At 36.5% G+C, this 93969-nt stretch carries 103 protein-coding genes and 3 tRNA genes; 65 read left to right on the top strand and 41 right to left on the bottom strand.

The window, feature by feature from the left end; genetic code table 11:
* Positions 1-346 (bottom strand): VIT domain-containing protein (locus RYK20_RS01900; RefSeq protein ID WP_314894215.1); only part of this gene is annotated, 346 nt, incomplete at its 3' end.
* Between the two features lie 100 nt (positions 347-446).
* Between RYK20_RS01900 and RYK20_RS01895 the strand changes: the two genes are divergently transcribed.
* Together RYK20_RS01895 and RYK20_RS01890 are read left to right on the top strand one after the other, a co-directional pair.
* Entirely contained in the window at positions 447-2141 is a 1695-nt protein-coding gene (locus RYK20_RS01895) for a L,D-transpeptidase family protein (protein ID WP_314894214.1), read from the top strand.
* 15 nt (positions 2142-2156) lie between these two features.
* A complete protein-coding gene (locus tag RYK20_RS01890) occupies positions 2157-2948 on the top strand; it encodes a DUF2797 domain-containing protein (RefSeq protein ID WP_314894213.1) in 792 nt (263 codons plus the stop codon).
* 733 nt (positions 2949-3681) lie between these two features.
* Here the strand turns inward: RYK20_RS01890 and lysS are convergent.
* The 10 genes from lysS to rplM all read right to left on the bottom strand — a co-directional run bounded on the left by lysS (position 3682) and on the right by rplM (position 12494).
* Complete coding sequence (gene lysS / locus RYK20_RS01885) at positions 3682-5364, bottom strand: lysine--tRNA ligase (RefSeq protein WP_314894212.1); 1683 nt, start codon at positions 5362-5364, stop codon at positions 3682-3684.
* 138 nt (positions 5365-5502) lie between these two features.
* Complete coding sequence (gene ruvB, locus RYK20_RS01880; RefSeq protein ID WP_314894211.1) at positions 5503-6528, bottom strand: Holliday junction branch migration DNA helicase RuvB; 1026 nt, start codon at positions 6526-6528, stop codon at positions 5503-5505.
* A gap of 64 nt (positions 6529-6592) precedes the next feature.
* Positions 6593-7303: a DNA repair protein RecO gene (gene recO / locus RYK20_RS01875; RefSeq protein ID WP_314894210.1), complete on the bottom strand. Its 711-nt coding sequence runs from the start codon at positions 7301-7303 to the stop codon at positions 6593-6595.
* A complete protein-coding gene (locus RYK20_RS01870; protein ID WP_314894209.1) occupies positions 7303-8439 on the bottom strand; it encodes a hypothetical protein in 1137 nt (378 codons plus the stop codon). The genes recO and RYK20_RS01870 overlap by 1 nt, the downstream gene beginning before the upstream one ends.
* Positions 8440-8483: 44 nt before the next feature.
* Positions 8484-9071 carry a nicotinate (nicotinamide) nucleotide adenylyltransferase gene (gene nadD, locus RYK20_RS01865; RefSeq protein WP_314894217.1) on the bottom strand — a complete coding sequence of 196 codons (588 nt, stop codon included), beginning with the start codon at positions 9069-9071 and terminating at the stop codon, positions 8484-8486.
* 18 nt (positions 9072-9089) lie between these two features.
* Entirely contained in the window at positions 9090-9668 is a 579-nt protein-coding gene (gene gmk / locus RYK20_RS01860; RefSeq protein WP_314894208.1) for a guanylate kinase, read from the bottom strand.
* Positions 9669-9756: 88 nt separating this feature from the next.
* Positions 9757-10722 carry a translation elongation factor Ts gene (gene tsf, locus RYK20_RS01855; protein WP_297979044.1) on the bottom strand — a complete coding sequence of 322 codons (966 nt, stop codon included), beginning with the start codon at positions 10720-10722 and terminating at the stop codon, positions 9757-9759.
* Between the two features lie 67 nt (positions 10723-10789).
* Positions 10790-11515, bottom strand: a complete 726-nt coding sequence (rpsB, locus tag RYK20_RS01850) for a 30S ribosomal protein S2 (protein WP_297979046.1) — start codon at positions 11513-11515, stop codon at positions 10790-10792.
* A gap of 137 nt (positions 11516-11652) precedes the next feature.
* Entirely contained in the window at positions 11653-12039 is a 387-nt protein-coding gene (gene rpsI / locus RYK20_RS01845; RefSeq protein WP_297979048.1) for a 30S ribosomal protein S9, read from the bottom strand.
* Positions 12039-12494 carry a 50S ribosomal protein L13 gene (gene rplM, locus RYK20_RS01840; protein WP_297978436.1) on the bottom strand — a complete coding sequence of 152 codons (456 nt, stop codon included), beginning with the start codon at positions 12492-12494 and terminating at the stop codon, positions 12039-12041. Before rplM ends, rpsI begins: the two co-directional genes overlap by 1 nt.
* A gap of 496 nt (positions 12495-12990) precedes the next feature.
* On the opposite strand from rplM, the gene RYK20_RS01835 reads away from it, so the two are divergent.
* From RYK20_RS01835 to hemW, 3 genes are read left to right on the top strand one after another with little or no spacing between them, the layout of a single operon-like run.
* Entirely contained in the window at positions 12991-13953 is a 963-nt protein-coding gene (locus tag RYK20_RS01835; protein ID WP_314894207.1) for a type I phosphomannose isomerase catalytic subunit, read from the top strand.
* Between the two features lie 9 nt (positions 13954-13962).
* The gene (gene ruvC / locus RYK20_RS01830) at positions 13963-14508 is read left to right on the top strand and encodes a crossover junction endodeoxyribonuclease RuvC (protein ID WP_297978434.1); all 546 of its coding nucleotides are present in this window, start codon (positions 13963-13965) and stop codon (positions 14506-14508) included.
* 20 nt (positions 14509-14528) lie between these two features.
* Positions 14529-15662, top strand: a complete 1134-nt coding sequence (hemW, locus tag RYK20_RS01825; protein WP_314894206.1) for a radical SAM family heme chaperone HemW — start codon at positions 14529-14531, stop codon at positions 15660-15662.
* Here hemW and RYK20_RS01820 read toward each other — a convergent pair.
* The 13 genes from RYK20_RS01820 to RYK20_RS01760 all read right to left on the bottom strand — a co-directional run bounded on the left by RYK20_RS01820 (position 15659) and on the right by RYK20_RS01760 (position 26959).
* Positions 15659-16684 carry a DUF3078 domain-containing protein gene (locus tag RYK20_RS01820; RefSeq protein WP_311457421.1) on the bottom strand — a complete coding sequence of 342 codons (1026 nt, stop codon included), beginning with the start codon at positions 16682-16684 and terminating at the stop codon, positions 15659-15661. The two genes, hemW and RYK20_RS01820, sit on opposite strands and share 4 nt — an antisense overlap.
* A 22-nt stretch (positions 16685-16706) precedes the next feature.
* The gene (locus RYK20_RS01815; RefSeq protein WP_314603783.1) at positions 16707-17303 is read right to left on the bottom strand and encodes a DUF5683 domain-containing protein; all 597 of its coding nucleotides are present in this window, start codon (positions 17301-17303) and stop codon (positions 16707-16709) included.
* Complete coding sequence (locus RYK20_RS01810; RefSeq protein WP_314894205.1) at positions 17293-18213, bottom strand: ParB/RepB/Spo0J family partition protein; 921 nt, start codon at positions 18211-18213, stop codon at positions 17293-17295. Before RYK20_RS01810 ends, RYK20_RS01815 begins: the two co-directional genes overlap by 11 nt.
* Before the next feature lie 6 nt (positions 18214-18219).
* Complete coding sequence (locus tag RYK20_RS01805; RefSeq protein ID WP_297978239.1) at positions 18220-18990, bottom strand: ParA family protein; 771 nt, start codon at positions 18988-18990, stop codon at positions 18220-18222.
* A 139-nt stretch (positions 18991-19129) separates the two neighbouring features.
* The gene (fabG, locus tag RYK20_RS01800) at positions 19130-19882 is read right to left on the bottom strand and encodes a 3-oxoacyl-[acyl-carrier-protein] reductase (protein ID WP_297978238.1); all 753 of its coding nucleotides are present in this window, start codon (positions 19880-19882) and stop codon (positions 19130-19132) included.
* A gap of 28 nt (positions 19883-19910) precedes the next feature.
* Complete coding sequence (locus tag RYK20_RS01795; RefSeq protein ID WP_314894204.1) at positions 19911-20663, bottom strand: carboxypeptidase regulatory-like domain-containing protein; 753 nt, start codon at positions 20661-20663, stop codon at positions 19911-19913.
* A 3-nt stretch (positions 20664-20666) separates the two neighbouring features.
* Entirely contained in the window at positions 20667-21746 is a 1080-nt protein-coding gene (locus tag RYK20_RS01790; protein WP_297978236.1) for an LptF/LptG family permease, read from the bottom strand.
* Between the two features lie 18 nt (positions 21747-21764).
* Positions 21765-22895 carry a tRNA guanosine(34) transglycosylase Tgt gene (gene tgt, locus RYK20_RS01785; protein ID WP_314894203.1) on the bottom strand — a complete coding sequence of 377 codons (1131 nt, stop codon included), beginning with the start codon at positions 22893-22895 and terminating at the stop codon, positions 21765-21767.
* Between the two features lie 43 nt (positions 22896-22938).
* The gene (locus tag RYK20_RS01780; RefSeq protein WP_314894202.1) at positions 22939-23979 is read right to left on the bottom strand and encodes a DUF445 domain-containing protein; all 1041 of its coding nucleotides are present in this window, start codon (positions 23977-23979) and stop codon (positions 22939-22941) included.
* 31 nt (positions 23980-24010) lie between these two features.
* Positions 24011-24847: a hypothetical protein gene (locus RYK20_RS01775; protein WP_314894201.1), complete on the bottom strand. Its 837-nt coding sequence runs from the start codon at positions 24845-24847 to the stop codon at positions 24011-24013.
* Positions 24848-24861: 14 nt separating this feature from the next.
* On the bottom strand, positions 24862-25644 hold the full coding sequence (locus RYK20_RS01770) for a DUF695 domain-containing protein (protein WP_314894200.1): 783 nt from the start codon (positions 25642-25644) through the stop codon (positions 24862-24864).
* A gap of 23 nt (positions 25645-25667) precedes the next feature.
* Positions 25668-26354, bottom strand: coding sequence for a hypothetical protein (locus RYK20_RS01765; RefSeq protein WP_314894199.1), 687 nt, complete (start codon positions 26352-26354; stop codon positions 25668-25670).
* A 5-nt stretch (positions 26355-26359) separates the two neighbouring features.
* Entirely contained in the window at positions 26360-26959 is a 600-nt protein-coding gene (locus tag RYK20_RS01760; RefSeq protein ID WP_314800526.1) for a riboflavin synthase, read from the bottom strand.
* 71 nt (positions 26960-27030) lie between these two features.
* Between RYK20_RS01760 and pdxA the strand changes: the two genes are divergently transcribed.
* Positions 27031-28101 carry a 4-hydroxythreonine-4-phosphate dehydrogenase PdxA gene (pdxA, locus tag RYK20_RS01755; protein ID WP_314894198.1) on the top strand — a complete coding sequence of 357 codons (1071 nt, stop codon included), beginning with the start codon at positions 27031-27033 and terminating at the stop codon, positions 28099-28101.
* Between the two features lie 80 nt (positions 28102-28181).
* Positions 28182-29861: a putative transporter gene (locus tag RYK20_RS01750; RefSeq protein WP_314894197.1), complete on the top strand. Its 1680-nt coding sequence runs from the start codon at positions 28182-28184 to the stop codon at positions 29859-29861.
* A 53-nt stretch (positions 29862-29914) separates the two neighbouring features.
* Here the strand turns inward: RYK20_RS01750 and RYK20_RS01745 are convergent, their stop codons facing one another.
* Together RYK20_RS01745 and map are read right to left on the bottom strand one after the other, a co-directional pair.
* Positions 29915-30676, bottom strand: coding sequence for a class I SAM-dependent methyltransferase (locus RYK20_RS01745; RefSeq protein ID WP_297978020.1), 762 nt, complete (start codon positions 30674-30676; stop codon positions 29915-29917).
* Positions 30676-31482, bottom strand: a complete 807-nt coding sequence (gene map, locus RYK20_RS01740) for a type I methionyl aminopeptidase (RefSeq protein WP_297978021.1) — start codon at positions 31480-31482, stop codon at positions 30676-30678. Before map ends, RYK20_RS01745 begins: the two co-directional genes overlap by 1 nt.
* A gap of 211 nt (positions 31483-31693) precedes the next feature.
* On the opposite strand from map, the gene RYK20_RS01735 reads away from it, so the two are divergent.
* The 4 genes from RYK20_RS01735 to RYK20_RS01720 all read left to right on the top strand — a co-directional run bounded on the left by RYK20_RS01735 (position 31694) and on the right by RYK20_RS01720 (position 37624).
* Positions 31694-34138, top strand: a complete 2445-nt coding sequence (locus tag RYK20_RS01735; protein WP_314894196.1) for a TonB-dependent receptor — start codon at positions 31694-31696, stop codon at positions 34136-34138.
* Positions 34139-34814: 676 nt separating this feature from the next.
* Positions 34815-35276 (top strand): FixH family protein, encoded by a 462-nt coding sequence (locus RYK20_RS01730; RefSeq protein WP_314894195.1) that lies wholly within the window; start codon positions 34815-34817, stop codon positions 35274-35276.
* Positions 35277-35975 carry a sulfite exporter TauE/SafE family protein gene (locus RYK20_RS01725; RefSeq protein ID WP_314803908.1) on the top strand — a complete coding sequence of 233 codons (699 nt, stop codon included), beginning with the start codon at positions 35277-35279 and terminating at the stop codon, positions 35973-35975.
* A gap of 11 nt (positions 35976-35986) precedes the next feature.
* A complete protein-coding gene (locus RYK20_RS01720; protein ID WP_314894194.1) occupies positions 35987-37624 on the top strand; it encodes a C45 family peptidase in 1638 nt (545 codons plus the stop codon).
* Here RYK20_RS01720 and RYK20_RS01715 read toward each other — a convergent pair.
* The 3 genes from RYK20_RS01715 to RYK20_RS01705 form a co-directional block, all read right to left on the bottom strand.
* The gene (locus RYK20_RS01715; RefSeq protein WP_297978026.1) at positions 37621-38382 is read right to left on the bottom strand and encodes a hypothetical protein; all 762 of its coding nucleotides are present in this window, start codon (positions 38380-38382) and stop codon (positions 37621-37623) included. The two genes, RYK20_RS01720 and RYK20_RS01715, sit on opposite strands and share 4 nt — an antisense overlap.
* Before the next feature lie 15 nt (positions 38383-38397).
* Positions 38398-39705 carry a sodium:proton antiporter gene (locus RYK20_RS01710; RefSeq protein WP_297978027.1) on the bottom strand — a complete coding sequence of 436 codons (1308 nt, stop codon included), beginning with the start codon at positions 39703-39705 and terminating at the stop codon, positions 38398-38400.
* A 68-nt stretch (positions 39706-39773) separates the two neighbouring features.
* Positions 39774-40895 (bottom strand): hypothetical protein, encoded by a 1122-nt coding sequence (locus tag RYK20_RS01705; protein WP_314894193.1) that lies wholly within the window; start codon positions 40893-40895, stop codon positions 39774-39776.
* Positions 40896-40995: 100 nt separating this feature from the next.
* Between RYK20_RS01705 and ccsA the strand changes: the two genes are divergently transcribed.
* Positions 40996-44145, top strand: coding sequence for a cytochrome c biogenesis protein CcsA (gene ccsA, locus RYK20_RS01700; protein WP_314894192.1), 3150 nt, complete (start codon positions 40996-40998; stop codon positions 44143-44145).
* Between the two features lie 220 nt (positions 44146-44365).
* A complete protein-coding gene (gene carA / locus RYK20_RS01695) occupies positions 44366-45472 on the top strand; it encodes a glutamine-hydrolyzing carbamoyl-phosphate synthase small subunit (protein ID WP_314604054.1) in 1107 nt (368 codons plus the stop codon).
* Positions 45473-45522: 50 nt separating this feature from the next.
* On the opposite strand, the gene RYK20_RS01690 is transcribed toward carA, so the two are convergent.
* The 4 genes from RYK20_RS01690 to RYK20_RS01675 form a co-directional block, all read right to left on the bottom strand.
* A complete protein-coding gene (locus RYK20_RS01690) occupies positions 45523-46062 on the bottom strand; it encodes a hypothetical protein (protein WP_314894191.1) in 540 nt (179 codons plus the stop codon).
* A 4-nt stretch (positions 46063-46066) separates the two neighbouring features.
* Complete coding sequence (locus RYK20_RS01685; RefSeq protein WP_314296388.1) at positions 46067-46747, bottom strand: DUF2625 domain-containing protein; 681 nt, start codon at positions 46745-46747, stop codon at positions 46067-46069.
* Positions 46748-46815: 68 nt separating this feature from the next.
* Positions 46816-48396 (bottom strand): F0F1 ATP synthase subunit alpha, encoded by a 1581-nt coding sequence (atpA, locus tag RYK20_RS01680; RefSeq protein WP_314803291.1) that lies wholly within the window; start codon positions 48394-48396, stop codon positions 46816-46818.
* 108 nt (positions 48397-48504) lie between these two features.
* Positions 48505-50970, bottom strand: a complete 2466-nt coding sequence (locus RYK20_RS01675) for a DUF2339 domain-containing protein (protein ID WP_314894190.1) — start codon at positions 50968-50970, stop codon at positions 48505-48507.
* A gap of 235 nt (positions 50971-51205) precedes the next feature.
* On the opposite strand from RYK20_RS01675, the gene RYK20_RS01670 reads away from it, so the two are divergent.
* From RYK20_RS01670 to RYK20_RS01650, 5 genes are all read left to right on the top strand, one after another.
* Positions 51206-52495 (top strand): putative DNA modification/repair radical SAM protein, encoded by a 1290-nt coding sequence (locus RYK20_RS01670; RefSeq protein ID WP_314894189.1) that lies wholly within the window; start codon positions 51206-51208, stop codon positions 52493-52495.
* On the top strand, positions 52492-53232 hold the full coding sequence (locus RYK20_RS01665) for a TIGR03915 family putative DNA repair protein (protein WP_314894188.1): 741 nt from the start codon (positions 52492-52494) through the stop codon (positions 53230-53232). Before RYK20_RS01670 ends, RYK20_RS01665 begins: the two co-directional genes overlap by 4 nt.
* Before the next feature lie 136 nt (positions 53233-53368).
* Positions 53369-53441 (top strand) — tRNA-Gly (locus RYK20_RS01660).
* 22 nt (positions 53442-53463) lie between these two features.
* Positions 53464-53549 (top strand) — tRNA-Leu (locus RYK20_RS01655).
* A gap of 62 nt (positions 53550-53611) precedes the next feature.
* On the top strand, positions 53612-53812 hold the full coding sequence (locus RYK20_RS01650) for a hypothetical protein (RefSeq protein WP_314894187.1): 201 nt from the start codon (positions 53612-53614) through the stop codon (positions 53810-53812).
* A gap of 92 nt (positions 53813-53904) precedes the next feature.
* Here the strand turns inward: RYK20_RS01650 and RYK20_RS01645 are convergent, their stop codons facing one another.
* From RYK20_RS01645 to RYK20_RS01635, 3 genes are read right to left on the bottom strand one after another with little or no spacing between them, the layout of a single operon-like run.
* Positions 53905-55575 carry an AAA family ATPase gene (locus RYK20_RS01645; protein WP_314894186.1) on the bottom strand — a complete coding sequence of 557 codons (1671 nt, stop codon included), beginning with the start codon at positions 55573-55575 and terminating at the stop codon, positions 53905-53907.
* A 3-nt stretch (positions 55576-55578) separates the two neighbouring features.
* Entirely contained in the window at positions 55579-56949 is a 1371-nt protein-coding gene (locus RYK20_RS01640; RefSeq protein ID WP_314894185.1) for a restriction endonuclease subunit S, read from the bottom strand.
* Positions 56936-59212: an N-6 DNA methylase gene (locus RYK20_RS01635; protein WP_314894184.1), complete on the bottom strand. Its 2277-nt coding sequence runs from the start codon at positions 59210-59212 to the stop codon at positions 56936-56938. The genes RYK20_RS01640 and RYK20_RS01635 overlap by 14 nt, the downstream gene beginning before the upstream one ends.
* 774 nt (positions 59213-59986) lie before the next feature.
* Here RYK20_RS01635 and RYK20_RS01630 point away from each other — a divergent pair.
* Positions 59987-60475, top strand: coding sequence for an SMI1/KNR4 family protein (locus tag RYK20_RS01630; protein WP_314894183.1), 489 nt, complete (start codon positions 59987-59989; stop codon positions 60473-60475).
* A gap of 285 nt (positions 60476-60760) precedes the next feature.
* Here the strand turns inward: RYK20_RS01630 and RYK20_RS01625 are convergent, their stop codons facing one another.
* Both RYK20_RS01625 and RYK20_RS01620 read right to left on the bottom strand, forming a co-directional pair.
* Positions 60761-61648: a S24 family peptidase gene (locus RYK20_RS01625; protein WP_314894182.1), complete on the bottom strand. Its 888-nt coding sequence runs from the start codon at positions 61646-61648 to the stop codon at positions 60761-60763.
* 237 nt (positions 61649-61885) lie between these two features.
* Positions 61886-62464 carry a hypothetical protein gene (locus tag RYK20_RS01620; protein ID WP_314894181.1) on the bottom strand — a complete coding sequence of 193 codons (579 nt, stop codon included), beginning with the start codon at positions 62462-62464 and terminating at the stop codon, positions 61886-61888.
* Positions 62465-62613: 149 nt separating this feature from the next.
* On the opposite strand from RYK20_RS01620, the gene RYK20_RS01615 reads away from it, so the two are divergent.
* The 29 genes from RYK20_RS01615 (at position 62614) to RYK20_RS01475 (ending at position 78267) form a co-directional block, all read left to right on the top strand.
* Positions 62614-62838, top strand: a complete 225-nt coding sequence (locus RYK20_RS01615) for a hypothetical protein (protein ID WP_314894180.1) — start codon at positions 62614-62616, stop codon at positions 62836-62838.
* Between the two features lie 12 nt (positions 62839-62850).
* Positions 62851-63087: a hypothetical protein gene (locus tag RYK20_RS01610; protein WP_314894179.1), complete on the top strand. Its 237-nt coding sequence runs from the start codon at positions 62851-62853 to the stop codon at positions 63085-63087.
* 58 nt (positions 63088-63145) lie between these two features.
* Positions 63146-63385 (top strand): hypothetical protein, encoded by a 240-nt coding sequence (locus RYK20_RS01605; protein ID WP_314894178.1) that lies wholly within the window; start codon positions 63146-63148, stop codon positions 63383-63385.
* Positions 63382-63762, top strand: coding sequence for a hypothetical protein (locus tag RYK20_RS01600; protein ID WP_314894177.1), 381 nt, complete (start codon positions 63382-63384; stop codon positions 63760-63762). Before RYK20_RS01605 ends, RYK20_RS01600 begins: the two co-directional genes overlap by 4 nt.
* A 1-nt stretch (position 63763) precedes the next feature.
* Complete coding sequence (locus tag RYK20_RS01595; RefSeq protein ID WP_314894176.1) at positions 63764-63961, top strand: hypothetical protein; 198 nt, start codon at positions 63764-63766, stop codon at positions 63959-63961.
* Entirely contained in the window at positions 63958-64209 is a 252-nt protein-coding gene (locus RYK20_RS01590) for a hypothetical protein (protein ID WP_314894175.1), read from the top strand. Before RYK20_RS01595 ends, RYK20_RS01590 begins: the two co-directional genes overlap by 4 nt.
* Before the next feature lie 22 nt (positions 64210-64231).
* Complete coding sequence (locus RYK20_RS01585) at positions 64232-64828, top strand: ERF family protein (protein ID WP_314894174.1); 597 nt, start codon at positions 64232-64234, stop codon at positions 64826-64828.
* Positions 64815-65252 (top strand): hypothetical protein, encoded by a 438-nt coding sequence (locus tag RYK20_RS01580; protein ID WP_314894173.1) that lies wholly within the window; start codon positions 64815-64817, stop codon positions 65250-65252. Before RYK20_RS01585 ends, RYK20_RS01580 begins: the two co-directional genes overlap by 14 nt.
* A gap of 3 nt (positions 65253-65255) precedes the next feature.
* A complete protein-coding gene (locus tag RYK20_RS01575; RefSeq protein ID WP_314894172.1) occupies positions 65256-65657 on the top strand; it encodes a DUF3127 domain-containing protein in 402 nt (133 codons plus the stop codon).
* A 62-nt stretch (positions 65658-65719) separates the two neighbouring features.
* Positions 65720-66262, top strand: coding sequence for a hypothetical protein (locus RYK20_RS01570; RefSeq protein ID WP_314894171.1), 543 nt, complete (start codon positions 65720-65722; stop codon positions 66260-66262).
* A complete protein-coding gene (locus RYK20_RS01565) occupies positions 66262-66432 on the top strand; it encodes a hypothetical protein (RefSeq protein WP_314894170.1) in 171 nt (56 codons plus the stop codon). The genes RYK20_RS01570 and RYK20_RS01565 overlap by 1 nt, the downstream gene beginning before the upstream one ends.
* 26 nt (positions 66433-66458) lie before the next feature.
* Positions 66459-67232: an SPFH domain-containing protein gene (locus RYK20_RS01560; RefSeq protein ID WP_314894169.1), complete on the top strand. Its 774-nt coding sequence runs from the start codon at positions 66459-66461 to the stop codon at positions 67230-67232.
* A 9-nt stretch (positions 67233-67241) separates the two neighbouring features.
* Positions 67242-67355: transfer RNA gene (locus tag RYK20_RS01555), tRNA-Ala, on the top strand.
* A gap of 17 nt (positions 67356-67372) precedes the next feature.
* On the top strand, positions 67373-67756 hold the full coding sequence (locus tag RYK20_RS01550; RefSeq protein WP_314894168.1) for a hypothetical protein: 384 nt from the start codon (positions 67373-67375) through the stop codon (positions 67754-67756).
* 101 nt (positions 67757-67857) lie between these two features.
* Positions 67858-68628, top strand: a complete 771-nt coding sequence (locus RYK20_RS01545) for a hypothetical protein (RefSeq protein ID WP_314894167.1) — start codon at positions 67858-67860, stop codon at positions 68626-68628.
* Between the two features lie 156 nt (positions 68629-68784).
* Positions 68785-70083 (top strand): hypothetical protein, encoded by a 1299-nt coding sequence (locus RYK20_RS01540; RefSeq protein WP_314894166.1) that lies wholly within the window; start codon positions 68785-68787, stop codon positions 70081-70083.
* Positions 70041-70916 carry a site-specific DNA-methyltransferase gene (locus RYK20_RS01535; RefSeq protein WP_314894165.1) on the top strand — a complete coding sequence of 292 codons (876 nt, stop codon included), beginning with the start codon at positions 70041-70043 and terminating at the stop codon, positions 70914-70916. The genes RYK20_RS01540 and RYK20_RS01535 overlap by 43 nt, the downstream gene beginning before the upstream one ends.
* A gap of 112 nt (positions 70917-71028) precedes the next feature.
* Positions 71029-71973: a DUF4373 domain-containing protein gene (locus RYK20_RS01530; protein ID WP_314894164.1), complete on the top strand. Its 945-nt coding sequence runs from the start codon at positions 71029-71031 to the stop codon at positions 71971-71973.
* A complete protein-coding gene (locus tag RYK20_RS01525) occupies positions 71864-72700 on the top strand; it encodes a hypothetical protein (RefSeq protein ID WP_314894163.1) in 837 nt (278 codons plus the stop codon). The genes RYK20_RS01530 and RYK20_RS01525 overlap by 110 nt, the downstream gene beginning before the upstream one ends.
* Positions 72687-73754, top strand: coding sequence for a DNA cytosine methyltransferase (locus RYK20_RS01520; protein WP_314894162.1), 1068 nt, complete (start codon positions 72687-72689; stop codon positions 73752-73754). The genes RYK20_RS01525 and RYK20_RS01520 overlap by 14 nt, the downstream gene beginning before the upstream one ends.
* Complete coding sequence (locus tag RYK20_RS01515) at positions 73717-74538, top strand: phosphoadenosine phosphosulfate reductase (protein WP_314894161.1); 822 nt, start codon at positions 73717-73719, stop codon at positions 74536-74538. Before RYK20_RS01520 ends, RYK20_RS01515 begins: the two co-directional genes overlap by 38 nt.
* Positions 74539-74558: 20 nt before the next feature.
* Positions 74559-75080: a MazG-like family protein gene (locus RYK20_RS01510; protein ID WP_314894160.1), complete on the top strand. Its 522-nt coding sequence runs from the start codon at positions 74559-74561 to the stop codon at positions 75078-75080.
* A gap of 16 nt (positions 75081-75096) precedes the next feature.
* Positions 75097-75456: a hypothetical protein gene (locus RYK20_RS01505; RefSeq protein ID WP_314894159.1), complete on the top strand. Its 360-nt coding sequence runs from the start codon at positions 75097-75099 to the stop codon at positions 75454-75456.
* Positions 75453-75917, top strand: coding sequence for a hypothetical protein (locus RYK20_RS01500; RefSeq protein ID WP_314894158.1), 465 nt, complete (start codon positions 75453-75455; stop codon positions 75915-75917). The genes RYK20_RS01505 and RYK20_RS01500 overlap by 4 nt, the downstream gene beginning before the upstream one ends.
* Positions 75914-76477, top strand: a complete 564-nt coding sequence (locus tag RYK20_RS01495; protein ID WP_314894157.1) for a hypothetical protein — start codon at positions 75914-75916, stop codon at positions 76475-76477. Before RYK20_RS01500 ends, RYK20_RS01495 begins: the two co-directional genes overlap by 4 nt.
* The gene (locus RYK20_RS01490) at positions 76474-76761 is read left to right on the top strand and encodes a DUF4406 domain-containing protein (RefSeq protein ID WP_314894156.1); all 288 of its coding nucleotides are present in this window, start codon (positions 76474-76476) and stop codon (positions 76759-76761) included. The genes RYK20_RS01495 and RYK20_RS01490 overlap by 4 nt, the downstream gene beginning before the upstream one ends.
* 249 nt (positions 76762-77010) lie before the next feature.
* Positions 77011-77658 carry a hypothetical protein gene (locus RYK20_RS01485; protein WP_314894155.1) on the top strand — a complete coding sequence of 216 codons (648 nt, stop codon included), beginning with the start codon at positions 77011-77013 and terminating at the stop codon, positions 77656-77658.
* Entirely contained in the window at positions 77655-78011 is a 357-nt protein-coding gene (locus RYK20_RS01480; protein WP_314894154.1) for a VRR-NUC domain-containing protein, read from the top strand. The genes RYK20_RS01485 and RYK20_RS01480 overlap by 4 nt, the downstream gene beginning before the upstream one ends.
* 10 nt (positions 78012-78021) lie before the next feature.
* Complete coding sequence (locus RYK20_RS01475) at positions 78022-78267, top strand: hypothetical protein (RefSeq protein WP_314894153.1); 246 nt, start codon at positions 78022-78024, stop codon at positions 78265-78267.
* 66 nt (positions 78268-78333) lie between these two features.
* On the opposite strand, the gene RYK20_RS01470 is transcribed toward RYK20_RS01475, so the two are convergent.
* A complete protein-coding gene (locus RYK20_RS01470; RefSeq protein ID WP_314894152.1) occupies positions 78334-78519 on the bottom strand; it encodes a hypothetical protein in 186 nt (61 codons plus the stop codon).
* A 251-nt stretch (positions 78520-78770) separates the two neighbouring features.
* Between RYK20_RS01470 and RYK20_RS01465 the strand changes: the two genes are divergently transcribed.
* The 17 genes from RYK20_RS01465 (at position 78771) to RYK20_RS01385 (ending at position 93149) form a co-directional block, all read left to right on the top strand.
* The gene (locus tag RYK20_RS01465; protein ID WP_314894151.1) at positions 78771-79112 is read left to right on the top strand and encodes a hypothetical protein; all 342 of its coding nucleotides are present in this window, start codon (positions 78771-78773) and stop codon (positions 79110-79112) included.
* 5 nt (positions 79113-79117) lie between these two features.
* Positions 79118-79408, top strand: a complete 291-nt coding sequence (locus RYK20_RS01460; protein WP_314894150.1) for a hypothetical protein — start codon at positions 79118-79120, stop codon at positions 79406-79408.
* 11 nt (positions 79409-79419) lie between these two features.
* Entirely contained in the window at positions 79420-79632 is a 213-nt protein-coding gene (locus RYK20_RS01455) for a hypothetical protein (protein WP_314894149.1), read from the top strand.
* Positions 79633-79698: 66 nt separating this feature from the next.
* The gene (locus RYK20_RS01450) at positions 79699-79989 is read left to right on the top strand and encodes a hypothetical protein (RefSeq protein WP_314894148.1); all 291 of its coding nucleotides are present in this window, start codon (positions 79699-79701) and stop codon (positions 79987-79989) included.
* 169 nt (positions 79990-80158) lie between these two features.
* A complete protein-coding gene (locus tag RYK20_RS01445) occupies positions 80159-80470 on the top strand; it encodes an SH3 beta-barrel fold-containing protein (protein ID WP_314894216.1) in 312 nt (103 codons plus the stop codon).
* Between the two features lie 212 nt (positions 80471-80682).
* Positions 80683-81138, top strand: a complete 456-nt coding sequence (locus RYK20_RS01440; RefSeq protein ID WP_314894147.1) for a hypothetical protein — start codon at positions 80683-80685, stop codon at positions 81136-81138.
* Between the two features lie 110 nt (positions 81139-81248).
* Positions 81249-81434 (top strand): hypothetical protein, encoded by a 186-nt coding sequence (locus RYK20_RS01435; protein ID WP_314894146.1) that lies wholly within the window; start codon positions 81249-81251, stop codon positions 81432-81434.
* Between the two features lie 53 nt (positions 81435-81487).
* Entirely contained in the window at positions 81488-82123 is a 636-nt protein-coding gene (locus RYK20_RS01430; RefSeq protein ID WP_314894145.1) for a phosphoadenosine phosphosulfate reductase family protein, read from the top strand.
* Positions 82101-82796, top strand: a complete 696-nt coding sequence (locus RYK20_RS01425; protein ID WP_314894144.1) for a hypothetical protein — start codon at positions 82101-82103, stop codon at positions 82794-82796. Before RYK20_RS01430 ends, RYK20_RS01425 begins: the two co-directional genes overlap by 23 nt.
* A 23-nt stretch (positions 82797-82819) precedes the next feature.
* Positions 82820-83254 carry a hypothetical protein gene (locus tag RYK20_RS01420; protein ID WP_314894143.1) on the top strand — a complete coding sequence of 145 codons (435 nt, stop codon included), beginning with the start codon at positions 82820-82822 and terminating at the stop codon, positions 83252-83254.
* A complete protein-coding gene (locus RYK20_RS01415) occupies positions 83235-84407 on the top strand; it encodes a PBSX family phage terminase large subunit (RefSeq protein ID WP_314894142.1) in 1173 nt (390 codons plus the stop codon). The genes RYK20_RS01420 and RYK20_RS01415 overlap by 20 nt, the downstream gene beginning before the upstream one ends.
* A complete protein-coding gene (locus RYK20_RS01410; protein WP_314894141.1) occupies positions 84407-85198 on the top strand; it encodes a hypothetical protein in 792 nt (263 codons plus the stop codon). The genes RYK20_RS01415 and RYK20_RS01410 overlap by 1 nt, the downstream gene beginning before the upstream one ends.
* A 5-nt stretch (positions 85199-85203) precedes the next feature.
* Positions 85204-89475 carry a hypothetical protein gene (locus tag RYK20_RS01405; protein WP_314894140.1) on the top strand — a complete coding sequence of 1424 codons (4272 nt, stop codon included), beginning with the start codon at positions 85204-85206 and terminating at the stop codon, positions 89473-89475.
* A 21-nt stretch (positions 89476-89496) separates the two neighbouring features.
* Positions 89497-89808 (top strand): hypothetical protein, encoded by a 312-nt coding sequence (locus RYK20_RS01400; RefSeq protein ID WP_314894139.1) that lies wholly within the window; start codon positions 89497-89499, stop codon positions 89806-89808.
* Positions 89792-90112 carry a hypothetical protein gene (locus RYK20_RS01395; RefSeq protein WP_314894138.1) on the top strand — a complete coding sequence of 107 codons (321 nt, stop codon included), beginning with the start codon at positions 89792-89794 and terminating at the stop codon, positions 90110-90112. The genes RYK20_RS01400 and RYK20_RS01395 overlap by 17 nt, the downstream gene beginning before the upstream one ends.
* Positions 90113-90150: 38 nt before the next feature.
* Positions 90151-91539 (top strand): phage portal protein, encoded by a 1389-nt coding sequence (locus tag RYK20_RS01390; RefSeq protein ID WP_314894137.1) that lies wholly within the window; start codon positions 90151-90153, stop codon positions 91537-91539.
* Positions 91540-91574: 35 nt separating this feature from the next.
* Positions 91575-93149 (top strand): hypothetical protein, encoded by a 1575-nt coding sequence (locus RYK20_RS01385; protein WP_314894136.1) that lies wholly within the window; start codon positions 91575-91577, stop codon positions 93147-93149.
* 178 nt (positions 93150-93327) lie between these two features.
* Here RYK20_RS01385 and RYK20_RS01380 read toward each other — a convergent pair whose 3' ends face one another.
* Positions 93328-93531 (bottom strand): hypothetical protein, encoded by a 204-nt coding sequence (locus RYK20_RS01380; RefSeq protein WP_314894135.1) that lies wholly within the window; start codon positions 93529-93531, stop codon positions 93328-93330.
* Positions 93528-93905, bottom strand: coding sequence for a hypothetical protein (locus tag RYK20_RS01375; RefSeq protein ID WP_314894134.1), 378 nt, complete (start codon positions 93903-93905; stop codon positions 93528-93530). The genes RYK20_RS01380 and RYK20_RS01375 overlap by 4 nt, the downstream gene beginning before the upstream one ends.
* Positions 93906-93969 lie beyond the last annotated feature (64 nt).

Genomic DNA, 93969 nt, shown 5'->3' with positions numbered 1-93969 from the left:
GTACAATCTCTTCAAAAGCCTTGCGCCCCAGAGCCTTATCCACGACAACGCCCTCGCGGAGCTTGCCATCTATATCTAAAGCAAAACGAGAGACCTGTTGGCCATCGAAGAGTGGAAACTCAAACTCACCCTCCATCACGCGGCTATTGGGATTGTAGAAAGTCATCTCCATAGTAGTTACCGCCGTTTGTCCTACCACCAAGATGTCCACTGAAAGGTCTTGTAGCTGCATAGGCTTGGCATTATCCTCTTGGCTTACCTTTACCTGAGGTAGGATAATTTTCTGTGCTGTTGCTCCTATAGAAAATAATATTCCTATAAAGAGTAAAAAATTTTTTATCTGCATTATCAAAGATATTTATCTAGCAAATATAACCACAAATAATGTACCAAACTTTTATTTATTTTACAAAATTTTTATTTATCTTTGCCCTCAAAATTTTAATATGAGAATCGCTTGTTTCTTACTTGTCTTCGCCTTATTAATTCAGGGGTGTAAAGACAAAAATACCAACTCCGCTGTGGGCGTAGATGAGCTTTCTGATAGAGACATCAATATTTCTTATGAAGCTGTATCCTTACAAGATACAACACAGGTCGCCCTACAAAATGTAACCATCAAAGACGCTACTTACAAAGCCATCATAGAGAAAGAACTTGTGCTTTTCTATAAAAAATATAACTATCAGACCCGTTGGCTATATGCTAATGATGCCTCTCCCCTATTTCACAGGTACATACAAGCACTTGATTCCCTATCCAGCTATGGTTTCTTCCCTCAGAACTACAGGCAGAAAGAACTTTCGGAGGAAGTAACTTCTCTTTATAAGGGCAAAGATTCCCTTTTCCTACGAAAATTAGAATCCGCAGACAAGAATATTACCGCTTCCTTCCTATTGCTCTCTCATCACCTCACCCGCGGAAGAATTCCTAAGGTAGGAGACGAAACCCGCATCTGGAAACGCAATCGTCCGCTCCTTGACAACATTGAATTACTCCTGAAATTACAAGATAATGACAATTTATCACAAATTATAGAGGCTCTACAACCTCAACAGCCTTTCTATAAAAATATGGCAATAAGGTATAAAGAGCTCGAGAAAGATACGGCTATTTCTTTCACCCCTTTTGCTATTACTGACCTCAAAAAATTTGCCATTGGTTATAGGGATAGCACTATTGTAGCCCTACGAAATCAGCTAGAACAAAAAGGTTTTCGCTCTGAAGTACAAAAAGAACCACAGGAAGTGGATTCTCTATTGATAGTGGCTGTAAAACAATTTCAGCAAAGCATAGGGCTCTCTGCCGATGGAATCCCCGGGAAAACCACTCTGAACTATCTATTAATGACACCTAAGAAGGAAAGAGATTTACTCCTGCTAAATATGGAAAGACTCCGTTGGCAAAATAAAGACTTAGGGGAAGACTACATTTTAGTAAATATCCCTGAGTACGTTCTCCGCCTATTCCATAAGGATTCCCTTGTATTCTCTACCCGAGTGGTGGTAGGAAATCCGCAAACCCCAACCCCCATTTTCTCCGATAGCCTTCATTATGTAGAGTTCCGACCTACTTGGTCGGTACCACAAAGCATTATCCAAAAGGAGATGATTCCGAACATCATCAGTAGCGGAGACTCTCTCAAGTATGCCAAAAGAGGTTACAAGCTCTACGAAAACAACAAAGAGATAGATCCCTCACAAGTGAATTGGAAGGAAGAAGGCATTAAGAAGAGAGTATTCTATTTTGTAGAAGATCCCTCTGAGCGTAACTCACTTGGCTTGGTGAAGTTTATACTTTATAATAATATGAGCATCTATCTGCACGATACGCCTTCCAAAGCTCTTTTTGAGAGGACTCAGCGCACTTATAGCCACGGATGTGTGCGTGTGCAAAGCCCCGATAAATTTGCCCACTACCTCCTAAATCGCTCCAAGGGTGATTGGACTTATGAGAAAGTGCGCGAAGCAATGAACAAAGGTAGAAATCAATATAGAGTACGACCCAAACAACACTTTGTAATTGATATTTCTTATCTCACAGCTTGGGTAGATGAGAACGGAAGGCTCATTATTAAGAATGATCCCTACCTATTCGATGACGAACAGCTCAAAATACTCAAGAAATACGAAAATTTATGAGCAAATAGATAATAAATGAATACTTTTTCTATCCTATTACAAAAAATGCGTACTGAAGCGCATTCCCCTGTACAGTATTACCTCTCTTTAGGTGAAGAAGAACTCTTCGTTAATGAACTACTCAACCAAAATATCTCGCTAACATTCTCAGGTTACCAATGCCTTAACTGTGGAAAGCCCAAAGAAATTTACCGACAGGGGCTCTGTAAAAAATGCTTCTTTGAAGCGCCCCAAGTAGGCGAATGGATTATACGCCCAGAGCTCAGCAAAGCTCATTTAGGCATAGAAGACAGAGACTTAGCTTACGAACAACAAGTACAACTACAGCCTCACCTACTTTATTTGGCTAATTCCAGCGAGGTAAAGGTAGGTGTTACTCGTAAGACCCAGATGCCTACACGTTGGATAGACCAAGGAGCACACCAAGCCCTTATTATGATAGAAGTTCCTAACCGCTACTTAGCTGGAATTGCTGAAGTAGCCCTAAAAGCACATATTTCAGATAAAACTAATTGGAGAAAAATGCTCACCAACCAGCTCCAAGAAGTAGATTTGCAAACCGTAAAGAAAGGACTAGAAGCCTACCTTCCTCAGGAGGTGCTCCCATACCTTAGCGAGGTGCCTGTATATCATATAAGCTATCCTGTATTGCGATATCCTACCAAAGTAACTAGCATTACGATGCCTAAAACCCAACATTATGAAGGTAAGCTTATGGGTATCAAGGGACAATACCTTATTTTCGAGGATAATACAGTGTTTAACGTACGTGGTCACGAAGGATTTATAGTTGAGATGAGTTTTTAGGAGGCAAAACAATTTGTTTCTTATAGCCAAAACAAACCCAACCTATCATTTCAAACCTATTTTTATACATAAAAAATATACTACCTACTATTCTACATTTATTTTTATAGGTAAAAATTTGTAAAGCTACGATTTCCTGTATATTCTTATAGGTAAAAAATTATAAAGCTACGATTTCCTATATATTCTTATAGGTAAAAATTTGTAAAACTACGATTTCCAACGTATTCTTATAGGTAAAAAATTATAAAACTACGATTTCCAACATATTCTTATAGGTAAAAAATTGTAAAACTACGATTTCCAACATATTATTGGAGATAAAAAATATAAAAACTGCTATTGTAAGTTTGCAATAGCAGTTTTTATATTTATAAATTGTATTTTTATACTTACGAATATAGAAATAATAATAAATAGTTATAATTGTAAGGAGTAAAATATAACTAAAATTATTTGTAACATATAAAATAAACAATGAATAGGACTATTTTTTCATATAAGGTATAATAAATTGTTTGATACAATAGCTACAAAAAATTTTAACTATAAAAAAAAAAACTTATAATAGCTATTACAAAAATAAATAGCTCCTTATATCTATTTATATATTAAACTAATAAAAATAATAGGTATAAAAAATTAGTTATAAAGATAGGTAAGAAATTATAGAAAATAAAATAGAGCTATAGAATCTCTGGTAAAATTCTATAGCTCTATAATTTTGAATTATTTAAAGAACGCTTACAAAGAGGGTATCCCCTTCCTTGCTTACCGCAGCTACTTTCTTAGCAGTTAGCCCCTTGATGGCTTTGTCCCATTTCTTATTAGAAAGGTCAGCTTTAGCTTTAAGGTCTTCCAAAGGCAGCCTATTGTCTTTTTTAAGGAGTTCCATAAGGAGTTTTTCATCGTCAGAGAGTTCTATTTCCTTGCGTTCGGGTCTCATCTGAGGGAAGAAGAGTACTTCCTGTATGGTTTCGTTATTGGTTAGGAACATAATGAGCCTATCCATCCCAATTCCCAACCCTGAAGTAGGAGGCATACCATATTCTAAGGCACGTAAGAAGTCTTGGTCTATGAACATTGCTTCATCGTCGCCACGTTCGGAGAGTGCCATTTGTGCCTCAAAGCGTTCGCGCTGGTCTATAGGATCGTTAAGCTCAGAATAAGCATTAGCTATCTCCTTTCCACATACCATTAGCTCAAAGCGCTCGGTGAGGTTCTTATCATCGCGATGTTCTTTGGTAAGCGGCGACATTTCTTTGGGGTAGTCAGTGATAAAAGTAGGCTGGATAAAGTTACCTTCGCACTTCTCACCAAATATTTCATCAATCAGTTTTCCTTTGCCCATCGTATCATCAACTTCTATACCAATGGATTGAGCAAAAGCCCTGAGTTCGGCTTCACTTTTTCCTGTGATATCAAATCCTGTGAACCTTTTAATAGCTTCGGTCATAGTTACACGAGGATAAGGGGCTTTGAAATCTACTTCGTGCTTACCAAAAGTGGTTTGGGTGGTACCATTCACTGCCTTGGCGCAGTACTCCAAGAGATTTTCGGTGAATTCCATCATCCAGTTATAGTCCTTATACGCCACGTAGATCTCCATTCCAGTAAATTCTGGGTTGTGCGTTCTGTCCATCCCCTCGTTGCGGAAGTTTTTGGCAAATTCATACACGCCATCAAAGCCTCCCACAATGAGACGCTTAAGATAGAGTTCGTTGGCTATACGCATATAGAGCGGAATGTCCAAAGCATTGTGATGAGTAATAAACGGACGTGCCGAAGCCCCCCCAGGGATTGCTTGAAGTATAGGCGTTTCTACCTCTATGTACCCGTGATTATTGAAGTACTCTCGCATAGCATTGAATAGGCGATTACGCTTAAGGAAGACCTCTTTCACGTGAGGATTGACCACCAAATCCACGTAGCGCATACGATAACGTTGTTCTACATCGTTAAATTCATCGTGTACCTTTCCTTGCGCATCTATTTTTGGGAGCGGGAGCGGGCGTAGGGTCTTGCACAACACCTTGAATTGCTTCACCTCAATAGACTTTTCCCCCATATTAGTTGTGAAAAGGGTACCTTCCACTCCGATGAAGTCGCCTAAGTCAAGTAGTTTCTTAAATACTTCATTGTAGAGGGTCTTGTCCTCCCCTGGGCAGAGGTCATCGCGCTTGAAGTAGAGCTGTACACGCCCCGAACTATCCTGCAAAGTAGCGAAAGAAGCCTTTCCCTGAATACGGAAAGACATCAAGCGCCCTGCTACGGTTACTTCCTTACCTTCTTCATACTGAGTTTCTATGTCTTTAGCGAGGAAATTCACAGGAAATAGCTCCGCAGGATATGGATTAATACCTAATTCCTTGAGTTTTGCGAGCTTCTCTCGACGAATGATTTCTTGTTCTGTCATTTTTTAGATATTTTAAGAATGCAAAAGTACAAAATAATGAGTAATAAGCAATGATGAAAGGGTGATTATTAATGAGATTTTTTTATGCTTCCCCCTTCATCGGAATATAGGCAACTGTCGGAAACTGTTGGCTATACCCTAAAAAAGTGTTGGCTGTCCGTCCTTGAATCGGACTTTACCTAAATGTTTGTAAGCAAGGTCAGTAACCTCTCTTCCTCGGGGCGTACGAATGATAAAGCCTTGTTGTATCAAGAAGGGTTCATATACTTCTTCCAGAGTCTCGGCATTCTCAGAGACGGCAGTAGCCAAAGTAGTAATTCCCACTGGTCCGCCCTTGAATTTGTCAATGATAGTAAGGAGAATCTTGTTGTCCATTTCGTCCAAACCGTGGGCATCTACATTGAGGGCTTTGAGGGCAAAGCGAGTAATCTCTATATCTATCTCGCCGTTGCCTTTTATCTGAGCAAAATCACGTACGCGTCTTAGTAGGGCATTAGCAATACGTGGGGTGCCTCGGCTACGTCCTGCCAGCTCTATAGCTGCCTCTTCGGAGATAGGTACGCCTAATATTAGGGCACTGCGCTGGAGGATATTGGCGAGTAACTCAGTAGTATAGTACTGTAATCTGCTCTGAATCCCAAAGCGCGCCCGCATAGGTGCCGTCAGTAATCCCGAACGGGTAGTGGCACCAATAAGGGTGAAAGGATTAAGGCTAATTTGTACCGTACGAGCATTGGGGCCGGACTCAATCATAATATCTATCTTATAATCTTCCATAGCGGAGTAAAGATATTCTTCCACTATGGGGCTAAGACGATGGATTTCGTCAATAAAGAGTACATCACGAGGCTCTAAGTTAGTCAAAAGTCCCGCCAAATCACCCGGTTTGTCCAAAACAGGACCCGAGGTGATTTTGATACCTACCCCTAGCTCATTGGCAAGAATATTGGCTAGGGTCGTTTTTCCCAGTCCGGGAGGTCCGTGAAAGAGGGTGTGGTCAAGGGCTTCTCCACGGAGGTTAGCCGCCTTGACGAATATTTTAAGATTCTCCAAAATAGCCTCTTGCCCCGTGAAGTCATCAAAGGAAAGCGGGCGCAGGGCTCGCTCTATATCTAGCTCTTGGGGAGAAAGGTGATTCTTGTCTGGATTTAGGTTTGCGTTCATAAAATCATTGGGTCACAAATTAACCACGCCACAAAAGTACAATAAATTTCTTTAGTCACAAAGTCTATAACACGCTTTTGAGTACTTCCCAAGACTTAGGAATCCTGAAATTAGGTAAGTGCCACAGATAATAGCTCAGGAGCTGTTCTAAAAGTCCATTGCGCTCCTCTCGGTTCATCTTCAAGAGGGATACTTCCTCTAGAGAGTGAGAGAGGAAAAATTTCAGCAAGAGACTTTGTTCTTCACTCATAAGTGAATGACCATTATGTATAGCTACAAATACTCCAGCCTCCAAATCAAAATAAGGGAGTTCCATCGCCGAAGTATTAGGCAATACTCCTAAGTAAAGAGTTAGATCTACCAGAAATTTTATGTGAAAATTCGCAAAATGCTCCGCCCTATCATACCATTGTAGGCTTTCTTCCCAGAAGGAAAAGAGGGCTGGATTGGGGTGTTCCTCCTGTAGGACACTACTGCCTATCTCTGAAAGAAAAAACAAGACAGAACTGCGTATGACACTCTGTTGTAGCTTCTTATAAGGGAAACATACCTTTGCTTCTTTAATGTATTCCAAAGAGCCATCATTGCGCTCAGTAGTTATTATTTCCAATTGAGTAAGTGGCTGGAAATGAGCGGGAGTAATACTTCTTTTCTTCTGCTTAAGGATTCCTTTGAGCAAATAAGAATGTACTCCTTCCTGTGTGTAACAGCGTACAATTAGGCTTGTTTCTCCAAACTTTATACTCGAAAGAACTATAGCTTTGGTCTGTATCATTATAAAGAAGAATGTTCTGAAGGCTTAATAGTAAGCGAATCGGGACTACCCAATAAATTTCCTATCTTGTCCTCCAATTTTTCATCATTAATAAAATTAATATAACGAATCACAGAGGAAAAAGCATTGCGAATATCCAAAATTCCTTGTTGTACTTCCTCTTTGGTTAGAGAAGAGTTTTCCTTAACATTACTTGATAGGCTCCTAACATAGGTTTCGAAGAGCTTTAAGCGAGCTTTCACTTCATCTCTATTAAGTTTTTCTGGGAAATTATCCTTTACCCAAAGTTGCCGAATTTCATCTTCTAACTGAAAAAGCCAGAAATAAATACTATTATAAGAGCTTTTAACTTTCTTTTGTCCTAGTAATTTTTCAGCTGATTTCTCTATTTCTGATTGGTATTTTACAGGCAAGAGAAGCTCTGTATTATAGAATGAAATATAATCCTCTGCCACTTCTTGTTCATCATAATAAATAACAAATGTATATTCTCCATACAAAGGTGTCTGTACCTGCATATTGACCTTAATCCAGTTTTCCTTTAACGTTGCAAGCTGGGTGTAGGGTTCTAAAGTATTGTAGGAAAGTGTGTCCAAACGGAGAAATTGTTCTCTAATAGGCTTATTGTCTTTCTGGCGAATAATCTCCATTTTCACTTTTTTTATACCTGAAGAAGGAGTTACCTTTATTGAAAATGTATAAGGAATATCCTTTAATAAAATCTCTTCCCAAGCAAAAAAAGCCTGTTCATCTGCTTTTTTCTTTACAAATTTATAAATAGTATCCGTTGGACTTTCTGAAGCTCGCCAGTCTCTTTGTATTGTCCCATTTGAAAGTTTGTTCTGTGAGGTATTGGGATAAAGACGTTTGTACACATAAAGAGAATCAGGATTAGAATATTGCAGAATAGGAACAGATTGCCTATCTGGAGAAATGCTTAACAATATCTGGTAAATGGTTTTGAATTCGTACCAATTACTTACACTACTTAGCGATTGCTCTGTCAGTTCTGGATAAGTATATTTCTTGATATAGACACTCTTGGACTCCTGTTCTTGGACTCCATCCTTCTTTTCTGCTCGATCACAAGCAATACTGAGAAGTATTACTAGTGGTAATAAAATATTTTTATTCATTATTCACTCAATATGATTCAAAAGAATTATTTTTATAGAGAATTTCACCTATAAAATCCCCATTTATCTATATAATTCCATACTTCAGGTATTAGAAGAGGACGAACATTCTTTCCTTTAGCAATATCTAAACGTATATCAGTGGCTGATATTTCTATAATTGGTGTTTTTACGAATAATATATGTGGATTCTTTATAAAAAATTCCAGAATTTCACCTTCACTCAATCGTGGATACACATATATCATATATTTTTCTAGGATAACTTCATAATTTTTCCATTTATGGAATGATTTCAAGTTATCTTCTCCCATAATCAAAGAAAAAGTATAATGAGGATACTTCTCTTCTAGATGTATTAAAGTATCTATTGTATAATTAGGCTGGTTCAAATAGAATTCTATATCGCAAGGACGAAGTTTTTCATAATCTTTGAGTGCAAGATGTACCATCTCAAGCCTATAAGAATTATCTAATAAGTTTTTTTTGTCTTTGAAAGGATTTTGAGGAGTTACTACAAGCCATATTTCATCCAAATCACTATGTTCTACTAAGTAATTCGCCAGAATCAGATGCCCTATATGTATGGGGTTAAAAGAACCAAAGTAGAGCCCTATTTTTCTATGATTCATCATAACAGAGACATATTTTTACAGTTCACTATCTTTTAAAAAATTACGAATCATTTGTGATGCCTCTTTTACACTTTCAGACAAATCTTCATTAATAATGAGCCTATCAAAATAAACAGACTGTTCTAATTCATATTTTGCTTTGTCAATTCGTATTTGTATCTTCTCAATAGTTTCTGTATTTCGTTTTTCGAGCCTTTTTTTAAGCTCTTCTAGGCTTGGAGGCTGTATAAAAATAGATAAAGCTTGCTTTCCAAAGATCTTTTTGAGATTAATTCCTCCAAAAACATCCAAATCAAAGACAATATTCTTTCCAAGAGAAGATAATCTATCTATTTCAGATTGATAAGTTCCATAAAAATTACCTGCATATACCTCTTGCCACTCTATAAAAGCTTGTTTATCTATTTTCTCTTTAAATTCATCTACCGAGATAAAATAATACTCTACTCCATTCTGTTCTTTTCCCCTAGGAATACGGGATGTAGTGGAAATAGAAAATGCTAGATTCAAGTCTTCTTCCTTGAGAAGTTCTTTAATAATGCTAGACTTACCACTACCTGAAGGAGCTGAAAAAATGATGATTCTAGATGACATATCCTTTATCTTTTTATAAAATAAAAGGGTTTTCTTAATCCTTAAGAAAACTCCTTTTATATCTAATAATTAAAATATGGAAAGATTATTAAACGAGAGAGACTCTCTTAAATCCTGTTATTTCTACATTGAAATCCTTTACATAAGCTGCTACTTTCTTACTTTCATCTTTGATGTAGTACTGGTCAAGTAATGCTTTTTCAAGGTCTAGAGTAGTATTATCATCTATAAAGCGTTGTACCTTACCTGGAAGTATTCTATCCCATATTTGTTCTGGTTTTCCTTCTGCTTTAAGTTCTGCTTTTGCATCTTCCTCAGCTTGCTTAAGTACTTCTGGAGTGAGCTGTAGAGCAGAAATATATTTAGGTACGTGTTTTTCTGTCTTTCCAAGACGTCTTAACTCTTCATTTTCTTTCACAATAGCAGCAATACGAGCCTCTGTTTCACTTGCTACATAAGCAGGATCAAAATCTTTGCTTGATAGTACAATAGCACCCATAGAAGCTACCTGCATACATATGTTGCGAGTTACCTCGTGAGCCTTATCTATAGCTGCAGAAAGAGAAACCAAAGCAGCTATTTTGTTACCTGCGTGAATGTAGAAATCCACATAGTTTCCTTCCAATACTTCAAACTGTCCTATTTCAATTTTCTCACCAATAACTCCTGTTTGTTCTGTAAGCTTATCAGCCACAGTAATTCCATGGAAAGGAGCTGCAAGAAGTTCTTCCTTAGTATTATAGTTAAGAGCTAGCTCAGCCAATTCATTAGCCAAGGCTACAAAAGAGTCATTCTTAGCTACAAAATCAGTTTCACAATTAAGAGAGATAATAGCTCCTTTAGTGTGATTAGCATTTACCTTTGCAATAGCTGCACCTTCTGCTGATTCCCTATCAGCACGTTTTTCAGCTACTTTTTGTCCTTTTTTACGAAGGATTTCTATTGCTTTATCAAAATCTCCATCAGCTTCCACTAAAGCATTTTTACAGTCCATCATACCAGCTCCAGTGGCTTGTCTGAGTTTATTTACCTCAGCAGCAGTAATTTTTGACATATTTTTATATATTTTTAAAAAAAGTGATTATTTAGTTTTATTAAACAATCACTTTGTATATTAATAATTAATTTTCAGCAGGTTTTTCTTCTGTTTTTTCTGCTTTTTTATCTTGTAAGCCTTCTTTTATAGCCTCTACAGCATAAGAAAGGATTCTATCAATAGATCGAGAAGCATCATCATTGGCAGGGATTACATAATCCACCTCACGTGGATCAGAATTAGTATCTACCATAGCGAAGATAGGAATGTTTAATTTTTGAGCTTCTTTCACAGCGATATGTTCTCTTAGAGTATCTACTATAAAGAGAGCCGCTGGTAAGCGGGTCATATCAGCAATAGAACCTAAATTCTTTTCTAATTTTTCTCTAAGACGTGTAATATGAAGTTTTTCTTTCTTTGAAAGAGTATCATAAGTACCATCTTTTTTCATTTTGTCAATAGATGACATTTTTTTAACAGCTTTACGGATTGTTACAAAGTTTGTAAGCATTCCACCAGGCCATCTTTCTGTGATATAAGGCATTCCCACAGAGGTTGCTTTTTCAGCTACAATGTCCTTAGCTTGTTTTTTAGTAGCTACGAATAATACTTTACGTCCAGAAGCTACGATTTTCTTAAGTGCCTCATTAGCTTCTTCTATCTTTGCAGCTGTTTTGTAGAGGTTAATTACGTGGATACCATTTCGTTCCATATAAATATATGGTGCCATATTAGGGTTCCACTTTCTGGTAAGGTGCCCAAAATGCACTCCAGCTTCTAATAGGTCTTTTACTTCTATTGAATTTGCCATTTTTTTAATAGTTTACGTTCCGTATGATTTAGCAATAAATGGTGGTTAAAATCTTTAGCCCATTGTATTTGGATGCTAAACTAACTTCCCTGACAAGGAAATACGGCAATGAATAAATAACTTTGAATAAATAAATATTAACGTTTTGAGAATTGGAATCTCTTACGAGCTTTCTTCTGACCGAATTTCTTACGTTCTACCATACGAGGGTCACGAGTTAGAAGTCCTTCTGGCTTAAGCACAGCTCTATTTTCAGCATTTACTTCACATAAAGCACGAGATACTGCCAAACGAATTGCCTCTGCTTGCCCTGTAATTCCTCCTCCATACACATTGATATTGATATCATAAGCATCCTCAACACCAAGCAAAGCGAAAGGTTGCTTTACCTTATACTGAAGAGTAGGAGTAGTAAAGTAAGTTTCCAAATCTCTTTTGTTAATGGTAATTTTTCCGCTTCCCTCTTTCATATAGATACGAGCTACTGCGGTCTTTCTTCTTCCAATTTTGTGAATTACTTCCATTATTTAAGGTCATTTAGGTTAATAGAAACAGGCTTTTGTGCATCGTGATTATGCTCAGTACCTGCATATACTTTAAGATTACGGAATAACTCTGCTCCTAGTTTGTTCTTAGGAAGCATTCCTTTAACAGCTTTCTCAATGATTCTTTCAGGGAACTTAGCTAGTACCTGTTTGAAAGATTGAAAACGTTGTCCTCCAGGGTATCCTGTATAACGAAGATACTCTTTTGTTTCTGTTTTTAGTCCGCTAAGTTCTATTTTCTCAGCGTTGATAATAATTACATTATCACCACAATCAGCGTGCGGTGTGTATGTTGGCTTGTACTTTCCTCTAAGAAGCTTAGCTACCTTTGAAGCAAGACGCCCTAATTTCTGCCCCTCAGCATCTACCACAACCCATTGTTTGTCAGCATTTTTCTTGTTTACTGAGAGTGTTTTGTAACTTAATGTGTCCACACTTAAATTATTTAATTAAACATTCCTAATTTGTTAGTCCCTTATTTGGGATTCCTAACAGCGTGCAAAGGTACAATATTTTATCAAATCTGCAAATTTATTTTTTTATTTTTTTAGTAGTGCCGATTCGACCCCCAAATAATTTTTTTAGCCTCCTTCTTTTGTATAAAACTTATTTTTTTTCAATAAGACTTCATTAAAGAAACGAATGTCCTTTATCCAAATACGATATATGATATTATTAAGATGCCTCAGATGGGTTATAGGATTCTATAGAAAAACACTCCCCAACTTCTCTGTCAGATGAGGAAAAAAAATAGGATATGTAGCCCTATAGATATAAAAACGCTCCCTTAGGAAAATATTTTTTATAAAGATAAAATTTATTTATAACCAACAACTCATACTTAACAAATAAATAACAGGAACACTCGTTATATAGCTTGTAATTCTAAAAAAAATTGTACATTTGCCCCATAAAATATAATAAGATAGAATGAATCTATACCCTCTAACCTTTACCCCTATTTTTAAAGAACGTATTTGGGGAGGAGAAAAACTTCAGAAAGAACTACAGAAACCTGTCAATCAGCCTCTTATAGGGGAAAGCTGGGAAATTTCTACAGTGAAAGGAGATATTTCTATTATCAATAATGGTCATCTAAAAGGGACTTCCTTACAGGCTCTTATTGAGGAATTTCCTGAAGCGCTTTTAGGAACAAAAGTATATAAACAATTTGGAAAAGATTTTCCTTTGCTTATCAAATTCATTGATGCCGCTCAAGATCTTTCTATACAAGTGCATCCCAATGATGAGTTAGCTAAGAAACGTCATAATTCCTTTGGAAAAACCGAAATGTGGTATATTATGGATTCTGCTCCTGAAGCTTCTATCATCATAGGTTTTAATAAAGATGTTACTCAAGAGGAGTATCAAAAATATTTAAGTGAAAAGACTCTTACTCAACTCCTAAATTACGAAAAAATCTCTCGTGGGGATATGTTTTTTATCCCTGCTGGAAAAATTCACGCCATTGGAGCAGGTGTATTACTTGCCGAAATACAGCAAACTAGTGATATCACCTATCGTGTATATGATTTTGATCGTAAGGACAAAAATGGAAACTACCGAGAACTACATACTGAAGAAGCTCTAGAGGCTATAGATTTCAAGAAAAGAGATGATTTTAGAAATTTCTATAAAAAAATAGAAAACCAACCAAATCTAGCTGTTGCTTCTCCATACTTCACGACCTCCTTCCTGAAAATTACTCAATCCACTTCATTTGAGTTATCCAAAGATTCTTTCCATATCTATATAGTAGTAGAAGGAGATGGTTCCCTCCTATACGAAGATTATGAAATCTCTATAAAAAAAGGAGACTCTGTACTTATTCCTGCTTGTTGCAATAAAATTACCCTTAAGGGAGGGCTTGAAATGCTTGAAGTACATTGCTAATTAAAAATTATGGAGAAGATTATTTTAGGTATTGATCCAGGAACTACTATTATGGGGTTTGGGATTATTCAAGTGGTAAAAAATCAGATGAAATTTGTCCAAATGAATGAGCTCCTACTCAATAAATATGATGATCATTACTTAAAACTTAAGCTTATCTTTGAGCGTACGATAGAGCTTATTGACACTTACAAACCTGATGAACTAGCCATCGAAGCTCCTTTTTTTGGCAAGAATGTACAATCTATGCTAAAGCTTGGAAGAGCACAAGGAGTAGCTATGGCGGCAGGGCTTGCTCGTGAGGTTCCTATTACTGAATATGAACCTAAGAAAGTAAAAATGGCTATTACAGGGAATGGAAATGCATCCAAAGAACAAGTAGCTAAAATGTTACAACAATTACTAAACTTTAGGGAGCTTCCCTCACACCTAGATGCCACAGATGGACTTGCTGTAGCTGTTTGCCATTTTTTCAATGGTGGAAAAAAGGAAAAAGGAAAGAGTTATTCCTCTTGGGAATCGTTTGTTAAGCAGAATGAAAGTAGAATTTCATAAAATATAATCCCTACTTAACGATGTATAGCCTGTACTTACACGTCCCTTTCTGCCGACAAGCTTGCCATTATTGTGATTTCCATTTCTCTACTACTTTAAAAAGAAAACCTCAGTTGGTAAATGCTCTTTGCAAAGAGTTAGAGCTAAGAAAAACAGAGGCTATTATACCCTTACAAACTGTATATTTAGGAGGAGGTACCCCTTCTGTCCTCTCCTTTGAAGAATTAAGTGCACTCTTCTCAACTCTACATCAGAACTACTCTATAGCCCCCGATGCGGAAATCACAATAGAAGTAAATCCTGATGATTTTACTTCTCATAGCGAGCTTTCTTTAGCTCAAATCAAGTCATTGGGGATCAACCGATTAAGTGTAGGAGTACAGTCCTTTTTTGAAGAAGATTTACGACTAATGAATCGCATACATACTGCTAATCAAGCGATTGCTTTTTTAGAAGAAGCTACCAATTTATTTGAAAATATTACCCTTGACCTTATCTATGGAATCCCTAATATGTCCAATGAACGTTGGATAAAAAATATTGAAAAAGCCCTATCTTTTGGGATTCCCCATCTCTCTGCTTATGCCCTTACTGTTGAGCATAAAACAGCCCTTTATAATTTTATCAAAAAAGGAAAAATTCCCCCTACAAATGACCTACAAGCAAGAGAACAGTTCTATCTTCTCAAAGAATTACTAGAAAGTGAAGGATTCATCCATTATGAGCTATCTAATTTTGGAAAAGAAGGTTATTTTAGTAGAAACAATACTGCCTATTGGCAACAAAAAAAATATATGGGAATAGGTCCCTCTGCTCATAGTTATAATGGTACTGAACGTTATTGGAATATTCCTCATAATATTAAATACATTCAGCAAATTTCAAAAGGAATACTTCCTCAAGAAAAAGAACTTCTCTCTAAAAAAGACCTTTATAATGAACGCATTATGACAGGATTAAGAATCCAAAAAGGGATTTCTCTCTCTGATATAGAAAAGGATTTTGGTTCCCACTACAGTAACTATTTGAAGAAAGAAGCCCTCCCTTATATAGAAAAAGGCTTACTCCTGCTAGAAAATGACCATATTCTTACCTCAAAGGAAGGTCTATTCCTTTCAGATGGAATTGCCTCTGATTTATTCATACTAGATTAGAAACGGTATTTTATTCCCACACCTAATATTTGTTTGAACTGAACTCGAGGACTATATAAGTGTTTGGTTCCATTAGGAAGTGTTTCTTGCTTAAACTTGACATCATCATCATACTTAACATGTGTTCCTACACGAGCCTGTAGATAGTTATTGATTTTCATATCCAATGATAGTTGCCAATCTATATCAATATTCCCAAAACTTTTGTCATACTGAGTATATAAGGAAAGCTGATTACTCATATCTACATTTTCATAGATTCTGGTGTCATATTTTCCTGAAAATAAGAAACCTACTTCTGTTAAATGTTGCTTAGCAGACTTAACTATATTTCCAGTATTATCATACTGGGCAGGAGCTAACCCATAAGATCCAAGGTCAGCTAGACGCTGATCAAGAACAAAAGTAGCCTTAAGTGTTAAAGGAGATACATATAGTGTTAGCTTAGGTTTTTCAGGCACATACTCCATCCCTATCCCTAGAAATAGATACCCTGGAGCCATTAATCGGGAGATAGGAAGTGCATTTTCTTTTTTAGGGTAATCAAATCCATCACTGAACTGGGTATTAAAAGAAAATTTAGAAGAATAATACCAATCTCTAAAGCCTGTACGATAACCATAGGAAGAAGTAAAAGAAATTTGATCATCTGTTTTTCTAAGTTGTTCTCCTGTCTGGATATTAATTCCATAATTGGCAATCAGTTCATTATCCCAATAATAATTCTCAACCAAGTAGCGACGCCTGAACTTCACATCAGCTAAGAAAGAAACAGAATTAACCCCTCCTGCACTCCAGTTAGAATAAGCTACTTCACTCATATTAAGCCCCACTGCATTAAACTTATACCAACGTTCATTCTGTAGCTTTATCTTCTCAAAAGTATAGTTTAAAGCACTTTTTGAGATTTCTAGTTTAACAATTTGAATAGATGGAGGCTTCATTTCTCCACGTACTTTCCTTACTTGTGCTTGTGAAGAAAAAGAAAATAAAAAAATAACAAATAATACTAACTTTTTCATCTCTTAATATATTTTATTGTTTTTAGAACTTATAGGTACAGGTAAGTCCTACATAGGTATTACTATATCGATTCTGATAGAGATAAGGCTCCAAAGAAAGATTTTCATTAACATTAAACTGCTTTAAATGAGCATCCACATTTGCTTCTATAATATTCAAGGCATAGAATCCTATAGCAAACAACATAGCCATTTCTTTATTTCTGCGATAAGTATCTTGAGCTCTACGAAGGGCATCGGTACTCAAGCGAGGATTCCCATCGGTACGTCCTGCATAGAATTCATCATCTGTTAAGCCGTCTAAGCGCCTTTTATAAGCTGTACGATAACGATCTAATTCTTTGTCATTTACCACATACAAATATGTAGGAATTCCTATTGCTAGATACACAATAGGAATTTTCCAATAACTCTTATTATAAGCTTGTCCTAATCCAGGAAGAATAGCTGAATAGAATGCCGCTCGTGCAGGAGAAAGTGGATCTGTATTCCAAGTTTTTTTCACCTGAACGGTCTGAGGCAATGTATCCTTAACCTTTACAGATAAGGAATCACTTTGCGCTAGTAGTTTCACCCCAAAGAAACACTCTATCACCAATATCCAAACCTTAAGCCTCACCGTATAATATTTTTTGTATGCGATTGAATTCTTCTTCCGTTTTAAAAGGAATTTCAAGCTTTCCCTTACCTGTTTTATCTACTTTGACCACAACTCCTTTTCCTAATCGTTCCCGTAATCCTTCTATGTTTTCCTTTATATAAGGGGGAAGTTCTGAAGAAAAAGTATCTTCTTTTTCCTGTTTGGGAGTAATTACAGCCACCTTTTGAGGGTTCTTAAGTTGCTGTACCGCTTGTTCTGTATCACGTACAGAGAGATCCTGAGCAATAATCCGATTATACACCTCCAACTGTTCTTCTCTCTCCTCTATATTTATCAAAGCACGTCCGTGTCCCATAGAAATAAAACCATCTCGTATTCCTGTCTGAATAATAGGATCTAACTTCAGGAGTCTGAGATAGTTCGTAATTGTAGAACGCTTCTTCCCTACCCTCTCGCTCATCTGTTCTTGGGTAAGGTTAAGCTCCTCTATCATTCTGTTATAACTCAAAGCCACTTCAATAGGATCTAGATCCTGACGCTGGATATTCTCCACAAGAGCCATCATCAAGGATTCTTCATCATTAGCTATACGAATAAAGGCAGGTATAGTGGTAAGCCCAGCTATTTTAGAAGCACGCCAACGGCGTTCTCCCGATATAAGTTCGTATTTCTGAGTATCTACTTTTCTTACGGTAATTGGCTGAATCACTCCCAATTCTTTAATAGAAGAAGCCAATTCATTGAGAGCCTCTTCATTGAAAACGGTACGAGGTTGATAAGGATTCTCTGTTATTTGGTCTAAAGGGAGTTCTAGTACATTCCCTATAAGCTTATCGGCATTGGTATCTGTAGCAGATTGTATGTCTTCTGAGGGAAGTAAGGCTCCAAGCCCACGTCCTAATCGTTGTCCTTTATTTAACTTTCCCATTCTCTTCTATAACTGAGTATTTTTCTTAATAATCTCTTCTGCTAAACTAATATAGTTAGCAGCTCCTTTACTAGCTGCATCATAGCTAATAATGGTTTCCCCAAAGCTGGGCGCCTCACTTAGGCGAATGTTACGTTGTATGATTGTCTCAAAAACCATTTCGCTAAAGTGCTTTTGTACCTCTTCTACTACTTGGTTAGAAAGACGTAAGCGAGCATCATACATTGTGAGTAAAAGTCCCTCAACATCCAATGCTGGATTATGGATTTTTTGTACACTCTTAATAGTATTAAGTAGCTTTCCCAAACCTTCCAAGGCAAAGTATTCACATTGAATAGGAATAATAACCGAATCGGCTGCAGTAAGTGCATTCAAGGTAAGAAGCCCCAAAGAAGGAGCACAATCTATGATGATGTAGTCATAACGATCTTTAATAGGAGCTAGTGCCTCCTTAAGCATATATTCCCTACGTGGCTTATCGACTAATTCTATTTCAATAGCCACCAAATCAATATGTGCTGCAATGAGATCCAGATTAGGCGAACTAGTGGTAAGTATGGTGCTTTCTGCAGTAGCCGAATGCTCCAACACATCATATGTTCCCCGCTCTACTCCTTCTACCTCTATTCCTAAACCAGAGGTAGCATTGGCTTGAGGATCGGCATCTATCAAGAGTACTTTCTTCTCTAAAACCCCTAAGGCTGCCGCTAGATTAATAGATGAAGTAGTCTTCCCTACCCCTCCTTTCTGATTGGCGATTGCTATGATTTTACCCATAATATCTTATTCTTTTTTCAGAGGGTAAAAGTACGGCGATTTTTGCGATTGTCAAAACAAAGTTATTAACAATAATAGTTAAAATATCTTAAGCTAGTAAGAGTTTCCCGTCTCTCACTAGCTTATTTTTGCTTGTTTTTTAAGCAGTTATCATTCCTCCATCTATACGAAGTACTTGCCCTGTAATATAAGAACTCATCTGGGAGGCTAAGAATACACAGGCATTGGCTATATCTTCAACAGTTCCTCCACGTTTAAGAGGAATGGCATCACGCCATCCTTGTACTACCTCTGGGGCGAGCTTGGCTGTCATTTCTGTCTCTATAAAGCCAGGAGCAATGGCATTGCAACGAATATTACGAGAGCCTAATTCTAAGGCTACGGACTTGGTAAAGCCCAAGATACCTGCCTTAGAAGCTGCATAATTGGCTTGACCTGCATTACCTTGTACCCCTACTACACTGCTCATATTGATAATGTTACCATTGCGTTGCTTGAGGAATACCTTCTGTACAGCTTTGGTCATATTAAAAATAGATTTAAGGTTCACAGCGATGACTTTATCGAAATCTACCTCACTCATACGCATTAGCAAATTATCTTTGGTAATTCCTGCATTGTTCACCAATATATCAATTGCTCCAAAATCTTCTAAAACCTTATTTATTAACTCTTCGCAAGCTGTAAAATCAGAAGCATCACTCTTATAGGCAATAACTTTAACTCCTTTGTTATTAAGATTTTTTATTTCGGTTTCGGCTTCTTGAGGAAGTGTTCCACTAAAGGTAAAAGCTACATTGGCGCCTTGTTCTGCAAAGGCTTTTACGATACCAGCTCCTATACCACGGCTACCACCAGTAACAATCGCGGTCTTTCCTTGTAATAAATTCATTTTTTATATATTTATACATTATGTTCTTTTATTCTATTGCTTTGAGACTAAAAAAATATTTATCAAAATCCTCTGAACGATATTTTCCTTTTATCTCAGGGTGATTCATTTCTATCTGCACAATACTATCCGAAAGGAATTTATATCTTCCATAATAGGTCGTATCTCTGGTCATTTCGTCATTGAGATATTCTGAAAAACACAATTCTCCTTTATCAAAAAGCATCTTGGTTGCCACATAGTATGCTCTCTGCTGCTGATAATATACTGCTTTTTTTATACTATCAAACATTTTCCACCTATCATTTACCCTGAGTGTAGCAGGAATATCTCTTGTATCTGTACAAAGAAAACCTATAAGCTGCCCCTCTTTTGTATATATGACTTCTCTCTCTGTATTGTCTAATACTTCTTTTAAGGTTATTTTTTCTCCTATACGCCTTAGATAAATATCATTTGCAAGCCAAACAGTTCCCCTGCGATTTCCTCCCCCATAACGACTCATCATAACAATGGCATCAGGCTCGTAACCTTCCTTTTTAACCTCTTCACTTATATAGACTGGCGGCGCTTCAAATCCAATAAAGGTAAATTCGTGATACCTTTTCTCTGGAAGTTTAAAATATCCTTTCTTATCAGTAAAGACCTCTCCTACTTGACACTTTTCTATAGGATTTCCTTGGTAATCCAATACTCGCCCTGTGATAATGGGTCTTGCCATTCGTGAAACCAAGCACGAAGTACATAAGATACTTATGAGAAATAATACATAATTTTTCATAACCTACCTCCTTGATTTTCGTATCATATAGACAGCTAATAGGGCAAACATAGCATTAGGGATAATTACAGCCATTAGAGGTGTGATTCCTGATTTTTCTGCCATAATTCCGAATATACGTTCGAAGAAGACGTACGAGAACCCAATAAGTACTCCAAAAGCCAGATTCACTCCCATTCCTCCTCTTTTTTTAACAGAAGAAACTGCTACACCAATAATTGTCAATATAAATACGTTGAAGATAGATGCCCAACGACGATAATATACCAATTCATAAATACGGATATTAGGGGAACCTTTTTGGCGTTCTTCTGCGATGAACTTGTTTAGCTCAAAGAAATTTTTAGTCTCGGCAGCGTACTCTATCGGTAACAAGTCCGTTGTTTTGAAATTCAGCAAAGTATCTTTCTGATATACTTTTTCATAAATATCATCCAGCTCTCCTACTTTGCGATGCGTATAGTTATAAAGTTGATATGTTTTTACACTATCATTCTCAACCCATTTAATACTACTAGCCGTAATTTTGTCAGTCATTGTAAGTCCATTAAAACGTTCTAATACAAAATCCCAACCTTGATTTTCATCAGAATTAAAGCTACTGACATAAATATATTCATTCTTATTGACCTGATTATATAACTGGGTTCCTGTGGAATAAAGTCCTTTAGAAAGATAAGTGCCATAGAATTCATTATACACCCCACTAGAATAAGGCACTACAAACATTCCCATTACCAATACGAAAGCCGAAAGTATAGTCGCCCCATAGAAATACGGTCGCAGGAAGCGATTGTAAGAGATTCCTGAGCTGAGCATTGCTACAATCTCTGTTTTTTCTGCCAACTTGGAGGTAAACCAAATCACAGAAAGAAAAAGGAAGATAGGAAAGAGGATATTGGCAAAATGCACAACAAAATTAGCATAATACTTAATTATTGCCTCTGTAGGAGCGTGATTATCGGTCATTTTTTGGTTCTTTTCTGCAAAATCTACCAAAATTCCGATAGGAATGAACATCAGAAAGAGTGCAGAGTACGTCAGGAAATAACGCTTAAGTATGTATCGGTCAATTATTTTCATTTTCCTATAAAATTTACACTACAAACGGTTATTCATTTGGCTAACCATTTGTTTTTTCCACTCAGGAAAGTCGCCTTGCAGAATATGTTTTCTTGCCTGACGTACCAGCCAGAGATAAAAGCCTAAATTATGTAAGGTAGCAATCTGCTTTCCTAAGAACTCCTCTGCGGCAAAAAGATGGCGTAGATAGGCTTTGGTATAATAAGTATCTACGAAAGTATAGCCGTTTTCATCAATTGGAGAGAAATCATTTTCCCATTTTTTGTTCTTGATATTAATAGTTCCGTGAGCGGTAAAAAGCATTCCATTACGCGCATTGCGGGTCGGCATCACACAGTCAAACATATCCACGCCCAAGGCGATATTCTCTAATATATTAATAGGTGTTCCTACACCCATCAAGTAGCGGGGTTTATCTTCAGGAAGGATATCGCAGACAATCTCAGTGATTTCATACATTTTTTCGGCGGGTTCTCCTACAGAAAGTCCCCCGATGGCATTCCCATCGGCTCCTTTGGAAGCAATATACTCGGCAGAGATTTTACGCAAGTCTGGATATACAGACCCCTGAACGATTGGGAACAAAGACTGACTGTAGCCATACTTAGGAGCATTTTCTTGCAAATAATTAATGCAACGATCCAGCCAGCGGTGAGTCATCTGCATAGATCGGCTGGCGTAACCATATTCACAAGGATAAGGCGTACATTCGTCGAAAGCCATAATAATATCAGCCCCTATGCTGCGCTGAATTTCCATAGATTTCTCTGGGGAGAAGAAATGATAAGAACCATCAATGTGGCTTTTGAACTTGACTCCTTCTTCCTTTATTTTTCGGGTACTGGAGAAGGAATATACCTGATATCCTCCACTATCGGTGAGAATATTTCTGTCCCAGTGCATAAACTTATGCAAACCTCCTGCCTGCTCCAGAATAGCCGTAGTGGGGCGCAAGTAGAGGTGATAGGTATTTCCAAGAATAATATCTGCATTAATATCTTCTGTAAGTTCTCGCTGTTGCACTCCCTTAACAGAAGCCACCGTCCCTACAGGCATAAAGATAGGAGTTTCTATTATTCCGTGGTCAGTGGTAATACGTCCAGCACGGGCTTTAGTAAGAGTATCTGTTTTTAATAGTTCAAAATTCATATAAGGCTCTTTTCAAGGGGCAAAGATAGTGAAAAATTAGCTTTTAGAAAAGTTGTGTAATAAAGTAAATAATAAGACCTACTAAGCCTCCTACTAAGGTGCCATTGACACGGATAAACTGAAGATCTTTTCCGACCTCCAGCTCTAACTTCTCACTGAGTGCCTTGCCTTCCCAATTGCTTACTGTAGTGGTGATAAGGTTGCCTACTTCACTTTTGTTCCTTAGGACGAACTGATAGGCTGTTTTTTGCACCCAACTGTCTATCTGTGCTTGTAGAGTGGTATTTTTTTGTAGCTCATCCCTCAGGTGAGCAATACCTTTTTGCAAGAAAGAAGCTAATTGTTCCTGCCAATAAGGCGTATCAAGTTTTTGGGCAAAATGGTAAAGCTCCTGAGTAATCTCTGTCCGGATAGGATGAGAAGGCTCCTTTGCTATTTTTAGTACATACTGATAGAGTCCCTCAGTTACTTTTTCAGCTATAGATTCTCGTATAAAAGTGGGAACAAGCATAGGAAACTGATTGTCTATTTCTCGTTCTAAAGTATCCCGATGTGTATCAAGATAAGTAGCCACCTTTTGAAGAGTATCTGAAAGTAAGCTCTCGTGCTTGTGTTCCTTGAGAAATCCTATCAGAAATGTACTTACTTTGGTGTGTAAAGGGTAGTTCTGAAGAAAATTTGTTAGTTGAATAAGCATATTTTCTTTATAAAACCATTCCAAAAGAAAAGAAGAAGGCTTAATTTTGGTAATATAAGGTCGTACTTGTTGAGATTTTAGGAAATTTTCCACTACAAATGACCCTAAATTCTCTCCTATATCATTCTTTTTCGCCTCAATGAGGTTGGTATGTGGGATATCCAGCCCTAAAGGCTTACGAAAGAGGGCTACCACGGCAAACCAGTCCGCCAAGGCTCCCACCATAGCCGCCTCTGAAAAAGCCTTCAGATAGCCCACCCAACTCCACTGAGGTACTTTACGCTGGCAAATAACCGCTGTTATATAGAGCACTAACATCAGCAATAAAAGTCCTAAGGCAAGGTTCTTATGCTGCTGGAGCTTTTTTTGTTTAGTATCTTGATGCATTGATTAGGATATACTTTTATTCCTTAAATTTTTAATCTTCATAGGAAGGCTCTGGGTAGTCCAAGTAAGTAGCCTTATACCCTTGTTCTTCTTTGGTCAAAAGTATTTTATAATTAGTATAGCCTTCTTGGAATTCCCTATGAACTTTAAGCACGATTCCATCTGAAGTTAGTTCTGCATTAAGTACTTTCTCTCCGCAACCCTCGTCATTACAAAATTCTAAAAAATCTACTTTTCCCCTTGAAGAATGATCATTAAATACCTGATGAGCGATTTCATTTTTCTCCAAAGTAACCAAGCCCTTGAAGCCATCTATGGAGACCAATACTACAGGGTCAAAAGGAGAGCCACAGCCTGTAAGCTCATCTGTAAAGATAGGTTGTCCATAATATTCTGTCCGATAAATCCGAATTGCCTGTGAAGGATCGAAAACCTTTTCAAAAGGCTTCTCTTGGAGCTTATAGACTCGCCTTCCATCCAAAATAAGGGGTTCTCCATTAGCCAATTCTGCCTTTACAAAGTAATATTCTTCACAGAAATCCTCGGTTTCATTGTACATAAGCTCCGAAATAGCTTTGATAGTTACAAATTTTCTATCAATATCTGTACGATATTCTAGAAATTTTCCTTTTTTGTCATATGTAGCTATCATTTCTCCTATAAGAATCGCCTCTCCTTTCTCTCTTTTGAAAGCAATATCTTTCACTCCATCAGGAATATTAGGGATATAATCATCTTCTGTATTCTCTTGTGTTGCTTCATCTTCTGTTATGATAGGAGGCTCTTCTGTCATTTCAGAAGAAGAAGATTTGAAAAAATTACAACTTACAAGCAATGATGCTACCAGAATATAAATAATCTTTTTCATTTGATTTGGTATAATTAATTTGATTTTTCTTTTACTAAAATGGTTTCCCAGCCATCATAACCACCATGGGTATCTAAGGCGATATCTATCAAGTCCCAAGTATCTCCATCTATTTGGACTGGCGTATTTTCCTTGGAGAGAATAAGACAATAGCCCAAATCTTCTTGCTGCTCCTTGCCCTCTTCTGGTACTACTTTTTTACTACTATACACAGTAAAGCCTAAAGCAGCTGCTTTTTCTATAGCGTTGAGCATATCCTGTTCTGTATCAAAATAGAGCCAATGCTCTATAGGGCGTGGCACCTCTACTTGGTCGCCGTGTTTCTCACAAGCGGAAAGAATCTCACGATTATAGATGGTCTGCTTTTCATAAATATTAGGATACAAACCCTTCAAGAAGAAATTCCATTGCTTATCCTCAGAAGACTCTACCTGATAGGAGTAACCAAACTCGCTATCCCAGCCGGCACTCAATCGCTCTTGCAGGTGCTCAGGTGCTTGTGAATAAAAATACCAAGTAACTTCACCCCGCGCAGTAAGCACCGCTACCAATATATCCTTATCGGACTCTAAGGGACGGAATATTTTGTCCTCTATAGCATAAATGGTAGGACGTTCCTCATCGGTGGAGAAACCTCGTTCATCAGGATTTTTTAGTTCTACTGTAATCCTGACACAGTAGGAGAAGCCCTCTATGGGAGCTACTTTATCAAGGGCTAAGTTCAATCGGAATACGACAGGATCGTCATTAAGCCAGCTTCGGTAGACGTTCCAGTCTCGGGGAATTTGATTTGTCATTATTTTTTATTTTTACATTATTTCTAAAATAGTTCCTCTATATCCTCCATCAAAAGTGAATTAAACCATAAACTTGAGAAAGATAATCGCAAAATAAGGTAATTTCCTCTTAAAGAAGGTGTTTTATTCTCAATTATTGGGTTTTGTAACCCATACTGAAGGCTTAACTGAGCCATTCCTCTATTAAAATAGAAAGTATTCTGCAGTCCTATAGCTAAAATTGCTTGATTTTTCTGATTTTTATCTATATCCTTTCTATCCTTTAGAAAATCATCTTTGGGAGAGAAGGTAACATTACCAATACCCAAAGAAAGCAAAGCTCCTAACTGGTAATCATCAGCTCCTAAGAGGTATCTTTCATATTCCAAAAGTACATATCCTCCTGAAAGAGCATTCTTGTTAGAAGTAAAATATTCATACTCAGGCACAGGAGTGAATTCCCTAGGAGGGAGCTTATAAGTACCTGTAGGTCGCTGATAGAGAGCTGGATATTTGTTTTTGGTAGCTATCTGAAATCCAGCTAAGATTGTAAGGCTATTCTCAATTCCTTTATCCTGAAGTAAAAGCGAAATAGGAGTAATCATCACCCCTGTTGTCCGGTTTTCTCCCAAAGGAAGCCCTGCTCCTATTCCTAACCCTACATAGAAGCCCTCCTGTGCAACAGCTGTCAATGAAAATAAAAGAAAAAACAGTGTAAGCTTTCTTTTCATAGTTCTTAGCCCCTGATTTCCAATGCATTTACCTTAGCCAAGACATACTTACCTATAACGTCAAATTCCAAATTGACCTTATCTCCCACCTTAAGAGTATGGAAACAAGTATGCTCATAAGTATAAGGAATTATAGCCACTGAAAAGGCTCCTTTTTGAGAATTTACTACCGTAAGGCTCACCCCATTGACAGTGATAGAGCCTTTTTCGATGGTCATATTCCCTAAAGAAGAATCATAATGAAAAGTAAAAATACGGCTTCCCTGAGCATCTTCTATCGAATGGCAAATGCCCGTTTGATCCACGTGCCCTTGTACAATATGCCCATCCAAACGGTCACCGAGCTTCATAGCGCGTTCCAGATTGACCTTATCCCCTACCTGCCAAGTACCTAAGGCGGTCTTTTGGAGGGTTTCATCTATAGCAACCACTTCATATATATTATTTTCAATACCTACTACAGTAAGGCATACCCCATTGTGTGCCACACTCTGGTCTATCTTAAGCTCAGAGGCAAGCTCACTTTCTATAAAAAAGTGACAGTTCTTCTCTTGGGAAGAAATTTTTGCCACACGACCAATTTTTTCAACAATTCCTGTGAACATTATTCAATAAATTTATGTATTTTTGCACCTCCAATCGCACGCACTGAAATGCGATGCAAATTAAATAAAAAATGACCGAAAAAACAAATATTCGTATAGGGATTTCAGTAGGAGACCTCAATGGAGTAGGTTTAGAAGTAATTCTGAAGACTTTTGCCGATGAGAGAATGCTCGAATTCTGTACCCCTGTACTCTTTGCCTCTAATAAAGTAGTTGCTTTTATTAAAAAACAGCTTAACTTAGAATTCTCCTATAATGGTATTGTTCAGCTGAGTGCTATCATTGATCACAAAATCAATGTAATGAATATATGGAAAGAACTTCCTACAATACAGCTGGGAACTCCCACACCAGAGAGTGGCAAGTGTGCCTTGGAATCCCTTACAGCTGCCGTTGGTGCTCTGAAAGAGAACTTTGTAGATGTACTTGTTACGGCTCCTATTGATAAAAAGAATATCCAATCTGAAAACTTTCACTTTCCAGGACATACGGACTATCTAGCTCAAGAACTAGAAGGGGAAAGCCTTATGTTTATGGTTTCTGATGAAGTGCGTGTAGGCTTACTTACCGACCATCTCCCTTTAAAGGAGGTTGCCAAAAGCCTTACTCCTGAACTTGTAGAAAAGAAAATACGCCTAATGGAAGCTTCTCTGCGTATGGATTTCGGCATTATTCGCCCTAAAATAGCTGTATTAGGACTCAATCCTCACTGTGGAGACCAAGGTGTAATTGGGAATGAAGAAGCAAAAATTATTCATCCTGTAATTGAAAAACTCTACAAAGAGGGAATTTTAGTCTTTGGCACTTATAGTGCTGATAGCTTCTTTGTAGCTGATTATAAGCATTTTGATGGAGTTATAGCTCCTTATCACGACCAAGGACTGATTCCATTCAAGATAATGTCTTTTGGAAAAGGCGTAAACTTCACTGCAGGACTCTCCAAGGTACGTACTTCTCCAGATCACGGAACCGCCTATGGGATTGCAGGCAAAGGAATTGCTGACGAAAGTTCTTTCAGAGAGGCTGTATATATGGCAGTTGATATCTATAGAAAACGTAAGGAAAACCAAGAACTTGTTGCTAACGCACTAGATGCCAGCTCTCTAGAAAAAGGATTTCTTTCTAAAGAAAAAGAAGAATAATTATTATTTAAAAAGAAATATTTACTTACAAACTGACAACTCATTAATAATTAATAATTTACAATTAAGAATTATAGTTTATGGACTGGTTTCTGAAGTTAATGAATGATCACGAGAGTGTAGCTTATACTGTAATCATTTACAGCATTGTCATTGCCATAGGAGTAGCTCTCGGAAAGATACGTATTTTCGGTGTATCTTTTGGAATTGCCTGTGTTCTTTTTGCAGGAATAACAGCCTCTCATTTTGGCTTTACAGTAAATGGACACGTACAACACTTTGTAAAAGAATTCGGGCTGATTCTCTTTGTCTATACAATCGGTTTGCAAGTAGGTCCTGGTTTTTTTGCCTCTTTTCAAAGAGAAGGAATTAAGCTCAATGCTTTGGCTATACTCTCAGTAGTTCTATGTGTGCTTACTGTTATTAGTATCCACTACCTCACAGGGATTGATATGGCAACAATGGTTGGGATTATGTCTGGAGCTGTTACCAATACACCTGGGTTAGGAGCCGCTCAAGCTACCCTAAATGATTTGACCACTCTAGAAGGTACCGATGCCATACTCTCCACAGGATACGCCGTTGCTTATCCTTTCGGAGTGTTAGGAATCATCATTGTTATGCTAGTTATGAAAGCTTTTCTGAAGATTAACATTGAAGCCGAAAAACGCCTACATAGCTTCAAGCACCGTGGAGAACACTCTTCTATTGTACGTATAGCCTTTAAGCTTGAAAATCCAGCTCTTTTCGGTAAGAAAGTGAATACTATTCATCAGACTTTGGATTTTGATTTTATTTGCTCTAGAATCTTTAAAAACGAAGAAGTTATACTCGCTAATGAACATATAATTCTAGAAAAAGATGATATTATTCTTTTTGTAGTAGATAAGCAACATAGTGAAAAACTCAGTAACCTTATAGGAGCTGAAGTCCGAACTGAAGAATATTTCCCTGAAGCTACTAGGGAGAAAAAATTTATCTCCCGTCGTATCAATGTAACTCAAAAAGAAGCTTACACTAAGAAACTATCCGAGATGAACATCTATGGGCGTTTTGGAGTTACAGTTACTCGTGTATATAGGGCTGGAATTGAATTTATCCCCACTGCCGATACAAAGCTTCAATTTGGAGATACTATCACTGTCGTTGGAAATGAGGAACATATTAAAGAGGCTACTAAAGAGTTTGGTAATTCCAAAAAACGACTCAGTACCCCTCACATTGCAGAACTTTTCCTAGGAATTACCTTGGGGGTTTTAGTAGGAAGCATTCCTTTCCATATACCTGGTATTCCTGTTCCTGTAAAATTAGGTCTTGCTGGAGGTCCTCTGATTGTGGCAATTCTTATCAGCCGTTATGGAGGGCGCTTTTCAGTAACCCATTATGTATCACAGAGTGCTAACCTAATGATTCGTGAAATAGGAATAGTACTCTTTTTAGCCAGTGTAGGCTTAGATGCTGGAAAGAATTTTATCCGAACCATTACTGAAGGAGATGGGCTTCTCTGGATGGGACTTGGAGCTATTATTACGCTGGTTCCTTTATTAGTTACAGCTTTTATCTCTCGTTCTCAAGGAAAACTCAATTATTTGGAGACTTGTGGGCTTCTATCAGGTGCCTCTACAGACCCTCCTGCACTTGCCTTTGCCAATGATATCACAGGTTCAGATGTGCCTGCCCTTACCTATGCAAGTGTATATCCTCTAACTACCTTTATGCGTATTATGGTAGCTCAATTACTGATTGTTTTCTTCCTATAAGTTAAGAAGTTGTTTTTGTTATAGTTTTGATAAACCTCCCTATTGCTAAGGTGCTATTTCCTTACAATAGGGAGTATTTCTTCTGCTACCAATCGATATTTTTTTATTTCCTCTTCAGAGGCTATTTCCCTACAAGGAGTTGGGATTACCTCAAAACCTATAGAACGAAGTTTATCAAAATAATCCTTCCCATAGATGCGCACGTGGTCATATTGTCCAAAGATACGAGCCCGTTCTTTAGGATCTGTAATAGTATCATCCGAGAAAGTTTCTGCCCGTTCTAGCTCTTGAGGCACCTGAAAGATTCCCCAGCCTCCTTTGCTAAGTACCCTATAGAGTTCTCGCATCGCTTGAGTATCATCTGGAATGTGTTCCAGCACGTGATTACAGAAAATAACATCAAACTGCTCGTCCTCAAAAGGCAAATCACAAATATCCGCCTTTACATCTGCTAAAGGAGAATATAAGTCTGAGGTAATATATTGTAGATTTGTCTGTTCTTTAAATTTTCTATAAAAAGCCTGCTCTGGAGCTATATGTAGCACTCGCAAAGATGCCTTAAAAAAATCTGTCTTTCTCTGCAGATAAAGCCATAAGAGGCGATGCCTCTCCAAGGATAAAGTAGAAGGTGAAAGCACATTTTCCCGTACTTTCCCATATCCATAGGGTAAAAATGTACGAAAGCTACGCCCATCAATAGGATCAGTATAAGCATTCCCTTTATAATAATAGACTAAGAGAGGACGCACCCAATAGCTAGCACGGATAAGCCAAGGACGGGGAAAGGCATTAAGAACTGTTTTTATCAGCTGCATTACTTATACAAAAATTCCTCTTCTTCGTTAGATTCTATTCCCAAAGCTTCATAGATATATTTGAAGGTAGAAAGAAGCCTTGGCTTACCATCTATGAGGGCTACATCGTGCTCAAAATGTGCTGAGGGCTTCCCATCTCGGGTAAGAATTGTCCAGCCATCACGGAGCTGATTAATATTTTTCGTGCCCATATTAATCATTGGTTCAATAGCCACCACCATTCCTTCGACAAACTTCTTACCTCGACCTCTTTTTCCATAATTCGGCATCTCGGGGTCTTCGTGCATTTTGGTACCTACTCCGTGTCCTACCAATTCACGTACAACACCATAACCATAGCTCTCACAATAGCTCTGTATGGCATAGCCAACATCCTCTACTCTATTGCCTTGCTTGAATTCTCGTATGCCTATATATAGAGATTCCTTGGTAACTCTCAAGAGCTGAGCTACCTCCTCACTGACCTCACCTACAGGAAAAGTATAAGCGTGATCTCCATAATAGCCGTTCTTAAGGGCTCCACAATCCACGGAGATAATATCTCCTTCCTGCAAGGGTTTATTATTAGGAATTCCGTGTACCACTTGGGCATTAGGACTCATACAAAGGGTATTAGGAAAGCCATAAAGCCCTAAAAAACCCGGTTTTGCATCCTGCGAACGAATATATTCCTCTGCTAGCTTATCAAGATAAAGAGTGGTTACCCCTGGCTTTATTTCTTTGGCGAGCATCCCCAAGGTACGAGAAACTACCTGAGCACTCTCATACATTATTTCTATCTGCTCTCTTGTCTTCGGTTTTATCATTTTTTAATGCTTCTACTGCCTTGCAAAGGTACGAAAATAATTACAATAAGTTAATTAATAATTATTAATTAACACTTCAAGCATTGTCAGTTGAGAAAAATAATCTATTTTTGCACTCCAAAATTATTATTTAAATTTAGTATTAATAGACTTTATATGCAAAAACACCTATTCTTTTGGGGATTAATATTTTTATGCTTTCCCTTTTTGTATGCACAAAAAAACCATTGATCTCAGAGGAAAAGTTACTGATGAGAATGGAGAACCCCTTTTAGGAGTCAGTGTTATCCTTAAGGGTAGTCTCAAGGGAGCCGCCACTGATGAAAAAGGTTTCTACTGGCTGCAACATATTCCATTAGGAAAACAGACTTTTATCTTTAGTTCTATTGGTTATCAAACTCTTTCTAAAGAAATTGAGGTAATGCCTAACCCCTCAGGCACTCACCTACACCTGAATGTTTCCTTACAAGAAGAAGCTGAAGTATTACAGGAGGTTGAGATTATAGGACGTAAGGAAAGTTCCTACAAAAATACCTCTTCTTTCTCAGGTACCAAAACAGCTACCGCTATCCGAGATATTCCTCAAACTATCAACTATGTAACTAAAGAAGTAATTCTCGACCAAGGAGCTTCTACAGTGAATGATGTAGTGAAAAATGTCAGTGGAGTAAGCCAATATACCACTTATAATGACTTCAGTATCCGAGGCTTCCGCACCACTGGAAATCGTGGTTCTGGAAACCTAATCAACGGAATGCGCGCCCAAACGAGCCTTTGGTCAGCCTCTTCTTTAGCTAATATAGAGCGTGTAGAGGTTATCAAAGGACCTGTTGCTGCTCTCTTTGGCAATGCCTCTCCAGGAGGACTCATCAACCGAGTAACCAAAAAGCCTCTTTTGGAGCGCCAACATACCGTTTCGGTAAATACTGGAAGCTGGGGGACACTCAAGAGTTATGCTGACTTCACCGGTCCCTTAAACGAAAGCAAAAGCCTACTCTATCGCCTCAACCTTGGCTATGAGACTACTGATGGTTACCGAGACCTGCAAGGACGTAATACACTCACTATTGCACCTTCTTTCTCTTTTATTCCTAATGAGAAAACCCGATTCAATATAGACCTAACCTATTACCGCTTAGACGGTAAAGTAGACCGTGGACAAACTATTTTTGGTGATGCCGACCTCTACTCAGTCCCTATTACCCGTTCGCTCAGTGCTACCAATGATTTCCTTAGAGAAACTCAAATGAACATCTCTCTAGGACTTACCCACAAACTCACCGATAACCTTTCCTTCAATAGTACCTTCCTAAGCTCTTCCTATAGCGAAGACCTTCAAGAACACAATCAGGCTAATAGCTACTATATGCAACAAGGGAATAACATTAACACAGGGGATCCTACTAAAATCCTGATGCAAGCACTCCTTAGGCAACGAACCTTCCGCAACAATAGTTTTAACAACTACTTCAACTATAATTTTAACACTGGTATTGTAAAACATACCCTTTTGGTAGGATATGATTACTTCCAAATAAATCAACTCCCTGGAGCTTCACAACTTACGGCTGGTGGTTATCTCCTTGCCAATGGTACTACCACTACCACTTATAACCCTAGGAGATTTACCTATCTATTGGACAACAATGGAAAACCTCGTACTAACGTTGCTGTATTCGACCTAAACAATCCTCATACAGGGAATGCTATGAAGGATATCAGTAAATACATTTTTGAACCTGGAGGAAGAACCATACCCACCCAGCAGACCTCTCACGGTATCTATGTACAAGAACAATTGGAAATCAGTATGGTAAAGTTACTTCTAGGTCTTCGTAAAGAGTTTTTCAAAGACTACCTTAACTACAAACAAAGCAATGAGAAAATCATTGAACAACAGGCTCTTATTCCTCGTGTAGGTTTGGTAATTAGTGCCACAGATAACATCAACTTCTACTCCACTTGGATGAAAGGTTTTGAACCTCAGGATGCTGCTACCCAGTCCGATCCTGACCGCTATGGAGGTCCTTTTGACCCCGTATATAGCGAACTTTTTGAGACCGGTATCAAGACCGATTGGTTTAACAAACGCTTGAGTGCCACTGCCTCTGTTTTCAGAATTATCCAGCAGAACTCCCTATACCCTGCCTCCCCCGCTGTTCCTGGTAAGCCTGACCTCAAGATGCAAATCGGGGAAGAGGAATCTAATGGATTTGAGCTTGACCTAGCTGGGGAAATTGCTCCCAACTGGAATATCTTAGCCAGCTATGCTTATATAGATGCTCGTATTACCAAGACTGCCCAAAATAACGAGAAAGACTTCGGTATGCAACGCCCGTCTACTCCTCGCCATTCAGGAAATATATGGACAAAATACATCATCACAAATGGGTTCTTTAAGCACTTAGGTTTTGGAGTTGGATATAATTTTGTTACTGAACGTTTTGGACAAGTAGGACGCCGTGCCAACACCACTATATACCCTGGTTATGGCCTCGTGAATGCCGTTCTTTACTACAAAATCCGACAAATACAGCTCCAAGCCAACCTAAACAATATACTGAACAAAACTCATTGGGTAGGTGGCTATGATAAGCTACGTTCCTTCCCTGGAGCACCTCGTAATGTAAATGTTACAGTAACTTATAAGTTTTAAATTCTATTGTATTCCTTTAAATAAAAGGCTGTTTTCTAAAAGACAGCCTTTATTTATTCTACACTCTTCTGATAGAGTAAATTTATAAATCACAACTAAGTATAAAATAAAAGACTATATTAGTAAATTTTTTCTTCTATACTAAAACTATATACTTTAAGAATCCTTATCAAATAATTAACTCATAAACTCCTATTTTTTAACTTGACAAATTCTCTAAAAAGTCGTATCTTTGCAACCTAAAAAAGGTATATACTTCAATAATGAATTTAAAAGAAATATCTGAAAAATTGAGTTTCTTTCTTACAAAAGTTTTTAACCTCAAAAAATTATTCCTTTACTGTTTGTAGGTCAATACTACCCCTAATATATCCGCTATCATAAAAATCAGTTTTTCTCTCAGTATAACAAAATTGTATTAAATTATAATATCTAAAAGTAAATCTTTGTACACTTAGTAGTTTTTATCAGTATCCTATCCTCAAGGATTTGTAGAGCTTATCTATCCAGCTACCTACAAACTTATCAAGAGTTGAATCTGCTTATATAGTTCCTATTTTTGAAAAAGATACTAAATATTTCTCAGAACCAAGAAAATCACTATCAAAAAAATCTATAGAAATATGGATTACAATTCTTTTTTTTGTAGTAAATTTGCTCACAAAAAAAGATAGTTATGAAATTCACTTGGGGTACAGGCATACTTTTGGCTATTTTAGCTTTTATGGGCTTTATTATGTACTTTTTTGTCATCACTTTGGTAGATAAAAAATACGATCACGAGCTGGTTACTGAAAACTATTATGCTCAGGAACTGGACTTTCAGAAAGATATAGATACAGAGAAACAAACCTTGGAAACACAAATGCAAGTGGAGCTCACCCATACACCTGGCGTTAAGGAGGGAATTCGTCTTGACTTTCCTGCCTCAGTAACGGGTAAGGAGGTCATCGGGGTAATTTCCTGTTATCGCCCTTCAGATAGCAAGATGGATTTTACCTTACCTATCACGGCTCTTGATGGCTGTTCATTGGTAATTCCTGACAATTTGCTCAAAGAAGGACGCTGGAATATCCGTGTGGAATACGGCTTTGAGGGGAAAAATTACTTGAGCTTGTTCGATAAAGTTATTTACTAAATGTACCTACTGGCTTTCACCTTAGGTTTTATTGGTAGCTTACACTGTGTGGGGATGTGTGGACCCATTGCACTACTGCTTCCTTTACAAAGACAACATAAGGGCTTCCGTTACCTACAGTTAGGAGCTTATTTCACGGGTAAGACCCTTTCCTATACCCTGATAGGATTGCTCTTTGGAGGAATAGGAGAAGGGCTTTTTATAGCTCAATATCAGCAGGAATTTTCCATTTTTGCAGGTCTTGTTATGATTGGTATGGGGATTTTCTCTCTCTTTCATCTCTCAATAAAGGTCATACAGAATCCTCTCCTCAAGGGTTTTACCTCTCTCAAGAACGCTTTAGGGAAGCAACTGACGAAAAAGACCCTCTCAAGCTCCTTCATTATAGGTTTTCTCAATGGGTTTCTCCCCTGTGGCTTGGTCTATACCGCCCTCTTTGGTGCCTTAGCTATGGGAAATTTGTGGGGAAGTATGGCATATATGACTGCTTTTGGGCTGGGAACTATTCCGCTGATGCTCTTACTCGTACTTTTAGGGGACTTTTTGCCAATCGCTCTAAGGAGAAGGCTTAACCAATGGTTGCCTATAGTAGTCATTTTAGTAGGTATATTATTTGTTCTACGAGGCTTAGGATTAGGAATTCCTTACCTCTCCCCTTCAGATACACACCTACTACTACATCCTAAGGCTGATTGCTAACCTCGATATTTATGAAAAACTATTGCTTTTTATTCCTGCTCTTACTCTGCTCTTGTGGTATATTTCATAAGAAGATATCTACTCCAGAGGTTTCTTCATATCCTATACATATACCTGTGGTAGAGCATCTGGGTGATTCTTTATATTCCTTTAAGGACAATTATCTTATCCGCAACGAGCAAGGAATATGGGAGCTATACCTCTCAGGAAATCCCTTACAGCTGGGAATGAACTCAGGAGCACTTACCCAAAGGCTCTATCACCGACAGGATAGTCTGTTATTTACTAAGCTCAAAGATTTTGTCCCTTCCGAACGCAAACAGCGTTTTCTATTCAAATTCCTCAAATGGTTCAACCGAGATATTGATAGATATATCCCCCCTATCTATAGAGCCGAACTTTATGGACAATCCCGCTATGCCGATAGCCTTTTTGATTATATTGCGCCTAAGTACGAACGCAGTCTGTACCTACACTCTGCACACGATATAGGGCACGCCCTACAGGACTTGATGTTGGTGGGCTGTTCTTCCTTAGCTGCTTGGGGCAAGCATACCCAAGAGGAGAAACTTCTTATCGGGCGCAACTTTGACTTTTACCTTTCTGATGATTTTGCTACCGAAAAACTCATTCGTTTTGTACGTCCTACGGAGGGTTATCCTTTTATGTCATACAGCTGGGGAGGGATGATTGGAGTAATGTCGGGGATGAATACTGAAGGGCTTACCGTAACTATCAATGCTGGGAAGTCCAATATCCCCCTTAAGGCACGTACTCCTATCTCACTCTTGTGTAGGGAGATATTACAGTTTGCCTCCACCACCGAAGAAGCTATCAACATTGCTAAAAAACGACGTGTATTTGTTTCCGAATCCATTATGGTAGGCAGTGCCAAAGAGCGTAAGGCTATCCTTATAGAAGTTTCCCCTAAGAAATTCGGTGTATATGAAGTAGATAATGGATTGTTACTCTGTACCAATCACTTCCAAAGTGCCGCCTATAGTAAGGATAAGAAAAACCTCAAGCAAATTGAGCTTACCCATACCACCTATCGTTATGAAAAGTTACAGGAACTTACCCAAGAAAATATTCTTTCTCCTGAGAAAATAGCAACTATTTTACGTAATACTCAAGGGCTTAATGGAAAAGCCTTGGGCTATGGGAATGAGAAAGCCCTTAACCAACTCTTAGCCCATCACAGTGTAATTTTCTCTCCCGAGGATTGTATTGCTTGGGTATCCACAGCTCCCTATCAGTTAGGAGCCTATATTGCTTATGACCTCAAGGAGATTTTCAAGGAACCCTCCTATCCTTCACACAGTGTATATCCACAAACCCAGCAGAATATCCCCGCTGATCCCTTTGTTCATACACAAGCCTATAAGGATTACGAACAATATCGGCAATTAGAACAGCAACTTATTCTGCAATTACAAAAGAAATCCACCATACAAATGAACGATTATCTCTCCTTAACAGCTCTCAATCCTGATTATTGGAAAGGATATTACTTATTGGGAGAGGCTTATTGGACAAATAGATGCTATAAAGAGGCGAAAGAACAGTACAAAACAGCTCTTTCTAAGGAGATTCCTTACGTTGAAGAGCAAAAACAAATAGAGAAAAGACTTAAGAAGTGTAAAAATTAGAAATATTCTATCTGTCTCTCAACAATAGTCTTTGGTTTTCCATCCTGATATTCAAAACGACCTATCCAATTCCCATTTTTATCATATTTGTATTGAAAAGTATTCTTCTGTACAAAGTTTTTATTGAGCAGAGAAAGGATACGGTCATAGTCTCCGTGACCATTATAACGGTACTTGGCTTTGTTGAGAATATTCTCTCCCTTATCGACTATATGTTGTTCTTGTTCTAAAAGTCGCCCTTTGCTATCATAAGTAGAATTGATTTTAGCAGAGAAATCATCTCTAAGGAAGTTGCTTTCCAAGGGAAGTCCCTGATCATTATAGATAAAGAAAGCCGAATATTCCAATTCTCCATTCTCATCATATGTCTCTTCCTTGGTAATACTCCCCTCACCATTACAGTTAAAGAGAGTAAGTCCTACTTTTTCTCGCTGGGGATTGAGGTGTAGCTTATATTTTTTGACACCTTGTGCGTTGTACACATACTCATAACGAAGTGTCTCTGCATTTTTATCATCAAAATAGATTTCTAAGATAAGATTACCCTGTGAATTGAATGTTTTTTCTACATTCATATCAGCAATGATAGCCCCTTTTTGTGCTATTGAGCCATTTTCACGTACCGAATACCCCTTTACACGAAGCGTTTTGATACCTTTACGAAGTCTTTCTCTACTCCAATCTGTCTTGTATTGGCTATAAGCGAAGGATAGAATCCAGAAAAAACAACAGAAATATGATATTTTAGATCTATTCATCTTCCCAAAAACAGATTATTCCTTTCCTTTACGCAATTGAGCTGCCTTAATACGCTTAAGCCTTATCATTACTTCATCACGATGAAGAGCATTTTTAGCCACTTTTCCTACTGTAAGCCCCTGCACTAAGATAGAGAAAAGCACTACAATATAGGTTATCTGTAGGAGCGTTTCCTTAAACCCTACCTGATCTTGAGGAATAGAGAGCACCAAGGCAATGGAAACACCCCCACGTACGCCTCCCCACACCATTGTGATGAGAGAACCTCGTGAATAAGTACTTACCTTTCTCAGAATAGTTTTGGCTGGAATATAGATAGCTAGAGCACGACCTATAAGGCAAACAATGATTGCTATTCCTCCCAAAAGAAACTGTTTGTCCAAATTATCTATCAGAAGCATCTCAAACCCGATAAAAAGAAAGAGAATTGCATTCAAAATCTCATCTACAATTGCCCAAAACTTACTTAGATAATCCCTATTCTCCTCACTATTGGCTTTCTTACCTATGTTTCCTACAAAAAGCCCTGCAATTACCATTGCCAACGGAGAGGATACGTGAGAAGCTTTGGCTATAAGGAAGCCTCCCATTACCACGGCAAGGGTAACCAATACGCTTACGTGATAATCATCTGCCTTTTTCATCATTTCTGAGGCAAGCCATCCCAGAAGAACTCCTAAGAAAATCCCTCCTCCTGCTTCCAAAAGAAAGAGCTTGAAAATCGCATTGAACGAAGGCTCAAAAGAAGTATCGGTAGCCAACTTAAGTACTACGGCAAACATCACCACGGCTACTCCATCATTGAAGAGAGACTCGCCGGTAATCTTTGTTTCTATACGCTTAGGCACATTGGCTTGCTTGAGAACTCCCAAAACTACGATAGGATCTGTAGGCGAAATCAGTGTACCAAAAAGCAAACAATATGTATAAGGAATCTCAATCCCTATCCAATAAGCTATATAATAAAGTAAGCCTGAAATAATAAAAGCAGAAAGTACTACACTTACAGTAGCATAAGTAAAGATAGAAATTTTATACTCCTTTAAATCAGATATATTAATATGCAAAGCCGCCGCAAAGAGTAGGAAATTTAGCATCGCACCCATCAGAATTTCTGTAAAATCAAACCCCTGTAGAAGGCTCTCCAGCTTATGAGAAAGTCCCGCAAAGATGCTCTCCCCAAAAAGACGAATCCCTACCGATACCATCATCGCAATCACCATAATTCCAATGGTCATTGGGAGCTTTACATACCTTACATTTACATAAGAAAATACAGCTGCTAATACAATAATTACTGAAAATGCGTAGTATAATTCCATAGTTTTCTTTATTTTTGGGCAAAAATACGAAAATAATGACAAATGACAAACGACAAATGAGAAATTTATTACTTATAATATTCTATCTCATATCTGTATAATTCTATAGGAAAATCACTTATTATAACTCTTTCTATAGGATTATGATGTGAATCCTGCTGATAGTAATGTTGTCTATTATAGATTTCTCCTTCTTGACTGACATAAACTTCTCCTACAAGGTACTGACATTCATCATAACATTCACTCCAAGAAAGCCTTCCATCTATAAAACCAGTCTTGCTTAGAAGATTCCCTTTTGAATTATATACATAAGAAGTATGCCCTTCTGTAGCTCCTTGTGCTATTATGCTATCACTATTAAGATATTTATCTCTTATCTCAATAAGTTCTCCTTTGTCATTATATTTGTAATATCTTATAGCATTATTATATATAAGTGTTCCTTCTTCATATTGTGTTGAACTTAATTCATATACATATTCTTCATCAATATTACCTGATTTATTATATTTCCATATATTTTCTTTTATTTTATCTTTATATCCATTTATTATATATTCCTTTCTATAATTTGTTCTTCGATTTTCAGTATCGTAATCATATATTTCTCTATAGAAATGATTATTTTCATCATTAAACGATATTTTTTCTATAATATTATTATGATTATCGTAAGTATAAATAATTTTTTCTCCATTCAATAAATCTTTAGGGCATTTTTCTTCCTCTACCAGTCTATTTTTATCATCATAAATGTAGTTTGTATAATATATATACTTATATTCATTATCTTTTATTTGAGGAAAATATCCTTCTTTAGATATTTTTTGTATCAATTTTCCTTTTTCATCATATAAATATTGATTTTCTGAGATATCATATAAGGAATCTGAAGGCTCTTTTATCTGCCGATACTCCTTTAATATATTTCCTTTAGGATCAAGAAAATATTCTATCACAAAGTAGGGCGTCTCACTCCATCGGGAGAACGTAGAATCTTGAGGAGATAATCTTTCCCAAATAGGGGCATAATTACTCTCTTTATAGTGCTTTACTCGCCCTTTGAGTGAGGATTCATTGGGAATCTTTGTTATTATCTCTTCCTTGTATTGTGATAGAGTTGTTTTTTGAGAAGTACACCCTATACAACAAAGATAATAGATAAGTATGAAAATAGTTTTTCTCATATTTCTATTCTTTCGCACAAAGGTACTAAATTATTTGTTATTTCTCATTTGCCATTTGTCATTATTTTCGTATTTTTGCCCCTTAGGAAAAATATAGAAAATGCTTAGAAAACTCACACAAATCCTCATTTCCACACGCCTAATGGCTGTGCTTTTTTTAGTATATGGAGCCGCTCTTGGTATGGGGACTTTTATAGAAACTTGGTATAATACCGATACAGCCAAAATATGGATCTATAACGCCTGGTGGTTCGAACTGATTATGTTTCTTTTTGTAGTGAATTTCATTGGGAATATTGGACGATATCGCCTCCTAAAGCGAGAAAACTGGGCAGTTTTTATCCTACACGCCTCTTGGATATTCATTATTGTGGGAGCTGGGATAACCCGCTATATCAGTGATGAAGGTAAGCTCGCCCTGCGCGAGGGAGAAGAGTCCGACTTCTACACTTCCGAACACACTTATATCACTGCCCAAGTAGATGGAACCTATGAAGGACAACCCTTACGCAGAGCTAAGCAGACAAAAGTTCTTTTCTCTGAATTTACTTCCAACTCCTACAGCTGGATTTCAGACTTCAAAGGGAAAGATTTCAGTATAGAACTTGAAAAATTCATTGCCAATGCTGAAGAAGCTTTCGTAGAAGACCCTCAAGGTGAGGATTATCTAAAAATTGTGGAGAGTTCTGCAGGAAGTCAAGGACATACTCATTACCTCAAATCAGGAACTACCGAAACCTTACACGGTATGCTTTTCTCTTTGAATAACCCTATTCCTGGAGCCATCAATTTACAAATAACCTCTGAGGGAAGCTATATTTATAGCCCCTTTATTGGAAGTTCTATGACGATGACAGACCAAAAGATTCATCCTGTTGCCAAAGATAGTCTTCAAGAACTCCATTACAGAAGGCTTTACAACCTTGCTGGAATGCAATTCGTACTTCCTGAGCCTCTTACAAAAGGAAAAATGGAACTATCCTCTATTCCTACAGAAAGAAAAACTCCTTCCGATGAAAGTGCTGTTATATTACGAATTACCTCTGCTGGAGAAAGCAAAGTTATAGGCGTATTAGGTAGGCGAGATGTGATTAATCCTCCTACATCTGTAGAGGTAGGCGGGCTTACTTTCCATCTAAATTATGGTTCCATACGCACACCACTTCCTTTCAAGATCAAGCTCAATGATTTTATTGCTGACAAATACCCTGGTACTGAACGTAGTTATTCATCTTTCAAGAGTAAGGTTACTGTAACTGCTCCTGATGAAACTTTCAAACACGATATCTATATGAATCATATTCTTAATTATAAGGGATATCGCTTCTTTCAGGCTAATTTTTATCCTGATGAACAAGGAACAATCCTATCTGTCAATCACGACTATTGGGGAACACTACTGACCTATATAGGCTATACCCTCCTATATATTGGACTTATAGCCAGTATGTTCTTCGGAAAAACACGTTTTGTTCAGCTAAGCCAAAAGCTCAAGAAATTGCAACAAAAGCGTAAAGGTCTTCTAAGCATTGCCTTATTACTCTTCTGGGGAGGAGCATATGCTCAGCATAATTCCTTTGAACTTTCTCCCAAGGAAATAGATTCTCTCTTGAAAGCCAACACTGTAGATAAAGCTCACGCTGACCGCTTTGCACACTTGGTGATTCAAGATGAAGATGGCCGTATGAAACCTGTGAATACTTTTGCTTCTGAACTATTACGAAAAGTAAGCAAAGCCGACACTTACAAAGGTCTAGATGCCAATCAGGTATTCCTATCAATGCTCCTAAACCGGCAACTTTGGTATAATATAGATTTTTTCTATGTAAAAAAAGATAATGATAGCCTACACAATATATTAGGAGTAGAAAAGGGAAAGAAACGTATCCGTGCTTTGGACTTCTTGGACGAGAACTACCAGAACAAGCTAGAACCTTATCTTAGAGAAGCCTATGCGACCAATAACCCTAACCAATTCCAGAAAGAATTCAAAGAAGTGGATATGAAAATCCATTTATTAGAACGTGCTCTTTCGGGAAGTATGTTACGTATTTTTCCCTTAAAGGACACCCTTAATAATAACAAGTGGATTGCTCCTATGGACATCTATCAGAACCCACATTATGCTAAGGATACATTGGAAGAAGGTTTTATTAAAAATTCTTTCCGATGGTACTTGTATTCCTTAAAGGATGCAACAGAAACAGGAGACTATACTCAAGCAGACCAAGTCCTAAATCTTTTAAAGGAATACCAAGGAGCCATAGGCAAAAATGTAATGCCTTCTGAGAAAAAAATTGAAGCTGAGATTCTTTATAATAAATATGATGTATTCAAAAGCCTATTTAGCTGGTATTTATATATAGGCTCCTTAATGTTCATCATATTGATTATCAGAATATTTAAAGATAGAAAATCTTTAGCTTTCGTTACAAAACTCTGCACATGGTTACTGTTCTTTCTCTTTGTTCTGCATACCACAGGTCTTGCTTTCCGATGGTATATCTCAGGACACGCTCCTTGGAGTGATGCCTACGAAAGTATGATTTATGTGGCGTGGGCTACAATGGGAATTGGGTTATGTTTTGCTCGGCGTTCTCCTTTAAGCCTTGCTTCTACAGCCTTTGTTACCTCTATGATTCTAATGATAGCTCATTGGAATTGGCTTGACCCCTCTATAGGTAATCTTCAGCCTGTACTGAATAGTTATTGGTTAATGCTCCACGTGGCAGTGATTGTAGGAAGCTATGGACCCTTTGCTTTAGGAATGATTCTGGGGGTTATAAATCTATTCCTGATTATCTTCACAACTAAAAAGAATAAGGATAAAATCAAACTAGTGATGGACGAACTTACTATCGTCAATGAACTAGCTTTGACTGTAGGGCTTATTATGCTTACCATAGGTAATTTCTTGGGAGCACAATGGGCTAATGAGAGCTGGGGACGTTACTGGGGTTGGGATCCTAAGGAGACTTGGGCTCTGGTGAGTATTATGGTCTATGCCTTTGTCATTCATATGCGTATTGTTCCTTCTTTACGAGGAGTTTGGGGATTCAATTTTGCTAGTGTAGTGGCTTTTGCTAGTATCCTGATGACCTATTTTGGAGTAAATTTCTATCTATCAGGCTTACATAGTTATGCTAGTGGAGAGAAAGTAATCACTCCTAATTTTGTATATTATGCGGTAATTTTTGTCCTTATATTAGGATTCGTATCTTTCCTAAGAAAGAAGAAATTACAAGAATAAACCTTATAAGATGAAGTGTAGAAACATCTTTAATAAGCATAATGATGGTTACAGAAACTTTGTCCTATCTTAAAATAAATATGACATCTTAGATTGAATTAGTACAATAAAAAGAAAGTAATTTTATTTTTACAATCCAAAAATATTACATACCTTTGTACCTAAAAACTGTCCTTTTTTTACCTACAAAAGGTACTTGATATTTAATCTTATAGAATAAATGAAATATACACAAAGAAAAACAGCTATAGTTCTCTTAGAAGATGGCACTATTTTCTATGGGAAAGCCGTAGGAGCTGAAGGAAGTGCTTTTGGAGAAATCTGCTTTAATACAGGGATGACAGGTTATCAGGAAATTTTTACTGATCCTTCCTATTATGGACAAATTATGGTAGCAGCTACCGTTCATATAGGTAATTACGGAGCTTTCTCTGAAGAAAATGAATCCGATGGTGTGAAGATTGCAGGGCTTGTATGTCGTAATTTTAGCGAATTTGGATCCCGCCCCATTAGTGATGCTTCTCTGGGAGAATTTCTAGAAAAACACAACTTATTTATCTTAAGCGAGGTAGATACCCGTGCTCTAGTCTCTTATATTCGTGATCACGGAAGTATGAATGCAGTGCTCTCTACTGATGTGGATAATATAGAGCAACTCAAAGCACAACTCAAAGCACAGCCTTCTATGAAAGGATTGGCTTTGGCTCCTAAAGTATCTACCAAAGAAGCTTATTTTGTAGGAGATGAAAATGCTCCCTATCGTGTAGCTGCCTTGGACTTGGGAATCAAGCGCAATATTTTGCGTAATTTGGCAGCTCGTGGTGCCTATATCAAGGTGTTCCCTCATACAGCTACTATTGAAGAACTCAATGCTTTTGCTCCTGATGGCTTCTTCCTCTCTAATGGTCCCGGCGACCCTGAGCCTTTGACTGAGGTAATAGCTCTTACCCAAAAACTTATTGAAAGTGGAAAGCCTATCTTTGGAATCTGCTTAGGCCACCAGCTTATTGCCCTCTCCCAAGGAGTACCTACCTATAAGATGCGTAATGGGCATAGGGGAATCAACCATCCTGTAAAAAACCTCCTTACAGGCAAAGATGAGATTACCTCCCAGAACCACGGTTTTGCTGTTGATAAGGAATTAGCAGAAAAGAACCCTAATATAGAAATCACCCATCTACACCTCAATGATGGTACAGTAGCAGGAATTCGCCTCAAGAACCGCCCTGTATTCAGTGTACAATATCACCCTGAAGCAGCCCCAGGTCCTCATGATGCCAGCTACCTCTTTGATCAGTTCATTGAGCTAATGACCAATAATAAATAAACTAAAATAGGAACACGCCTTATAATATATCTGCAAGACGTGTTCCTACTTCAAACTTGTAATACCTGTCCATAGAACAGAGCTGATGAAAGAGTTTTCCCTATTAGTTTTTGATACTGATAGACAAATTCTTCAAAGGTAATTTCTTCTTCTCCCTTTGAAATATAGAGCACTTCCTTATCTGTATGGTCAAAAACAATTCTCATTTCCTTGTCCTCTAAAAGAAATATATCCTCTTCATATCCTACTTTTTCATAGAAAACCAACCTACTGATTATTTGATTCTTAAGCACATATACCTTTTTTTGTAATTTCTCTTGCTTAACTACATTACCCATTTCTGTAAAAATCTCTGTATCAGTAGTTATTTCTACTAAAGGAAGTCCTAATGCTTCCCTGTAACTGTTTTTTAAGACTGAAGTAAGCAAAACTTCTGTTCCTTTCTCACTTGGCGAAAGTTTTCCTTTAAGAAAATTCTTTCTTTTCCTACACCAATATATAAGTCCCAATAAAGGAAGAATAAACCAAATATAGGCATATACAAACTGTAATACAACCGATATCCAAAAATCCTTAGAGAATCCCTCCATACCTCTATTCTTTCTCCAAGAGCTGTCTCTGCATATCCATTGTAAGGTGATAACTCTCCTCCATAGGAACTACCTTTCGGCTAACAGCTTCTATCTGCTGTCCTTCTTTTGTCCAGAGGAAAGGAAAGAAAGAAAATACCTGATTTCCATTAAGTTTGGAAACTTCTTCCTGCCATCCGTCCCAATAGAAAGGTTCATAAAACATATGTATATCTCCGCCCAGTGTCCAGCTAACAAATTCAGAATAGCCGCAATTCATAGGTTCCCAAGAGAGTGTATCAGGGGCTAAATAGTACATCTGTCCTAAATCATTTTGTCCAAAAGCACCACCATTGATAGCAAAAAGTCCTCCTAAGATATCATCGGCTACCAAGAGGAATGCAGGCGGCTCTCCATAGTTCTCAAAAGTTTTTCCTTTATTCCACTGAAACATCCCTCTATCCAATCTTTCACAGCCTGAACCTAAAAGACGTATCCAACCACCATCTATAAGAATACCCCCTGTCTCATAAATAATAGCTCCCATAGGTGAGCGAGTAGTTACTTGTGCATTCAGTAGTTCTGTTTCGGCTCGCTTAGCATCCCGAGGTAATACTTCGTAGGGATTGGTAGCCTCTTGCATCCATTCTTGTACCAAGTCCCAGCCTGGCTCTTCTTTATTGATCAATTCTTCTAATGTTCTCATATCGTGCTTTTTTATAAAAATATTGCCTTACAGAGTGTAAGGCAATATCTACTAACATTAATAATGTTCTATTTTACATATTTTTGAGCTACTTCTTTGGCAACTCTATCTAATACAGCAGTAATTTCATCATTAATTTTTCCTGCTTTAAGTTGTAATAATGTATCCTCTTCAGTTGCTCGAAGTGTATCAAGGAAATCCCTTTCAAACTCACGTACGCGCTCTACAGGAACTTGACGTAACAGGTTTTTAGAACCTACATAAATAATTGCTACTTGATCTTCTACTTTATAAGGATCGTTAGAGGATTGTTTAAGAATTTCTACATTACGCTTTCCTTTCTCAATCACATTACTAGTAGCTGCATCAAGGTCAGAACCAAACTTAGCAAAAGCAGCCAATTCACGGAACTGTGCCTGGTCAAGCTTAAGAGTACCTGCTACCTTCTTCATAGACTTGATCTGAGCAGAACCTCCTACACGAGATACAGAAATACCTACATTGATTGCAGGACGAACCCCTGAGTTGAAGAGGTCTGACTCAAGGAATATCTGTCCATCAGTGATAGAAATTACGTTTGTAGGGATATAAGCTGAAACGTCCCCTGCTTGTGTTTCAATAATTGGTAAAGCGGTAAGAGAACCACCTCCTTTTACCAGATGCTTAATGGAGTCTGGTAGGTCGTTCATATTACGAGCTACATTGTCATCCTTAATCACTTTAGCAGCACGCTCAAGGAGGCGTGAGTGTAGGTAGAATACATCCCCAGGGTAGGCTTCACGTCCAGGTGGGCGACGAAGCAAGAGAGATACCTCACGGTAAGCCATCGCTTGCTTAGAAAGGTCATCATAGATAATAAGCGCTGGGCGACCTGTATCACGGAAGTATTCCCCTATGGCTACCCCTGCAAAAGGAGCATATACCTGCATAGGAGCTGGGTCAGAGGCATTAGCTGCTACAATAGTGGTATAGGCAAGCGCTCCAGCATCTTCTAATGTTTTTGCAATTCCTGCCACAGTAGAGGCTTTTTGACCAATGGCCACATAGATACAATAGACCGGATTACCTGCATCGTAGAACTCTTTTTGGTTGAGGATAGTGTCAATACATACGGTAGTCTTACCTGTTTGTCTGTCCCCGATTACAAGCTCACGCTGACCGCGCCCAATAGGAATCATTGCATCAATAGCCTTAATTCCTGTTTGTAAAGGCTCATTCACTGGTTGGCGATAGATTACCCCTGGAGCTTTACGCTCAAAAGGCATCTCATAGAGTTCTCCTAATATAGGTCCTTTACCATCAATAGGTTCCCCTAAAGTATTAATTACACGCCCTACAATCCCTTCTCCTACCTTGATAGAAGCAATGGTTTTGGTACGCTTCACTGTATCTCCTTCTTTTATCTGAGTAGAAGAACCTAAAAGAACTACCCCTACGTGGTCTTCTTCCAAATTCAACACCAATCCTTCCTGACCAGATTCAAAGTGAACCAACTCTCCATTTTCTACCTTAGTAAGACCAAAAATACGAGCAATCCCATCTCCTACCTCCAATACAGTCCCTACTTCTTCTAAAGATACGGACTCATCAAAGTTTGCTAATTGCTTTTTAAGAATCGCTGAAACCTCAGCCGCCTTTATTTGTGCCATTATTTTTATTTATGAATATTCTTTATTTTTATTTCTATTTGGACTCCATCAAGAGTCTGTACAGTTTCCGCGCAAAGATACGAAAAAAAATCATACAAAAATAGAAATTTAATCATTTGTTTCTTTTTCTTCTAAAAGTTCCTTTTCTTCTGTTATCTCATAGGAAGCTATTCTCTTGGAATACTTCACATATAAGAAAGAGGAAACCATCAAGAGTATTCCTAACACTACCAATACCACTACTTTAGAGATTGTGCTAAGGTGTGCTATATCATAGAAAAACAACTTTAACAATGTAAAACCTATTACCGCTATACTACTGACTCTGAGATACTTTTTCTGTCCTTTAATTCCTAATACAAGCATAATAACTGCATAGCCTACCCAGAGAATACTTAAGCCTAACTTATAACTAGAAGATGACCCAAATAAATCTGTCCAGTGTAACCATTCACTACTAGCCACCCATAAGATAAGGGTATGGAGCGCAAGTTCTGGTAACTTTGTATCCTTAACCTTGAGAATATTACTCTGTAATAATTTATAGGTACTCCATACCAAGTTTGCCAAGGAGAACAAACCTATATAGCGTATTATCAAATACATTATATTAGCATCTTCTGTGAGATACAACTCTCTGAGTTCACTGAGGAGATATAATCCCTGAGTGATAAAAAGCACTATCAGTAAAAGATTGAAAGCCATTATGTGAAATGCGATAGTCTCCTTACGAATAAAATGTAAATAAATCCACGTGAATACACTCAGATAATTCATTGTATAAATGAGTATCCATATTCTTTCCATATTATAGATTCCATCATAAACATATACAGAATAAAATTCTACATTTTCAGAAAGCATAAAGATTTTCAGCTCCCAATAATTATATATTTCTATCAAAAAGGTAACATAAATAGCCAGAACAAGCAATATATTAATCAAATAATCAAAAATTCGATTTGATTTCTCCCTATATTTTGTATTAAAATAAGAAATAACACCTATTGCTACACTAAAGAGGAGAGAGTTAAGGAATAATACATTATAAAAAGCAATATGTAAGTTGAAATCTTGCAAATTCTCTATCCAATCTTTAAATAAGCTAAGAGTTCCTAAGGAAAGTACTATATAGGAAATCCGCTCATACATAGGAAGTCCTTTTGTACGCCCTATCCAGAAGAGACCAGCCGCTTCAATTCCCCAGAAAAGAGTAATCCAAGAACCTTCAAAGTAAATAGGAATCGTAATGGTAAGGAATGATAATGCCAATATTAGGCTCAAGTACTTGAGCTCTTTTGCATAGTCTCGCTTCCAAGTATAATAACTAATACCTGCGTGAAAAAGAGCGTTCAACAGTGTAAAAGTCGTTAAATAACCCTGAGAACTAGAGAAAAATGTTGTAAAACTGAAAGAAACCCCTACTATATAGAAAACAAGTGTATTTGATAATAGAATTAATAAATCACCTATAATGAATTTCTCCTTACCCAAAAGCTTTCTCCCTATAAAAGCAAAGTGGAATATCAAGTAGAAAATTAAGTTAAAAGTAAAATACATTCCTTGTTCTTCTGGATACTTTACTGTATAGAGTGTCAGGTAAAGTAGCCACGTAAAGAAGAATGCTGTATGATAGAGAACTCGCCATTGCTTATAAAAAGAAATCACTAAAATCCCTATATTAATAATTGCCACATAGGAGAAAAGCACTGCTTGGTGACCCTGCCCATTACTTAAAAGAAAAGGAACAGCATAGCCTCCCACCATCCCTATCAAGGCTATTACCTGCTGATTATACTTCAGGGCAAGCCACACAGTAGCCACCGTTACAAAGAACATTCCTGCAAAGGCAACCCCTGTAGGAAATAGTTGGTAAAAATCATAGGCTACATAGGTAAGAAAGTAAAAAATAGCCATCGCTCCACTAACTAAGACCGCACTGAAGCTTTCATATTTGGATTTTAAATAATAACCTACCCCAAAGAGAACTCCTCCTGTGAGATACCCCAGAATAATACGCATTGTAGGGCTAATCAAATTATGGTCAATAGAGTATTTCACACCTATAAATACCCCTATAAGAATAATGGCTATTCCTATTTTGTTGAATAAATTCTCTCCTATAAAGCGCTCCCAATCAGATTTTTTTATCTCTTTTTTAGGATTGGTTGGAGGCAATGCAGGAGTTTTTGTTTCTACTTCTTGAAGAGGACTTACTTCCTCTTGGGAAAGTGTAATTTCCTCTTCTTGAGGAGCTGTTGCTATTTTTTCTTCTGTAGGAATGATTATTGCTTCTTGAGGAAGAATTGACTCCCTTTCATCAGAAATTGTAACTTTTTCTTCAGTAGTAAATCGCTCCTTTTCTGAAGAGATAACCACCTTTTGTTCTATTTGAGGAACAGGAATTTCCTCCTCCTGAACTACCTGCAAAGGTTCCTCTTTAGATAATTTTGAAGGAGATAGACGATCTAATCGATCTTGTATTTGTAATAATTTCTGGGAGAAATAAGATTGGTACTGAAGGATACTATCCAACTTTTCTTCCAGCAAATTCCATTTATCTTCTGATATCATAGTTATAGATTTATTAAAGGATAATGGTTATTAATAAGTCTTTATTTTTCTCTCTATAAGGCAACCTCTGCCCTTCAAAGAATAATTGGTAGCTCAAACATCTACTTTTGTTATATTTTCCCTACTTTTCTCTAAATGAGAACAATCCTCATAGAAATAATGAGGCAAAGATAAGATATTATTTTGAGTATTTCTACTTTTTTTCGTATTTTTGCGTTTTTCTCTACAAATACATATGGATTTTGAACGTATCAAAGAAAAATTAGCCATCCTAGCCGATGCTGCCAAGTATGATGTATCCTGCTCCAGTAGCGGAAGTAATCGTAAGGGAAAGAAAGGAGAGCTAGGAAATGCTGCCTTTTCAGGAATCTGCCATTCTTTTACGGAAGATGGTAGATGTATTTCGTTGCTCAAAATCCTCCTTACGAATCATTGTATTTATGACTGCGTGTATTGTGTATCTAGGCGAAGTAATGATATACAACGGGTAGCTTTCAGTGTACAGGAAGTAGTGGATTTAACTATCAATTTCTACCGAAGAAATTATATAGAAGGACTTTTCCTGAGTTCTGGAGTATTCAAAGACCCTGATACTACAATGGAACGATTGGTAAGAGTTGCTAAAAAACTACGATTGGAAGAACGCTTTAACGGATATATTCATCTAAAAACAATCCCTGGAGCAAGTGATATTCTCATTCACGAAGCAGGGCTCTATGCCGACCGTCTTTCTATTAATCTTGAAATTCCTACTAAAGAAGGGCTTAAGCTTCTTGCTCCTGAAAAAGACCACAAGCAAATGCTTGTTCCTATGCAACAGGTCAAAAATGAATTGGCTATCACGGCTTTAGAAAAGAAAAAATTCAAACATACTCCAAAATTCGCTCCTGCTGGACAAACAACTCAAATGATTATTGGTGCTACCGACGAAACAGACCAAAAAATCATCTCAGTAGCGAGCTATATGTACAATAAATTTCAGCTTAAGCGTGTTTATTATTCAGGGTATGTGCCTGTACTAACGGATAATCGCTTACCTTCTTTACAATCTCAAGTGCCTATTGTGCGGGAGAACAGACTCTATCAAGCCGATTGGCTAATGCGCTATTATGGCTTTGATTCTCAGGAGATTCTAACCCCTGAACAGCCTTTTTTAGACCTAGAAATAGACCCTAAACTTGCTTGGGCTTTGCGTAACCAACACTTATTCCCTGTAGATGTGAATACCGCCCCACGAGAACTCCTTCTGCGTATCCCTGGGGTAGGCGTCCATTCGGTAGAGAAGATACTTTTGGCACGTACTTTCCAGAAGCTCACGGTGTATTCTCTCAAACAAATAGGCGTCGTTCTAAGTAGGGCAAAGTATTTCATCACTTGTAGCGGTTCTACACCCTTAGCAGGAACGATGGACAGCCTTTCCTTGCGTCGGTTACTGATTAAAAACATCCGTAGCAAGCATAATGCACTCTTCAGAGGGCAACTTTCTTTTGATTTTCCAGAAACTATTAAGACTTCTACACCTTGACGCATCTTGTTTATGATAATAGCTTTGAGGGCTTTCTCACGGCTGTATTTATTACCTTTTCTCACCGCTATCAGGAGGTTATTATTAGCTCTCAGTCAAACTATCTTCCTACCCTTTTTGGCGAAGAAGTAACTATATACACCGATTTGGCTCAGGCGAAAAGGGTTTTAACCAAAATAGAAACTACTTGGGGTAGGGAGGGAGTTTCTATTTTCTTAAAAGCTTTCCTTTCTCAAGAAGAAAAAATAGAAAACGCTCTGTTAGAAGCCATTCAGATGATGGTAAAATACCCAAAAGAAAACGTATTACAGAACTTTGGCAATGAAGCAATTGTACGCATACACAATGCATCTAAGAGCGTAGGAAGTGAAGTGCATCGGCTTAAAGAGTTTATTCGCTTTGAGAAGGTCGGTAACCTATATTTTGCTAAGATTTCTCCTCAATATGAAGTTTTACCACTTGTAGTACCCCACTTTAAAGCCCGTTTCTCTGATCAAGAATGGGTGCTTTATGATACGCAAAGGCAATATGGCTTCCATTATGACCTGTCAGAAGTAGTTGCCTTTACTCCTGAGCATAAAAATTTCGGTAAATTAGCCCAAGACTCAGACAATTACAAAGCGCTTTGGAAAACCTACTTCCAACATATCAATATCTCAGAGCGAAAGAACAAACGGCTACAATTGCAGTTGATGCCTAAACGCTATTGGGAATATCTTCCTGAGGTAATAAAATAATAGACTATACAAAACAATGAAAATCAGATAAATATAAGAACATCAATTTCTTTTTGAAAAAAAATATTTTTTTCTTTGTCAATTACAAAAAAGATTGTATCTTTGCACCGTCTTTGAAAGAAGGCAATATTTTATTGCGAAAATAGCTCAGTTGGTAGAGCGCAACCTTGCCAAGGTTGAGGTCGCGGGTTCGAACCCCGTTTTTCGCTCTTTTTTATGTCTATCATAAAGGCTCGGATGGTGGAATCGGTAGACACGCTGGACTTAAAATCCAGTGGGCAGCAATGCCTGTGCGGGTTCAAGTCCCGCTCCGAGTACGAGCGCAATCACTATCATACAGATAGTGATTTTTTTGTTTTTTCTTCTTACCTCTATCTATATGGAAACCTCCATAACCTTTGCTACTTCTAACAGAGAAAAACTAAGAACTATCATCTCCTTCATTGAATCCTTAAGAGTTCCTATCATAAATATAGAAGAACTCCTTCCTATAGAAATAACGCCACAATTAGCACAATATATTGAGAAAATAGAAAGCCATCCCCCCCTTTTGAAGAGTGTGAAAACTTTAATATTATGATTAATGAAGTAGCTACTGAATAAGGATTAGAGCTGAATAAAGCTATTCCTTAATACAGATAGTATCTAAAAAATTATATTACTCTTAGATATTTAATTGAGGAATATAATTCTATTTAACTCAGTTAATAAAACTTTAAATCCTTCCATACTTTGCTTTGTACAATCATTACTTTCACAAAATTCAGGCAGTTTTTCTTTCTTTAATTTTTCACCTATTTTTGGAAAACTTCCAAAAGACTCAGAAGTTTCCTCTATAAATCGTTTGAGATAATCTATTGATAATTTTTCTATATCAGTTTTAGCAAAATAATCTTCTATAACAAAGTTTTTGTCATTATTATTATCTTTACAAGGAAGCATAAGAAAATGAATATTATCACTATATTTTTCACTTAAAACATCTTTTCTTTTTCTACTACTATTGCTAAATATCTTTTTATACACATTATATCCAGCCTCATCTCTATCAACTAAGACAATTATCTTCTGTTCATCTTTAAGAGCAATGGTATCAATTAAGTTTTTAATATTTTCGTCATCAGTTCCCCCAACTCGTAATATCTGAAAATCTAAATTAGGAAAGTCATCTTTGTACAACTCGATTGCCTTTTTTATATATTTGTCGTCTGTTTTTCCTTCTACAATTAATATATTTGATTTAGAAAACAACAATTTATATATATCTTCTTTATTAGCTAAGTACTTGGTAACTTCTACTATGTCTTTGAACTCTTTAACTTTCCCTTTTTCCAAGCAATAGATACCTTCTTTTGGAATAGCTTTAGTCAATGTAGGTGAATGTGTAGTAATGATTATTTGTCTGTTTTGTTGATACTCTTCTAATACATTTCTAATTTGTATTTTGTTACTAAGATGTATATGAGCATCAGGTTCATCAAGGATAAACAGACTGTCCTCTTGTGCCGCAAACTCTAAAGCAGCTTTGACGAGTATCATTTTCTTTTCTCCTTCGCTAAAATCCTCTATGTTTAATTTACCATTGTATTCAATGGTAATATTTTGTAGTATTTTTCTATCCTTTGGAGTAAAGGCAATGTATAGGTATTTAAACACCTCATTTATATCATAGTTTTTTATCTTCTCTTGTAATTCGTCTAAAGTGTATTCATCTTTAGCATCTATAGTAGATATAAACTGCAACACTTTATTGTTTGGGTAATCCTGATAGATACTTTTATTAAATTCAAATTTTACAGAATGTACACTATTGATTCCTAAAACCTCTTTACAGAATTTATCCTCAGGGTTATTAGAACTATTAAGTAGCAAACACAATAGAGAAATATGCCAATAAAATTTATTCAGATAGAGCATTTTAGGAAATTCTTCTTGAGAATTTTTGTTTATTTTTGAAATAAAATCTTTATATATTGGTTCATAATATTTTCTCCATAGTCTATCTTCTTCGCCACTGTAAATAGCTACAATTTGTTTAGGTAGGAAGCTATAAAAGTCTGAATTTTCTTGATTATCTATTTTAGTAGTAACTAATAACTCATTTTTAGTAATCTCAACAGTTTCCCCATTAAAGGTAGTATATACTAATGAAAAATTAAAGGGAATATCCTTTTCTTTCTTGTCGTACAAATGCTTAAAAATAGCACTTATAGCTTCTAACAAATTACTTTTCCCACTGCCATTGTTTCCTATAAAAGCCATTACCCCTGAAGTATTGTTTTCTAATGAAATATCAAGGTTTTTAAAGGCTTTATTGGCTATTTTAATTTCTTTGATTCTCATAATTTAGCTGAATATAGTTTGTTCAAATTCTTGTTCTGCTTGTTGTTTTAGGAGTGTTGCTCGTTCTCGTAAGATTTTTATTTCATTTTTATAAGTATCTATTTGGGTAATGATGGTTTGTTGTACTTGTAGGTTACTCAAAATAGGTATTCTTATCTTTAATAAATTATTAATTCCTAGTTCTGTTTGTTTTGTTGCTTGTGCTGATTTAATTTTGTCTATTTGTGTTTGGATATATGAACTATTAAAAAGATCTACAAATAAAATCGGGTTATAGATAGATCTATTTAACCTTAGCAACAACATATGACTGTCATAAATCAACCCTTCATAATTCTTTGTAATATAAGTTGCTCTACCTATTGTCCCTTCTCCAGTTGAATTTACCAATATATCCCCTTCTTTAGTAAAAAAATCCTCATCAATATTATTATACCAATCCTCATCAATACTTTTTACAAAAGAAAAATCAATTGAATTCCAACGATTACATTTTTGATTCAATATAAATTTAGATGAAACTTCTGTATATTTAGGACTTTTCCCTCTAAAACAAGTAACAAGTAATTCAGGAAAATCACCAATTGAAGTTACTTCATATCGTGAAGAATGAAGCCCTTTATCTAACTTTATTTTATCTACTCCCCAAAAGTCCATTTTATAGAATTCAACAAATTGTAATCCTTTCTTTTTTGTTTTTTGTTCAGTTTTTTGTTCTATTCCTAAACTCTCAAACAGATAGCTTTCAATCTTTTTTTCTAAGGTTTCAGCTTGTTGCTCATAAGTTGTAGCTTGAGTTATTTTATCGCAATAGTTTTTTACAATGGTTTCTTGCTCGGATATTGAAGGAAGAGGAATTTCTAAAGTTAAAAACTTATCCATATCCATTCTCTGTCTATTAGTCGTCCCACTGCTACAAGATTTAGCAAAATCAACAAACAAATTAGTTTTAGCTAACAAAATCAAATAATTTTTATTTACTAAATGATGATTAATATCAAATAAAGGAAAATCATTAGTAACAATTGCTCCATCTAATTCAGAAGGAATAAGCCCAAAAGCCCCATTTCTAGCATCTATTTTAGAAACTATCATCTGTCCTTCTTTTGCTATAGATTGTCTTTTAGTCCCTATATTTTTACCATATTCTTCATCACGAAGAACTACCCCATTAGCATTTATTTTTACTGTTACTCGTTTGTATAGTTTCTCATCTTCTATTATTATACTCTCATTATTTTTAACAAGTAGCTGACTTATTTTTAGTACTCTATATTTTCTATTAAATTTATTAATAGTACCAAATAGAAAAGAAGCACTCCAACTTTCTATATTGCTAAATCCTACAAATTTTAATTTTTTATAAGTTTTCATACTTACTTTTTTGATAGAAAATTTCGGGTTCACCAACTTCTTTATCTGTTATTTGAATGCGATATACAAACTCATCTTTTACATCGTACTGAACGCTTTTGGTAAGTTTTCCCCACAGATGATTTTCAGAAGTATATTTTTTGAATTCTTCAGCCAAGGGTTCTAATTCGTTTTCTATGACAGCCCCTGTCGTACTAATACCTGCTTTTTCTACTTCAGCAATAGGAATAGTATAGTTGAACTCTTCTTTAACAATAGCTTTTATTTCTCGTTCTTTTTTAGCTTCAATATTTTTCAATTCGGCTCTCAGTTGTTTTTTCTCTTCTGCAGGTAATGCTTCTTTGCCTTTTTTAGCTAATTTCTGTTGGATATTTGCTACTTCCTCAGCATATTTAGCTTCTATTGTGATAGTTGCTTTGCTCTTAATACTTGCATATTGTAGCGCTTCTTCTTCTGTAAATTTTTTAAAAAACAACAAACTAGGTTTTACCGTAGCACCGCTTGCTATAAACACATCTTGAGGAATAGATACGATTAGCAATATTTTTGCTTTACTTTCTACATAATCTCGTACTTTTTGCAAATTACTATTGTTAAGTACACCTTCAGGAAGTACTATCCCCATTCTACCTCCTGGTTTGAGCAGGTTCAAGCATCGTTCTATAAAAAGCACTTCAGTAAGGGTACTCATTGCCCCCATTTTATAGAGACTCACGAGAGGTTTCCCTATATTGTTATTCACTTGCTTTAATGCTTTATTATACTCATCACCATATCGTTTTTGGTATTTTTTGATACGTTCTTCATCAGTATATTTATCAGCTTCTGTAATTTTTAGTGATTTCTCTACACGTGCTCCAAAAGGAGGATTGGTAAGAATCACATCAAATCGGTTTTCAAAAATGCCGTTTACATTTAGTAACCCATCATTGTGGTGTACACCTCCGTGACCATCACCGTGCATTATCATATTCATTTTGGCGGTACGGCTCATTCTAGGGTTGGCATCGGTTCCAAAAATACAATCATAACTCAATGTTCTAATTCGGCTTTTGTCATTGTTGATATTGAGTTCTTCATTTAACTGAGAGAAGAATTTATTTACTTTGTCGTCTATTTTTTCTTTTTCAGTATCCGATAGTTTTTCATAGGTTTCAGTGTAATATTCTTGTTTGATGAGTTCTTTTTCTTGTTGGACTTTAGCTTCTATTTTTGCACGGACATACTCGAAGGCTTTTATTAAGAAACCACCTGAACCACAACAAGGGTCACAAATAGTTTCTGTTTCTTGAGGGTCTAAGACTTCCACCATAAAATCCACAATAGTCCGAGGAGTAAAAAATTGTCCTAATTCCCCTCTAAATGTTTTTCCTAAGAACTGTTCAAAGGCGATCCCTTTTACATCATCGGAAGTAGTGGAAAGATTGTATATTTCTAATTCTTTTACAATAGCTTCAAAGCTATTCTCTCGTATTCTAATGATTTCAGTAGGTTCAAAAAGGTCATCATCTCTAAAATCTTCTTTAGTTTTTTCAAACAAAAGTTGATAGAAATCTTTTTTTTCATTAAATCTATATTTCTCAAAATCTATTTTCTCAAAATCTATTTTCTCTTTTCTATATATATCTAATGAAAAAATTTGATTTTTAGAATTGTCCCTCTCATAAATAATTTTTATGAATAGGATTTTACTAATTTCATCAAAAGCTGCCTCTGGTGAGAGCTTATCATTATTTCGAATAATTGAATGACATTTATATAATGTTTTAGTAAAATTTTCTCTTTGAAAAGTATTATTTTTATTTAATAATTTTTCTACCTCTTGAATATTTTGAGCCTCTTTTTTATTAGGAATATCTAAAATTTCTTCTACATTCTCAGAGTCAGTTCTGTATATTTTTGAATAAATCTTAGTTTGTTTAAAATTTGTTGCAACAAAAAATTTTGCTCCTATTTCTCTTGAAAAATTGAGTCCTTTAAAATAATCTTCTTTTTTTATGATAACACTATCTGCTTTACATTGTATAACTATTAAAGGACTCTCATTATTGATTTTACTATTTTCGTTTTTCCAAATAAGAATGCTGTAGTTCAAATATATTCCTTGAACTTTACTATCTTGCTCCATTTGTTCCAGATCAAAACCATAGGAATTAACCAAACGGCAAACGTATTCTTGTCGTACTTTTTCTTCAGGTTTCAATACCAACCATTTATCTTTTAATGGTGCAAAAATTTTATTATCTTTTATCTGAACTTCCATATTTTAAAATATATAATAAATGTATTTCAATTGATACTCCTTTTCTTCTTTTAGATCCTGCAAAGATACAACTTTCCAAAAGGAAAATCAATAGAGAGCGTCCTCTTTTTTAGTAATCCTACTTTTTCTTATTGAGCAGTTTTAATAAACTTTCTTCGGTAAAGGATTTAGGGACATATGACAACTTTTCTAATTTATCCTTTCCTGTATGATACTGATAGACCCCATTTTTATCTTTGAAGAAACAATTATATTCTATCACACAATAGGTATTTTTCCACATCCCATCTCAAAAAGAAATAATATTAGGTTCATCATAAAATTCAACAACATGTTCTAAAAATCCATATATTTTAATGGGTTTGAAAATTAGGAAAAAGTAATAAAACAAAATTTTAAAACTTTCAATCAAAAATTATTTATATCTTTGTACCAAGCTTATGAGCCTCTACATTAAAGCTACTGAAAAGCGAGGGATAGGATGCATATAAAACCCACTCATCATAGAGAAAAAGGGGTAAGGTTCATAAGTTATTCCCTCATTGCTTAGAAACTTATTTTAATTGATATTACTGGTTATCATTGATTTAAGGATTAAAAACCTATATTCGATATATCATTTAGGAACCACGAAACTTGCATTAATAACGCTACCTTCGGGATGTGGGAATAGAGACGGCTCAGCAAAGGGTTTACACGGTCTAAGTTTTTAGGTTCCTATTTTTTATAACTCTTAACATATTTCATTGTTTTTTACCTCTATAAAATTTAATTATGACTTCTTTTCAAGAAAACTTAAATACCTTACAAAGACTTTTGAATGAGAGTCAAGGGGGCTTTGTACATTTTGGAAATGAATTATACCGTTTTACCAAACAATCTGATATTAGTTCAGAAGAAATAGCTAATTTTGAGAAAAAACACCAGATTCAGCTCCCTGATACTTTCAAAACCTTTTTGCTTACCTTAGGAGCTTGTACACTTTTTGAAGATGAGCGAGGATTTGCTTATGAATTTTATCCTCCTAGCCAATGGGAATCCTTCACTAATGAAGTTTTTAATGGTACTGGTACAAATCTCTTTCCTAAAATAGTACTAGTGTGTTATCCAAATGGTGGACATCAAGCAGGTTTTATAACCAGTCAAAAGGATGCTTTTGGTACTTTTTATTCAGATATACCTGTGGAATATTGGGAAGAAGACACAGAACTAATGTCCTTTGCTAATTGGCTTAATGAAGAGATTAGCCTTTGTTTATTATAAAAAGTAATGCTTCTTTCTGAAGCATTACTTTTTAGTGACCTCGACAGGATTCAAACCTGTAACCTTCTGAGCCGTAATCGGAAAAGATAAAATCTTTTATTCTGTAACTTCCTTAAAATCAATATCTTTTAAATAAGCATAGGTATAGAAGTAATGGTGTTTCCTACTTTTTACCTTGTCGAAGATAAACAATGTATATCATTAGTAGATAGCTATTTACAAGTATTTTTTGAATAATATTATATTGTCTTTTTATGTGTTTTGCAATTTAATCGTATGTTTATATTACATTCTCTCTTTCTTTACGCTTCCTTCTACTGCATAAAAGGCACGAATAATTTTAAGGGGATACTCTCGAGGGTCGTACTTGGGATTTTCACTCTCTAAACTCACGTGCTCATCATCAGACCCTCTGCGAACATATTTTATATTAACATCTCCATTATCAAAAACTACCACGTAAGGATGCCCAAACACCAAGTATAAAAAATCTACAGGTTTAATTCCTATAACATCCCCTGCTTTGTACTTTGGATACATACTATCTCCATATACATTTATAAAGATAACATCTTTGCTGAAGTTAGGAATATATACAGGGAGACGTTGCATTTCATTGTTAAAGTTAGCTATATCAAAACCAGCTTTAGCGTATATTTCAGGATAATAATAACCGGTTGGAGTTCCTTTAGGCGCTCCTATTGATTCATTTTGGAAATATTCCCTTACTTCTTCTATATATTTAGATAAAATATTTCTTTGTTTTTTAGATAGTTCAGATATACCATTTTGCGCTTCTTTGAGTGTTTTTACGGGAATGCGTGTTTTTTCGTATATATCCGTTAAGGTAATATCATAGCCTTTGCGTTCATCTCTTAGAAATAGTACTAAATCATCTTCCTCCTCTTCTTCCTCTGGCACGACTTCTTCTATCTGTGGAATGAGCATAGAGCCTTCTCCAAGTAATAGCCAAGTTTTGCTAAGTTCAGGAAAAATAGGTGCTATTTTTTTGTCAAACATTTCACTTTTTATTCCCTTACGAATATTATTTACATAGCCATTTGATATTCCACATAATTGTTCAAACTTACTTTGACTGATTTCTTTATATTTTAGAAAATCAATCAATCTATTTTTTACAGAATTTTGCTCTGTATCTGAATTATTTTTCATACCTTTGTGCTTTAAAAATTTTGTTTATTATGAACTCTTACTATGACAACAAGAAGCCGTTTAAAAGAATGTCTGAAGAAACATTTTTAGAATTGTTAGAATCTGAAATGCGCTGGAACAGAGAACGTATCTCTAATGGTTTTTATGTTATACAACAAATAAATGATAAGCAACGTGAAAGAAAAAACACACCCCACGATGATAATTACGACAAAGGGGATGAAGAAAACAATTCCCTTATATTATGGTTGCTTTTCTTATGCGTTCTCCTACATATTCTAACCCTTTGGTATTTAGTCCGCTTGTAGGATCAGGTATCTTTATATTATAAAAAATATCAAGTAACATAGAGTGTTGCCGATTGGTAAATTCAACAGAGCTGTTTTCTATAACCTCTAACATTCCTTTAATCACTAAATTGCATTTTTCAATTTGATTACAACTCAATCCTAACTGAATTGTTTGTAAGGCAAATTTTAGATAAGGAGATAAGTTTCTCCCTATCTCATTATACACCATTGAAAACTCAAAATTAATAATAAATTGATTTATTAATTCTTGATATACAACGCTTTGCAAGGTATCTTTCACTTCCTTTTGTTCTGCTTTAACCTCTTTCTTAAACTCCTTGTTATCAATAACTGTCCAAATCTGAAAGCCTACTAAAAATGTAACAATTACTCCCATAGTTGTAGCCATAACACTAAAACTATCCCAAGTAAAAGGGCTAAATCTTAACCAAAAAGAAAGCCAAGTACCTACACTTATTACAATAGCCACCAATCCTAACCAGTTCTTTATTAGAAAATCTTTCATTATAAATATTTAAAAACCAATTATTTAAAAACTTTAACATTATTTTGCAGAGCATTTATCTGTAAAATATTTTGTTTTTACAGAAAAATGTTCTAATTTTGCACCATCAAAATAACCAACTATATAACGGGTCAAAAATAATAAAAAAAATGAAACTTACCAAAGAAGCAAAGAAAAAATTTAGAGGTGATATTATCAGAAACAAATTAGCAAAGGCAGTAAATAGAAGTCGTTCTACTATTGACAGATGGATAAAGAAAGATACTCACTTCTTGATAAATGAAAGATATTACCCTACTGTAAAGAGAGTAATAGGTATAACTAAAGATGAACTTTTTGAAGTTGAAGAAGATAATTTAAATAGTCAATTATAAAAAAAGAGTTAAATGAATAATACCGAGCTGAAAAGATACCTGAAAAGAAAATTAGAGCGAGTAACAACACTTAAGTTATCCTTAGAGGGTACTGTTAGAGAATTGGCAGACGAGATTATACGAATAACCGAAGAACTTGCCCTTGTGGAAGGGGGCAAGTCTTCAAAAAAAACTAAAAAAACGGTTGATATTTCAGATTACACCAATAGATTTTATGCGGACTTTGAAAAAGCAAGACAAAACAGCTAATAAAAAAAGCCCCGCTGGCAGGCGAGGCATTAAGTATAACAAATAAAATTTTTAAATGATGGCAAAATTACTACAAAAAATTTTCTCTCGCAAGAGAAAAAAAGAAAAAAAATCAGACTTCGAAAGTATAGGGGGTTACCTATGCTACAAGGGGCGTAAGTGGTGCGAATTGACTCCTGAAGAGAAGGTAATATACAATGATTATTTCTTCAAAATCAAGCATCCTGATTATACAGCGATGATTCGCAGTAGTCAAGATAGATTTATTTACCAAACTTTAAAAAAAACAGTCCTATGAGAACAATCAGCCCTTTTGAATTTGCTCGATTAATCAGTGAAGAGCGTGCAACCCCTGCCTACCAAGGTAACGATTACTTGGATATTCACGAAGATAGATACAATACTATTGAGAATGAATTTATGACAGAAGTAGAATACCCCGATGATTGGTATTGTCAGGTAATCTATGAGGTAACCTTAGATTATTCGGGGCGTGATAGTAGCAATCACGAAGTAGCTATAACAGAAGTATATGTTAATAGTGAAGAAGTCCAATTAACAGACGAGCAAGAAAGAGAACTCACGACACTACTCACTAAGAGAGCCAATGTAGAATACCAATTCAATGATACTGAAGGCTTATACCCCGATTATGCAACTTCTAAAATGTGGTAATATGAAAGTAGGCGATAAAGTAATAGTTAATCCTTTCACCACCACAGACCCCGCAAATCAAAAGGGCAAGGAAGGGGTGGTAGTCGAGATAATCAATAATGAAGGGCTTAATATAGTCAAAGTAAGGTTCAATAAGGGTTGTTACGGACTATATGATGGCGATACACTTAAAGTAACCACTAAAAGCAAAGAACAATGAGAACAACCATAGAGAAAGGCAAATGCTATGAGATAGGCGATTGGCTTTTGCAAATTGACAGAATAGACGAGCGCTATATATGGGGATTTGGGGCTGATAGCGATAGAATAATAGGGCATATAGCCCTCCCTATTGATAGCCAAATAACCCGTGAAGTGCCTATTAATGACTATATCAACTATATAGACGTGGCAAGGCAGAATATAGCTTATGAATTTCGTGAGAGACTAAGCCAATACGAAGAATAATAACAAATAAAATTTATTAAAAATGAATGAGTACCAAACAGAAATCGCAAAGGCTTTTATCAAGGCACAGAGTGAAATGGCAAATGCCGTCAAAGGGACTACGAACCCTTTCCTAAAAAACAAATATGCTGACCTTAATGCAGTACGTGAAGCGGTGATACCCACGCTTAACAAACACGGCATAGCAGTATTACAACCATTAGTAACGATTGATGGTAAGAACTATGTAAAAACACTCCTCTTACATGAAAGTGGGCAGACTATGGAGAGCCTTACAGAGGTGATATATGAAAGGCAAAACGACGCCCAAGCGCAGGGGTCAGGTATTACATACGCAAGGCGTTACGGACTGCAATCGCTGGTATGTATCGGGGCTGATGATGATGACGGCAACAATGCAAGTGCTCCTGAACACCAAGAACCTCCCAAAGATTTGCCTTGGCTCAATATCTTAGATAAAGATAAGAATATGACTAAGGAATGGCTCAACGTCATCAAGGGTATTAATGAGGGTAAGATAAAAAGCCCTAACGATGCAAAACAATTTTATAAGGTAAGTAAAGAGATAGAAATAAAAATACAAGAACTATTAAATAACAGACAAAATGGGGTACAGTAAAGAGATATTTCAGCAGTTACAAGAGGAATTTGTAGCTAAGTGCCAAAAAGTAGAGGACGGCGAGATGCCAATATTGGAAGCCGTCCTCGCTTTCAGAGGACAAAAAAAAGAATGTGAGGCGTATATAGAGGCTGTTAGATCCTTTGAACAGGAACACGAAGAGCAAATTCTCTCACAGATAAGTTATAACGAGGGGCGCTACAGAGGGGCAAGATTCGAGGTGAGGAATGGAGGTCGTACTTTTAACTACAAGGGTATAAAAGAGTGGCAAATTGCCTCAGAGAATCTCAAGGAGATAGAGGAGAAATACAAACAAGCGTTCATCAGTAAAGAAAAAGGACTTTTGCCAGTAGATGAGAATGGGGAGTTGTTAGACCTTCCTGAAGTGAATTATAGAAAGGATAGTATCATTATAAAAGAATAATCTATGGAAATAAGAGGAAAAGTATTATCAAAGGGAGATGTTGTAGCAAGGACTGATAAATTCAAGGTGCAAGAGTTCTTTTTGGATTGTTCTACATTCAACCAATATACAGGTGAAAAGAGAGAAAATATAATTAAGCTACAGGTAATCAATGTAAATATAGAGAAGTTTTCATCTGTAGTTGTGGGAATGGAGGTGAAAATTCATTTTCAGATTAACGGTAGATTCTTCGAGTGGCAGGATAAAGAGATGCACAGCCAGAATTTGACTGCGTATGCTTGGGAGGAGGTGAAATATAACTATGTGCCAAAAACTCCTGTAGTTCCTGTATCTTCTCCTGAAGACAAAAAAGATACGGGAAAAGAATCAACAACAGATGAAAATTTTGATGATTTACCTTTTTAGTAACTTAAAAATAAGGAAGAATAAAAACAGTATTTAAAGTAGGTCAGAAAGTTTATGACCAAGTGAATTTTCCTGATAAGGAAGGAAAAATTGAAGAAATATACATTAGTGAAGGACAAGAATATCCTATAGTGTTATTTGAAGGTAAAAAAGAAAGAGTTTGTTATAATTTTGAAGGTTGTTTGTCAGATCGCACTACTAAAACACTTTCAACAAAACCTTATAAAGTAGAATTTCAAGGCTTTGAACAAAAAGCATCTGCACCAACTTATGAAGAAGCTGTTAAATGGTTAGAATCCACTGAAGGTACAGAGATAATGAATGATAGTGTTTTCTTAGCTGAAGGGAATTATTATACAAATCTAGATACGTGTGCAGAAGCTCTTAAGAAACTGATACTTTTAAGAGACTACTACAATGAAGGCTGGCAGCCTGATTGGAATGACAATGCCACTAAATATAGTATTGAAGTGGAAGTAGGTGAAATCGTAGGTAGAAATCACCATTGTAATGCAAGGATAATGAGCTTTAAAACAAACAATGTTAGAAATAAATTCCTTGAAGACCAAAGAGAACTCTTAGAAATAGCAAAACCTTTATTATGATGAGAAAAATAGCAATACGAGCATTAGTATTCATTATTATGTTAGTGTTATTAACATACGGAGTAATGGTGTTATTTAGGAGTGAACTCCCTTACTTATGGATTGTAGGGTTACTTGTAGCAATTCTTATACTGATTGCTTTCCCTTACAACAAGTTTTTTAGTAACTAATTTAATTTTTATATCAAATGAAAAAGATGATTTTTCTTTTATGTGTTATAGCCTCCTTAGTAGGCTGTAACAGACCTGAACCTAACTACGAAGGAGTTCTAATGACTGAGTACGGACGAAATGGTATCAATTCGTTCAAAATTGTAACTGGGGCGCAAGGGATATTAGGTCCAGGTAGTGAGCTGTATCAGGTACCCATGTGGGAGCAAGCGGGTGACCCTGATGTGGTGGAAATCACGGCAAAAGATGCAGGGGTATTCACTGTAGATCCTTCCTACACTTATACGCCTATTCGTGGCAAAGGTGCTGAGATTGTGTTCAATTACAAAAACTACCGAATACAAGACCCAGAAACGTTCTTTGACAATGTAGAAGCGAATGTACTTAACAAGCGGGTTACGGACGCTTATAGAGAAGAAGCAAGGAATTACACCACTGACAGCCTTATGAACAACTTAGGTAAGTTTGAATTATCAGTACAAAGCAGATTGAAAGAGGAGTTTAAAACAAAATTCTTTGACCTTACTACACTTACATCAGGGCTTAAACCTCCTGCTTCAATGCTGAAAGCCGTAGAAGATAGAAACAAGGCTATTCAGGAAGCCAATAGGGTAAAGAATGAGTTAGAGACCTCAAGAATGCTGTTAGAAAAGGCAAAAATAGACGCCGAAACAAACAAAGTCCAATCGGTAGGGCTTACAAGAGAAATCCTAATGCAACAATATATTGAGATGTTAGGTAAGACCTCTAATAAGGTAATTATCACAGATGGCAGAACGCCTGTAATATTAGGTAATTAGTAATATAAAAAGCAAGTGGCGGAATTGGGAGACGCTTCACCAGTTGGGGAAATTAGGATACGTTCGAGTCGTACGTTCGCTTTGGCTTGCGACTAAATGCAGGTTCGAGTCCTGCCTTGCTTTCAATAATAAAGACAAAAATGGAAGAACTTAAAAAAGAAGCAAAAGATATTCAAGATTACTTGGAGATTACTTGCTCAGATAACCCAGAGGAAATGGTTGAACGTATTAAAGATTTGTCTGTATATATGGCTCGTAGTGGTGAAATGTTGGCAAAGGCAAAGTACTTATACAACCAACGTACAACCGCTGAAATTACAAAGACTATCATTACCATAGCAAAGGAACAATATCTATCGGCAACAGCTCAAAATGCCTTAGTTAAGGCTATCGCTCAAGAGGAGCAGTATCTTGTAGATTGGTTGGAGCGTATTAATCGCACTTGTACTCATCAGATAGAAGCCCTTAGAAGTCTTCTAAGTTATGAGAAAGAGAATTTGAGGATAACAAAAACGGGGTATTAAGCAATTTTCACCCCTTGTTAAGTAAGGCAAAAAATCAATCCTAACTGTCTAAAAACCAACGCAAAAAAAGTAAATAAGCAAGATTTATAAAGATTTAAGCAATGAAAGAAACCGTTAATCGTTTTGAGGAGGAAATTATCACTACCTCCAACCTATCTGAGATGAAGGATAAGTACTTAGCTGAGACACTCTACCGAAAATGGAATGAAAACTTCGTAGATGAAAGCACTGGAGAGCTGGTTAATATAGAACGTAAAGAGATAATCTTTGAACGTGGTACATTCTTAGACCATCACAGCTTAGAGGAGATTAATTTTTTCCTACAGAGTGAGGATATTACTGAGGTAAAAGTCAGCACCATACAAAGACAAGCAACCTTAGTGAATGGAAGCGCCGCTACTTGGGTAGCTGTGGCAAAAGTAATGGGAAAGAAACAAACCTTCTTCCTATATGCTAATAGTGTAGAGGTAGCTATGCAGATACTCTCGGACTACATAGAACAGCACTACCAAGGATATTTTGAAGTGTTATCCCTCAAGGAACAAGAATATTTGTACATAGTAACCTTAACCAAGGATAATGGAGAAGATGAAAAGGTCAATTGTTATATTGCTGAGATGGAGATGAAATATGAACGTTACACAACTCGTAATAAATTCTTAGTGAAGGCTATCAATGCCGAGGAAACGAAACCCTTATGTATTGCGTTCTTTGATAAGTATATGCAGGATAAGGAAAACCCTGAACCTTATACAATGACACTGTTATCGGCAAAGATAATGAAAGTAGAAGCCGTGATTGACCATCTATTTTGCCATGTCTATATAGACAGAAGCAAAGGCAAAAGAGAACAAACAGCCGATAACGACTAACTAACATTGGAAAGTTATCCGTCTTATGCTTAAGACATGGTTACCCCGATAGGCAAGCACTCACGTTCGAGCCGTGAGCGGGGGCTAAAAACAACCCGATTTGAGAAGAGATTGAGCGCGCGGCAATCTAATTCAAATCTCTAATTTCAAATCAAAATGAACGAGTATCAAGAATTTTTAAAACAGAAGCAGAAGTCAAAAGAGCATAAAGGCTTTGCATCTTTGCCGATGAATGACAAGCTGTTTCCTTTTCAGCAGTTCATTGTAGAACGAAACCTCAGCAAGGGCAAGCACGCTGTATTTGCTGATTGTGGACTTGGAAAGACAGTAATGGAGCTTGAGACAGCAAGCCAAATTGTAAGACACACCAATAAGCCCGTGTTAATTATTGCTCCTTTGGTGGTGGTAGCACAGACCAAAAGAGAAGCAGAAAAGTTTGGGTTTGACCTTGATAAGGTAACGATCACCAACTTTGAGAATTTGCACAACATCAATCCGCAGGAGTATGCGGGGCTGATCGTCGATGAAAGTTCGATAATGAAAAACTTTGAAGGGGAAATCAAAAAGCAGATCTTTGAATATTTCCATAACACCCCTTATAAGTTTGCTTTTACAGCCACTCCCTCCCCTAATGATCCTATGGAGTTGGCTAATCACTCTGAATTTTTGGGCTATCAAAGTAGATTAGGAATGCTTGCTACCTACTTTATCAACGATCAAGATCACACGAGCAAATGGAGATTAAAGAGGCACGCAATAGAAAAATTTTATCAGTTTGTCTCAGATTGGGCAATAATGCTTACCAATCCCGCAGATATAGGATTTCCTATGAAAGGATATAACTTATCAGAGGTGATCTATAAGGATCACCAAATCATTACTGAAAATGACTTTAGCAATGGAATGTTATTCCCAAGTTTAGCAGTGTCTGCTACTGATTTCAATAAGGAGTTAAGACGAACCAAAGAGCAACGAATAGCAAAGGCAATAGAGATAGCTAATGCGAATGAGGAACCACACATTGTATGGGTGAAACATAATGACGAGGGGAAAGAAGTTACTGCGGGTATTCGTGGGGCTGTGGAAGTGTCAGGGAGTGATAAACCTGAAGAGAAAGCACAAAAGTTGTTAGACTTTGTAGATGGTAAGTTCAGGGTATTAGTTACTAAGCCAAAGATAGCCCAATACGGATTGAACTTTCAGCACTGCTTAAATCAAACCTTTATGAGTCCTGACTTTTCTTTTGAAGGATTTTACCAAGCAGTAAGACGATCACACCGATTCGGAAAGAAAGGAGACGTAACCGTTAACATTGTAACCACTGATACTATGCAGAATGTTATTAGTATCATCAAAGAGAAAGAGAAACAATTCAAACAAATGCAACAATTAATGATTAATAACCAAACACTATGGAACAACCAAAATTCACAGCTATACACGGCGATTGCGTAGAGGAGGTTGCTAAACTTCCTGATAACAGCATAGACTTTTCAATATTTAGCCCTCCCTTTGCTGAATTGTATGTTTATTCAGATGATATACGAGACATGGGTAATTGCAAAGATTATGAGGAGTTCTTTGTACATTTTCAGTTTCTCGTGAAAGAATTAGCAAGGGTAATTAAAAGCGGACGATTGGTAGCAGTGCATTGTATGGACTTACCTGCAATGAAATGCAAAGATGGGTATATCGGTCTTAAGGACTTTTCAGGAATGCTCATTCAGGCTTTTGAGAAGGAAAGATTTATTTACCACGATAGAATAACGATTTGGAAAAGCCCTGTAGTAGAAGTAACAAGAACCAAATCAATAGGATTACTTCATAAAACAATCTTAAAAGACAGCAGTATGTCTCGCACGGGAATACCCGATTATATCTTAGTATTTCGCAATGAAGGTGATAACTTAGTGCCAATAACCCACCAAGAAACAAATGAGAAAAAGGAAAATTACCTCCCCGTGAATTTGTGGCAAAAGTATGCCGAGCCAGTTTGGTATGACATCAACTATTCTGATACCTTGCAATACACCAGCGCACGTGATGAGAAGGACGAGAAGCATATTTGTCCTTTACAGCTTGAGACGATCAGGCGTTGCTTGCACCTATGGAGTAATGAAGGAGATACAGTACTCAGCCCTTTTGGAGGGATAGGAAGTGAAGGGTACGAAAGTCTAAGACTTAATCGTAACTACATAGGGATAGAGCTTAAGGAGTCCTATTACAATCAAATGCAGCGCAATCTCAAGCGTATGATTGCTGATAAAATGCAACCTAAATTATTTTAAATACTCATTCATTCTTTGACCTCTGCCCTCGCTTGTACTTGACGTGTATGCTCAAGGAGAGGGCTTAGGGCAAAGTTTAAAAAAACAATTATGTTCATTAAAACCAATCAAAATGGCAAGACCAAGAAAAATAGGACTTGACTATTTTCCTTTTGATGTGGATTTCTTTAATGATGAAAAGATAGAAGCTATCTCTGGTGAATTTGGGATAAAAGGAGAGATTGTAGCAATAAAACTGCTCGCTGCGATATACCGTAACGGATATTTCATTGAGTGGTCGGAAATGTTACAGATGAAAATGCTAAAAACATTACCATCAATCTCCAAAGAACTACTTACAGAAATAGTACAACGCTTAGTTAGGTGGAACTTTTTTGATGAAGGGCTGTTTAACTCGGATAATGTACTTACAAGTAGAGGCATACAAAGACGATATTTTGAGGCTATGAAACGTAATAGCCTTAGCGATAGCTTACCCTTTTTGTTAGTTTCTGTTACAGAAACCGATGTTTCTACAACAAAAACACGAGTTTCTGTTGCAGAAACACCGCAAAGTAAAGGAAAAGAAAGTAAAGTAAATATTTCTTTTTTACAAAAAAAGAAACAAAAAAGCGCGAGTGTGGATTTTTACGAGGAGGAAAAAAACAATCAGCCTTTAAGCGACCAAAAAGAAACCTCCCCCCAAGTTGCGCCCGCCCCCCCTCCTGATAGCGAGGAGTCAAAAAAGACAAAAAAGAGATTTGTGCCTCCTACTCCTGAAGAGGTGCAGGATTATTGCAACGAGCGAGGTAACGATATTTCAGGGACTGAATTTTGCGACTTCTACACATCGAAGGGGTGGAAGGTAGGTAGAGAGCCAATGAAAGACTGGAAGGCAGCCGTACGCACGTGGGAGGCTAAGAGGAAAAACAACACACAAACAAACCAAACGATAACAATCGACGAGAATGGAAACAGAATTACAAACACAGGAAATAGCAATACAAACACATCAACCCCTTATGTTTTTGGACGGCAGACCGCAGAAGACCTTAGAGCAAATCTATCAGGCTGGTAACGTCTCAGGAGTTGCATTTGCAGAGCAGGTACCTGATTTTCCGCAGATGCGAGTGCTCGAACCTCAGGGGGTACGAATGGCACTCGGCGCAATCATCGTGCAACACGCAACGTTGATAGGCTTTAAGGGATTGATAGACCCTGTACAGAAGGAAGATATAATAAAATTAATTCAAAGCCGTTTTTTTACACTTTCTATAGAAGAGATATATAAAGCTCTTCAAATGGAAAGATACAGAGAATTTGATATGCGTACAGAGCATTATCAGCTAATCAATGCCCCTTATATCTGTGAGATATTGGAAAAGTACAAGGAATGGTTAAGGAATACCCGACAGACCCACCACCTATCTAATAGCTTACCATCCCCAAAAGAGGAGGAGCTATCAGAGGAAGAAAAGGAAGCTAAATTTATAGCCAATATACAACATTTTTACAATGATTTTAAGCAAAATGGAAGGATGCCTTTATTCTGTGGATATTTGTATGACGGACTTAAAAGACGCGGTATGATAGCGGATTTTACAGATGAAGAAAAGGAGTTACTAACCAAGCGCTATAAGAAACGTAAGATACAGGAGCGAGATAACAAAAGCCTTGTTAGCCGTCTGAAACAGTCCTTTGATAGAGATGAAGATGATATATCCCTGAAAAAAGAAATAGCCTTGGAATATATCTTTGAAAATGACAAGTTACTAATAGAAATTAAATCAAATGAAAATCATTGACCTATTCAGTGGGATTGGTGGATTTTCGCTCGGATTTCAGCGAGCAGGATACCAATTTACAGAACACTATTTTAGTGAGATAGACAAACACGCAATTGCAAACTATAAATACAATTTTCCCAATGCAAAACACATCGGAGACATTACCACTCTTCACGGAGGAGACTTTACAGACATTGACATTATCACTTTCGGATCGCCTTGCCAAGATTTCTCACTTGCTGGAAAAAGAGAGGGGCTTAAAGGAGCCAAAAGTAGCCTTATCAAAAAAGCAATTGCCCTCATTGCTCACGTCCGACCAAGTATTTTTATCTGGGAGAACGTTAAAGGCGCTTTCAGCTCAAATGCTCGTGCAGACTTTTGGGCGATTATCCAAGCGCTTGCCAACATTGGGTGTTATAGACTTGAATGGCAATTGCTTAACACAAGCTGGCTACTACCCCAAAATAGAGAGCGGATATACCTTATTGGACTTCTCGCAGGAAGAAGTGAGTCAGGAGTATTTCCTATCCAAGAAGATGATTTCCTTTATTCAGAAAAAACGACAAGTCAATTACAAGCCCAAATTAGTACCACTCTCAAAGCCAACGGCAATATGAATGCAGATGATACTTATATACAAGTAGGTACTTACCGAACACACAACGACGGCAGGGGATTTCGTGAAGTTAAAAAAAATATTGCCCCTACCATTCCTGCTCGTGCTCGCCAAGATGGAAGCGGTATGCCCGTAATACGCCAACTCCCGAGAGGTAATAATAAGGGAGCTGACTTCAAAATCTGCCCTACTATATCGAGCAACGCCTTTCAAGAGAATAATTTACTTAATGGTGTGCGTCGCCTCACAGAAATAGAATGCGAGCGATTGCAAGGATTTCCAGACAACTGGACACAATATGGCGATTACAATGGCATTATAAAACCCATAGCAAAGACACAACGATACAAGCTCATAGGTAATGCTGTAACCGTGGATATAGTAACAATGATTGCTAAACGATTAAAATTTATAGAGAATGAAAAACCTACTTGTAACCGTATCAGGAGGGCGTAGCTCGGCTCGTATGGCTCGACATATACAGACCCACCCTAAATATACAGACTATAACAAAGTCTATGTTTTCTGCAATACAGGAATGGAGAGACCAGAAACCATTGACTTTCTGAAGAACATAGTGAAGTACTGGGAAATACCTCTTACAATCATAGAGGGAGTATATTCCACAGAGAAAGGCGTAGGAGTAAGCTACAAAGTGGTAGATTTTGAGACTATGGATATGCAGGCTCAAACCTTTGCTAATATGATAGCTCACTATAACAAAGGTCATTATAACGGTCTGCCTAATATGGGTGCTCCTTATTGCTCTGACTATCTAAAAAGTAACCCTACTAAGAAGTTTGCTAATGACATCTTCGGAAAAGGAAAGGATAGCTATCAATTAGCTATTGGTTACCGCAGGGAGGATATGCCCAAGCGTATTAGCTGGGCTGAAATAAATGTTGAAACTAAGCGTATATTCCCGCTTCTGACAGACTTTGAAGCGCCTATTGGACAGCAGGAACTCAACAAATTTTGGGATAGCCAACCTTTCAAACTCGGAATACATAATAAGTTTGGCAATTGCGAGTTGTGTTGGAAAAAGAGTACTCCTAACCTTATAGATAACATCAGATATGGTACCCACTTTATCGATTGGTTCAAGGCAATGGAAAGCACCTATCAGAGTACTATGTTTAGGGATCATAGGAGTATAGACGATTTGGTAAGGTTAGCCCAAGAACCCATACAGCTATCCTTTCCATTTGAAACAGCTGATGGCTGTGTATGTAGTTTTTAATCTTAAAAACCTTTATAAAAATGAATAAAACAATCCAAGAACTCGTCCCACTTATCCAAGAGTGGGCAAAAGAAAGGGGAATTTTTGATAAAAGCACCTCATTTGACCAACTCCTTAAGACACACGAGGAAGTAGGAGAACTCATCAAGGCGTGTTATGACAACGACAAACCCGCTGTACAAGATGCGATAGGTGATGTACTGGTTACCCTGATTAACTACTGCTATAAGAAAAAAATAGATGTATTAGAGCAAATCAATGATGTTTTGAATTTTGAAAGAAAGCGAGCAGATAGCAAAGTGGTGTTAGCATTAAGCATTCAAAATAGTTTAACTCGTCTAATGAACGCTAATTTTAGATTGTTAGGGATAGGAGGAGAAACGCCCTTTTTGTATTTTTATGAAATCATTACTATGATTGGTTATTTAGATGATATAGCTTTCTTAGAAAGCACCACCCTTGAGGAGTGCCTAAACATCGCCTACAACGAGATAAAAAACAGAACAGGGAAAATGATTAACGGAACATTTGTTAAAGATTAATTAAAAAAATAAAACGATGCAAGTTATAAATAATACAGGCGCCATAATCAAAGAGCAAATTAACTTAGGTGATATTGATAATTTGAATATTGATGATTTGTTTAAAGATAACACTAATAACAAGAAAATGAAAAATAAAAAATACACATTTTGCAAAATATTTGACCTTGAGGATAAGCAAATTCTTATTCGAAAAGATTATTGTGAGGGAGATTGTTACGAAATTAAAGTATCTACCTTTAATGGAGAGATATTAAAATCTTTTTCTTTTGGTTATATAAAAGAGGAAGAAGCAGATGAATGTTTTGATTCAATGACAGAAGAAGAAGTATTAAGATATTTAAAAAATATAGACAAAAAAGAGACTAAAGAATGAAAAATAACAACTACCCCAATTGGCTTGTCCCTATAGAGATAGCCATAGAACTCAAAGAAATAGGGTTTAACAAAAAGACTATGTTTTATTTTTTCTCAGCTGATACCACATTTAAATTTAGCATCTCTGAAGATATACTTTTAGATTACATTCTTCCTATTGGTGATGTTGAGTTATACAACTACAACAGGAAAGGTTTTTACGTTTCAATTCCCACTTGGGAGCAAGTATTTGACTGGTTCAGAGAGAAAAAAATATACGGAAATGTTAATCAAGAATGGGAATATGGAAGATATAATTCTCCTATAGGATTGAATTATTTTTATGTCATAAATGATTGTAGAAAGAAAAAGATTAATAAAACTAAAGCAATTGTAAATGGAGGTTTTGATAATTATGAAGAAGCTCGGGAAGAACTTGTAAAAACACTCATACAAACCTATAAAAGGGAACAACTATGAATAAAAAACTCATCGTCCTATCAGGAAAGAAAAGAGTAGGTAAGGATACTGTGGCAAACCTATTCAATGACTACACCCTATGCAAGTACGAACTAAGAGCCTTTGCCCAGCCCGTTAAAGAGATAGTGTCCCAAGTAACAGGACAGACATCTTACACATTAGACCTTTTCAAAGAAAGCCGATTAATAGATGTCAACGGCTTGCCGAGTACCTTAACAATAAGAGAGTTGTACCAAAAGACAGCTGACTTTTACAAGGAACTCCTTAGGGAGGATATATTCGCTAAACTAATGTTTAGGCGATTAGTTTTCGAGAAATATGAATTTCCAAGAGTAATTATCACAGACATGCGTTTCAAAGTGGAATATGAGCAGATGAAACAGCTTGACCCTGTCTTTATCCGCATAAAAAGCAACATGGGTAATACAGACACTCACCCATCTGAAACAGACCTTGATGATGTACCTGATAGTGTTTTTCACTTTGTGATAGATAACATAGGTACACGTACACAACTCAAGGAACAAGTACAAACCATTGTTAAAAAGTTAAGAATATGAAAGTATATATATCAGGTAAGATTAGCGGGACAGACCTAATAAAAACCCGTAAACGCTTTGCCGATGTAGCTAAAGAGCTACAAGAACAAGGACACACCACCGTAAACCCCTTTGAAAACGGACTATCTGAAAATGATAGTTGGGAAAATCATATAGTTAGGGGTATAGCAGACCTTCTGCATTGTAAAGCTATTTATATGTTACGTGATTGGGAAGAAAGTAAAGGTGCACGAATTGAACAGGCTATTGCCTTAGAATTAGAATTATTAATAATGTACGAATAAAAAGTAATGATTTCAGGGTTATAAGGATACAAAAATAAGTTCCTTATAACCCTTCATTTGCTTGGTTAAAATTATAATTTAACATAATGTGTTATATTTGAAATTCATTTTATTATCGTTTTTATATACGCAAAAACAACTATAAATATTACTTATTTTCAAATAATTATATAAAAAATTTGTAGGAATAATTCAAATATTTTTGTACCTTTGCACTTTGTAATAATTTAACAATAACCACAATTAGGAATGGAAACAATAACCCCTAAGATAAAGAACAAGAACAGCAGACGGCTAAAAAGGAGGTATCGCATAATGAAAGCCTTTCTTCTCATTAAGTACGCCCATTTATACAGCCAGAGATGTCTACATCAATCCTTAATGAAGTCAAAGAATGACTATCACACAGCGGAGAATGTATTCAATATGATAAATAATATATTCGGAGGTAAAACCTCCCCTAAAGATTTTATCTGTGATAAGAACGAGCAAGCAGATAAGTGTATTAGCCTAACCGAGGAGATGAAATCATACGAAGGGGCGCTAAAAACACTAAATATCGACCCTCAAGATGTATATGCTTTCTCTGCTGATGTAGAGTATAACAACTCAGTTCCATTATTCAGATGTTACGGACAACTTGCTATGTATGTAATAGGTCATATTATGAATTATGATTTAGGAATGATAACCAAAGATGAAGCCTTAAAAAACATACAGCGCCTTAAGGATTTTGAATTTGCTCCTAAAAACCTATCTATGGTAACTCGTAAGATAGTGGTTCAAGTAGAAGAAGCCTTTGGATTCGTCTTTTTAAAAAGAATTATAAGACTATGTAAAAAAGAGTACAAGGGCAAAAAAATTAAATGGACAATAAAAAGTAATGTACCCCTATGAAACAAGAAGAAAGCACCCTACAAACCTCCTGTGTAAAATGGTTTAGGCTCCAGTATCCTAACCTCGTAATATACGCCGTTCCTAATGGTGGTAGTCGTAATGTACGTGAAGCGCAACGGCTAAAATCTGAGGGAGTTCTTGCAGGAGTAGCTGACTTGGTAGTGCTACTTCCTCAGGGTAAGAGCCTTTACATTGAAATGAAAGTAAAAGGGAACAAACAAACCCTTAATCAAAAGGAATTCCAACAAAAAGCTGAAGTATTAGGACATAAATATTACGTATGCTATAGCTTTGAGGACTTTGAAAAAGTGGTAAAACAGGAACTAACCAGAAAAAATAACACTAATAATTAAAAAAATAACTATGCTAAAAAAAATAAAAACAGCCATTGAAGATTGTTCTCTTGAACCATTGAATAGCAATACTGCTTATATGAAATTATTTTGCGGATTAGCATATAAACATTCCTTTTCTACACAAAAGGAAATTGCTGATTTCTTAAATATATCCAATTCAAGTGTTGCATATTACCGCAAGGAACATAATAATATGCTAGTCATTACAGAATATCAACAACTCTGCCAAAAAGTAGAGAACAAAATATTATAGATTGTCCTCATTCTTATTTTTGATGTGTTATTTATTGGCACCACTCCTGATTTAGGGGTGGTGTTTTTATTCCTCTTTCTTGTCTTGCTTATCGTCCTCTTTAGGAGTGTATTTTATCTTTTGTTTTTTAGCTTCCTTATGAACAAGCACCTCTATTGTATTAGTGATACTCCTCTGTTCAAGCTCTGCAAGTTTTTTTATTAGGTATATTGTTTCTTCTGAAAACCTAAAACTAATAGCATTTGATTTCATATTCCTGATTATTTAATTTTTTGCAAATATACGTATTGTAAATTGAATTACAAAAAATATTCATATTAAAAAGTATTGTTTCGTTATTTTTTAACAAATAAACACTCTTTTTTATTTTATAAATATCTGAAAAACAATAATATAAAAAATAATTTAATTTTATAATGTTAAATATTTTGTATTGTAAAATACAATACGTAATTTTGCACTGTCAAAATGAAACAAGTATAACAATTAAAAAAATAACTATTATGAATACTTTTTATGTTACGAATGTAGACAAAAAGAAAAAAACAATTACAACCTATGAATTAACAGATGAATTGGTTGAAGAAATTAAAGACCTTTTAGAAATATTCAAACCAAACCCAAATATAGAAGAGTCATTAGGTTTTAAAAGACTTCTAAGTTTTAGCAAATATAAAATGCTATATTTATCAGTTGTTTTTGAAAAAAATGGTCTTGGTCGAAGAGAACTTATAAATTTTCTTGAAAATCTAAGTGAAAATGATTTTAAAGATTTCAAAAAAAGCATACCAACCTTTAAAAATAGAAATCAAGTTAGAGAATATATATGTAAAACAAAAAAATAACTATTATGAATACATTAGAATTAAAAGACCTTAAAGCAGGTAAGATTTATAAAAGAGTAGACAAAAATTATTACACAGAATATATTGCTTATGTACAAGTAATTTCAGAGGGGTTACGAGGTTATTGTAACTATATTTTTATAATATATAATGAACAAGGTGAAGTTGATTACTTCTATGTTAATAAGAATTGCCAATTAAAAGAGATTCAAACTCTTTATGCAAGATATGAACTTTCTACTGAAAAAGAGTTTAAAAAAGCAGTAGAAACAATTAAAAATAGTCTAACATTTTAAATAACACGAATATGAAAGCAGTAGAAAAAAAACAAGAACCTCAAATATTTTTTGAATGGTGTTATAACAATTATGAAGTACGCACCAAGTTAGAGCTCAAGGGGCGTGGTATAAAGAAGTCAGAATATACAGAAGGTATCTACTTCGTAACACCAAAAGCACTCGAAAAACTTGAAGCAAAATACACTTGTGCCCGTTACGATGTTCATTCATTAAATAACTAACATCAAAGCCCTGAGCAAGGCGCAAAAAGGCTCAAAAATTTAATAACAATATAAATACATCATATAATGCTAACATTAGAACAAATTCAAAATTATCAATCAGAAATACAAAAAATAGAACTTTCTGAAAGTAACTTTAAAAGAGTAAGAAAAATAGCTAAAGCTATCAATTATGGTCTTACATTCACTGAACTTATAAAATATATCTTAGAGCACGAAAAAGCTATTTTAAATAATGACTTTCAAAAAGCATTATTTATTGAAACATTATTTGAAGATATAAACTATCATAGAGAATTAGAATATCTAAGAAAATGCGATTATGAAAATGTTGCAAATGTTTATTTAAACAATTAAAAACACCTACCAAAATGAAAAATATATTACCTACTTGTTACGATTACAAGAAGTTTCTTGAAGAAGCAGTTTTAAAATTCGATATTTCAATTAATGAGGCTCGAAAAAAATATGGTCTCTACACTTATGAACAATGGCAAAAACTATTAAATAAATAAAATTATGAAAAATACAGATAAAAAAAACAATATTTGCCCTCGCTTGGCAATTCTTCAAACAAACAGGCTACTCTTTTTCAGAGTGTCTCAAAAAAGCGTGGCAAAATTTCAAACTAAAAAGTAAAATGAAAAAACAAATCGTGCGATTTTACTTTCTAAAAGTAGACGGCACCATCAGAGAGGCTTGGGGTACGATTTGCCCTGATATAATACCACCTACAGAACACACCACTAATCGCAAAGCTAATGACACTGTACAGGTGTATTATGACACCGAAAAGCAAGAATATCGCAGCTTTAAAAAATTCAACCTTGTAGCATAAAAAAGACCCTCGCTTTTGAGTGGTTAAAATTATTTTTCGTACCTTTGCAAGGTATCAGAACAAAAAAAACACAAAGAAAATACAAAGAAAAAACAAACGGCGATAACAGCCCTTTGCGACCTATATCGTACCTTTGCCCTATATACCAAGGGTATATACAGGGTCTTTGAAATAGTGAAACACTTACAACATTAATCTAAAACATTAAAAAAATGACAATAGAAATAAACGGCAAACAAGTAGAGGCATACCACCTTATAATGAAAAAAGAAAACGCCCTTGATATTCTCAATGGCAAAAAGAAAGTAGAAATACGAGCTTTTTCTGAAAAGTACAATGATTTATTCATTGATAAAAAACTATACAAAGAATATCAGAAAGACCTCGAAAACCCCAACGGTTCAATGACCATTGAAGACACGCTTAAAGATACTGCTTATATCTATTTTACTAATTACAACAAAACATGGGAACTTATTGTAGAGATATTAGATATAGCAGTCTATCAAATGACAAAAGAAGATATTGAGGTACTGAATGAAGATTATGATTTTCACGACCTTGATAACGAGTGGCAGCAATATAAAGACCTAACAGAAGAAGAAATACCCATGTTTTATGGTTTAGGGCTTGCTGATGTAGTATCTCATAAAGGGGTTATCTCATAAAGGGGTTATCTCATAAACAATACAATTAGTAATTTCAACCTAATAAAGGTCTGTAAGTGTAATAACTTTCAGACCTTTATTTATTGTTTAATCTCTAAACCTTTTTAATTATGGGTGAATTTTACGCAGTGCGTGTCAGTGGTGGTAAAAAAGAATACTATAAGACCAAAGCTGATTATCACGCAGGTAGAGCAAGGGCGCAAGACAGTGCAAGAAAACGAGAAGAACGAGCTTTAGGTAAAGCTCAGAAAAAGAAAAAGCAAATCAAGAAAGGTCAATCAATTCTTAACTTGTAATGCTAACTCGTGCCATTCAAACCATCGAGCAAATCGCTCAAAAAACTAACAAGGTGATACTATTTCACTCTATGAGTGGCAAGGATAGTATTGCCTTGTTACACTTGTTATACCCTCACTTTGACCAAATAACCTGTGTATTTATGTACGTGGTGAAAGATCTTGAGCATATTGCTCGTTATATGCACTATATCAATAAGAAATACCCAAAAGCAAGAATTATCCAAATACCTCACTTTGCGGTATTCTCTTACATAAAAACAGGACACTTGGGACACAGACAAAATGAAAAACAACGCCTTTATAACCTTGCAGAGCTTACTAATAATATACGAGAAAAAACAGCTATAGAGTGGGCTTTTTTCGGCTTTAAGCAATCTGATAGTATGAATAGGCGTGTAATGCTTCGTACTTATCAAGAGCAGGCTATCAATGAAAAGAACAAAAAAGTATATCCACTTTCCACTTACAAAAATAATGACATAATAGAATACATCAAAGCGGAAAAACTCATCACTCCTGAAAAGTATGGCAATAGCCAATCATCAGGTACAGATATAAATGACCTTAACTATTTGCTATTTCTGCGAGAAAACTACCCTAACGACCTTAAAAAAATAATCAATGAATTTCCATTAGTAGAACGCAAATTATATGAGTACGACTATGAAAAAACTAAAACAATCTGAGACTATCACGATAAACCGTTCTCAAATCAACCTAAATCCTTACAACCCTAAAAGACACACTGACAAGGAAATCAAAAACCAACTTGCTAACCTCAAAAAGGTAGGGTTCAACGGAGGTATAAAGTGGAATAAGGTAACAAAAAATCTTATAGATGGACATCGCCGTATTAAAGCGATGGATATATACTACAAATATGATGGTACTAATGAAACTGATTATCAAGTAAAAGTAGAAGCTGTAGAGTTTGACGAAAAAACAGAAAAGGAACAACTTACTTACGAAGCACTCGGTAATACTCGTGCTGATTATTCCCTTGTAGCTGAATACATCAACGATATAGATTATATCAACTTAGGACTAAGCGACTATGATATTAACGAGCTTTCTAATTTTATTGTTGATATAAACGACTATACTCCACAAGTAGAAACGTATGAAGACCTTATCTCCTCACAAGAGGAAGAACCTACGTACGAAGAGAAAAAGGAGCAGGTTAAACAGATGAAACAGCAAGTAAAAGAAAAAGCAATGGAGAAACAAAAGAATGAAGACGCTTTTATTACCCTTTCCTTTTCCACCTACGAAGCCAAATCGGCATTCTGTGAGATTATAGGGATAGACCCCGATGAACGTTTTGCAAAGGGTGAAATTGTCCTTAATATGATAGAATAATTTAACACTTTGAACAATCTATTATGAAACCTAATACAAATAAACCAAGCTTAAAAAAATTTGCAGAAATAGCAGAGAAATCAGGCGGGAATATATCCACAATAGCAAAAACTTTCAAGGTAAGCCGTACGACAGTATATCAATGGGCGAAGGAGGATCCGAGCTTTCAAGATGTGATAGACGACCAAAGAGGAAGGATATTAGACGAGTGTATTGCTACATCAAGGGTGTTAGCTCGAGGTATTCCTATCTTGGATGAAAACAAAAAAATAGTAGGATGGGAAGAGCGCCCAGATGGTCAAATGGTGCGTTATCTGATGAGTACGTTAGGTCGTAAAGAAGGATTTGGCGAAAATATAGATGTAACCACCGCTGGCAGCCCACTATCTCAAGGGATCACTATTGAAGTAATAGACAAGCGAGAACAAGTACGAACCGATGATAATACAGACAACTAACATATATACGAAAGTAGATAATGCGATTAAGCAAGGATATACTACTGTATCAGCACAAGGTAGTAGCCGTAGTTCCAAGACATACAATATCCTGATTTGGCTTATTGTCTATTGTTTATCACGTCCTAAGACACGCCTTTCGATTGTCCGAGCTACCTTGCCTGCTCTCAAATTCTCTGTATTTGTCGATTTCAAGGAGATATTGTACAAGCTAAACGTATTCGATGAAGATAGTATCAATAAGTCTGAAATGATATACACCTTTCCCAATGGTTCATGGGCGGAGTTCTTTTCTACAGATAGCGAGCAGAAGCTCCGAGGGCGCAAGCGTGATGTATTGTATGTAAATGAAGCTAACGAACTCAAGTTTATCGAGTTCCAACAGCTGAAAATGCGTACCACTCAATTCTCTATTGTGGATTATAACCCCTCCTTCTCTGATGACCATTGGCTTTGCAAGCTGAACAAAGACCCTCGTACCTATCACTTTATATCCACTTATAAGGATAACCCATTCTTAGAGCAAACGATTATTGACGAGATAGAGAGTTTGCAGCACAAAAACCGCTCCTTGTGGCAGGTATATGGATTAGGACAGCAGGCAATGATTGAGGGGCTTATCTTTGAAAAAGTTACCATTGTGGAGGATATACCTATTTGGGCAAAGAAACGTTACTTAGGTCTTGACTTTGGTTTTACTCACGACCCTACCGCTATCGTGGAGGTAGCTTTTTTAGACGATAAGGTATATATTGATGAAATATGCTATCAAACGCAAATGCTCACCAGCGATATTATCCAAGGCTTACGACAGCACCGTTCCTATAAGATTATATCCGAGAGTGCTGACCCTCGATTAGTGAAGGAAATAAAGAATGCAGGCTATAACATCACCGCAGTAACCAAAGGACAAGGCTCGGTTATGGAAGGGCTTACCAAGATGTTAGAGTATGAAATATGTATCACCCAAAGGAGTGAGAACATCATCAAAGAGTTTAAGAATTACACCTATGCACAGGATAAAAGTGGTGCTTTCCTCAATGTACCTATTGACGCTTTTAACCACGCTATCGATGCCACAAGGTACGTATTCTTAGAAGAAATATTAGGACAAAATCGCAAACCTAAAGACCTAACTGGTATATTTTACTAATGAAAATCAATAATACCGACATACAAAACCTAAATGCTAAACTTGTAGAAGGTTCATTAGCGAGCTTGCTATCCTATCCAGCCTTGAAGTCTTTGAACAAAAATGACTGGGCAGAGGAAAGTGGCTCGGAATATGACCTTTCAGCCCCGCAGTTATCAGCTAAGGAAATTACCCTACAGCTGTTATTACCTGAAAGTCTATATCCCAATTTGGTAACGTTCCTTTCAGTTCGTGCCTATGCTAATTATACCTTTGACTTTATCAACCTAACCTATCAATTACGACTGATTAGCCTTAGCAAAACCCAAGTCAGTGGAGGTTATGTAACAGCTGATATTCGTCTTTCTGATGATTTTCCCTTACAAGGATATACCTATCAAGCACCAACGTTAACCGCTCATAATGTAGAGACCTATATTGACGGCAAAAACCTAACCCAGTATGGTATAATCCTATTGGAGGGGACACAACAAGAGCTTATCACAGCAGGTAACACCAAAACACCTTATACGGCTCAAAATAGTACTATGAGTGGTCTTATAGCTACCGATGTGCCTATATACTTTCAGGAACGCACCGCAACGCTCAAATGCTTTATGTATTTGCCGATAACTGATTTTATCAAAGGATATTTTGCCTTACTCTATGACCTTGTAAGACCAGACGAACGCACCCTAAGCTATCAAGGGAAATCTTATAAGTGTATCTATAAAGACGGAAAAATTACCGAACTCTATATTGACAACCCTCTTATATGGGTCAAGTTTGATTTACAACTAACAATTATCTAAAGACTATGCAACTACACTTTAACAGCACCTATATAGACATCCTCCCTACCGATGAGAGCTACCGATACCGCTCCATTATGGGGGAGCATACCCTAAACCTATACTTTTCCTTATCTACTTACACAGATATACCTACTGGGGCATGGTGTGAGTTTCAAGGGGAACGCTATACCCTTAATCAACCTGCTAAAGTGGTGAAGCATAACACACGACACTTTGAATATACCTTAACAATGGACAGCGAGGGTGTAAATCTAAAGAATTACAAGTTTCGTAATCCAAACGATAAAACCCTTAAGTTTCCTTTCACAGCCTCTCCTCGCTATCATATTCAGATATTAGTAGATTGCCTCAATATGATAGATAGTGGTTGGCAAGTAGGTAATTGTATAGAAGCCTCTGAGAAACTCGTTTCTTACAACCATAACAATTGCCTTGAAGCATTGGAAATGATAGCCAAAGCCTTTGAGACTGAATACGAAATCAGAGGCAAAACTATTCATTTGCATAAGGTAGAGTATTTTAAGGATAATCCTCTACCCCTACAATACGGCAAGGGAAAAGGATTTAAAACGGGTGTAAGTAGAACCACAGAACAAAGCCGTATTACCCGCCTCTATGTACAAGGAGGAGAGCGTAATATTGACCGCTCTAAGTATGGAAACAAAGAATTATTACTGCCTAAATCACAAGAGTATGTATATGAGGGAATAACATTCCTTTCAGATGACAAAGGGCTATCTATAGCTATCAAGAATGCGCAAAATAACGGCTTTATCAATGAGCAAAGCCTTGATTTGTCTCATATATATCCTAAGCGAAAAGGTACAATTACAGAAGTCTTTGAAGTGGATCACGACAAACACTTCTATGATTTTACCGATACCTCCATACCTCAAGCCCTTGATTTCAATGCAATGCAAATCAAAGGTGAAAAAATGCTTATCTACTTTGAAAGCGGTATGCTTTCAGGTAGAGAGTTTGAGGTACAGAAATACGACCACAATCAAAAAAGGTTTCAACTCGTACCTAAAGAGGAAGACGGCACAACAATGCCTAATGACATATTCAAACCTGCCATAGGTGATGAATATTCAGTATATAATATGCAAATGCCAAACGCTTATATTTGTGATGATAACACAAAAACTGGTGCCAGCTGGGAAATGATGAAGGAAGCGTGCAAGTATCTGTATGAAAACCGAGCAGACCTATTCACTTTCACTGGTGATTTGGACGGAATATGGGCAAAAAAGAACTGGGCTAATGTAGGAGGTCGCCTCAAAATGGGGGGATATATCAATTTTTCAGACACCGAATTTCAACGTACCCCTGTAGCTATTCGTATCGTAGGGCTAAAAGAGTATGTAAATAACCCTTATAGTCCGCAAATAGAGCTATCTAACAAGGTACAAGGGCATTCTTTTTCTTCTGAAATGCGCAAACTCCAAAACCAAGAAGTATATTTTGGAGAAATGAACAAGAAAGCTATATCAGAGACTAAAAGAAGTTGGCGCAATGCTTTAGAGACGATCAAGCAGGTAGAGGAAGCGTTTCCTGAATATACCAAGAGTATTGTTCCTGTTACTGTACAGACGATGATGGCGCTTATAGGTAACAAATCTACTCAGTTTGATTTTGTATCCTCTAAGACAAATCCCATTACTGTGCCTCATACCTTGTACTTTGATAAAAACACCAAGCAAATCAATGCAGGCAGTGGATGGGTCAAGCATTTCACATTAGGAAGTAGTGATATTACCCCTAATCGTGATGCTAATAGTTACAAGTATTGGAATATTCCGGCTTTCGTATCAGGTAGATTAGACGATAAGGCAAAAACCTATTACCTATACATCAAGGCAAGTAAAGCATCTGAAATAGGTGAATTTATCCTATCAGAGAATAAAATAGATATAGAGCAAGAAGCAGGCTTCTATCATTTTCTATACGCTACCGTCAATTCAGAATATGAAGGAGAGCGAGGTATAGCAAAACACAATGGCTTTACAGAAATCACTGGTGGACAAATCAAAACTGACAAAATTACATCAGGAAATGGAGAGCAGTATATACACCTCTTTGATGACCATATAGAAATCAAAGCAAATCTTAAAATAACAGACGGCAACAAAACAGAAATAAAGCAACTTGTAAACCCTGATTTGCTTTCATTAGAGAGTAGGCTAAAGTCAAGCATTAAAAATATTCAGATTGGAGGAAGAAATTTTATATTGCACTCTGCTGATAGTAGGCGAATAAAAGGACATTATGTTGAATATTCTTTATCAAAAACATTAGAAAGAGGAAAGTATATAGCTTCTGTAGATGTTGAATTGATAAATGATGTAGGATTTATTGGAATTATTCCAGCAATCATAGGTCGCAACTCACCATACCCTACTAAAACATTACCAACTCAAGGGAATAAAAGATATATTTTTGAATTAGACATAACAGGAGATGATGTCAATGCAATCACATTATATCCTCAAAAAGGGTATGCAAACGAGTTTTATGGAATTATGGGGGAAGTAGTGTTTTCTAATTTTAAGTTAGAAAAAGGAAACATCGCAACAGATTGGTCTCCTGCTCCTGAGGATTTAGAAAGTCAAATATCAACCGCTAAAAATGCTACAGAGGCATACGCACGAGCACAAGCAGAACTCACCAAAGCACAAGCTATAGCTACAGCCGATGGCAAAATCACAGAGGTAGAACAAAGACAAATACAACAACTCCAATTGAAACTCCAAGAGGCTAAAACATTTGCTGAACAAAAAGTAAATGATTTGAATGTTGGAGGAAGAAATTTATTATATAACAGCAAGCAAAGAATAACCAATAGCTATTATAATATAGCAACATACCGATTAACAGAAGAGTTAAAAGTAGGTGAATTACTTACTATTACCATCAAAGGGCAATTAGGGACTGGTAAAATCGCTTTTGCTTTATATGACCAATTGGGAAATGTAGAACAATGTGCTTTATATGACAGAGGGAAAGGTATTTATCAGAATACATTTAATTATAAAGGATATAGAAATGGTGATAAAATGATACTTTCTATTTGGACTTATTATCGTACTGTTTCTGCTGAAAGTACGATAGAATGGATAAAGTTAGAAAAAGGTAATAAACCCACCGACTGGTCTCCCGCTCCTGAAGACATTGAAAACAAAGTAGCCGATATTCAAACAGACCTTACAACCGCTATCAACAACGCTAAAGCGCAAATTGAAGCTGAAAAAAGGAACATTGAAAACTCAAACACACGTATCCAGAAACTCGAAAACAAAACGCAGATATTCAGCGACACTCAAATAGACGGCAACGTGGTAGCAACAGGTACGCTTATAGTAGGGAATACACAAGGTACAAAAGCTGGTATTACGGGTATGGGAATGACTAATGATAGCATACGCTTTTGGGCAGGAGAACCTGATAAAAAACTACCAGTAGAAACTCCACAACAAGCAGAACAAAGACGCCGACAATCTGCTTTTTTAGTACAAGAAGATGGAACAATGTACGCTAAAAATGCGCATATATCAGGACAAGTGAATGCCACAAGTGGGAATATTGGATATTTTTATATCAATGATGAAGAAAATCACAAAAGAGGTAGAATATATGCAGGAAGTAGAAAGACTTCAGAGATAACAATTGGGAATATAGGTATTGAGATTGAAAGTGATTCACCTCTAAGTAAGCTATCTGCTTCTTTTGGTAATTTTAATTCAATGGTATTCAGTAATACTTATGCCGCTGAAAAAATTGACTACACAGGGAGCAGTTCTAATCGCATAGGCTCTTATATTAAAATGAGACCTCAATTAGTAGTATCTAATGATACCTCGTTAGCTCAATTTATAGACGGAAATATATTAAGTATTGGTAAAAGAGCTATTTATGAAGATGGATATATAGGAAATGCTTTTTTAAATGTTATTACTGATAATATAAAATACTCTCACACCTATATTTTCACAGGAGTTGTGAGTGAATTTACAACTGTAAATTTACCTGATTTTAATAGAATAAATCAAATAACAGGAAAGAGTAATGTAACTTTTGAACTTACTATTATAATGTCTATCCATGTGGAAGGAAGGAGCGTCAGAATACAAGGTGTTAATGGAGGAGCGTTACTAGATAACAATGGGAATTGGCACGCAGGTAATAACTTTGGATATATGGATATGGGTAAAGGAGATGTATTAAAATTGCGCTACTATAATAGTCATTATTATATGACAGTACATAGAAATTAACAACTCAAAACTTTAAAAATAATGCAAATCATTCAGAAAACAACGCGTATCATCGCACAAGAAGAAGTACAAGGAACAAATGTAATGTACTCTTATGAATTCGAAAAAGAACAAAATCCACAAGCAGTGGCGTTCTCTGTACAGAAAAATATTGAAACACAAGGAAGCTATCCTTATTTGTCTGGAACAGTAACCGAGCACGATTTCAATATGCAAAACAACAATTTCCAACCATCGGATATTGATTTGATAAAGCATATTCACACCACTTGCACAGCAATCATCAAAGGAGAAAGCACTGAAAAGCCAAAAGCCAATGATACGAAAAAATAGATTTCTCGTGCCAAAAGGATATAGGGCAATCACCCTATGTCCTTTCATCTTCGTTCGCAATGAAAGTGATAAGTACGATAAAGAGCTTATCAATCACGAACGTATCCACTTGCGACAGCAAAAGGAACTACTGGTACTCTTTTTCTATATCTGGTATTTCCTTGATTTTCTTTTCAAGTATTTACGCTATCGCAATTGGGATAAGGCTTACCGCAATATCATCTTTGAAAGGGAAGCCTACAACAACCAAAGCAACCTCGACTACCTCAAAGTAAGGGGTATATGGTGGTTTTGGGGACAATAACCAACGACTAATGACTAACAACTAACCGTTAATTAGCAATGACACTACAAGAACTAAACGCCCTTCCTGAAAGCGAGCGTATCACACAGCTCAAGAAATACCCAGCCAAGCGCCCCGATACACAATCGCTTATCAAGGATTGGGATTATACCCAGCACGATGTTTTTGATGAGGAATTACGCCCCAAGCGTAAGGTGCTCGTCAAAGAACAAGAAGAAAACAAAGATGGTACTATCAAGTCTCCCGCTCAATTCAAGTGGGAGGATGTCAATCGTATAGCTTTAGCCTTAGAGCAGGACATCGTCAATATACATACCGCATTCACAGTAGGCACACCTCCTAAGATCACAGCAAAGGCTACCGAAGCGACAGAACAAGAGCTTATGGAGTTACTTGATGGCATTCATAAAAAGAACAAAATTCGTTATGATAACAAGCGATTGGTTCGTTCGTGGTTTGCAGAGTGTGAGGTAGCCGAATATTGGTATGTAAAACCTGCCAAAGAGGACGATCCTAACCCTACCTATAGGCTTAAGTCTATGATTTGGTCGCCTTCCCGTGGGGATACACTCTATCCTTACTATGATGAGTATGGTGATTTGATTGCTTTCTCTCGTGAGTACAACAAAACTGATAGCAAAGGCATACAATCTACTCGTCTTATGGTAGTGGATAACCAAAATGTAACTATCTATAGCAATGGCACCCAAATAGAGCAGTACCCACACGGATTTTCCAAGATCCCTGTTATCTATATGAAGCGAGAACGCCCATTGTGTGATAAGATACGCACCCTCCGTAATCGCTTGGAAGTGCTGCTATCCAACTTTGCTGATTGCCTTGACTACAATTTCTATCCGAAAATGGTTTCTTCAGGTGAAGTTGTAGGCGTACGCAATAAGGGAATGACAAGTGAGATAATCCAACTTGAAAACGATGCTCAAGTATCCTACCTCACTTGGCAACAGTCTCCTGACATGGCTAAGTTAGAGTTTGATAACCTCACCTCTCGTTGTTATGCCCTTACTAACACCCCGCAAATCACCTTTGAAGCCTTGCAGGGTCTCGGAAATACCTTGAGCGGGAAGGCTTTCAAGTTTATGTTTATGGGGACACACATGGCAGTAAGCAACCACGCCGAGACCGTAGAAGAGTTTTTACAGCGTCGTATTAACTTCCTCCTATCAGCCATTGGCAGTCTTATCCCTAAATATGCTCCAGTGGCTAAACGGCTACAAGTTAATATAGAGATTGTCCCTTATATGATAGACAACCTTACTGAACGCATAGCCGATGCTGTTAGTGCCGTACAAGGAGGAGTTGCGTCACGCAAAGAGGGAATAATATTGGTAGGTATTACCGACAGGGTAGATGAAGAACTTGCCCAAATAGAGAAAGAAAAAGGAAAAGATGTGTTTAGTGACTAACGATAAATGACGAACCCTTAATCACTGAAAAAAATATGGACTTAGAACAGTGGAACGAATATCATCAAAACCAAACCGAGAAAGATGTATCCAAGCTACTACAGTTATTGGACGAGGTGCTGAAAATGGCAGTGCTGTATTATGGCGTGCAGGAGTTGAACAAGGGAAGTGATTTATTTACCTTTGCTCTATATCCCGTGCTTAATAAAAAGATAAACAGCCTTTTTGAGCGCTTCCAAAATACCTTTTCTCAAAAGATGAATTTCTATGTAGATAAGCACTACAATATCTCTCATAATAAGTTCAAGGATGTTTTTGGAGAGGTGCTAAAGTCAGGCAAAGCGGCTACATATACCCATGCCAGTATAAAGAAGAATTTACCCACGGAGGCTATTCGCTCGACTCGTGTATGGAACTTATCCAAGCAGTATCGTACAGAGATAGAAATGGCGTTGGATATAGCTATTTCAGAGGGCACACCAGCCAATGAATTAGCCTCCACCCTCAAGAAGTATTTGCGTAATCCTGATAATCTGTTTCGTCGTTATCGTGATAAAAACGGGGTATTACAATTATCTAAGAAAGCCAAGGAATACCATAGCGGGCAAGGGGTGTATCGCTCTGCTTACAAGAATGCCGAGCGTCTGGCACGTACTGAAATCAATATAGCCTATCGCAAGGCTGATATAGAGCGCTGGCAGTCTATGGACATGATAGCAGGGTACGAAATCAAGCGGAGCCGACACCCCTATGGCTGTGAGATCTGCGACATGATGAAAGGGGTCTATCCCAAAAGTTTCGTATGGGTAGGCAATCACCCTAATTGCCGTTGTTATATGACCCCAATTTTCAATGCCGACCTAAAGGGAAAAGAGCTTACATTAAACCCTAAACTGACAAACTGGATAGCCTCCCACGAGGATAAAATCACAACAGCAAGTAGTGTGCCGATGTTTCTGTGGGGAGTAGATAGTCAAAGTGAGGGTATATCCCAAAAGGTTATACAAGCAATACAGCCTTTTAGTAGGAGTACTTATGTAGCCTTTGAACCTTTCTCACCTGTGATTGTTGAGCGTTTGAAGAAGATAAAACACAACGCAGATAAGCAAAAACTACTACAGGAAATCATAGACGATAATAGGGCAAAACTCGTCTTTCAGCACGAGACAAACGGTGCTAAGACTGTTATCTTTGACCTCCATAGAGGTAAAGGAGAAAGCCTAAATAACACGTTAGAAATAGCAAAAGCACTTAACGAGAAAGGAAAATCAGTAGCTCTATTACCTGAGTATGATAAGATTAGCAGTGCAGATGCTATTGTAGAGTTCAAAAATAAATTAGTTATTGCTGATTTTAAGTATCTAAAATCAAAAAAGATAAACACTCTACAAAAAGAATTATATGAAGGCTTTGAGCAAGCGGGTACAATTGTCTTAAAATTAGAGAATGGCAATACTGATTTGTTTGTGCAATCTATTGAGTACCTGAAAAGAAATGAAAAAAAGTTAGGAGATATAACCTTAATTAATAAATATAACAAGGTCATTGAGATAACCGAAAAAGAGCTAAAGAAAGACAAATATAAAAAATTAATAAAAGGGTTTCTATAAAAAAAGACTGCCTTTTTAGACAGTCTTTCTAATAATGTTTTTAAAGGTGAAAGCTCGGCTTAACAACTATCACATGCGTATAGTATCGCATTCCCGCTCTCTGGTGGGATACCCCAAAAACTTTAAAGCCATTATTTGTATGGCAAAGGTACAACAATATTTTTAAATAGCAAAGAAATTAGGTTAAACTTTGAATTTCTTTGAGTTTTTCAATGTAGAAAACCTTAAGCTTTTGCAGGTCTTCGTCTGTGAATTTATTGTAACCTAATTGTAACCTCTTATGGGTTGTGGTAGATAACGCCTTACCAATAGCAATTGATACTTGCCTATCTGATAGCTCTAATAGTTCAATGATATATAATACTTTCTCTTGTGTGGTCATAATCCTTGCATTTGTGTTAGTCCCCAATCAAGATAGCTCTTGTACCATTGCCACGCTTCTTCAATGAATTGTTCTACGGATATAACAGGGGCATATATTCCACCTGTACTAATTACATTGTTCTGCACAACAATCAATCTGAATTGTTCAAGTGCATCATACACATATAACCGCTGGGGCATCTTCATATATTCATCATTAAGACTTACAATTTCACTATTCTCTTCAATTACCATTATTAGGCTCATATAATGAGGAGAGTATATGTATGTGAGGTCTATATTTGGCAAAATAGGATTTTCTGCTAATAAAAACTTAGGCATAACCACATCAGCTACCTCAAATTTTTGATTAAAAATATCATCTACATTCATATTGTTTTATTGTGTTAGTCATTTAGCAAATAATTGTATTATATAGTACAGGAGGATGTCCAAC

Origin of the sequence: uncultured Capnocytophaga sp., from assembly GCF_963525585.1 — a bacterium.
Lineage (GTDB): Bacteria > Bacteroidota > Bacteroidia > Flavobacteriales > Flavobacteriaceae > Capnocytophaga.
Note: the sequence above shows the minus strand (reverse complement) of the source record. Positions and strands in the feature narration are given on the sequence as shown.

Bases quoted from the DNA above. Each gene is read 5' to 3' on its own strand.
- RYK20_RS01760 (WP_314800526.1), bottom strand. From the start codon at position 26,959: ATGTTCACAGGAATTGTTGAAAAAATTGGTCGTGTGGCAAAAATTTCT.
- ruvC (WP_297978434.1), top strand. From the start codon at position 13,963: ATGGAGAAGATTATTTTAGGTATTGATCCAGGAACTACTATTATGGGG.
- RYK20_RS01710 (WP_297978027.1), bottom strand. From the start codon at position 39,705: ATGGAATTATACTACGCATTTTCAGTAATTATTGTATTAGCAGCTGTA.
- RYK20_RS01690 (WP_314894191.1), bottom strand. From the start codon at position 46,062: ATGGAGGGATTCTCTAAGGATTTTTGGATATCGGTTGTATTACAGTTT.
- RYK20_RS01895 (WP_314894214.1), top strand. From the start codon at position 447: ATGAGAATCGCTTGTTTCTTACTTGTCTTCGCCTTATTAATTCAGGGG.
- RYK20_RS01505 (WP_314894159.1), top strand. From the start codon at position 75,097: ATGCAAGTTATAAATAATACAGGCGCCATAATCAAAGAGCAAATTAAC.
- RYK20_RS01670 (WP_314894189.1), top strand. From the start codon at position 51,206: ATGGATTTTGAACGTATCAAAGAAAAATTAGCCATCCTAGCCGATGCT.
- RYK20_RS01600 (WP_314894177.1), top strand. From the start codon at position 63,382: ATGAGAACAATCAGCCCTTTTGAATTTGCTCGATTAATCAGTGAAGAG.
- RYK20_RS01745 (WP_297978020.1), bottom strand. From the start codon at position 30,676: ATGCAGCTGATAAAAACAGTTCTTAATGCCTTTCCCCGTCCTTGGCTT.
- RYK20_RS01425 (WP_314894144.1), top strand. From the start codon at position 82,101: ATGAAAAAACTAAAACAATCTGAGACTATCACGATAAACCGTTCTCAA.
- atpA (WP_314803291.1), bottom strand. From the start codon at position 48,396: ATGGCACAAATAAAGGCGGCTGAGGTTTCAGCGATTCTTAAAAAGCAA.
- RYK20_RS01440 (WP_314894147.1), top strand. From the start codon at position 80,683: ATGACAATAGAAATAAACGGCAAACAAGTAGAGGCATACCACCTTATA.
- ccsA (WP_314894192.1), top strand. From the start codon at position 40,996: ATGCTTAGAAAACTCACACAAATCCTCATTTCCACACGCCTAATGGCT.
- lysS (WP_314894212.1), bottom strand. From the start codon at position 5,364: ATGACAGAACAAGAAATCATTCGTCGAGAGAAGCTCGCAAAACTCAAG.
- RYK20_RS01520 (WP_314894162.1), top strand. From the start codon at position 72,687: ATGAAAATCATTGACCTATTCAGTGGGATTGGTGGATTTTCGCTCGGA.
- hemW (WP_314894206.1), top strand. From the start codon at position 14,529: ATGTATAGCCTGTACTTACACGTCCCTTTCTGCCGACAAGCTTGCCAT.
- RYK20_RS01790 (WP_297978236.1), bottom strand. From the start codon at position 21,746: ATGAAAATAATTGACCGATACATACTTAAGCGTTATTTCCTGACGTAC.
- RYK20_RS01835 (WP_314894207.1), top strand. From the start codon at position 12,991: ATGAATCTATACCCTCTAACCTTTACCCCTATTTTTAAAGAACGTATT.
- RYK20_RS01550 (WP_314894168.1), top strand. From the start codon at position 67,373: ATGGAAGAACTTAAAAAAGAAGCAAAAGATATTCAAGATTACTTGGAG.
- RYK20_RS01705 (WP_314894193.1), bottom strand. From the start codon at position 40,895: ATGAGAAAAACTATTTTCATACTTATCTATTATCTTTGTTGTATAGGG.
- RYK20_RS01495 (WP_314894157.1), top strand. From the start codon at position 75,914: ATGAATAAAAAACTCATCGTCCTATCAGGAAAGAAAAGAGTAGGTAAG.
- carA (WP_314604054.1), top strand. From the start codon at position 44,366: ATGAAATATACACAAAGAAAAACAGCTATAGTTCTCTTAGAAGATGGC.
- tsf (WP_297979044.1), bottom strand. From the start codon at position 10,722: ATGTCAAAAATTACTGCTGCTGAGGTAAATAAACTCAGACAAGCCACT.
- RYK20_RS01515 (WP_314894161.1), top strand. From the start codon at position 73,717: ATGAAAAACCTACTTGTAACCGTATCAGGAGGGCGTAGCTCGGCTCGT.
- RYK20_RS01775 (WP_314894201.1), bottom strand. From the start codon at position 24,847: ATGAAAAAGATTATTTATATTCTGGTAGCATCATTGCTTGTAAGTTGT.
- RYK20_RS01560 (WP_314894169.1), top strand. From the start codon at position 66,459: ATGATTTTTCTTTTATGTGTTATAGCCTCCTTAGTAGGCTGTAACAGA.
- RYK20_RS01395 (WP_314894138.1), top strand. From the start codon at position 89,792: ATGATACGAAAAAATAGATTTCTCGTGCCAAAAGGATATAGGGCAATC.
- RYK20_RS01630 (WP_314894183.1), top strand. From the start codon at position 59,987: ATGACTTCTTTTCAAGAAAACTTAAATACCTTACAAAGACTTTTGAAT.
- RYK20_RS01730 (WP_314894195.1), top strand. From the start codon at position 34,815: ATGAAATTCACTTGGGGTACAGGCATACTTTTGGCTATTTTAGCTTTT.
- RYK20_RS01500 (WP_314894158.1), top strand. From the start codon at position 75,453: ATGAAAAATAACAACTACCCCAATTGGCTTGTCCCTATAGAGATAGCC.
- RYK20_RS01820 (WP_311457421.1), bottom strand. From the start codon at position 16,684: ATGAAAAAGTTAGTATTATTTGTTATTTTTTTATTTTCTTTTTCTTCA.
- RYK20_RS01870 (WP_314894209.1), bottom strand. From the start codon at position 8,439: ATGAATAAAAATATTTTATTACCACTAGTAATACTTCTCAGTATTGCT.
- RYK20_RS01400 (WP_314894139.1), top strand. From the start codon at position 89,497: ATGCAAATCATTCAGAAAACAACGCGTATCATCGCACAAGAAGAAGTA.
- RYK20_RS01645 (WP_314894186.1), bottom strand. From the start codon at position 55,575: ATGAGAATCAAAGAAATTAAAATAGCCAATAAAGCCTTTAAAAACCTT.
- recO (WP_314894210.1), bottom strand. From the start codon at position 7,303: ATGATACAGACCAAAGCTATAGTTCTTTCGAGTATAAAGTTTGGAGAA.
- RYK20_RS01720 (WP_314894194.1), top strand. From the start codon at position 35,987: ATGAAAAACTATTGCTTTTTATTCCTGCTCTTACTCTGCTCTTGTGGT.
- rpsI (WP_297979048.1), bottom strand. From the start codon at position 12,039: ATGGAAGTAATTCACAAAATTGGAAGAAGAAAGACCGCAGTAGCTCGT.
- RYK20_RS01675 (WP_314894190.1), bottom strand. From the start codon at position 50,970: ATGATATCAGAAGATAAATGGAATTTGCTGGAAGAAAAGTTGGATAGT.
- RYK20_RS01610 (WP_314894179.1), top strand. From the start codon at position 62,851: ATGAATAATACCGAGCTGAAAAGATACCTGAAAAGAAAATTAGAGCGA.
- RYK20_RS01475 (WP_314894153.1), top strand. From the start codon at position 78,022: ATGCTAAAAAAAATAAAAACAGCCATTGAAGATTGTTCTCTTGAACCA.
- RYK20_RS01510 (WP_314894160.1), top strand. From the start codon at position 74,559: ATGAATAAAACAATCCAAGAACTCGTCCCACTTATCCAAGAGTGGGCA.
- nadD (WP_314894217.1), bottom strand. From the start codon at position 9,071: ATGAATCATAGAAAAATAGGGCTCTACTTTGGTTCTTTTAACCCCATA.
- RYK20_RS01615 (WP_314894180.1), top strand. From the start codon at position 62,614: ATGAAACTTACCAAAGAAGCAAAGAAAAAATTTAGAGGTGATATTATC.
- RYK20_RS01485 (WP_314894155.1), top strand. From the start codon at position 77,011: ATGGAAACAATAACCCCTAAGATAAAGAACAAGAACAGCAGACGGCTA.
- RYK20_RS01625 (WP_314894182.1), bottom strand. From the start codon at position 61,648: ATGAAAAATAATTCAGATACAGAGCAAAATTCTGTAAAAAATAGATTG.
- RYK20_RS01410 (WP_314894141.1), top strand. From the start codon at position 84,407: ATGAAAATCAATAATACCGACATACAAAACCTAAATGCTAAACTTGTA.
- gmk (WP_314894208.1), bottom strand. From the start codon at position 9,668: ATGTCATCTAGAATCATCATTTTTTCAGCTCCTTCAGGTAGTGGTAAG.
- RYK20_RS01640 (WP_314894185.1), bottom strand. From the start codon at position 56,949: ATGAAAACTTATAAAAAATTAAAATTTGTAGGATTTAGCAATATAGAA.
- RYK20_RS01715 (WP_297978026.1), bottom strand. From the start codon at position 38,382: ATGAATAGATCTAAAATATCATATTTCTGTTGTTTTTTCTGGATTCTA.
- RYK20_RS01565 (WP_314894170.1), top strand. From the start codon at position 66,262: ATGAGAAAAATAGCAATACGAGCATTAGTATTCATTATTATGTTAGTG.
- RYK20_RS01540 (WP_314894166.1), top strand. From the start codon at position 68,785: ATGAACGAGTATCAAGAATTTTTAAAACAGAAGCAGAAGTCAAAAGAG.
- RYK20_RS01470 (WP_314894152.1), bottom strand. From the start codon at position 78,519: ATGAAATCAAATGCTATTAGTTTTAGGTTTTCAGAAGAAACAATATAC.
- RYK20_RS01525 (WP_314894163.1), top strand. From the start codon at position 71,864: ATGGAAACAGAATTACAAACACAGGAAATAGCAATACAAACACATCAA.
- map (WP_297978021.1), bottom strand. From the start codon at position 31,482: ATGATAAAACCGAAGACAAGAGAGCAGATAGAAATAATGTATGAGAGT.
- RYK20_RS01805 (WP_297978239.1), bottom strand. From the start codon at position 18,990: ATGGGTAAAATCATAGCAATCGCCAATCAGAAAGGAGGGGTAGGGAAG.
- RYK20_RS01420 (WP_314894143.1), top strand. From the start codon at position 82,820: ATGAAACCTAATACAAATAAACCAAGCTTAAAAAAATTTGCAGAAATA.
- RYK20_RS01455 (WP_314894149.1), top strand. From the start codon at position 79,420: ATGAAAGCAGTAGAAAAAAAACAAGAACCTCAAATATTTTTTGAATGG.
- RYK20_RS01770 (WP_314894200.1), bottom strand. From the start codon at position 25,644: ATGACAAATCAAATTCCCCGAGACTGGAACGTCTACCGAAGCTGGCTT.
- RYK20_RS01685 (WP_314296388.1), bottom strand. From the start codon at position 46,747: ATGAGAACATTAGAAGAATTGATCAATAAAGAAGAGCCAGGCTGGGAC.
- RYK20_RS01890 (WP_314894213.1), top strand. From the start codon at position 2,157: ATGAATACTTTTTCTATCCTATTACAAAAAATGCGTACTGAAGCGCAT.
- RYK20_RS01735 (WP_314894196.1), top strand. From the start codon at position 31,694: ATGCACAAAAAAACCATTGATCTCAGAGGAAAAGTTACTGATGAGAAT.
- RYK20_RS01765 (WP_314894199.1), bottom strand. From the start codon at position 26,354: ATGAAAAGAAAGCTTACACTGTTTTTTCTTTTATTTTCATTGACAGCT.
- RYK20_RS01725 (WP_314803908.1), top strand. From the start codon at position 35,277: ATGTACCTACTGGCTTTCACCTTAGGTTTTATTGGTAGCTTACACTGT.
- tgt (WP_314894203.1), bottom strand. From the start codon at position 22,895: ATGAATTTTGAACTATTAAAAACAGATACTCTTACTAAAGCCCGTGCT.
- RYK20_RS01435 (WP_314894146.1), top strand. From the start codon at position 81,249: ATGGGTGAATTTTACGCAGTGCGTGTCAGTGGTGGTAAAAAAGAATAC.
- RYK20_RS01605 (WP_314894178.1), top strand. From the start codon at position 63,146: ATGGCAAAATTACTACAAAAAATTTTCTCTCGCAAGAGAAAAAAAGAA.
- RYK20_RS01385 (WP_314894136.1), top strand. From the start codon at position 91,575: ATGGACTTAGAACAGTGGAACGAATATCATCAAAACCAAACCGAGAAA.
- RYK20_RS01450 (WP_314894148.1), top strand. From the start codon at position 79,699: ATGCTAACATTAGAACAAATTCAAAATTATCAATCAGAAATACAAAAA.
- RYK20_RS01530 (WP_314894164.1), top strand. From the start codon at position 71,029: ATGGCAAGACCAAGAAAAATAGGACTTGACTATTTTCCTTTTGATGTG.
- RYK20_RS01490 (WP_314894156.1), top strand. From the start codon at position 76,474: ATGAAAGTATATATATCAGGTAAGATTAGCGGGACAGACCTAATAAAA.
- RYK20_RS01415 (WP_314894142.1), top strand. From the start codon at position 83,235: ATGATAATACAGACAACTAACATATATACGAAAGTAGATAATGCGATT.
- RYK20_RS01780 (WP_314894202.1), bottom strand. From the start codon at position 23,979: ATGCATCAAGATACTAAACAAAAAAAGCTCCAGCAGCATAAGAACCTT.
- RYK20_RS01405 (WP_314894140.1), top strand. From the start codon at position 85,204: ATGCAACTACACTTTAACAGCACCTATATAGACATCCTCCCTACCGAT.
- RYK20_RS01650 (WP_314894187.1), top strand. From the start codon at position 53,612: ATGGAAACCTCCATAACCTTTGCTACTTCTAACAGAGAAAAACTAAGA.
- RYK20_RS01635 (WP_314894184.1), bottom strand. From the start codon at position 59,212: ATGGAAGTTCAGATAAAAGATAATAAAATTTTTGCACCATTAAAAGAT.
- RYK20_RS01480 (WP_314894154.1), top strand. From the start codon at position 77,655: ATGAAACAAGAAGAAAGCACCCTACAAACCTCCTGTGTAAAATGGTTT.
- pdxA (WP_314894198.1), top strand. From the start codon at position 27,031: ATGACCGAAAAAACAAATATTCGTATAGGGATTTCAGTAGGAGACCTC.
- RYK20_RS01390 (WP_314894137.1), top strand. From the start codon at position 90,151: ATGACACTACAAGAACTAAACGCCCTTCCTGAAAGCGAGCGTATCACA.
- fabG (WP_297978238.1), bottom strand. From the start codon at position 19,882: ATGAATTTATTACAAGGAAAGACCGCGATTGTTACTGGTGGTAGCCGT.
- RYK20_RS01585 (WP_314894174.1), top strand. From the start codon at position 64,232: ATGAATGAGTACCAAACAGAAATCGCAAAGGCTTTTATCAAGGCACAG.
- RYK20_RS01375 (WP_314894134.1), bottom strand. From the start codon at position 93,905: ATGAATGTAGATGATATTTTTAATCAAAAATTTGAGGTAGCTGATGTG.
- RYK20_RS01580 (WP_314894173.1), top strand. From the start codon at position 64,815: ATGGGGTACAGTAAAGAGATATTTCAGCAGTTACAAGAGGAATTTGTA.
- ruvB (WP_314894211.1), bottom strand. From the start codon at position 6,528: ATGAACGCAAACCTAAATCCAGACAAGAATCACCTTTCTCCCCAAGAG.
- RYK20_RS01595 (WP_314894176.1), top strand. From the start codon at position 63,764: ATGAAAGTAGGCGATAAAGTAATAGTTAATCCTTTCACCACCACAGAC.
- RYK20_RS01620 (WP_314894181.1), bottom strand. From the start codon at position 62,464: ATGAAAGATTTTCTAATAAAGAACTGGTTAGGATTGGTGGCTATTGTA.
- RYK20_RS01535 (WP_314894165.1), top strand. From the start codon at position 70,041: ATGGAACAACCAAAATTCACAGCTATACACGGCGATTGCGTAGAGGAG.
- RYK20_RS01590 (WP_314894175.1), top strand. From the start codon at position 63,958: ATGAGAACAACCATAGAGAAAGGCAAATGCTATGAGATAGGCGATTGG.
- RYK20_RS01750 (WP_314894197.1), top strand. From the start codon at position 28,182: ATGGACTGGTTTCTGAAGTTAATGAATGATCACGAGAGTGTAGCTTAT.
- RYK20_RS01460 (WP_314894150.1), top strand. From the start codon at position 79,118: ATGAATACATTAGAATTAAAAGACCTTAAAGCAGGTAAGATTTATAAA.
- RYK20_RS01795 (WP_314894204.1), bottom strand. From the start codon at position 20,663: ATGAAAAATTATGTATTATTTCTCATAAGTATCTTATGTACTTCGTGC.
- RYK20_RS01380 (WP_314894135.1), bottom strand. From the start codon at position 93,531: ATGACCACACAAGAGAAAGTATTATATATCATTGAACTATTAGAGCTA.
- RYK20_RS01810 (WP_314894205.1), bottom strand. From the start codon at position 18,213: ATGGGAAAGTTAAATAAAGGACAACGATTAGGACGTGGGCTTGGAGCC.
- RYK20_RS01465 (WP_314894151.1), top strand. From the start codon at position 78,771: ATGAATACTTTTTATGTTACGAATGTAGACAAAAAGAAAAAAACAATT.
- RYK20_RS01575 (WP_314894172.1), top strand. From the start codon at position 65,256: ATGGAAATAAGAGGAAAAGTATTATCAAAGGGAGATGTTGTAGCAAGG.
- rpsB (WP_297979046.1), bottom strand. From the start codon at position 11,515: ATGGCAAATTCAATAGAAGTAAAAGACCTATTAGAAGCTGGAGTGCAT.
- RYK20_RS01545 (WP_314894167.1), top strand. From the start codon at position 67,858: ATGAAAGAAACCGTTAATCGTTTTGAGGAGGAAATTATCACTACCTCC.